The organism is Curtobacterium sp. VKM Ac-2861 (genome assembly GCF_013204965.1).
In the GTDB taxonomy this organism is placed as follows: Bacteria; Actinomycetota; Actinomycetes; order Actinomycetales; family Microbacteriaceae; genus Curtobacterium.
Genome location: NZ_JABMLA010000001.1, coordinates 626,609 through 741,951, shown reverse-complemented (window position 1 = coordinate 741,951; position 115,343 = coordinate 626,609). Strand labels below are relative to the sequence as shown.

99 protein-coding genes, 2 tRNA genes and 1 pseudogene (2 of these 102 running past the window's edge) are annotated in these 115,343 nt (G+C 70.8%); 67 read left to right on the top strand and 35 right to left on the bottom strand.

Going from position 1 to position 115,343, the window contains the following annotated elements:
- From HQQ88_RS03375 to HQQ88_RS03355, 5 genes are all read left to right on the top strand, one after another.
- On the top strand, nucleotides 1–470 hold the 3' portion of the coding sequence (locus HQQ88_RS03375) for a response regulator (protein ID WP_243648773.1). It extends 214 nt beyond the left edge of the window; 470 of the gene's 684 nt are visible here — the last part of the coding sequence; the start codon falls outside the window, past its left edge; its stop codon occupies nucleotides 468–470.
- Nucleotides 467–1,975, top strand: coding sequence for a HAMP domain-containing sensor histidine kinase (locus HQQ88_RS03370; protein WP_173168615.1), 1,509 nt, complete (start codon nucleotides 467–469; stop codon nucleotides 1,973–1,975). Before HQQ88_RS03375 ends, HQQ88_RS03370 begins: the two co-directional genes overlap by 4 nt.
- Nucleotides 1,976–1,987: 12 nt before the next feature.
- Nucleotides 1,988–2,069 (top strand) — tRNA-Leu (locus tag HQQ88_RS03365).
- 74 nt (nucleotides 2,070–2,143) lie between these two features.
- Nucleotides 2,144–2,749 (top strand): ANTAR domain-containing response regulator, encoded by a 606-nt coding sequence (locus tag HQQ88_RS03360; protein ID WP_071291723.1) that lies wholly within the window; start codon nucleotides 2,144–2,146, stop codon nucleotides 2,747–2,749.
- A 205-nt stretch (nucleotides 2,750–2,954) separates the two neighbouring features.
- Complete coding sequence (locus HQQ88_RS03355) at nucleotides 2,955–3,425, top strand: GNAT family N-acetyltransferase (protein ID WP_173168614.1); 471 nt, start codon at nucleotides 2,955–2,957, stop codon at nucleotides 3,423–3,425.
- A gap of 7 nt (nucleotides 3,426–3,432) precedes the next feature.
- Here the strand turns inward: HQQ88_RS03355 and HQQ88_RS03350 are convergent, their stop codons facing one another.
- Nucleotides 3,433–3,801 (bottom strand): PaaI family thioesterase, encoded by a 369-nt coding sequence (locus HQQ88_RS03350; RefSeq protein ID WP_131846571.1) that lies wholly within the window; start codon nucleotides 3,799–3,801, stop codon nucleotides 3,433–3,435.
- A 100-nt stretch (nucleotides 3,802–3,901) separates the two neighbouring features.
- On the opposite strand from HQQ88_RS03350, the gene polA reads away from it, so the two are divergent.
- Nucleotides 3,902–6,571 carry a DNA polymerase I gene (gene polA, locus HQQ88_RS03345; protein WP_173168613.1) on the top strand — a complete coding sequence of 890 codons (2,670 nt, stop codon included), beginning with the start codon at nucleotides 3,902–3,904 and terminating at the stop codon, nucleotides 6,569–6,571.
- An 85-nt stretch (nucleotides 6,572–6,656) separates the two neighbouring features.
- Here polA and HQQ88_RS03340 read toward each other — a convergent pair whose 3' ends face one another.
- Nucleotides 6,657–7,442 (bottom strand): VOC family protein, encoded by a 786-nt coding sequence (locus tag HQQ88_RS03340; RefSeq protein ID WP_173168612.1) that lies wholly within the window; start codon nucleotides 7,440–7,442, stop codon nucleotides 6,657–6,659.
- 89 nt (nucleotides 7,443–7,531) lie between these two features.
- Here HQQ88_RS03340 and HQQ88_RS03335 point away from each other — a divergent pair, with 89 nt between their 5' ends.
- The 6 genes from HQQ88_RS03335 to HQQ88_RS03310 all read left to right on the top strand — a co-directional run bounded on the left by HQQ88_RS03335 (nucleotide 7,532) and on the right by HQQ88_RS03310 (nucleotide 15,305).
- Nucleotides 7,532–9,211, top strand: a complete 1,680-nt coding sequence (locus HQQ88_RS03335; RefSeq protein ID WP_173168611.1) for a DUF885 domain-containing protein — start codon at nucleotides 7,532–7,534, stop codon at nucleotides 9,209–9,211.
- Nucleotides 9,212–9,371: 160 nt separating this feature from the next.
- Nucleotides 9,372–10,850: a 30S ribosomal protein S1 gene (rpsA, locus tag HQQ88_RS03330; protein ID WP_111083948.1), complete on the top strand. Its 1,479-nt coding sequence runs from the start codon at nucleotides 9,372–9,374 to the stop codon at nucleotides 10,848–10,850.
- Between the two features lie 91 nt (nucleotides 10,851–10,941).
- A complete protein-coding gene (gene coaE, locus HQQ88_RS03325) occupies nucleotides 10,942–11,544 on the top strand; it encodes a dephospho-CoA kinase (protein WP_123294363.1) in 603 nt (200 codons plus the stop codon).
- Entirely contained in the window at nucleotides 11,541–12,584 is a 1,044-nt protein-coding gene (locus HQQ88_RS03320) for a hypothetical protein (protein ID WP_173168610.1), read from the top strand. Before coaE ends, HQQ88_RS03320 begins: the two co-directional genes overlap by 4 nt.
- A 22-nt stretch (nucleotides 12,585–12,606) precedes the next feature.
- Nucleotides 12,607–14,109, top strand: coding sequence for an AMP-binding protein (locus HQQ88_RS03315; protein ID WP_173168609.1), 1,503 nt, complete (start codon nucleotides 12,607–12,609; stop codon nucleotides 14,107–14,109).
- A complete protein-coding gene (locus tag HQQ88_RS03310; protein WP_173168608.1) occupies nucleotides 14,106–15,305 on the top strand; it encodes an acyltransferase in 1,200 nt (399 codons plus the stop codon). Before HQQ88_RS03315 ends, HQQ88_RS03310 begins: the two co-directional genes overlap by 4 nt.
- Nucleotides 15,306–15,595: 290 nt before the next feature.
- On the opposite strand, the gene HQQ88_RS03305 is transcribed toward HQQ88_RS03310, so the two are convergent.
- Nucleotides 15,596–16,924 (bottom strand): MFS transporter, encoded by a 1,329-nt coding sequence (locus HQQ88_RS03305; RefSeq protein WP_173168607.1) that lies wholly within the window; start codon nucleotides 16,922–16,924, stop codon nucleotides 15,596–15,598.
- A 193-nt stretch (nucleotides 16,925–17,117) separates the two neighbouring features.
- Between HQQ88_RS03305 and uvrB the strand changes: the two genes are divergently transcribed.
- From uvrB to HQQ88_RS03250, 11 genes are all read left to right on the top strand, one after another.
- A complete protein-coding gene (gene uvrB / locus HQQ88_RS03300; protein WP_123671869.1) occupies nucleotides 17,118–19,190 on the top strand; it encodes an excinuclease ABC subunit UvrB in 2,073 nt (690 codons plus the stop codon).
- Nucleotides 19,180–20,097, top strand: a complete 918-nt coding sequence (locus tag HQQ88_RS03295) for an SDR family NAD(P)-dependent oxidoreductase (RefSeq protein ID WP_173168605.1) — start codon at nucleotides 19,180–19,182, stop codon at nucleotides 20,095–20,097. Before uvrB ends, HQQ88_RS03295 begins: the two co-directional genes overlap by 11 nt.
- Nucleotides 20,098–20,146: 49 nt before the next feature.
- Complete coding sequence (gene uvrA / locus HQQ88_RS03290) at nucleotides 20,147–23,173, top strand: excinuclease ABC subunit UvrA (RefSeq protein ID WP_216833931.1); 3,027 nt, start codon at nucleotides 20,147–20,149, stop codon at nucleotides 23,171–23,173.
- Nucleotides 23,174–25,198 (top strand): excinuclease ABC subunit UvrC, encoded by a 2,025-nt coding sequence (gene uvrC / locus HQQ88_RS03285; protein ID WP_173168604.1) that lies wholly within the window; start codon nucleotides 23,174–23,176, stop codon nucleotides 25,196–25,198.
- 103 nt (nucleotides 25,199–25,301) lie between these two features.
- Complete coding sequence (gene rapZ / locus HQQ88_RS03280) at nucleotides 25,302–26,201, top strand: RNase adapter RapZ (protein ID WP_111083956.1); 900 nt, start codon at nucleotides 25,302–25,304, stop codon at nucleotides 26,199–26,201.
- Between the two features lie 75 nt (nucleotides 26,202–26,276).
- Complete coding sequence (whiA, locus tag HQQ88_RS03275; protein ID WP_111083957.1) at nucleotides 26,277–27,257, top strand: DNA-binding protein WhiA; 981 nt, start codon at nucleotides 26,277–26,279, stop codon at nucleotides 27,255–27,257.
- Between the two features lie 280 nt (nucleotides 27,258–27,537).
- Nucleotides 27,538–28,542, top strand: coding sequence for a type I glyceraldehyde-3-phosphate dehydrogenase (gap, locus tag HQQ88_RS03270; protein WP_111083958.1), 1,005 nt, complete (start codon nucleotides 27,538–27,540; stop codon nucleotides 28,540–28,542).
- A gap of 3 nt (nucleotides 28,543–28,545) precedes the next feature.
- The gene (gene pgk, locus HQQ88_RS03265) at nucleotides 28,546–29,763 is read left to right on the top strand and encodes a phosphoglycerate kinase (protein WP_131920119.1); all 1,218 of its coding nucleotides are present in this window, start codon (nucleotides 28,546–28,548) and stop codon (nucleotides 29,761–29,763) included.
- Nucleotides 29,760–30,539 carry a triose-phosphate isomerase gene (gene tpiA / locus HQQ88_RS03260; protein WP_111084168.1) on the top strand — a complete coding sequence of 260 codons (780 nt, stop codon included), beginning with the start codon at nucleotides 29,760–29,762 and terminating at the stop codon, nucleotides 30,537–30,539. Before pgk ends, tpiA begins: the two co-directional genes overlap by 4 nt.
- Nucleotides 30,540–30,647: 108 nt before the next feature.
- Entirely contained in the window at nucleotides 30,648–30,899 is a 252-nt protein-coding gene (secG, locus tag HQQ88_RS03255) for a preprotein translocase subunit SecG (RefSeq protein ID WP_017887256.1), read from the top strand.
- 3 nt (nucleotides 30,900–30,902) lie between these two features.
- Nucleotides 30,903–31,271, top strand: coding sequence for an RNA polymerase-binding protein RbpA (locus tag HQQ88_RS03250; protein WP_027465686.1), 369 nt, complete (start codon nucleotides 30,903–30,905; stop codon nucleotides 31,269–31,271).
- 365 nt (nucleotides 31,272–31,636) lie between these two features.
- Here HQQ88_RS03250 and pgl read toward each other — a convergent pair whose 3' ends face one another.
- The 6 genes from pgl to tkt form a co-directional block, all read right to left on the bottom strand.
- Nucleotides 31,637–32,407, bottom strand: coding sequence for a 6-phosphogluconolactonase (gene pgl, locus HQQ88_RS03245; protein WP_111083960.1), 771 nt, complete (start codon nucleotides 32,405–32,407; stop codon nucleotides 31,637–31,639).
- Between the two features lie 98 nt (nucleotides 32,408–32,505).
- Nucleotides 32,506–33,450 (bottom strand): glucose-6-phosphate dehydrogenase assembly protein OpcA, encoded by a 945-nt coding sequence (locus HQQ88_RS03240; RefSeq protein WP_111083961.1) that lies wholly within the window; start codon nucleotides 33,448–33,450, stop codon nucleotides 32,506–32,508.
- Entirely contained in the window at nucleotides 33,447–34,985 is a 1,539-nt protein-coding gene (zwf, locus tag HQQ88_RS03235) for a glucose-6-phosphate dehydrogenase (protein WP_111083962.1), read from the bottom strand. Before zwf ends, HQQ88_RS03240 begins: the two co-directional genes overlap by 4 nt.
- 22 nt (nucleotides 34,986–35,007) lie before the next feature.
- Nucleotides 35,008–36,606: a glucose-6-phosphate isomerase gene (locus tag HQQ88_RS03230; RefSeq protein WP_123294373.1), complete on the bottom strand. Its 1,599-nt coding sequence runs from the start codon at nucleotides 36,604–36,606 to the stop codon at nucleotides 35,008–35,010.
- Nucleotides 36,606–37,718 (bottom strand): transaldolase, encoded by a 1,113-nt coding sequence (gene tal / locus HQQ88_RS03225; protein ID WP_123294374.1) that lies wholly within the window; start codon nucleotides 37,716–37,718, stop codon nucleotides 36,606–36,608. The genes HQQ88_RS03230 and tal overlap by 1 nt, the downstream gene beginning before the upstream one ends.
- A gap of 127 nt (nucleotides 37,719–37,845) precedes the next feature.
- Nucleotides 37,846–39,939 (bottom strand): transketolase, encoded by a 2,094-nt coding sequence (gene tkt / locus HQQ88_RS03220; protein ID WP_173168603.1) that lies wholly within the window; start codon nucleotides 39,937–39,939, stop codon nucleotides 37,846–37,848.
- Nucleotides 39,940–40,384: 445 nt separating this feature from the next.
- Here tkt and HQQ88_RS03215 point away from each other — a divergent pair, with 445 nt between their 5' ends.
- The gene (locus HQQ88_RS03215) at nucleotides 40,385–41,311 is read left to right on the top strand and encodes a heme o synthase (protein ID WP_123312549.1); all 927 of its coding nucleotides are present in this window, start codon (nucleotides 40,385–40,387) and stop codon (nucleotides 41,309–41,311) included.
- Nucleotides 41,312–41,670: 359 nt separating this feature from the next.
- On the opposite strand, the gene HQQ88_RS03210 is transcribed toward HQQ88_RS03215, so the two are convergent.
- Nucleotides 41,671–42,648 (bottom strand): heme A synthase, encoded by a 978-nt coding sequence (locus tag HQQ88_RS03210; protein WP_111083967.1) that lies wholly within the window; start codon nucleotides 42,646–42,648, stop codon nucleotides 41,671–41,673.
- A gap of 252 nt (nucleotides 42,649–42,900) precedes the next feature.
- On the opposite strand from HQQ88_RS03210, the gene sufB reads away from it, so the two are divergent.
- The 5 genes from sufB to HQQ88_RS03185 all read left to right on the top strand — a co-directional run bounded on the left by sufB (nucleotide 42,901) and on the right by HQQ88_RS03185 (nucleotide 47,094).
- Entirely contained in the window at nucleotides 42,901–44,319 is a 1,419-nt protein-coding gene (gene sufB, locus HQQ88_RS03205; protein ID WP_111083968.1) for a Fe-S cluster assembly protein SufB, read from the top strand.
- Nucleotides 44,320–45,585, top strand: a complete 1,266-nt coding sequence (sufD, locus tag HQQ88_RS03200; RefSeq protein WP_216833920.1) for a Fe-S cluster assembly protein SufD — start codon at nucleotides 44,320–44,322, stop codon at nucleotides 45,583–45,585. It abuts the gene before it with no gap.
- Nucleotides 45,585–45,911: a non-heme iron oxygenase ferredoxin subunit gene (locus HQQ88_RS03195; protein WP_111083970.1), complete on the top strand. Its 327-nt coding sequence runs from the start codon at nucleotides 45,585–45,587 to the stop codon at nucleotides 45,909–45,911. Before sufD ends, HQQ88_RS03195 begins: the two co-directional genes overlap by 1 nt.
- A gap of 71 nt (nucleotides 45,912–45,982) precedes the next feature.
- Nucleotides 45,983–46,765 carry a Fe-S cluster assembly ATPase SufC gene (gene sufC / locus HQQ88_RS03190; protein WP_111083971.1) on the top strand — a complete coding sequence of 261 codons (783 nt, stop codon included), beginning with the start codon at nucleotides 45,983–45,985 and terminating at the stop codon, nucleotides 46,763–46,765.
- Nucleotides 46,765–47,094 (top strand): metal-sulfur cluster assembly factor, encoded by a 330-nt coding sequence (locus HQQ88_RS03185; protein WP_111083972.1) that lies wholly within the window; start codon nucleotides 46,765–46,767, stop codon nucleotides 47,092–47,094. The genes sufC and HQQ88_RS03185 overlap by 1 nt, the downstream gene beginning before the upstream one ends.
- Nucleotides 47,095–47,305: 211 nt before the next feature.
- Here the strand turns inward: HQQ88_RS03185 and HQQ88_RS03180 are convergent, their stop codons facing one another.
- The gene (locus HQQ88_RS03180) at nucleotides 47,306–47,905 is read right to left on the bottom strand and encodes a biotin transporter BioY (RefSeq protein ID WP_123294377.1); all 600 of its coding nucleotides are present in this window, start codon (nucleotides 47,903–47,905) and stop codon (nucleotides 47,306–47,308) included.
- A 115-nt stretch (nucleotides 47,906–48,020) separates the two neighbouring features.
- On the opposite strand from HQQ88_RS03180, the gene HQQ88_RS03175 reads away from it, so the two are divergent.
- On the top strand, nucleotides 48,021–49,619 hold the full coding sequence (locus HQQ88_RS03175; RefSeq protein WP_123294378.1) for an ABC-F family ATP-binding cassette domain-containing protein: 1,599 nt from the start codon (nucleotides 48,021–48,023) through the stop codon (nucleotides 49,617–49,619).
- A 329-nt stretch (nucleotides 49,620–49,948) separates the two neighbouring features.
- On the opposite strand, the gene HQQ88_RS03170 is transcribed toward HQQ88_RS03175, so the two are convergent.
- From HQQ88_RS03170 to HQQ88_RS03160, 3 genes and pseudogenes are all read right to left on the bottom strand, one after another.
- Nucleotides 49,949–50,929, bottom strand: a complete 981-nt coding sequence (locus HQQ88_RS03170) for an SURF1 family protein (RefSeq protein ID WP_173168602.1) — start codon at nucleotides 50,927–50,929, stop codon at nucleotides 49,949–49,951.
- 98 nt (nucleotides 50,930–51,027) lie between these two features.
- Nucleotides 51,028–51,234: pseudogene (locus HQQ88_RS03165) on the bottom strand (hypothetical protein); the annotation flags it as partial.
- Nucleotides 51,234–51,656, bottom strand: coding sequence for a DUF3099 domain-containing protein (locus tag HQQ88_RS03160; RefSeq protein ID WP_123294380.1), 423 nt, complete (start codon nucleotides 51,654–51,656; stop codon nucleotides 51,234–51,236). The gene HQQ88_RS03160 and the pseudogene HQQ88_RS03165, both read right to left, overlap by 1 nt.
- 165 nt (nucleotides 51,657–51,821) lie before the next feature.
- Here HQQ88_RS03160 and fabG point away from each other — a divergent pair, with 165 nt between their 5' ends.
- A complete protein-coding gene (gene fabG, locus HQQ88_RS03155) occupies nucleotides 51,822–52,535 on the top strand; it encodes a 3-oxoacyl-ACP reductase FabG (RefSeq protein ID WP_027465673.1) in 714 nt (237 codons plus the stop codon).
- Nucleotides 52,536–52,627: 92 nt separating this feature from the next.
- Here fabG and serB read toward each other — a convergent pair whose 3' ends face one another.
- Together serB and glgC are read right to left on the bottom strand one after the other, a co-directional pair.
- The gene (serB, locus tag HQQ88_RS03150) at nucleotides 52,628–53,266 is read right to left on the bottom strand and encodes a phosphoserine phosphatase SerB (RefSeq protein WP_131920127.1); all 639 of its coding nucleotides are present in this window, start codon (nucleotides 53,264–53,266) and stop codon (nucleotides 52,628–52,630) included.
- Nucleotides 53,267–53,355: 89 nt separating this feature from the next.
- Nucleotides 53,356–54,597 (bottom strand): glucose-1-phosphate adenylyltransferase, encoded by a 1,242-nt coding sequence (glgC, locus tag HQQ88_RS03145; protein ID WP_123294454.1) that lies wholly within the window; start codon nucleotides 54,595–54,597, stop codon nucleotides 53,356–53,358.
- Between the two features lie 47 nt (nucleotides 54,598–54,644).
- Between glgC and glgA the strand changes: the two genes are divergently transcribed.
- From glgA to HQQ88_RS03130, 3 genes are all read left to right on the top strand, one after another.
- Nucleotides 54,645–55,844, top strand: a complete 1,200-nt coding sequence (glgA, locus tag HQQ88_RS03140) for a glycogen synthase (RefSeq protein ID WP_131847427.1) — start codon at nucleotides 54,645–54,647, stop codon at nucleotides 55,842–55,844.
- Nucleotides 55,845–55,853: 9 nt separating this feature from the next.
- The gene (locus HQQ88_RS03135) at nucleotides 55,854–56,636 is read left to right on the top strand and encodes an ABC transporter ATP-binding protein (protein ID WP_111083979.1); all 783 of its coding nucleotides are present in this window, start codon (nucleotides 55,854–55,856) and stop codon (nucleotides 56,634–56,636) included.
- A gap of 108 nt (nucleotides 56,637–56,744) precedes the next feature.
- Nucleotides 56,745–56,993 (top strand): type B 50S ribosomal protein L31, encoded by a 249-nt coding sequence (locus HQQ88_RS03130; RefSeq protein WP_017887280.1) that lies wholly within the window; start codon nucleotides 56,745–56,747, stop codon nucleotides 56,991–56,993.
- A gap of 76 nt (nucleotides 56,994–57,069) precedes the next feature.
- Here HQQ88_RS03130 and HQQ88_RS03125 read toward each other — a convergent pair whose 3' ends face one another.
- Nucleotides 57,070–57,834, bottom strand: a complete 765-nt coding sequence (locus HQQ88_RS03125; protein ID WP_173168601.1) for a 3'-5' exonuclease — start codon at nucleotides 57,832–57,834, stop codon at nucleotides 57,070–57,072.
- Between the two features lie 37 nt (nucleotides 57,835–57,871).
- On the bottom strand, nucleotides 57,872–59,581 hold the full coding sequence (gene treS, locus HQQ88_RS03120) for a maltose alpha-D-glucosyltransferase (protein WP_111084171.1): 1,710 nt from the start codon (nucleotides 59,579–59,581) through the stop codon (nucleotides 57,872–57,874).
- A gap of 113 nt (nucleotides 59,582–59,694) precedes the next feature.
- On the opposite strand from treS, the gene HQQ88_RS03115 reads away from it, so the two are divergent.
- Together HQQ88_RS03115 and HQQ88_RS03110 are read left to right on the top strand one after the other, a co-directional pair.
- Entirely contained in the window at nucleotides 59,695–60,696 is a 1,002-nt protein-coding gene (locus tag HQQ88_RS03115) for an alpha/beta fold hydrolase (RefSeq protein ID WP_254066824.1), read from the top strand.
- Nucleotides 60,697–60,701: 5 nt separating this feature from the next.
- Nucleotides 60,702–61,775 (top strand): glycosyltransferase family 1 protein, encoded by a 1,074-nt coding sequence (locus HQQ88_RS03110; protein ID WP_173168782.1) that lies wholly within the window; start codon nucleotides 60,702–60,704, stop codon nucleotides 61,773–61,775.
- A 102-nt stretch (nucleotides 61,776–61,877) separates the two neighbouring features.
- On the opposite strand, the gene HQQ88_RS03105 is transcribed toward HQQ88_RS03110, so the two are convergent.
- The 3 genes from HQQ88_RS03105 to HQQ88_RS03095 form a co-directional block, all read right to left on the bottom strand.
- Entirely contained in the window at nucleotides 61,878–62,618 is a 741-nt protein-coding gene (locus HQQ88_RS03105; protein WP_173168600.1) for a hypothetical protein, read from the bottom strand.
- A 69-nt stretch (nucleotides 62,619–62,687) separates the two neighbouring features.
- Nucleotides 62,688–63,326 (bottom strand): histidine phosphatase family protein, encoded by a 639-nt coding sequence (locus HQQ88_RS03100; protein WP_132100333.1) that lies wholly within the window; start codon nucleotides 63,324–63,326, stop codon nucleotides 62,688–62,690.
- Nucleotides 63,323–64,204 (bottom strand): Sir2 family NAD-dependent protein deacetylase, encoded by an 882-nt coding sequence (locus HQQ88_RS03095; protein ID WP_216834126.1) that lies wholly within the window; start codon nucleotides 64,202–64,204, stop codon nucleotides 63,323–63,325. The genes HQQ88_RS03100 and HQQ88_RS03095 overlap by 4 nt, the downstream gene beginning before the upstream one ends.
- A 220-nt stretch (nucleotides 64,205–64,424) precedes the next feature.
- On the opposite strand from HQQ88_RS03095, the gene HQQ88_RS03090 reads away from it, so the two are divergent.
- Nucleotides 64,425–65,243 carry an RNA methyltransferase gene (locus HQQ88_RS03090; RefSeq protein ID WP_131847417.1) on the top strand — a complete coding sequence of 273 codons (819 nt, stop codon included), beginning with the start codon at nucleotides 64,425–64,427 and terminating at the stop codon, nucleotides 65,241–65,243.
- Nucleotides 65,244–65,278: 35 nt separating this feature from the next.
- Here HQQ88_RS03090 and HQQ88_RS03085 read toward each other — a convergent pair whose 3' ends face one another.
- Genes HQQ88_RS03085 through HQQ88_RS03075 form a run of 3 tightly spaced genes read right to left on the bottom strand, consistent with a single transcriptional unit; the run spans nucleotide 65,279 to nucleotide 68,660 of the window.
- On the bottom strand, nucleotides 65,279–66,871 hold the full coding sequence (locus HQQ88_RS03085) for an AtzH-like domain-containing protein (protein WP_173168599.1): 1,593 nt from the start codon (nucleotides 66,869–66,871) through the stop codon (nucleotides 65,279–65,281).
- Nucleotides 66,868–67,968: an acetamidase/formamidase family protein gene (locus tag HQQ88_RS03080; protein WP_173168598.1), complete on the bottom strand. Its 1,101-nt coding sequence runs from the start codon at nucleotides 67,966–67,968 to the stop codon at nucleotides 66,868–66,870. Before HQQ88_RS03080 ends, HQQ88_RS03085 begins: the two co-directional genes overlap by 4 nt.
- A complete protein-coding gene (locus HQQ88_RS03075; protein ID WP_173168597.1) occupies nucleotides 67,968–68,660 on the bottom strand; it encodes a FadR/GntR family transcriptional regulator in 693 nt (230 codons plus the stop codon). Before HQQ88_RS03075 ends, HQQ88_RS03080 begins: the two co-directional genes overlap by 1 nt.
- A gap of 148 nt (nucleotides 68,661–68,808) precedes the next feature.
- Between HQQ88_RS03075 and HQQ88_RS03070 the strand changes: the two genes are divergently transcribed.
- The 4 genes from HQQ88_RS03070 to HQQ88_RS03055 are packed head-to-tail and all read left to right on the top strand — an operon-like array spanning nucleotide 68,809 to nucleotide 73,399.
- Entirely contained in the window at nucleotides 68,809–70,140 is a 1,332-nt protein-coding gene (locus HQQ88_RS03070) for an amidohydrolase family protein (protein WP_173168596.1), read from the top strand.
- Nucleotides 70,133–70,711, top strand: coding sequence for a DUF1097 domain-containing protein (locus HQQ88_RS03065; protein ID WP_235035823.1), 579 nt, complete (start codon nucleotides 70,133–70,135; stop codon nucleotides 70,709–70,711). Before HQQ88_RS03070 ends, HQQ88_RS03065 begins: the two co-directional genes overlap by 8 nt.
- Nucleotides 70,712–70,736: 25 nt before the next feature.
- Nucleotides 70,737–71,966: a D-alanyl-D-alanine carboxypeptidase family protein gene (locus HQQ88_RS03060; RefSeq protein ID WP_123294391.1), complete on the top strand. Its 1,230-nt coding sequence runs from the start codon at nucleotides 70,737–70,739 to the stop codon at nucleotides 71,964–71,966.
- Nucleotides 71,967–72,016: 50 nt separating this feature from the next.
- Nucleotides 72,017–73,399, top strand: coding sequence for a serine hydrolase domain-containing protein (locus HQQ88_RS03055; RefSeq protein WP_173168595.1), 1,383 nt, complete (start codon nucleotides 72,017–72,019; stop codon nucleotides 73,397–73,399).
- Between the two features lie 132 nt (nucleotides 73,400–73,531).
- On the opposite strand, the gene HQQ88_RS03050 is transcribed toward HQQ88_RS03055, so the two are convergent.
- Entirely contained in the window at nucleotides 73,532–74,326 is a 795-nt protein-coding gene (locus HQQ88_RS03050) for an SGNH/GDSL hydrolase family protein (RefSeq protein ID WP_173168594.1), read from the bottom strand.
- Nucleotides 74,327–74,349: 23 nt separating this feature from the next.
- Between HQQ88_RS03050 and HQQ88_RS03045 the strand changes: the two genes are divergently transcribed.
- The 6 genes from HQQ88_RS03045 (at nucleotide 74,350) to HQQ88_RS03020 (ending at nucleotide 83,108) form a co-directional block, all read left to right on the top strand.
- The gene (locus HQQ88_RS03045) at nucleotides 74,350–75,543 is read left to right on the top strand and encodes an acyl-CoA dehydrogenase family protein (RefSeq protein WP_173168593.1); all 1,194 of its coding nucleotides are present in this window, start codon (nucleotides 74,350–74,352) and stop codon (nucleotides 75,541–75,543) included.
- A 374-nt stretch (nucleotides 75,544–75,917) separates the two neighbouring features.
- The gene (locus tag HQQ88_RS20065; RefSeq protein WP_173168592.1) at nucleotides 75,918–78,245 is read left to right on the top strand and encodes an FUSC family protein; all 2,328 of its coding nucleotides are present in this window, start codon (nucleotides 75,918–75,920) and stop codon (nucleotides 78,243–78,245) included.
- 37 nt (nucleotides 78,246–78,282) lie between these two features.
- Nucleotides 78,283–79,527, top strand: a complete 1,245-nt coding sequence (gene dinB, locus HQQ88_RS03035) for a DNA polymerase IV (protein ID WP_111083991.1) — start codon at nucleotides 78,283–78,285, stop codon at nucleotides 79,525–79,527.
- A gap of 176 nt (nucleotides 79,528–79,703) precedes the next feature.
- A complete protein-coding gene (locus tag HQQ88_RS03030; protein ID WP_123294459.1) occupies nucleotides 79,704–81,497 on the top strand; it encodes a DEAD/DEAH box helicase in 1,794 nt (597 codons plus the stop codon).
- A gap of 25 nt (nucleotides 81,498–81,522) precedes the next feature.
- Nucleotides 81,523–81,720 carry a hypothetical protein gene (locus tag HQQ88_RS03025; protein WP_123294394.1) on the top strand — a complete coding sequence of 66 codons (198 nt, stop codon included), beginning with the start codon at nucleotides 81,523–81,525 and terminating at the stop codon, nucleotides 81,718–81,720.
- Nucleotides 81,721–81,779: 59 nt separating this feature from the next.
- Complete coding sequence (locus HQQ88_RS03020) at nucleotides 81,780–83,108, top strand: NAD(P)/FAD-dependent oxidoreductase (RefSeq protein ID WP_111083993.1); 1,329 nt, start codon at nucleotides 81,780–81,782, stop codon at nucleotides 83,106–83,108.
- 421 nt (nucleotides 83,109–83,529) lie between these two features.
- Here HQQ88_RS03020 and HQQ88_RS03015 read toward each other — a convergent pair.
- Nucleotides 83,530–83,615: transfer RNA gene (locus tag HQQ88_RS03015), tRNA-Leu, on the bottom strand.
- 183 nt (nucleotides 83,616–83,798) lie between these two features.
- Between HQQ88_RS03015 and HQQ88_RS03010 the strand changes: the two genes are divergently transcribed.
- Genes HQQ88_RS03010 through mshC form a run of 3 tightly spaced genes read left to right on the top strand, consistent with a single transcriptional unit; the run spans nucleotide 83,799 to nucleotide 87,247 of the window.
- Complete coding sequence (locus HQQ88_RS03010) at nucleotides 83,799–85,115, top strand: M20/M25/M40 family metallo-hydrolase (protein ID WP_173168591.1); 1,317 nt, start codon at nucleotides 83,799–83,801, stop codon at nucleotides 85,113–85,115.
- A gap of 60 nt (nucleotides 85,116–85,175) precedes the next feature.
- The gene (locus HQQ88_RS03005) at nucleotides 85,176–86,006 is read left to right on the top strand and encodes an undecaprenyl-diphosphate phosphatase (RefSeq protein WP_111083996.1); all 831 of its coding nucleotides are present in this window, start codon (nucleotides 85,176–85,178) and stop codon (nucleotides 86,004–86,006) included.
- Entirely contained in the window at nucleotides 86,003–87,247 is a 1,245-nt protein-coding gene (gene mshC, locus HQQ88_RS03000; protein WP_173168590.1) for a cysteine--1-D-myo-inosityl 2-amino-2-deoxy-alpha-D-glucopyranoside ligase, read from the top strand. Before HQQ88_RS03005 ends, mshC begins: the two co-directional genes overlap by 4 nt.
- A 565-nt stretch (nucleotides 87,248–87,812) precedes the next feature.
- Here mshC and HQQ88_RS02995 read toward each other — a convergent pair.
- A complete protein-coding gene (locus HQQ88_RS02995; protein WP_123312593.1) occupies nucleotides 87,813–88,748 on the bottom strand; it encodes a proteasome assembly chaperone family protein in 936 nt (311 codons plus the stop codon).
- A gap of 150 nt (nucleotides 88,749–88,898) precedes the next feature.
- On the opposite strand from HQQ88_RS02995, the gene HQQ88_RS02990 reads away from it, so the two are divergent.
- The 9 genes from HQQ88_RS02990 to HQQ88_RS02950 all read left to right on the top strand — a co-directional run bounded on the left by HQQ88_RS02990 (nucleotide 88,899) and on the right by HQQ88_RS02950 (nucleotide 99,268).
- Nucleotides 88,899–89,657: an HAD family phosphatase gene (locus HQQ88_RS02990; RefSeq protein WP_258373165.1), complete on the top strand. Its 759-nt coding sequence runs from the start codon at nucleotides 88,899–88,901 to the stop codon at nucleotides 89,655–89,657.
- Complete coding sequence (locus HQQ88_RS02985) at nucleotides 89,654–90,781, top strand: tRNA (adenine-N1)-methyltransferase (protein WP_254066823.1); 1,128 nt, start codon at nucleotides 89,654–89,656, stop codon at nucleotides 90,779–90,781. The genes HQQ88_RS02990 and HQQ88_RS02985 overlap by 4 nt, the downstream gene beginning before the upstream one ends.
- A 43-nt stretch (nucleotides 90,782–90,824) precedes the next feature.
- Nucleotides 90,825–91,751 (top strand): hypothetical protein, encoded by a 927-nt coding sequence (locus HQQ88_RS02980; protein WP_173168589.1) that lies wholly within the window; start codon nucleotides 90,825–90,827, stop codon nucleotides 91,749–91,751.
- 71 nt (nucleotides 91,752–91,822) lie between these two features.
- Nucleotides 91,823–92,854, top strand: a complete 1,032-nt coding sequence (locus HQQ88_RS02975) for a YafY family protein (RefSeq protein ID WP_123294400.1) — start codon at nucleotides 91,823–91,825, stop codon at nucleotides 92,852–92,854.
- Nucleotides 92,847–93,818, top strand: coding sequence for a WYL domain-containing protein (locus HQQ88_RS02970; protein WP_173168588.1), 972 nt, complete (start codon nucleotides 92,847–92,849; stop codon nucleotides 93,816–93,818). Before HQQ88_RS02975 ends, HQQ88_RS02970 begins: the two co-directional genes overlap by 8 nt.
- Before the next feature lie 156 nt (nucleotides 93,819–93,974).
- A complete protein-coding gene (gene tatC / locus HQQ88_RS02965; RefSeq protein ID WP_111084003.1) occupies nucleotides 93,975–94,727 on the top strand; it encodes a twin-arginine translocase subunit TatC in 753 nt (250 codons plus the stop codon).
- On the top strand, nucleotides 94,724–97,168 hold the full coding sequence (locus HQQ88_RS02960) for an RNA helicase (protein ID WP_123294401.1): 2,445 nt from the start codon (nucleotides 94,724–94,726) through the stop codon (nucleotides 97,166–97,168). Before tatC ends, HQQ88_RS02960 begins: the two co-directional genes overlap by 4 nt.
- A gap of 11 nt (nucleotides 97,169–97,179) precedes the next feature.
- Nucleotides 97,180–98,772: an apolipoprotein N-acyltransferase gene (gene lnt, locus HQQ88_RS02955; RefSeq protein ID WP_367916969.1), complete on the top strand. Its 1,593-nt coding sequence runs from the start codon at nucleotides 97,180–97,182 to the stop codon at nucleotides 98,770–98,772.
- A 145-nt stretch (nucleotides 98,773–98,917) separates the two neighbouring features.
- Nucleotides 98,918–99,268: an RNA polymerase-binding protein RbpA gene (locus HQQ88_RS02950; RefSeq protein WP_111084006.1), complete on the top strand. Its 351-nt coding sequence runs from the start codon at nucleotides 98,918–98,920 to the stop codon at nucleotides 99,266–99,268.
- A 73-nt stretch (nucleotides 99,269–99,341) separates the two neighbouring features.
- Here the strand turns inward: HQQ88_RS02950 and HQQ88_RS02945 are convergent, their stop codons facing one another.
- Together HQQ88_RS02945 and HQQ88_RS02940 are read right to left on the bottom strand one after the other, a co-directional pair.
- Nucleotides 99,342–100,568, bottom strand: coding sequence for an SPFH domain-containing protein (locus HQQ88_RS02945; protein WP_123339650.1), 1,227 nt, complete (start codon nucleotides 100,566–100,568; stop codon nucleotides 99,342–99,344).
- Complete coding sequence (locus HQQ88_RS02940) at nucleotides 100,565–101,038, bottom strand: NfeD family protein (protein WP_367916968.1); 474 nt, start codon at nucleotides 101,036–101,038, stop codon at nucleotides 100,565–100,567. The genes HQQ88_RS02945 and HQQ88_RS02940 overlap by 4 nt, the downstream gene beginning before the upstream one ends.
- Nucleotides 101,039–101,192: 154 nt before the next feature.
- On the opposite strand from HQQ88_RS02940, the gene HQQ88_RS02935 reads away from it, so the two are divergent.
- From HQQ88_RS02935 to HQQ88_RS02920, 4 genes are all read left to right on the top strand, one after another.
- The gene (locus tag HQQ88_RS02935; protein WP_111084008.1) at nucleotides 101,193–101,954 is read left to right on the top strand and encodes an SDR family oxidoreductase; all 762 of its coding nucleotides are present in this window, start codon (nucleotides 101,193–101,195) and stop codon (nucleotides 101,952–101,954) included.
- A 10-nt stretch (nucleotides 101,955–101,964) separates the two neighbouring features.
- Nucleotides 101,965–102,420 carry an NUDIX hydrolase gene (locus HQQ88_RS02930; RefSeq protein WP_123671761.1) on the top strand — a complete coding sequence of 152 codons (456 nt, stop codon included), beginning with the start codon at nucleotides 101,965–101,967 and terminating at the stop codon, nucleotides 102,418–102,420.
- 594 nt (nucleotides 102,421–103,014) lie between these two features.
- Entirely contained in the window at nucleotides 103,015–105,408 is a 2,394-nt protein-coding gene (locus tag HQQ88_RS02925; protein ID WP_173168587.1) for an excinuclease ABC subunit UvrA, read from the top strand.
- 119 nt (nucleotides 105,409–105,527) lie between these two features.
- The gene (locus tag HQQ88_RS02920) at nucleotides 105,528–105,794 is read left to right on the top strand and encodes a hypothetical protein (RefSeq protein WP_123294405.1); all 267 of its coding nucleotides are present in this window, start codon (nucleotides 105,528–105,530) and stop codon (nucleotides 105,792–105,794) included.
- Nucleotides 105,795–105,887: 93 nt separating this feature from the next.
- On the opposite strand, the gene HQQ88_RS02915 is transcribed toward HQQ88_RS02920, so the two are convergent.
- On the bottom strand, nucleotides 105,888–106,787 hold the full coding sequence (locus HQQ88_RS02915; RefSeq protein WP_173168586.1) for a shikimate dehydrogenase: 900 nt from the start codon (nucleotides 106,785–106,787) through the stop codon (nucleotides 105,888–105,890).
- A 94-nt stretch (nucleotides 106,788–106,881) separates the two neighbouring features.
- Here HQQ88_RS02915 and HQQ88_RS02910 point away from each other — a divergent pair, with 94 nt between their 5' ends.
- Complete coding sequence (locus HQQ88_RS02910) at nucleotides 106,882–107,037, top strand: hypothetical protein (protein WP_159571359.1); 156 nt, start codon at nucleotides 106,882–106,884, stop codon at nucleotides 107,035–107,037.
- Nucleotides 107,038–107,189: 152 nt separating this feature from the next.
- Entirely contained in the window at nucleotides 107,190–107,783 is a 594-nt protein-coding gene (locus tag HQQ88_RS02905) for a dihydrofolate reductase family protein (RefSeq protein WP_173168585.1), read from the top strand.
- A 5-nt stretch (nucleotides 107,784–107,788) separates the two neighbouring features.
- Here the strand turns inward: HQQ88_RS02905 and HQQ88_RS02900 are convergent, their stop codons facing one another.
- Complete coding sequence (locus HQQ88_RS02900) at nucleotides 107,789–108,820, bottom strand: alcohol dehydrogenase catalytic domain-containing protein (protein ID WP_173168584.1); 1,032 nt, start codon at nucleotides 108,818–108,820, stop codon at nucleotides 107,789–107,791.
- 91 nt (nucleotides 108,821–108,911) lie between these two features.
- Here HQQ88_RS02900 and HQQ88_RS02895 point away from each other — a divergent pair, with 91 nt between their 5' ends.
- A complete protein-coding gene (locus tag HQQ88_RS02895) occupies nucleotides 108,912–109,361 on the top strand; it encodes a GNAT family N-acetyltransferase (RefSeq protein WP_131880131.1) in 450 nt (149 codons plus the stop codon).
- A 16-nt stretch (nucleotides 109,362–109,377) separates the two neighbouring features.
- On the opposite strand, the gene HQQ88_RS02890 is transcribed toward HQQ88_RS02895, so the two are convergent.
- Entirely contained in the window at nucleotides 109,378–110,058 is a 681-nt protein-coding gene (locus HQQ88_RS02890) for an SDR family NAD(P)-dependent oxidoreductase (protein ID WP_173168583.1), read from the bottom strand.
- Nucleotides 110,059–110,160: 102 nt separating this feature from the next.
- Here HQQ88_RS02890 and HQQ88_RS02885 point away from each other — a divergent pair, with 102 nt between their 5' ends.
- Complete coding sequence (locus HQQ88_RS02885) at nucleotides 110,161–110,997, top strand: helix-turn-helix domain-containing protein (protein ID WP_123294411.1); 837 nt, start codon at nucleotides 110,161–110,163, stop codon at nucleotides 110,995–110,997.
- A gap of 52 nt (nucleotides 110,998–111,049) precedes the next feature.
- On the opposite strand, the gene HQQ88_RS02880 is transcribed toward HQQ88_RS02885, so the two are convergent.
- From HQQ88_RS02880 to HQQ88_RS02870, 3 genes are all read right to left on the bottom strand, one after another.
- A complete protein-coding gene (locus HQQ88_RS02880) occupies nucleotides 111,050–112,396 on the bottom strand; it encodes a DUF1254 domain-containing protein (protein ID WP_173168582.1) in 1,347 nt (448 codons plus the stop codon).
- Nucleotides 112,397–112,494: 98 nt separating this feature from the next.
- Nucleotides 112,495–114,405, bottom strand: a complete 1,911-nt coding sequence (locus HQQ88_RS02875; RefSeq protein WP_173168581.1) for an ABC transporter ATP-binding protein — start codon at nucleotides 114,403–114,405, stop codon at nucleotides 112,495–112,497.
- A gap of 31 nt (nucleotides 114,406–114,436) precedes the next feature.
- Nucleotides 114,437–115,343, bottom strand: partial view of a beta-ketoacyl synthase gene (locus HQQ88_RS02870; RefSeq protein ID WP_173168580.1) — the 3' portion only. 314 nt of this gene lie beyond the right edge of the window; only the last 907 of its 1,221 coding nucleotides appear in the window; the start codon falls outside the window, past its right edge — the gene reads right to left on this strand; it ends in the stop codon at nucleotides 114,437–114,439.

Below are 115,343 nucleotides of genomic sequence, written 5' to 3'. Positions count from 1 at the left end.
CCACCTCGGACGCCGCCGTCGTCATGATGACCGCGCGGGACGAGCTCGACGAGCGCTTGCGCGGCTTCGCCGAGGGTGCCGACGACTACGTGGTGAAGCCGTTCGCGATGGCCGAGCTGGTTGCGCGGGTGACGGCGGTGCTCCGGCGGCGCGGGCGGATCCCGTCGGTCGTCGAGGTCGGCGACCTCGTCCTCGACCCGGACGCCGCCACCGCTCGGCGTGCCGGGGTCCTGCTCGACCTCACCGCGACGGAGTTCCGCCTGCTGCGGTTCCTCGCCGAGAGCCGGGGCCGCACCGTGTCGAAGGGGCAGATCACGACGCAGGTGTGGGGCTACGACGACGTCGCGGCGAACGTCGTCGAGGTCCACCTCAGCGCCCTCCGACGCAAGATGGAGGCGCACGGGCCGCGGCTCGTGCACACCGTCCGCGGCCTCGGGTACCGGCTGAGCGACGAGCGGACGGCGGCGTGAGGGTCCACGACGGTGCGCTCCGCACGACCTCGTTGCGGCTGCGCACGGGCGTCGCGATCGTGGTCCTGCTCGCGGTGCTGCTCGCCGGGCTGGCGGTCGCCGTCGAGGTGCTGCTCGGCATCCGACTGCGTGCCCAGGCCGAGGACCGGCTCCGTGACCGGGCGTCGGCCGCCGCGGCGCTCGTCGGGACCGTCGACGCCGAGGACCTCGCCGACCGGCTCTCCGCGCAGGGGCTGTCGGTGCGCATCGTCCGGCCGGACGGCGGGGCCGTCGAGGCCGGTCCGACGCCGGACCAGCTGCGGACGGGTCCGCCGGACCCTGGCGGTCTGCCGGCGACGGCGCCGCGCGGCAGCGGACTCGTCGGTGGGACGACACCCACGGCCGTTGCGACGCCGACGACCACCGCGGACGGCGCCACGGTCACGTCGTCGTCCGTGCGCGAGGACGACGGGGTGCTCACCCTCGTGAGCCGACTCGACGACGGCACCCGCATCACGCTGACCGTCGGAACCCGCGACGTGCAGGACACCCTGGTGCAGCTCGGCTGGGTGATGGGCGGTGCCTCCGCGGCGTTCCTCGGGGTCGCCGTCCTCGGGGTGGTGCTCGTCGTCCGCCGGTCCCTGCGGCCGCTCGACGAGATGGCGACGACCGCGCGGTCGATCGCGGGCGGCGACCGCGGACGGCGACTCCGACCCTCTCGGCAGGACACCGAGATCGGCCGCGTCGCCGTCGCCATGGACGAGATGCTCGACGCCGTCGAGGGCGCGGAGCGCGAGGCCGTCGCCGCGGAGGCACGGGTCCGCTCGTTCCTCTCCGACGCCGCGCACGAGCTGCGGACGCCGGTCGCGGGGGTCCGGGCAGCGGCCGACACGCTCGTGCGCGACGGTGGCGGCGACGTCGCCACGCGCGAGGTGCTCGCCGTGCACGTCGTCCGCCAGGCCGACCGAGCCGCACGGCTCATCGAGGACATGCTCACGATGGCTCGGCTCGACCGGGGGATCGAGCTCGACCGACGACCGGTGGACCTCGGCCCCTTCCTGGTGGCGGAGGGCGACCGGTTGCGGGTGCGGCTGCCGTTCGTCGCACTCGAGATCGTGGTGCCCGAGCGGCCCGTGTGCGCCGATGTCGATGCCGAGCGGCTCGCCCAGGTCGTCGGCAACCTCGTCGACAACGCCGCCCGCGCTGCCGGACCCGCAGGCCGCATCGTCGTCTCCCTCGACGACCGGGGAGCGGGCCCCGTGCTCCGGGTGGCGGACGATGGTCCGGGCATCCCGGCCCAGGACCGCGTGCGGGTGTTCGACCGACTCGTCCGCCTCGAGGCCGCTCGCGACGCCCGTTCCGGCGGGGCCGGACTGGGCCTGCCGATCGCACGGGGCATCGCCGAGGCGCACGGCGGGTCCCTGCAGCACGCCGACGACAACGAAGGCGGCGAGGGCGACGTGCTCGGCGGTGCGGTGTTCGACCTGCGGCTGCCGGCGGCGGTCGAGGGGCGGGGGCCCTGCTAGCCTGGAGGCCTCGCGAGTGTGGTGGAATCGGCAGACACGGGGCACTCAAAATGCTCTGCCTCACGGCGTGCGGGTTCAAGTCCCGCCACTCGTACAAGGCGACTGTTCTGTCCACGGATCGCCGTGTGCTGACATGAAGCACTTCTGACGTCTAGTAGGCTTGCGGCTGTGAGTGACACAGAAGCAACTGCAACAGCACCGCGCCGCGTCGTCGTCGCCGAGGACGAGTCGCTCATCCGCCTCGACATCGTCGAGATCCTCCGCGACAACGGGTTCGACGTGGTCGGCGAGGCCGGCGACGGCGAGACCGCCGTGCAGCTCGCCACCGACCTCCGTCCCGACCTCGTCGTGATGGACGTCAAGATGCCCCAGCTCGACGGCATCTCCGCAGCCGAGAAGCTGTCCAAGAACCACATCGCTCCGGTGGTCCTCCTCACGGCGTTCAGCCAGAAGGACCTCGTCGAGCGTGCGACCGAGGCCGGCGCGCTGGCCTACGTGGTCAAGCCGTTCACCCCGAACGACCTGCTCCCCGCGATCGAGATCGCCCTCTCGCGGTACCAGCAGATCATCACGCTCGAGGCCGAGGTCGCCGACCTCGTCGAGCGCTTCGAGACCCGCAAGCTCGTCGACCGCGCCAAGGGCCTGCTCAACGAGAAGATGGGCCTCACCGAGCCCGAGGCGTTCCGCTGGATCCAGAAGGCCTCGATGGACCGCCGCCTGACGATGCACGACGTCGCCAAGGCGATCATCGAGCAGCTCAGCGCCAAGAAGTAGCACCACCCGTCGCTCACACCAGCGCCGTCGGACCCCGGTCCGGCGGCGCTGCTGCGTTCCCGGGCGCGTGGGGCGCTCGGTGCGTGTGCATGTTCCGACAAGCCACCGGTTGATCGACGCGCGTTCTGTCGGAGTGTGCGGACGCATGCACTGGCGGCCACGGGCGCGTGGGGCGGTGGAGGCGACCACCTGGCAGGCTGGAGCCGTGGACGACGTGGTGATCCGGGCCTCCCGGCCTGAGGACATGCCGGCGGTGGCCGACCTGCGGTGGCGGTGGAGTGTCGGCGAGGGCGGCGCCGAGCCGGCCGCGACGCCGGACGACTACCGCGCGGCCATGACGGCCTTCGCCCGCGAACACCCGGACACGCACCGGTGTGTCGTCGCAGAGCGCGACGGTGCGGTGCTCGGCATGGCGTGGCTCGGACTCGTCGCCCGGCCGCCGACCCCGGACCGGCCGGGGCGACGCCTGACCGCCGACGTGCAGACCGTCTACGTGCACCCCGACCTGCGCGGGCTCGGCGTCGCCGGACGACTCGTCACCGCGCTGCTCGACATCGCGGACGACCTCGGCGTCGAGCGGACCTCGGTGCACTCGAGCGTCGACGGGGAGCGGCTCTACCGGCGGCTCGGCTTCGGCGACGCACGGCTGCTGCTGCAGCGTCCGCCCGAGGACTGACGACGGGTCAGCGTGCCTCGCGGATGAGGTTGGTGATGCGGACGGTGGAGCAGCGGCGCCCCTGGTCGTCAGTGAGCACGATCTCGTGCGTGGTGAGCGTGTTGCCGAGGTGGATCGCGGTGCAGACACCGGTGACGGTGCCGGACGTGGCGCTCCGGGTGTGCGAGGCGTTCAGCTCGATGCCGACGGCGTAGCGGCCCTCGCCGGCGTGCACGTTGGCGGCCATCGAACCGAGGCTCTCGGCGAGGACGACGTAGGCGCCCCCGTGCAGCAGGCCGACCGGTTGACGGTTGCCCTCGACCGGGATGCTGCCGACGGCGCGGTCGGCCGACATCTCGGTGATGACCATGCCCATCTTGGTGGCCAGCTCACCCATCCCGCGGGCCGCGAGCCGCTCGTCGACGTTCCCGGTGATGGTGGCTTCGTCGGTCACGCGCTCGAACTCCCGTGTCGGATGGCGTCGGTAGGCTGTCCGGGTGTCGGACTCCGCAAAGCCTACCCTCATGGTCATCGACGGCCACTCGCTCGCCTTCCGGGCCTTCTACGCGCTGCCGGTCGACAGTTTCGTGAACCGCGACGGGCAGCACACGAACGCCATCCACGGCTTCATCTCGATGCTGCTCATGCTCCTGCAGCGCGAAAAGCCGACGCACCTGGCGGTTGCGTTCGACATCTCCCGGTTCTCGTTCCGCACCCGTGAGTACGAGGCGTACAAGGGCACCCGCTCCGAGACCCCGGCCGAGTTCAAGGGGCAGATCCCGCTGCTGCAGCAGGCGCTCGAGGCGATGGGCATCACCACCGTGACGAAGGAGGACTACGAGGCTGACGACATCCTCGCGACCCTGTCGTCCCAGGGTGCTGCGCAGGGGTACCAGGTGTACGTCGTCTCCGGCGACCGCGACGCCATCCAGCTCGTCAACGACGACGTGACGCTGCTGTACCCGTCGGTCCGTGGCGTCTCCGAGCTCACCCGGTACGACCGCGACAAGGTGTACGAGCGCTACGGCATCGAGCCGCACCAGTACCCGGACATCGCCGCGCTCGTCGGCGAGACCAGCGACAATCTGATCGGCATCGACAAGGTCGGCGAGAAGACCGCGGTCAAGTGGGTCACGCAGTACGGCTCGCTCGAGGGGGTCCTCGAGCACGCCGACGAGATCAAGGGAGTCGTCGGCAACAACCTGCGCGAGCAGCGGGACCGTGCCGTCCGCAACCGCCGGCTCAACCGCCTGGTCACCGACGTCGAACTGCCCGTCGGTCCGGCCGACGTCGCGCTCCGTCCCCTCGACGAGACCGCCGTGCGTGAGCTGTTCGCCAAGCTGCAGTTCCGCACGCTGCTCGACCGCGTCTTCAAGGTCGCCGGCTCCGGTGAGCCGTCCGAGCAGCCGGCCGAGGGCGGGGTGACCGACGGCGCCGCGACCCCGCCGTCGGTGAAGACCCTGATCGACGAGGAACTCGGGTACTGGCTCGAGCGCCGCAACGCTTCCGAGGCGGCGAACGGCTACGGCGTCGCGGTCGAGGTCATCGACGGCCGACTCAGCACCATCGGCATCGCCACCCACGACGACGCCGTCCAGGTGCCCGGTGGCAGCGGCGCGAAGGACTACGAGCAGCTCTCGGCGTGGTTCGCCTCCGCCGCTCCGAAGCACTTCCACGACGCCAAGACCGCGATCAAGGTGCTCGCGACCGCGGGCTTCGTCGTGAACGGCATCGCCGGCGACGCCCGCATCACGGGGTGGCTCGCCCAGCCCGGCAAGCAGGGGCAGCCGCTGGCCGACCTCGTCTACCAGGAGCTCGGCGAAGAGCTCCCCACCGCCGACCCGAACCAGCTCGTGCCGGAGACCGACCCGGTCAACGTCGGCGTGCACGCGTGGTTCGTCCTGCGGGTCACCACGGCGCTCCGTGCCCGGATCGACGAGTCGTCGCTCAAGGTCCTCGACGACATCGAGCTCCCGCTGGTGTCGGTGCTCGCGAGCATGGAGACGATCGGTGTCGGCATCGACCGACCGGTGCTCACGGGGTTGTCGAAGGAACTGGGGGAGCGTGCCGCCGACCTGGCGCAGCAGGCGTTCGCCGAGATCGGGCACGAGGTGAACCTCGGTTCCCCGAAGCAGCTGCAGGAAGTCCTGTTCACCGAGCTCGCGATGCCCAAGACCCGCAAGACGAAGACCGGGTTCTCGACCGACGCCGCGAGCCTGGCCGACCTGCAGGAGCAGCACCCGCACCCGTTCCTCGGCCTGCTGCTGCAGCACCGCGACGCCACGAAGCTCCGCCAGATCGTCGACACGCTCGACGCTGCGATCGTCGACGGGCGCATCCACACCCGGTACGAGCAGACCGGCAGCAGCACCGGCCGCATCTCGTCGACCGACCCGAACCTGCAGAACATCCCGGTGAAGACCGCGGTCGGACGCCGGGTCCGGTCGGCGTTCGCCGTCGCGGAGCCGTACACGACGCTCATCACGGCCGACTACTCGCAGATCGAGATGCGCATCATGGCGCACCTGTCCGGTGACCCCGGTCTCATCCAGGCCTTCAACGAGGGCGAGGACCTGCACCGCTTCGTCGGCGCCCGGGTGTTCGGTGTCGAGCCAGCCGAGGTCTCCGCCGAGATGCGCACCAAGGTCAAGGCGATGTCGTACGGCCTGGCCTACGGGCTGAGCGCGTTCGGGCTGTCGAAGCAGCTCCGCATCGAGCAGTCCGAGGCCCGGACGCTCATGACCGAGTACTTCGCCCGGTTCGGCGCCGTGCGCGACTACCTGCGCAACGTCGTCGAGCAAGCGCGCGAGGACGGCTACACCGAGACGATCTTCGGTCGTCGCCGCCCGTTCCCGGACCTGAAGAGCCCGAACCGCGTGCTGCGCGAGAACGCGGAGCGCGCTGCGCTGAACGCGCCGATCCAGGGCTCGGCGGCCGACATCATGAAGATCGCGATGCTCGGCGTCGACCAAGACCTGCGCGACGGCGGACTCGAGTCGCACCTGCTGCTCCAGGTGCACGACGAGCTCATCCTCGAGGTCGCGCCCGGCGAACAGGACCGCGTCGAGGAGATCCTGCGCACCCGGATGGGCAACGCCGCCGAACTCACCGTGCCGCTCGACGTCTCGGTCGGTCTCGGCGCGAACTGGGAGAGCGCGGCGCACTGACCGCGGGTCGCGACGCGACCACAGAACGGACGGGAGGCCCGGTGCCAGCTGGCACCGGGCCTCCCGTCCGTTCGTGGCCTGGCCCTCAGGCCGGCATCGCGACGACGCCGAACACCTCGCGCTGGGGGCCGAGCACGATCGCCGAGCGCCCGAACGGGCTGTCGAACGGTTCCATCAGGGCGGTCCCGCCCCGCTGAACGGCCAAGTCGACGGTCCCGTCGGTGTCGTCCGAGCCGAACCACGTCAACCAGTACGCCGGGACGCCCTCCGGCAGGCCGCCTGGTGGCGCGAAGACGCCGGCGACCGGGTCGGCCTCGGCGGGCGCTCCGGGCAGCTTCGCCGAGGCGTAGGGCTCCGACGGATCGCCGAACACGTCGTACGACCAGCCGAACAGGGCCGTGTAGAAGGCCTTCGCCGCCTCGGCGTCGCGCGTGTGCACCTCGGCCCAGCACGGAGCACCGGGCTCGTTGACCCGACCGGAGCCGTCGTGCGCCCCTGCCTGCCAGAGTCCCACGACCGCACCCGTCGGGTCGGCGGCGATCGCCATCCGACCGGCATCGAGCACGTCGAACGCGGGTGTCAGGACGCTGCCGCCTGCGGTGATGACGCGAGCGGTGATGGCATCGACGTCGTCGGTGGCGAGGTACGCCGTCCAGCTCGGTGGCTGTCCCTCGCCCGTGAGAGGACCGATCCCGGCGACCGGGCGGCCACCGAGGAGCGCCGTGACGTACCCACCGGCCTCGGCGGGGCCGTCCTCGACGTGCCACCCGAACACCTCGGTGTAGAAGGTGCGGGCCGCGTCCACGTCGGGCACACCCAGGTCGGACCAGCAGGGCGTGCCCTCGGTCCAGCGACCATCGTGTTCGGACATGCAACATCCTTTCCTCTGACCGGACGGTCCCGGTGGTCACGATCCTAGGACCGCTGTCCGTCGTCCGAGCCGGTCGGTAGGGTCGGAGCATGAGCGAAGAGCGTCCCGTCCGCCAGCAGACCGCCGTCGACCACGTGGCCGAGGGATGGGTCGCCACCCTCGTCGACCTCGACCCGACGACGGCCACGTACATCGGTGTGCCGGGTCGCACGGGGGAGTACGGCGACACCTCGCCCGCCGGCGCGGCCGCCCTGGCCGACGCAGCACGGGCCGCGAAGCGCACGCTCGACGCTGCGGTCGCGGTGGACCCCGTCGACGAGGTCACGAAGGCGGACCTCGGCGCCGAACTCGACCTGGTGCAGGAGTCGTACGCGCGGAAGCTGCACCTCCGCGACCTCAACGTGATCGCGAGCCCGGCCCAGTCGGTCCGCGAGATCATCGACCTGATGCCGACGGCGACCGAGTCGGACTGGCACGACGTCGCCAGCCGACTGCACGCGCTGCCGGACGCGCTCGAGGGCATCCGCGAGACCCTGCTCGAGGGCACGCGCGAGGACGTGACCCCGGCGAAGCGGCAGGTCGCCCTGGTCGCGGAACAGGCCGCCCGCAACGGTGCCGAGGACGGCTTCTTCCGCCGGCTCGCCGAGGGTGCGGCGTTCGACGACGGCTCTCCCGTGCCGGACTCGCTCCGTGCCGAGCTGACCCGCGGGGCCGAGGTCGCGTCGGCCGCGTACCGGAGCCTCGGGCAGTTCCTCGAGCACGAGCTGTTGCCGCTCGCCACCCCGGTCGACGCCGTCGGGCGCGAGGCCTACGAGCTGCACTCCCGCCGGTTCCTCGGTGCCGTCGTCGACCTGGACGAGACGTACGAGTGGGGCCTCGAGGAACTCGCCCGCATGCGTGACGAGCAGGAGCGGATCGCGGACCGGATCGAACCGGGTGCCAGCGTGGCCCGGGCGATCGAGGTGCTGGACACCGACCCGTCGCGGATCCTGCACGGCACGGACGCCCTGCAGCGCTGGATGCAGGAGACGAGCGACGCCTCCGTCGCGGCGATGGCCGGCACGTACTTCGACATCCCGGAGCCGATCCGCCGGCTGGAGTGCCGCATCGCCCCGACGCAGGAAGGCGGGATCTACTACAGCGGGCCGTCCGACGACTTCTCGCGCGCGGGCCGGATGTGGTGGTCGGTGCCCGAGGGCGTCACCGAGTTCGGCACCTGGCGCGAGAAGACGACGGTCTACCACGAGGGCGTCCCCGGGCACCACCTGCAGATCAGCCAGGGCGTCTACAACCGCGGTGAGCTGAACACGTGGCGCCGCCAGCTGTCCGGATCGTCCGGGCACGTCGAGGGCTGGGCGCTCTACGCCGAGCGCCTGATGGAGCAGCTCGGGTTCCTCGACGACGACGGCGACCGGCTGGGCATGCTCGACGGCCAGCGCATGCGTGCCGCCCGCGTGGTGCTCGACATCGGCGTGCACCTGCAGAAGACCAACCCGGACGGCGGCGGCTGGACGTGGGAGTACGCCCTCGACTTCATGCGCGAGAACGTGAACATGGACGACGCGTTCGTGCAGTTCGAGGTCGCGCGGTACTTCGGGTGGCCCGGACAGGCGCCGTCGTACAAGGTGGGCCAGCGCGTGTGGGAGTCGATCCGCGACGAGGTCGCCGCCCGCGAAGGCGCCGACTTCGACCTGAAGTCGTTCCACCGTCGTGCGCTCGCCCTCGGCAGCATCGGTCTCGACACGCTGCGGAGCGCGCTGCTCGGCTGACGCGCGGGTGACACGCCCGGTTGTGGGGGCTCCGCCGGTGCGGTTAGACTTGTGCGGCGCAATCCGCGCCACTCAATCAATCGCCACGGCGGAGCACCACGGGGGTCTCGACTCCCCGCACGCCACGGCCCGACTCATGTCCGTTCGGAGCAATCTCTACATGACAACCACTACGACCAAGGCTCCTAAGCAGGTCGCCATCAACGACATCGGTTCGGCTGATGACTTCCTGGCCGAGGTCGAGAAGACCCTGAAGTTCTTCAACGACGGTGATCTCATCTCCGGCACCGTCGTGAAGATCGACCGCGACGAGGTCCTCCTCGACGTCGGTTACAAGACCGAGGGCGTCATCCCCTCGCGCGAGCTCTCGATCAAGCACGACGTCGACCCCAACGAGGTCGTCAAGGTCGGCGACGAGGTCGAGGCCCTGGTCCTCCAGAAGGAGGACAAGGAAGGTCGCCTCATCCTGTCCAAGAAGCGTGCGCAGTACGAGCGCGCATGGGGCGACGTCGAGAAGATCAAGGAGTCCGACGGCGTCGTGACCGGCACGGTCATCGAGGTCGTCAAGGGTGGCCTGATCGTCGACATCGGTCTCCGCGGCTTCCTCCCCGCCTCGCTCATCGAGCTCCGTCGCGTCCGCGACCTCACGCCGTACCTCGGCCAGGAGATCGAGGCGAAGATCCTCGAGCTCGACAAGAACCGCAACAACGTGGTCCTGTCGCGCCGTGCGCTCCTCGAGCAGACGCAGTCCGAGTCCCGGACCACGTTCCTCAACAACCTGCACAAGGGCCAGGTCCGCAAGGGCATCGTGTCCTCGATCGTCAACTTCGGTGCGTTCGTGGACCTCGGCGGCGTCGACGGTCTCGTCCACGTCTCCGAGCTCAGCTGGAAGCACATCGAGCACGCCAGCGAGGTCGTCGAGGTCGGTCAGGAAGTCACCGTCGAGATCCTCGAGGTCGACCTGGACCGTGAGCGCGTGTCGCTCTCGCTCAAGGCGACGCAGGAGGACCCGTGGCAGGTCTTCGCCCGCACCCACGCGATCGGTCAGATCGCACCGGGCAAGGTCACGAAGCTCGTCCCGTTCGGTGCCTTCGTCCGCGTTGCCGACGGCATCGAGGGCCTGGTGCACATCTCCGAGCTCTCGAACAAGCACGTCGAGCTCGCCGAGCAGGTCGTCTCGGTCAACGACGAGGTCTTCGTCAAGATCATCGACATCGACCTCGACCGTCGCCGCATCTCGCTCAGCCTCAAGCAGGCGAACGAGGGCGTGGACCCCGAGGGCACCGAGTTCGACCCGGCGCTCTACGGCATGCCGACCGAGTACGACGACAAGGGTGACTACAAGTACCCGGACGGCTTCGACCCGGAGACGAACGAGTGGCTCGAGGGCTACGACACCCAGCGCACCGAGTGGGAGGGCCAGTACGCGGCCGCCCAGGGTCGTTGGGAAGCCCACAAGGCGCAGGTCGCGAAGACCATCGCCGACGAGGAAAAGGGTGGCTTCGACCTCCCGGCCGGCGCATCGACGTCGTCCGCTTCCTCTTCGTCGTCGTTCTCGAGCGAGACCGGTGGTGCAAGCCCCCTCGCCGACGACGCTTCGCTGGCGGCGCTCCGCGAGAAGCTCAGCTCGACCAACTGATCGAGCGAGTCGCGCTGACCGGAAGCCCGGCATCCCCCAGGGGGTGCCGGGCTTCCGGCGTTTCCACGCTGCGGGTCGTTAGCCTGTCGCAGTGCGCATCATCGGTCTCACGGGCGGCATCGCCGCGGGCAAGTCGACGGTCTCCAAGCGGTGGGCGGAGCACGGCGGCATCGTCGTCGATGCCGACCGGCTGGCACGGGACGCCGTCGCACCCGGCAGCCCCGGGCTCGCGCAGGTCGCCGAGCGCTTCGGTCATTCGGTGATCGCGGCCGACGGCTCGCTCGACCGTCCCGCGCTCGGAGCGATCGTGTTCTCCGACCCGGCGGCACGCAAGGACCTCGAGGCGATCACCCACCCCGAGGTCTGGCGGCTCGCCCAGCGTGCCTTCGACGCGGCCGAGGCCGCCGACCCGGACGCGGTCGTCGTGTACGACGTACCCCTGCTCGCCGAGGCCCGCGGATCCCGCCCGCTCCGGTTCGATGCGGTCGTGGTCGTCGACGCCCCCGCTGCGCAGCGCATCGAGCGGCTGGTGGAGCACCGTGCCATGGAACGCGACGAGGCCGAGCGCCGGGTGGCCGCACAGGCGAGCGACGCCGACCGACTCGCACTCGCCGACCACGTCGTCGACGCGACGGGCACCCTCGACCAGACGATCCGATCGGCCGACGAGGTGTGGTCGCGGATCACCTCGTGAAGCACCGTCTGCTGCTCGTCCTCGCCGCGATCGTGCTCGTCGCGATCGGCGGCGGTGCGCTGGTGGCAGCGAACCTGCTCGGTGCGCAGCGCATCGAGGACGAGGGCCGCGTCCCCACGATCGACCGCTCGCACGCCGACGAGCCACCGTCGGGCGACGAGCGCGGACCCGAGGGGGAGTTCCACCGCTTCCGTCTCGGAACCGTCAACGGCGAGCGACTCACCCCGAACCGCGACGACTTCGCCGCCCGCACCTCGGCGGACGGCCCCCTGCTGCTGTTCCTGCCCGCCACGAGGTCGCGCCCGGCGGAGTACCAGCGGTTCCTCGGGCAGGCCCTGGCGGACGGGTACCACGTACTCGGGCTGGACTACTGGAACCTCGGTCGCACCCTGTCCGGCACCTGCGAGGCCGACGCCCGCTGCTACGGCATGGTGCAGCGCAACCGGTTCGACGGCACCCGCCAGTCCGAGTTCAGTTCGGTGACGCCCGCCGGGTCGATCGTGTCGCGCTTCCGTGACGCGGTGGCCTACCTCGACGACCACGACCCCGACGGCGGGTGGGGCCGCTTCGTGCAGGGTGACGACGACATCGCCTGGCAGGACATCGTCGTGGCCGGACACTCCCAGGGCGGCGGCGAGGCGGCGTACATCGCGCACATCCGGTCCGTCCGCGGCGCGCTGATGTTCTCGTCGCCCGTCGAGTCACGGGGGCCGTCGCACGCGGCGTGGATGAACCGCCCCGGCAAGACCCCCGTCGCCCGGATGTACGCCGTCGACGACGTCCGCGACACCTTCGGCCCGCGGATCACCGGGTCGTGGCGGGTCCTCGGGCTCGACGGCGTCAACGGCCCCTTCCGGACGGACACCGATCCACCGCTCGCCGGCGCGGACCCGCACGCGATCCTGACCGACGTCCGGGGCCGGGGGAAGGCGCACTCGTTCATCATCAAGGACTCCACGCCGCTCGGACCGGACGGGGAACCCCGGATGACCGCGCTCTGGCAGTGGATGCTGCACCGGTTCCCCTCTGACGGCTCATAGGCTCGCGCAATAGCCTCTGCTGGTGCAGCCCGTCGACGGAGAACCCGACCTGCGCTCGCTCATCCGCGACCGCGCGGCGGAGAGCCCCGAGCGCCCCTACCTGGAGGACGCCCGTTCTGCGCGCGTCCTGACCTACCGAGCGCTCGAGGACGCCGTGACCGCCTGGTCCGCGACGTTCGACGCGATCGGCGTCCCCGCCTCCGGAGCCGTCCTCGTCGACGTCGGCGACCCCCTCGCGTTCGCCGTGGTGCACCTGACCGCCGTGGCGACCGGGCGCCGTGCCGTCCCGGTGGACACCGGACAGCCGGCGACCGAGCCGGCCCGTCTCGCCGACCTGATCGGCGGGGCCTCGATCATGGTGTCGGACCGCGCCGTGGACGGGACCGTCCCCGGAGTGCCCGCCAGCGGGGTCGACGCGGCCACGTTCCTCCCGGCAGTCGTCCGTGACGGTGACGTGCCCACGCAGAGCCCGGACGCACCGGGCGAGGGGTCCGTAGTGCTCTTCACCTCCGGGTCGACCGGCGCTCCGAAGGGCGTCGAGCTGCCGGAGTCGCAGCTGCTGTTCGTCGCGCGGGCGGTCGCGCGGCACAACGGGTTGACCGGCCGCGACCGCGGGTTCAACTCGCTGCCGTTGTTCCACGTCAACGCCGAGGTCGTCGGCCTGTTGGCGACGCTCGTCGCCGGGGCGACGCTCGTGCTCGACGTGCGCTTCCGGCGGACCGGGTTCTGGGAACTGCTCGCCGAGCGGCGCATCACCTGGCTGAACGCGGTGCCGGCGATCCTCGCCGTGCTCGCGAAGACCGGGCCGTTGGACTTCCCGGAGGGCCTCCGGTTCGTCCGGAGCGCTTCGGCACCGCTGCCGGACCCGGTGCGCACGGCACTCGGGGACGTCCCGCTCGTCGTGAGCTGGGGGATGACCGAAGGTGCGTCGCAGATCACCGCGACACCGCTGGACGCGCCTGCTCGCCCCGGGACCGTCGGCGTGCCCGTCGGGTCCGAGGTGCAGGCACGCGACGAGGACGGCGCAGCCCTGCCCGCCGACGAGGTCGGTGCGCTGTGGGTGCGCGGCCCGGGGATCGTCGGGCGCTACCTGTTCGGGCGCGCTCCCGACCGCTTCGACGCCGACGGCTGGCTGAGCACGGGAGATGTGGGGTCCGTCGCTGCGGACGGCTGGGTCTCGCTCGCCGGACGCTCCGACGACGTCATCAACCGTGGCGGCGAGAAGGTCTACCCCTCCGAGGTCGAGGACGTCCTGCTCGGCGACCCCCGGGTGCTCGAAGCCGTGGTGGTCGGGCGGCCGGACGACGTGCTCGGGGCCGTCCCGGTGGCGTACGTGATCCTGCAGCAGGACGCAGCGGACGCAGCGGACGCCGCTGCGCTCGTCGCCGACCTGACCGCGCGCGCCGAGGCCCACCTGACCCGCTTCCGCCGCCCCGTGGAGATCATCGTGGTCCCCGACCTGCCGCGTGCGCCCACCGGCAAGGTGCAGCGAGCGAAGGTGCGGACGATGGCGCAGCCGTCGTGACCGGCGTGCAGCCGCAGCCACAGCCGCAGGCCCAGCCGCAGCCGCAGGTCCAGACCCCGACCCGCACCGCGGCGGGCAAGCCACGCCACCTGTACGAGGTCGACGTCCTCCGGATCCTGACCTTCGCCTGCGTCATCGGCGTGCACACCACCAGCCACACCGCCGCCTCCGACGACGTCGGCCTGAACGCGCTGCTCGCCCTGCTGCACTTCACCCGGCTCGTCTTCTTCTCGCTGACGGCGTTCGTGCTCGTCTACAGCTACACGCTGCGACCGCGGCCGATGGCGCAGTTCTGGCCGAAGCGGTTCCTGCTCGTCGGGGTGCCGTACCTGGCGTGGTCGTTCGTGTACGTCGGCTCGAGCTGGCTCCTCAGCAGCACCCGTCGGGGCGACGTGCCCGACCTGGTGCGCACCCTCGCAGAGGGCATCGTCACCGGCACGTCCTGGTACCACCTGTACTTCCTGCTCGTGACCATGCAGGTGTACCTGCTGCTGCCGGTCATCGTGTGGCTGGTCCGGAAGACCCGCGGGCACCACGTCACGACGCTCGTCGTGGCGCTGGTGGTGCAGCTCGTCGTGTTCGCCGGCTACAAGTACTTCCCGGCGAGCGACGCCTGGCTGCACGGCTACCAGAAGCAGTTCTTCTTCTCGTACGTGTTCTTCATCGTCTCCGGGGCGATCGCCGCCGACCACGCCGACGCGTTCCTCCGGTTCATCCGGGTGCACCGCCGGGCCGTGCTCTGGGCGTTCGCCGGCGTCGGCGCGCTGACGCTCGGCGTCTGGGCGCTCCAGGTCGCCCTCGGCCAGTCGCTCTACGCCGCCGGCACGCCACTGCAACCGATCGAGGCCGTGTGGAGCACCGCGGTGTTCGTGGGCTTCCTGGCGATCGGTGCGCGCTGGGCGGATCGTCGGCGCCCCGGCAGCTCGGTCGCGCGCTTCGTCGACTACGCCTCGGACCGGTCGTTCGGGATCTTCCTGAGCCACCCGTTCCTGATCTGGATCCTGCTCTACGGCGACAGCTGGCTCGAGGCCGTGGTGCCGCGGCCGTGGCTGACGCTCGTCACGTACCTGCTCGTGGTGGTGCTGTCCGTGGCGGTCACCGAGGCGTTCCGGTGGACCCCGCTGAGCGTGCCGCTCACCGGCCGGCCGTCGCTCGCGTCCCGCGCCCAGCGTCGGGCGCGCAGCCCGCAGCGCTGACCCGCGCGTTCCGGGCGTCCCTGGTCGGTCCTCCCGACCAGGGACGCCCGTTCCTGCTCGCTGTGCGCGGTGTCGGATCCGCCTCGGGGCGGTGGACGCGCTGCGCGGCGGACGGGAGGCGCGGGTCGGCCTGGACCCGGGCCTCCCGTCCGCCTCGTGGGGACCACCAGGGCCGCGCGCACGCCCGGCGGGTTCCGTTGCGGACAGCGGAATCGGGCGTACCTGGTCGTTCCTCTCGACCAGGTACGCCCGATCCGGCACGGCGTGCCGCTGACAGCGCGCGTCGCGGGTCAGACGGCGCGCTGCTCGGCGGCGGGGGTGCCGACCTCGAGGACGCCGTTCGTCGACGTGAGCCGCCGCGGCTTCATGAACCACGCGACGACCGCCGCGGCGCCGAGCAGCACGCACGACAGGGCGAACGGCAGCTGCCAGCCGGACGCGTCGATGAGCAGCCCGAAGACGATCGGGGAGACCACGCCGGCGATGCCGAAGCCGGTGTTCATGAAGCCGGACGCGGTGCCGGACCACTGCGGGGCGACGTCCATCGGGATCGCCCAGAGGTTCGCGTTGCAGAGCTCCAGGAAGAAGAACGACAGCGCGAGCGAGATCGTCGCGACGAGCAGGCCCTGCCCGATGACGAGCGGGATGAGGCAGACGAGCGACCCGCCGAGTCCGATCACCAGGACGGTCCGTCGGGCGTTCCGGGTGTTGCCGCCGCGGTGGATGATCCGGTCGCTGAGCATGCCGCCGACCGTGTCCCCGACGACGCCGGCGAGCAGGATGAGCGTGGTGAACAGCGCGAAGTCGCCGATCTCGAGCCCGTAGGTCGAGCTGAGGAACGTCGGCAGCCACGTGAGGAACACCCAGAGGGTCCAGCCGTAGCCGAAGTCGACGAAGGTCACCGGCAGGATCTGCCGCGCCATCTGCCGCCACGGCACCGGCGGACGGGTCGCACGCGTCTCGACGGGCGGGAGCTCGTCGATCTCGACCTGCGTGATGCCCTTCGTGGACTCGGGCTTGTCGCGGAACCAGACGAACCAGACGATGCCCCAGGCGAAGGACAGGACCGCTGTGGCGAAGAACGCCCACCGCCAGCTGCCCGTCGAACCGATCACCCAGGCGACGAGCAGCGGGGCCAGCGCGTTGCCGAGCCGGGCCGCGGAGTGCACGACGCCCTGCGCGAAGCCGTTGCGGTCGCGGGGGATCCAGCGGGTCATGGCCTGGGTCGCGGTCGGGAACGCCGCGGCCTCGCTGAGCCCGAGGAGCGCCCGGGCCGCGAACAGGGTCCAGAAGCCGACCGCGAAGCCGGTCCACAGTGTCGCGACGCCCCACACCACGGTGATGACGAAGAGGGCCTTGCGCGGTCCGAACTTCTCGCTGATCGTGCCGCCGAAGACCTGCAACAGCGCGTAGGGCAGTGAGAACGCGGACACGATCAGGCCCGCGGTGGCCTCGTTGAAGCCGAACTCCTCGGTGATGTGCGGCAGCGCCGTCGAGATGTTCGTCCGGTCGATGTACGAGATCGCGTACATGAAGCAGAGCAGGAGGAGCACTCGTCCGCGGATGCGTCCGCGGAACGGGGTGCCCTTCGTCGGTGCGGCGGGGGTCGCCGTCGTCATGGGGCCTCTTCGGGTGTGGCTCGTGCTGGCTCGTCGGGGACGTGCGGAGCGATCGGGTTGCTGAACGGACCGGACGCTATGCCCGCTGGTTATCAGCGGACTTGGAGGCTGCTTGGCGAGGACGATACGCCCAGGGCGAGCAGGGGCGCCGGTGTCAGGGGTGCCGACTACCGTTGATCCCATGGGTGTTGCGATCGAACCGACCCGAGCGGTACGTCCGTTCGAGGTCATCAGCGAGTACACGCCGAGTGGCGACCAGCCTGCGGCCATCGCCGAGCTCGCCGGGCGCATCAACGCCGGTGAGACCGACGTCGTGCTGCTCGGTGCGACCGGTACGGGCAAATCGGCGACGACCGCGTGGCTCATCGAACAGGTGCAGCGGCCGACACTCGTGCTCGCGCACAACAAGACCCTCGCCGCGCAGTTGGCGAACGAGTTCCGCAGTCTGATGCCGAACAACGCGGTCGAGTACTTCGTGTCGTACTACGACTACTACCAGCCCGAGGCGTACGTCCCGCAGACGGACACCTTCATCGAGAAGGACTCCTCGGTCAACGCCGAGGTCGAGCGGCTCCGGCACTCGACGACCAACTCGCTGCTCAGCCGGCGCGACGTCGTCGTGGTGTCGACGGTGTCCTGCATCTACGGCCTCGGCACACCCGAGCAGTACATGAACGCCTCGGTGGCACTGCACGTCGGGCAGACGATCTCGCGCGACCAGCTCGTGCGCAAGTTCGTCTCGATGCAGTACCAGCGCAACGACGTCGACTTCGCCCGCGGTACCTTCCGCGTGCGCGGCGACACCATCGAGATCATCCCGATGTACGAAGAGCACGCCATCCGGATCGAGATGTTCGGCGACGAGGTCGAAGCGCTCTCGTCCCTGCACCCGCTGACCGGCAACGTGATCGACGACCTGCCCGCCGTGTCGATCTTCCCGGCGTCGCACTACGTCGCCGACACCGACGTCATGCACCGCGCCATCGTCGACATCAAGGCGGAGCTCGCCGAGCGCCTGGCCGAGCTCGAGGGACAGGGCAAGCTGCTCGAGGCCCAGCGGCTCCGCATGCGCACGACGTTCGACATCGAGATGATGGAGCAGATCGGCTTCTGCTCGGGCATCGAGAACTACTCGCGGCACATGGACGGCCGCGTCGCGGGCGAGGCACCGCACTGCCTCATCGACTACTTCCCCGACGACTTCCTCATCGTCATCGACGAGTCGCACGTCACCGTGCCGCAGATCGGCGCGATGTACGAAGGCGACGCCTCGCGCAAGCGCACCCTCGTCGACCACGGATTCCGGCTGCCGAGCGCGCTCGACAACCGTCCGCTGCGGTTCGAGGAGTTCCTCGACCGCGTCGGGCAGAAGGTCTTCCTGTCGGCGACGCCCGGTCGGTACGAGCTCGGCATCACGGACAGCGTCGTCGAGCAGATCATCCGCCCGACCGGCCTCGTCGATCCCGAGATCGTCGTGAAGCCGAGCGACGGCCAGATCGACGACCTGCTCGAGGAGATCAAGCAGCGCGTCGACAAGGACGAGCGCGTGCTCGTCACGACCCTGACGAAGCGCATGGCGGAAGAGCTGACCGACTTCCTCGGCAACGCCGGTGTGCGGGTGCGGTACCTGCACTCCGACGTCGACACGCTCAAGCGCGTCGAGCTCCTGACCGAACTGCGACAGGGCGTCTACGACGTGCTCGTCGGCATCAACTTGCTTCGAGAAGGCCTCGACCTGCCCGAGGTGTCCCTGGTGGCCATCCTCGACGCCGACAAGGAAGGCTTCCTGCGGTCGTCCACGTCGCTCATCCAGACGATCGGTCGCGCGGCCCGCAACGTGTCGGGCCAGGTGCTCATGTACGCCGACAAGATGACCGACTCGATGAAGACCGCGATCGAGGAGACCGATCGTCGTCGCGAGAAGCAGGTCGCGTACAACCTGGAGCGCGGCATCGACCCGCAGCCGCTCCGCAAGAAGATCGCCGACATCACCGAGGTGCTGCAGCGCGAGAACGACGACACCAAGGCGCTGCTGCAGGGTCGTCCCGGCGCCGACGGTCGCCGCTCGCCCACGCCCAACCTGAAGCGCGGCGGCATCGCGGGCGAGGGCGCGACCCAGCTCGAGGCGACGATCGGCGACCTCAACGACCAGATGCTGCAGGCGGCGGCCGAGCTGAAGTTCGAGCTCGCCGCGCGACTCCGTGACGAGGTGCAGGACCTGAAGAAGGCGCTGCGGCAGATGGAGTCGGCCGGGCATGTCAGCTGACGGTCGTCGCACGGTCGTCGTCACCGGGGCGAGCGCGGGCCTCGGGTACCACGCGGCCGAGCAGCTCGCCGCGTCGGGGCACCGGGTCGTGCTCGCCACCCGCGACCGGGGTCGGGCCGCAGCGGCGGAGCAGAGCATCCGGCGGCACGTGGACGGAGCGTCGTTGGCGCACGTGCACCTCGACCTCGCCGACCTCGACTCCGTCCGTGCCGCGGCCGACGAGCTCGCGGCCCTCGAACCGGACGGCGTCGACGCGATCGTGAACAACGCCGGTGTCGTCGGGGCCTCGACCCCGAGCACCACCGCACAGGGCACCGAGCTGCAGATCGGCACGAACCACCTGGGGCACTTCGCCTGGACGGCGCTGACGATGCCGCTGCTCGAACGGCGCAGCGGTCGCGTCGTGCACCTCGGGTCGATCGCACACCGGTGGGCCAGCCTCGACACGGACGACCCGTTCCGCGTCGGCCACTACTCCAGTTACCGGCAGTACGGCCGCAGCAAGCTCGCGGTGATGCTGTTCGGCTTCGAACTCGCCCAGCGGTTGGCGGATGCGGGTTCGTCCGTCGCCAGCGTGGTCGCGCACCCCGGGCTGTCGCTCGACGCGCTCTCGCCGGAGCGCCCGGACGTCGCACCGTCGCGCCCGGAACCCGCGTGGACCCGGCCGGCGCAGCGGCTGTACGCCCAGGGCAAGGACGCCGGTGCCGAGCCCCTCGTGCACGCAGCGGTCGCCGCGGACGTGCGCTCGGGGGAGTACTGGGGACCGGCCGGGTGGATGCAGCTGCGCGGACCCGCAGCCGTGGTCCGTGCCGAGCCGCGCGCCCACGACCGGACCGCCGCCGCTCGGCTCTGGACGGCCAGCGAGCGTCGTTCCGGGGTCGCGTTCGCTCTCGACGCACTCGTCTGACCACCGACTCGCGGGCGGATGTCGGACCCCTTTCGTAGAATCGACGGCGATGACAATCACCTCTGACCGCGGCACCGCGACCTCGGGCCGGAACGCCTTCGGCGAGCCGACCGACCCCCACCTCCCCGGCGTGACCGTCCCGACCGCCTCCTCGACGCTCAGCGTCCGCGGGGCCCGGGTGCACAACCTCCGGAACGTCGACCTCGAGATCCCCCGTGACTCCCTCGTGGTGTTCACCGGCCTGTCCGGATCCGGCAAGTCGTCACTGGCCTTCGACACGATCTTCGCCGAGGGACAGCGACGCTACGTCGAGTCCCTGTCCGCGTACGCGCGACAGTTCCTCGGCCAGGTCGACCGGCCCGACGTCGACTTCATCGAAGGGCTGTCGCCCGCGGTGTCGATCGACCAGAAGTCGACGAACCGCAACCCGCGGTCGACGGTGGGCACGATCACCGAGGTCTACGACTACATGCGTCTGCTCTGGGCGCGCATCGGGGTGCCGCACTGCCCGACGTGCGGCGAGGTCATCAGCAAGCAGACCGTGCAGCAGATCGCCGACCAGCTCATGGAGTTCGAGTCCGGCACGCGCTTCCAGGTGCTCGCCCCGGTCATCTCCAAGAAGAAGGGCGAGTTCGTCGACCTCTTCCAGGAACTCGCGGCGTCCGGCTACGCCCGCGCGATCGTCGACGGTGAGCGCATCCAGCTCAGCGACCCGCCGAAGCTCAAGAAGCAGGTCAAGCACGACATCTCGGTGATCGTCGACCGTCTGGTGTCGAACGAGGACATCCTCGGTCGGCTCACCGACTCGCTCGAGACGGCACTGCGCCTGACCGGTGGCACCGTCGGCATCGACCTGGTCGACCACGACGGCCCCGGTGCGGTGCGCACCTACTCCGAGAACCTGTCGTGCCCGAACAACCACCCGCTCGCGCTGACCGAGATCGAGCCCCGCACGTTCTCGTTCAACGCGCCGTTCGGTGCCTGCCCGGAGTGCTCCGGGCTCGGCACGCGCATGTCGGTGGACCCGGACCTGGTGCTCGGCGACCCCGATGCCTCGCTGCGCGACGGCGTCCTGCTGCCCTGGACCGGCGCGAGCGGGCTGTACTCGTACTTCGAGAAGCTCCTCGCCGGCCTCGGCAAGGACCTCGGGTTCACGCTCGACACCCCGTGGAGCCAACTCGACGCCTCGGTGCAGGCCGCGATCCTGACGGGCAAGGACTTCCAGGTGTCGGTGTCCTGGCGCAACCGGTTCGGCCGCGAGATGCGCTACACCAGCGGGTTCGAGGGCGTCATGCCCTACATCGAGCGCAAGTTCGCCGAGGCCGAGTCGGACTCGCAGCGCCAGCGCTTCCAGGGCTACCTGCGCGAGGTCCCGTGCCCGGTGTGCGAGGGAACACGCCTCAAGCCCGAGGTCCTGGCGGTCACGGTCGACGGCCGCAGCATCGCCGACGTCACCGACATGTCCCTCGACAACGCGTACGCGTTCATGGACACCCTGACGCTCACCGACCGCGAAGCGCACATCGCCGCGGCGGTCCTGCGCGAGATCCGGGCGCGCCTCGAGTTCCTGCTCGAGGTCGGCCTGAACTACCTGACCCTGGCGCGCGGCGCCGGTGGGCTGTCCGGTGGCGAAGCACAGCGCATCCGCCTCGCGACGCAGATCGGCTCCGGCCTGACCGGCGTGCTGTACGTGCTCGACGAGCCGAGCATCGGGCTGCACCAGCGCGACAACCGCCGCCTCATCGACACCCTGGTCAAGCTCAAGGACCTCGGCAACACCCTGATCGTCGTCGAGCACGACGAGGACACCATCCGCACGGCCGACTGGGTCGTCGACATCGGCCCCGGGGCCGGTGTCAACGGCGGCAACGTCGTGCACTCGGGCTCGTACGAGGGCATCATCGCGAACCGCGAGTCGGTGACGGGGGACTACCTCGCCGGTCGTCGTGCGATCGAGGTCCCCGCCGAGCGTCGCAAGGTCAACCTGAAGCGCACCATCAGCGTGCAGGGCGCACGGGCGAACAACCTCAAGACGATCGACGCCGACTTCCCGCTCGGGGTGTTCACCGCGGTGACCGGCGTGAGCGGGTCGGGCAAGTCCACCCTGGTCAACGACATCCTGTACAAGGTGCTCGCGAACCAGCTCAACGGCGCCCGGCACATCGCCGGCAAGCACACCCGCGTCAAGGGCCTCGACCAGCTGGACAAGGTCGTGCACGTCGACCAGGCCCCGATCGGCCGCACGCCGCGGTCGAACCCGGCGACCTACACGGGCGTGTTCGACCGGATCCGTCAGCTGTTCGCCGAGACCCCCGAGGCGAAGACCCGTGGCTACCAGCCCGGTCGGTTCAGCTTCAACGTCAAGGGCGGCCGGTGCGAGAACTGCTCCGGCGACGGCACGATCAAGATCGAGATGAACTTCCTGCCCGACGTCTACGTCGCGTGCGAGGTCTGCGGCGGCGCGCGCTACAACCGCGAGACGCTCCAGGTCCACTACAAGGGCAAGAGCATCTCCGAGGTCCTGGACATGCCGATCAGCGAGGCGGCCGAGTTCTTCGAACCGATCTCCGCGATCCACCGGTACATGGCGACGCTCGTCGACGTGGGCCTCGGGTACGTCCGTCTCGGCCAGAGCGCGACCACGCTCTCCGGCGGCGAGGCACAGCGCGTGAAGCTCGCCACCGAGCTGCAGCGCCGCTCGAACGGCCGGACCGTGTACGTGCTCGACGAGCCGACGACGGGTCTGCACTTCGAGGACGTCCGCAAGCTCCTCCTGGTGCTGCAGAGCCTGGTCGACAAGGGCAACACCGTCATCACGATCGAGCACAACCTCGACGTGATCAAGTCGGCCGACTGGGTCATCGACATGGGCCCAGAGGGCGGTGCCGGCGGCGGTACGGTGCTCGCCACCGGCACCCCGGAGCACGTGGCCGACGTGCCGGAGAGCTTCACGGGCGTCTTCCTGCGGGAGATCTTCGACGCACAGGACGCCCGGGTCGGCAAGCAGCAGGCGGTGGAGGCCCGCACGGCGAGCCGACCGGGCAAGTCGACCAAGCAGAAGGCGGGTGCACGGTAGGTGGCGGACACCGTTCCGTGGCGCCCGAAGGCGGGGGAGATCCCGACCGACCCGGGCGTCTACCGCTGGCGTGACGAGGCCGGCCGGGTGCTCTACGTCGGCAAGGCGAAGAACCTCCGCGCCCGGCTGAGCAACTACTTCGCGCCGCTGCCGACGCTGCACGAACGCACCCGGCGCATGGTGCTGACGGCCCGCAGCGTGGAGTGGACGACGGTCGGCTCCGAGATCGAGGCACTGCAGCTCGAGTACACCTGGATCAAGGAGTTCGACCCGCCGTTCAACGTCAAGTTCCGTGACGACAAGTCGTACCCGTACATGGCGATCACTATGGCGGACGAGGCCCCACGGGTGATGGTCACGCGGAACCGGAAGATCAAGGGTGCGAAGTACTTCGGGCCGTACCCGAAGATCTGGGCGGTGCACGACACCATCGACCTGATGATCAAGGTGTTCCCGATCCGCACCTGCTCGGATTCCTCGTACAAGCGCGCGATGCAGACGGGCAAGCCCTGCTTCCCCGGGCAGATCGGGAAGTGCGGCGGTCCCTGCTCGCAGCGCGTCACCATCGAGGAACACCGTGCGCTCGTCGAGGAGTTCGTGCGGTTCATGAACAGCTACGACCGCCGGGTGATCACCGAGCTGCGCCAGCGCATGGGGGCCTCGGCCGACGCCATGCAGTACGAACAGGCCGCGAAGTTCCGCGATCAGGTCGAGGCGCTCGAGGCCGTGCTCGAGAAGTCCGCCGTGGTGCTCCGCGATTCGGTGGACCTCGACCTGTTCGGCATCGCCGAGGACGAACTCGCCGCCGCCGTCCAGCTGTTCTCGGTCCGTGGCGGGCGCATCCGCGGTGTCCGCGGGTGGGTCGTCGACAAGGAACTCGACATCTCGACCGGTGACCTGGTCGAGCAGATCGTGCAGGGCGTCTACGCCGACAATGAGCTCACGCCGGCCGCCGTCGCCGAGGAACCCCCGCGCGAGGTCGTGGTGCCGACCCTGCCCGAGGACGCCGACGCACTGCAGCAGTGGCTCAGTGAACGACGGGGCGGCCGCGGCACGAAGCTCAGCACGGCGCAACGCGGTGACCGTGCCGGACTGGCCCGCACGGCCGCGCAGAACGCCGCCCAGGCGCTGATGCTCTACAAGACGAAGCGGTCCGCCGACTACACGACGCGCTCCGCAGCCCTCGCCGACATCCAGGACGCCCTCGGCATGACCGAGGCCCCGCTCCGCATGGAGTGCTACGACATCTCGCACCTGCAGGGCACGAACGTCGTGGCGTCGATGGTGGTGTTCGAGGACGGCCTGCCCCGCAAGGACCAGTACCGCCGCTACACGATCGCCGAGACCACCGACGACACCGACAGCATGTACCAGGTGCTCACGCGGCGTCTGGCGCGCCTCGACGAGGACGCGGACCTGCCGGACGTGCCCGACGTGACGAGCGCCGAGGTGGTCGAGGGCTCCAAGCCCTCGAAGCGGTTCGCCTACCGCCCGCAACTGCTCATCGTCGACGGCGGACAACCCCAGGTGCAGGCCGCCAAGCGTGCGCTGGACGAAGCCGGAGTGCGCGACATCGCGCTGGTCGGCATCGCGAAGCGTCTCGAGGAGCTCTGGCTGCCCGACGACGACTTCCCGGTGATCATGCCGCGCAACTCCGAGGCGCTCTTCCTCATCCAGCGCATCCGTGACGAGGCGCACCGGTTCGCGATCACGCACCAGCGCACCCGCCGCAAGCGCGACGTTCGGTCCCGGCTGTCCGAGATCCCCGGGCTCGGGCCGTCGCGGGTGAACGCGCTGCTCAAGCACTTCGGGTCCGTGGCACGGCTGCGCGAGGCCACGGCCGACGAGATCAGCGAGGTCAACGGCGTCGGTCCGGCGACTGCCGCGGCGGTCGTCACGAAGCTCCAGCAGACCCCGACCAGCGCGCCGGACGCCGAGACGGACGCTGCGGACGCCGAGCCGGTCCCAGCAGGCCCGGTGCGGGTCCCCGACGTGACCCACGACGGTCCGCAGCTGCCCACGTGACGCATCCCGTGCCTCCCGACACCTGTCGGGCGATACCCTGGTCCCGCAGCCGAGACCTCCCCGGGCGACGCGCCCGGGCCGCCACGACGGAGCCCACTCCCAGATGACCGACAGCGCCACAGCGACCGCGCACGCGTCGCAGCACGACATCCTCATCGTCACCGGCATGTCCGGGGCCGGGCGTTCGACGGTCGGCAAGGCCCTCGAAGACCTCGGCTGGTACGTCGTCGACAACCTGCCGACGCAGATGCTGGCACCGCTCACCGAGCTGGCCGACCGCGCCGGCGAGAAGATCCCGAAGATCGCCACGGTCGTCGACGTCCGCGGCGGACGGTTCTTCACGGACCCGGAGCACGCGGTCGAACAGGTGCGGTCGACCACGTCCGCACGGGTCCGGGTGCTGTTCCTCGAAGCCACCGACGCCGTCCTGGTGCGGCGCTTCGAGCAGGTCCGACGACCCCACCCGCTCCAGGGCGAGGACACCCTGCTCGACGGCATCGCGCGCGAGCGGACCCGGTTGGCTGGTCTGCGCGAGGCATCCGACATGGTGATCGACACCTCGGACCTCAACATCCACCAGCTCGCGAACACCGTCACCGAGCAGTTCGCCGACGATCACTTCGTGGGTGTTCAGGTGACGCTCATGAGCTTCGGGTTCAAGTACGGACTGCCCGCCGACGCCGACATGGTGGCCGACGTCCGGTTCCTGCCGAACCCCTACTGGGTCCCGGAACTCCGGGCCCACACGGGCCTCGACCAGCCCGTCTCGGACTACGTCCTGGCCCAGGCCGGAGCCCGTCCGTTCGTCGATCGGTACGTGTCCGTGCTCGAGCCGGTGCTCGAGGGGTACCAGCGCGAGAACAAAAGACACGCTACGATCGCCATCGGCTGTACCGGCGGGAAGCACCGCTCGGTCGCCATCGTCGCCGAGTTGGCGAACCTCCTCCGCGGGATGCCTGGCGTCGCCGTGCGTGTGAAGAACCGAGATCTCGGCCGGGAGTGACCGTCCCTCCGGCCGCTCCCCACGTACGTGCCGCCGGAATCGCGGGACCACCAGATGAACGTTAGGAATGATGCTGTGCCGTTGACTGCCGAGGTCAAGGACGAACTGGCCAGGGTCGCCGTGAACCGCAACACGGTCCGCGCCGCCGAACTGGCCACGATCCTCCGGTTCGCGGGTGGCCTGCACGTCATCTCGGGCCGCATCGCGGTCGAGGTGGAGCTCGACACCCGGATCATCGTGCACCGGGTCCGCAAGGACCTCGCCGAGCTGTACGGCGTCCGCAGCGAGGCGTCGGTGGGCTCGTCCGCGTCGTCCCGTCGTGGCACTCGCTACCTGGTCCGCGTGCTCGAGGCGGGGGAGACCCTCGCACGCCAGACCGGTCTGATGGACGCCCGTCGTCGCCCCGTCCGCGGGCTGCCGAACCGGCTCACCACGGGCAACCGCGAGGACCTCGCCGCGATCTGGCGCGGTGCGTTCCTCGCCTCCGGCACCCTGACCGACCCGGGCCGGGCCGCAGCGCTCGAGGTCACGTGCCCCGGAAACGAGGCCGCCATGGCCCTCGTCGGTGCCGCGTCGCGTCTCGGCGTCGCGGCGAAGGGTCGCGAGGTCCGTGGCGTCCACCGCGTCGTCATCCGCGACGGCGAGGCCATCGGCCAGATGCTCACGGTGATGGGCGCCGCCCGCACCACCGCCGACTGGGAGGAGATGCGGCAGCGTCGCGAGGTCCGTGCGACCGCGAACCGCCTCGTCAACTTCGACGACGCCAACCTCCGCCGTTCGGCGCAGGCCGCCGTCGCCGCCTGCGCCCGCGTCGAGCGCGCGCTCGAGATCCTCGGCGACGAGGTCCCCGACCACCTGCAGTACGCCGGCGCGCTGCGCCTGCAGCACCGCGACGCGTCGCTCGACGAGCTCGGCCAGCACGCCGACCCGCCCATGACGAAGGACGCCATCGCCGGTCGCATCCGCCGACTCCTCGCCATGGCCGACAAGCGCGCGTCCGACCTCGGCATCCCCGGGACGGAAGCGAGCGTCCCCGAGGAGCTCGAGGGCGTCTGAGACGGGTCGTCCGACCTGCGTGACGGGAGGCGCGGTACCAGCTGGCACCGCGCCTCCCGTCCGTTCTGTGTGGGCGCCCACGGGCCGCACCGACGTCGTTCCGGACGTTGCGGACGACCGTCCGGACGGACCGTCACACCGCACTGCCTGGCAGGGTCCGACTGCTAGGGTCGTTACGGCGACGTTACGGGGCGTATCGTCCACCACACGCGGGCCCGACAGGGCCAGCGCCCTCCGAAAGCAGCGCCCCTCGGGCGCTCCACACCCACCAGGAGATCCATTGACCGTCAAGATCGGTATCAACGGCTTCGGCCGTATCGGCCGCAACTTCTTCCGGGCCGCCCTCGCGAAGGGCTCCGACCTCGAGATCGTGGCGGTGAACGACCTCACCGACAACGCCGCGCTGGCGAACCTGCTGAAGTTCGACTCCATCACGGGTCGTCTCGGCGTCTCCGTCGAGCTCGACGGCGACAACATCGTCGTCGACGGCAAGGCCATCAAGGTCCTCGCGGAGCGCGACCCCGCCAACCTCCCGTGGGGCGAGCTGGGCGTCGACATCGTCATCGAGTCGACCGGCTTCTTCACCAAGGCCGCCGATGCGCAGAAGCACATCGACGCTGGCGCCAAGAAGGTCATCATCTCCGCCCCGGCCACCGGTGACGACGTCACCATCGTCCTCGGCGTGAACGAGGACCAGTACGACCCGGCGAACCACAACATCATCTCGAACGCGTCGTGCACCACGAACAGCCTCGCGCCGCTCGCCAAGGTGTTCAACGACAAGTTCGGCATCGAGCGTGGCCTCATGACCACGATCCACGCCTACACCGCCGACCAGAACCTGCAGGACGGCCCGCACAAGGACCCCCGTCGTGCCCGTGCGGCCGCGCTGAACATCGTCCCGACCTCGACCGGTGCCGCCAAGGCCATCGGCCAGGTCATGCCGGAGCTCGCCGGCAAGCTCGACGGCTTCGCGCTCCGCGTCCCGGTCCCGACCGGCTCGATCACCGACCTCACCCTCGAGACCAAGTCCGAGGTCACCGTCGACGAGATCAACGCCGCGTACAAGGAGGCCGCAGAGGGCCCGCTCAAGGGCATCCTGCTCTACAGCGAGGACCCGCTGGTGTCGACCGACATCACGACGGACCCGCACTCCTCGATCTACGACTCCGGCCTGACCAAGGTCATCGGCGGTCTCGTGAAGATCACCTCGTGGTACGACAACGAGTGGGGCTACTCGAACCGTCTCGTCGACCTGACCGAGTACGTCGGCGAGCGTCTGTAACACATGGCCCTCCGCACCCTCGAGGACCTCGGCGACCTTGCCGGCAAGCGCGTCGTCGTCCGTTGTGACCTGAACGTCCCGCTCAAGGACGGCACCATCACGGACGACGGCCGCGTGCGGGCGTCCCTGACGACCCTCAACACCCTCATCACCGCCGGCGCGCGCGTCATCGTGATCTCCCACCTGGGCCGCCCCGACGGGGAACCCAAGCCGGAGTTCTCGCTCGCGCCGGTCGGCCAGCGGCTCTCCGAGCTGCTCGGCAAAGAGGTCACGTTCGTCGGCGAGACCGTCGGCGACGAGGCGACCGCAGCCGCCGGGGCCCTCGAGGACGGCGACGTCCTGCTGCTCGAGAACCTCCGGTTCAACCCGGAGGAGACCTCGAAGGACGCTGCCGCGCGCTCCGCGTTCGCGGACCGCATCGCGGCACTCGGTGACGCCTTCGTCTCCGACGGCTTCGGTGTCGTGCACCGCAAGCAGGCCTCGGTCTACGAACTCGCGTCCGCGCTGCCCAGCGCAGCCGGTTCGCTCATCGAGACCGAACTGCGGGTGCTCGAGCGCCTGACCTCCTCGCCGGAACGGCCGTACACGGTCGTGCTCGGTGGCTCGAAGGTCAGCGACAAGCTCGGCGTCATCGACCACATCCTGCCCAAGGTCGACACGCTGTGCATCGGCGGCGGCATGCTCTTCACCTTCCTCGCGGCCCAGGGCCACGGAGTGGCGAAGTCGCTGCTCGAAGCCGAACAGCTCGACGTCGTCCGCGAGTATCTCTCGCGGGCGAAGGAGCTCGGCGTGACGATCGACCTGCCGACCGACGTCGTGGTGGCCTCCGGGTTCTCCGCCGACGCGGCGCACGAGACGGTGGCGGCCGACGCGATCGAGTCGTCGTCGTTCGGCACTGACGGCATCGGCCTCGACATCGGCCCGGAGACGGCGGCGCGGTTCGCGTCGGCGGTGTCCGGTTCGAAGACGGTGTTCTGGAACGGTCCGATGGGCGTGTTCGAGTTCCCGGCCTTCGCCGCCGGCACGAAGACCGTCGCCAAGGCCCTGACCGAGGTCGACGGCCTCGGTGTCGTTGGCGGTGGCGACTCCGCCGCTGCGGTCCGCTCGCTCGGCTTCTCGGACGACCAGTTCGGGCACATCTCGACCGGTGGCGGTGCGAGCCTCGAGTTCCTCGAGGGCAAGTCGCTTCCCGGTCTCGAAGCACTGGGGTGGTCCGCATGACCCGCACGCCGTTGATCGCCGGCAACTGGAAGATGAACCTGGACCACCTCCAGGCCATCGCCACGGTCCAGAAGCTCGCGTGGACCCTGAAGGACGCCCGCCACGACTTCGACGACGTCGAGGTCGCGGTGTTCCCGCCCTTCACCGACTTGCGGAGCGTGCAGACGCTCATCTCTGCCGACAAGCTGCCGATCCACTTCGGTGCGCAGGACCTGTCGCAGTACGACTCCGGTGCCTACACCGGCGACGTCTCCGGCGCGTTCCTGTCGGCGCTCGACGCGCAGTACGTCATCGTCGGACACTCCGAGCGGCGCACGCTGCACGGTGAGACCGACGAGGTCGTCGCGGCCAAGACCGCCGCGGCCGTCAAGCACGGCCTCGTGCCGGTCGTCTGCGTCGGCGAGACCGGTGAGCAGCGCGAACAGCGCGGCGCCGGCGTCGTGCCGGTCGAGCAGCTCCGCGTCGTGCTCGACGCCGTGCAGCCGTCCGACATCGTCGTCGCCTACGAGCCCGTCTGGGCGATCGGTTCCGGCCAGGCGGCCACCGCCGAGCAGGCGCAGGACGAGTGCGCCGCGATCCGTCGCGGCATCGCTGCTGCCTGGGGCGACCAGGCCGCTGCCGACACGCGCGTCCTGTACGGCGGTTCGGTAAAGTCCGGCAACATCGCCGGGTTCCTCCGTGAGCCCGACATCGACGGCGCCCTCGTCGGCGGCGCATCCCTCGACGTGCAGGAGTTCGCGGCGATCGCCCGGTTCCGCCAGCACGTCGGGCTGTAGCCACACCGGCTGGCGTCGGGCTGTAGTCCGCACCACTCCCGTCCATGTACCGGCCGTGCCCCGCGCGGCCGGTACACTGGTACGGCTGACTGACACGAAAGGTACGTCGTGGCGATACTCTCCGTCGTGCTGCAGGTCCTGCTCGCAATCACGAGCCTCCTGCTCACGCTCCTCATCCTCCTGCACAAGGGCCGCGGTGGCGGCCTCTCCGACATGTTCGGTGGCGGCGTGACGAGCAACCTCGGGGCGTCCGGCGTCGCCGAGCGCAACCTCAACCGCATCACGGTGATCCTCGGTCTGGTCTGGATCGTCTCCATCATCGTGCTCGGTCTCATCAACAAGTTCACGGCGGGGGTCTGATCCATGGCTAGCGGAGGCAGTGCAATCCGAGGGTCCCGCGTCGGCGCCGGCCCGATGGGCGAACAGGACCGTGGGGTCCAGGCCGAGCGTGTGGCGATCTCCTACTGGGACGCCCTCGGCAACGAGGTCGTGCGGTACTTCGCCGCGAACCTCCCGGACGAAGAGATCCCCGAGACGGTCGATTCGCCGTCGAGCGGGCTCCCCGCCGGGCGCGACAAGGAGAACCCTCCCGTGGTCTCCAAGACGGAGCCCTACAAGACGCACCTCGCGTACGTGAAGGAGCGTCGGACTGAGGAAGAGGCAGCGCAGCTCCTCGAGGACGCGCTCCAGCAGCTCCGCGAGCGTCGCGGTACCGCCGCCAAGAAGGCGTAGCGCCCACACACACTGACGAAGGCCCCCGCACCGCGATGGTGTGGGGGCCTTCGTGCGTCGTGGGGGCTCTTGGGCTCTACACGGCGCGTGTGTCCCGCCGAGGTTCCACGACATGCCGCGTGCGTTCCGCCGAGGTTCCACGGCCAGCCGGTGAGAGCGCCGAGGTTCCGAGATCTCGGAACCTCGGGAAGTCCACGCCGAGGTTCCACGACATGCCGCGTGCGTTTCGCCGAGGTTCCACGGGCGGCCGGCGCGAGCGCCGACATGCCGAGATTTCGGAACCTCGGGGGCAGGGGCGCGACCACAGACGGACGGGAGGCCCGGTGCCAACTGGCACCGGGCCTCCCGTCAGGCAGGTCGCGCGTCTAGTACGTCGACGCGATGAGGTTCTCGGGGACGTCGCGCGCGGCGTCCTGGTCCACGAAGAAGACGGTGCGCTTGCGGCCCTGGACGCCGCCGACGGGGACGTCCTCGACGGAGGCGCCCGCCAGGGCGAGCCCGAGGACCGACGCCTTCTCGGCGCCGGACAGGATGACCCACACGCGCTGCGAGGCGTTGATCACCGGGTAGGTGACCGTCAGCCGCTGCGGCGGCGGCTTGGGGGAGTCGTCGACCGACACCACGGCGCGGTCGGTCACCGTGAGCTGCGGGAACTCGGGGAAGAGCGACGCGGTGTGCCCGTCGGGGCCGACACCGAGCAGTGTGATGTCGAAGCGCGGAGCGACGGCACCCTCGTACGCGGCGTCCTGGAGCTCACGCTCGTACTGCAGCGCGGCCGCTTCGATGTCGATGCCGGCGTCGGACGCGGGCATCGGGTGGATGTTCGACTCCGGGATGTCGACGTGGTCGAAGAAGTCGGTCTGCGTCCCCGTGGTGTTGCGGTCGGCGTCACCGGCCGGCACCCAGCGCTCGTCGACCCACCAGACGTGGACCTTCGACCAGTCGACGCTCTCGCGCGCCGGCGACTGGCCGATCGCGGCGAGGACGAGGGACGACACCGAGCCACCGCTGATCGCGATGTCGGCGCGCTCCTGCTCGTCGAGCACGTCGATGATCTTGGTGATGAAGCGTGCGGCGACCGAAGCGCCGAGGGCCTGCTTGTCCGGGTGCACGAGCACCCGCCGTTCGTTGGTCACGTGACTCCCGTGTTCGTGGCGGCCGACCGGTCGTACGACCGCCTTCGGTCCGGTCGGGCCGCCTGCACCAGACAGACGACCCGACCGTTGTGGGGTGCTCAGCGGGCGATGGTCTCGCGCAGCTGGGGAACCCCGTGCTTGACGACGTCTCCGAAGAGGACGTCCGGGTCGAGTCTACGGAGTTCCTCGGCCAGGCAGTCACGCAGGTTGCGGCGTGGCAGCGACAGGTCGTGCGTGGGCTGACCGGGCATCGAGAGCGTCGCGACGTCCACCAGGGAACGCTCGAGATCGATGGTGCCCGACTCGCGCACGAGCTTGACGCCGTGGATGCCGCTCGAGCCGGTCGCACGCGGCGACGTGGTGACCGTCACCGGCACCTCGAGCTGGAGCTGCAGCCACGCGGCGAGCAGGATCGTCGACGGGCTGTCCGACGCGCCCGTCACCTCGACGCCCGTGATGGGCTCGTACGGCGGCTGGTCGAGCGCCGCGGCGAGCTGGTTCCGCCACAGGGTCAGTCGGGTCCACGCGAAGTCGGTGTCGCCCGGCACGTACGAGGCACCGAGCGCCTCGATCGCGCCGTTCGGGTCCTTCTGCGCGGCGGCGTCGGTGATCCGGCGCTGGGCGATGCGGCCCAGTGCCGAGGCCGACGGCTGCGACGGCGCGGTCTGCGGCCACCAGGCCACGACCGGGGCGTCCGGCAGGAGCAGGCCCGTGACCAGGCTCTCCTCGTCGGTCGCGGTCTCGCCGTAGGCGCGGAGGACGATGACCTCGCTGGCACCCGCGTCGCTGCCCACGCGGATCTGCGCGTCGAGACGGCCGGGCGACTTCGTGTCGCCGTCGTTCTTCGACACGATGATCACGCGCATCGGGTGCTCGCGGGACGCCTCGTTCGCGGCCTCGATCGCTTCTTCCTCGTGGCCGAGGGCCGTCGAGATGATCAGCGTGAGGACACGACCGAGGGCGACGGCGCCGCCCTCTTCGCGGATGTGGACGAGCTTCTTCTGGATCTTCGAGACCGTGGTGTTCGGCAGGTCGATCTTCATGGACGCCTCCAGGTCCGGCCGTCGCGGGCGAGCAGGGCATCGGCGGACGCCGGACCCCACGTGCCGGGACGGTACTGCTCGGGCTGGCCCTGCGTGGCCCAGAACTCCTCGATCGGGTCGAGGATCTTCCAGGACAGCTCGACCTCCTGGTGCCGCGGGAACAGCGGCGGGTCACCGAGCAGCACGTCGAGGATGAGTCGCTCGTACGCCTCGGGGGATGCCTCGGTGAAGGCGTGGCCGTAGCCGAAGTCCATCGTCACGTCGCGCACCTGGGTGCCGACGCCGGGGACCTTCGAGCCGAACCGGAGCGTGACGCCCTCGTCCGGCTGGACGCGGATCACGAGCGCGTTCTGACCAAGGGGGGACTGCGAGTTGCCGTAGACGTCCTCGGGGACGCGCTTGAAGACGATCGCGATCTCGGTCACACGGCGCCCCAGCCGCTTGCCGGCGCGCAGGTAGAACGGGACGCCCTGCCAGCGACGGGTCGCGATGTCGAGCTTGATCGCGGCGTACGTCTCGGTGCCGGACTCGGGGTTCATCCCGGCCTCGTCGAGGAAGCCGAGCACCTTCTCGCCGCCCTGCCAGCCGCCCGCGTACTGTCCACGCGCCGTGGCGGTCGACAGGTCCTCGGGCAGCCGCACGGCGGACAGCACCTTCTCCTTCTCGGCGCGCAGGTCGGCGGCCTTGAACGAGACGGGCTCCTCCATCGCGGTGAGCGCGAGGAGCTGCAGCAGGTGGTTCTGGATGACGTCGCGCGCCGCGCCGATGCCGTCGTAGTACGCGGCACGTCCGGCGACGCCGATGTCCTCGGCCATCGTGATCTGCACGTGGTCGACGTAGTTCGAGTTCCAGATGGGTTCGTACATCTGGTTCGCGAACCGGAGCGTCAGCAGGTTCTGGACGGTCTCCTTGCCGAGGTAGTGGTCGATGCGGAACACGTCGTCGGGCGCGAAGACGCTCTCGACGATCGCGTTCAGCTCGCGCGCGGTGCGGAGGTCGGAGCCGAACGGCTTCTCGACGACCACGCGGCTCCACGAGCCCTCGCGCTTCGCGGTGAGGCCGGACAGCTTCAGCTGCTCGGTCACCACCGGGAACATCTTCGGCGGGATGGACAGGTAGAACGCGTGGTTGCCCAGCGTCCCGCGCTCGGCGTCCAGGTCGTCGACGGTCTGCTTGAGCTGCAGGAACGCCTCGGGGTCGTCGAACGAGCCCTGGACGAAGCGGATGCCCTGTTCGAGCTGACGCCAGACGTCCTCGTCGAACGGGGTGCGGGAGTGCTCCTTGACGGCGTCGTGCACGAGCTGGGAGAAGTCTTGGTCCTCCCAGTCGCGACGGGCGAAGCCGACGAGCGCGAACCCCGGGGGCAGCAGCCCCCGGTTGGCCAGGTCGTAGACCGCCGGCATCAGCTTCTTGCGTGACAGGTCGCCCGTCACGCCGAAGATGATGAGCGTGCTCGGTCCCGCGATCCGGTTCAGTCGACGATCCGTCGGCAGCCGGAGCGGGTTGTGCTCCGGGGTGATTGCCACCGGTGACATGAGTCGGTGAACTCCTTACGAGTCAGTGGGAGACGGCGGAGGCGATGGCCGCGGTGGCGGCGCGCACGTCCGACGTCGTGAGGGTGAGGACCGGGCGGCCGTGCTGCGCGAGGACACTCGCGTCACCGGCTGCCTGGGCCTGGAGGAGCTGGCCGAACGTGAACGGCCGGCCCGGGATCGCCAGGTCGTCCGGTTCGTCCGCCACGATCTGCAGGAACACTCCCGTGGCGGGTCCGCCCTTGTGGTACTGCCCGGTCGAGTGCAGGAACCGCGGGCCGTACCCGAAGGTGACCGGCCGACGCGTGCGCGCCGCCAGGGCGTCGCGGAGCGTCTCGAGGTCACGGTTCGTGGTGCGGTCGACGTACGCCTGCACCGCCACGTAGCCGGTGGCGTCCAGTTCGGACAGGAGGCCCGTCACGGCTTCTGCGAGCGTCGTCCCGACCGGCAGTCCCGGCGTCGCGGAGACGGCGATGCCGTCCTCGGTGAACGCGGGTTCCGCAGGCGCGGGACGGTCGTCGAGCAGCGCACGGGTCGCGACCTTGGCGGCCTCGACGTCGGGCTGGTCGAACGGGTCGATGCCGAGCAGCCGCCCGGCGACCGCGACGGCGTACTCCCAGACGAGGATCTGACCACCGAGCGTCCCGGTGATCTCGACCTCGCCCTCGGCGATGTGGCGCTCGTCCTCGCGCGAACCGACCAGGCGGATGACCTGGACGTCCGGCAGGGCTGCGGAGACCTCGGGGGAGTCGGCGTGCAGGACGACGGGCAGCAGACCACGTCCGCTCTTGCCGGTCGACTCCGCGATCAGCTGCTCCACCCAGTCGCCGAACCCGACGATGTGGGTGCCGTCCGGCACGATGGCGATCTTGTCGCGTAGCGGGTCGGTACCGGCGAGGACCGCACCGAGCACGAGCCCGGGGTTCTCGTCGAGGTCGACCGACAGCAGCGCGGAGATGGCGTCGGCCTCGTCCAGCAGCTCGGCGATGTCCGCTCCGGCGAGACCGGAGGGCACCAGACCGAACGCGGTGAGGGCCGAGTAGCGGCCGCCGACGGTCGGGTCGGCGGTGAAGACCCGGTAGCCGGCGTCGATGGCCGCGGCCTCGAGCGCGGAGCCCGGGTCGGTGACGACGACGATGCGGCCGGTGGGGTCGATGCCCGCGTCACGGAACGCCTGCTCGTAGACGCGGCGCTGCGAGTCGGTCTCGAGCGTGGAGCCGGACTTCGACGAGACGACGAGCACGGTGCGCTCGAGGTCCGTCGTGACGGCTGCGCGGACCTGCGCGGGATCGGTCGAGTCGAGCACTGTCAGCGGGACGCCGGCGGTGCGCGTGATGACCTCCGGCGCGAGCGACGAGCCGCCCATGCCGGCGAGGACGACGTGGTCGACCCCTTCGGCACGGAGCGACTCGCGCAGCGCGGTGATCTGGGCGACGAGCGGGCGGGAGACCGAGACGGCCTCCACCCAGCCGAGGCGCTTGGACGCCTCGGCCTCGGCGTCCGGTCCCCACAGCTCGGGGTCCTGGGCGGTGATGCCCGAGGCCACCAGGTCAGCGACGAGCCGCGGGACCACCGAGTCGATGGCCCGCGCGGCATCGCCGCTGGCAGCGATGGAAACCGTCACTACTTGGCGCCCTCGAGCGCGGTCTTCACGGTGTCGACGAGCTCGCCCCACGAGACGTTGAACTTGTCCACGCCCTCCTTCTCGAGCAGCGCCACGACATCGTCGTAGTCGATGCCCTGCGCGGCGAGCTGGTCGAGGACCTGCTGCGCGGCGTCGAAGGTGCCGGCGATGGCGTCGCCGTGGATCTCACCGTGGTCGAACGTGGCGTCGAGCGTCTTGCCCGGCATCGTGTTCACGGTGTTCGGGGCGGCGAGCTCGGTCACGTAGAGCGTGTCGGGCAGCGACGGGTCCTTGACGCCGGTCGAGGCCCAGAGCGGACGCTGCGTGTTCGCACCGGCCTCGAGCAGGCCGAGGGCGCGCTCGGAGGCGAACGCCTCGGTCCAGACCTGGTAGGCGAGCTGCGCGTTGGCGATGCCGGCCTTCGACTTCAGGGCCTTGGCCTCGTCGGTGCCGACGGCGTCCAGGCGCTTGTCGATCTCGGAGTCGACGCGCGACACGAAGAACGAGGCGACCGAGTGGATCTTCGACAGGTCGTGGCCGGCGGCCTTGGCCTTCTCGAGCCCACCGAGGTAGGCGTCGATGACGGCGCGGTAGCGCTCGAGCGAGAAGATCAGGGTGACGTTCACCGAGATGCCCGCGCCGATGACCTCGGTGATGGCCTCGAGGCCCTCGACCGTTGCGGGGATCTTGATGAGGACGTTCTCGCGGCCGACCTTCTCGAACAGGAACTTGGCCTGCTCGATGGTCTTGGCGGTCTCGTGGGCGAGGCCCGGCTCGACCTCGATCGAGACGCGGCCGTCGAAGCCCTTGGTCTCGTCGTAGATCGGCTTGAAGACGTCGGACGCGTTGGCGACGTCCTGCGTGGTGATCTCGAAGATCGCCTCGGTCACGTCGGTGCCGGCGGCGGCCAGCTCCTTGACCTGGGCGTCGTAGCGCTCGCCCTTGGCGAGGGCCGACGCGAAGATCGTCGGGTTGGTGGTCACGCCGACGACGTTCTTCTGCGCGATGAGGTCGGTGAGCTTGCCGGTCTCGAGGAGCTCGCGGGACAGGTCGTCGAGCCAGATGCTCACGCCGACCGCGGAGAGGGCGGCAGTGGGGGTGTTCTCAGCCATGTGTTTCTCTTCTTTCCTTCATCGGCCTGATGGCCGGGGTCTGGGGGACCGGGGGCGCGTGGCGGAGCCGAACCGCGCCTCCCGGCAGAAGGGCCGGATCCGGCGAACCGGACCCGGCCCCTGCGGGTCAGGAAGCCGCGATGGATTCCTTCGCGGCGGCCACGACGTGTTCCGTCGTGAAGCCGAACTCCTTGAAGAGCGTCTGGTAGTCGGCCGAGGCACCGAAGTGCTCGATCGAGACGCTGCGGCCCTTGTCGCCGACGATGTCGCGCCAGCTCATGGCGATGCCGGCCTCGACCGACACGCGAGCGGTGACGTCCTTCGGGAGCACCTGGTCCTGGTAGTTCTCGGACTGGGCGCGGAACCACTCGATGGACGGTGCGCTCACGACGCGGGCGTTGATGCCCTCGCCCTTGAGCTGCTCGCGGGCCTCGACGGCGATCTGGACCTCGGAACCGGTCGCGATGAGGATCACGTCCGGGGTGCCGTTCGGCGCCTCGGCCAGGATGTACGCACCCTTGGCGACGTTCTTCGCCGAGGCGAAGACCTCACCGGAGGCGTCGCCTTCGCCACGCTCGAACACCGGCAGGTTCTGACGGCTCAGCGCGATGCCGGCCGGGCGGTCGGTGTGCTTGAGCATCTCGAGCCAGGCGTACGCGACCTCGTTGGCGTCGGCGGGGCGGACCACGTCGAGACCCGGGATCGCACGGAGCGACGAGACCTGCTCGATCGGCTGGTGCGTCGGGCCGTCCTCGCCGAGGGCGACGGAGTCGTGGGTCCAGACGTAGATCGCCGGGGCGCCCATGAGCGCGGCGAGACGGACCGCCGGACGCATGTAGTCGCTGAAGATCAGGAACGTGCCGCCGAAGGGGCGGGTGTTCCCGTGCAGGACGATGCCGTTGAGGATCGAGCCCATGGCGTGCTCGCGGATGCCGAAGTGCAGCACGCGGCCGTACGGGTCGGTGCTCCACGTCGACGTCGAGGCCTCGGCCGGACCGAAGGACTTGGCGCCCTCGATCGTGGTGAGGTTCGACTCGGCGAGGTCGGCCGAGCCACCCCAGAACTCGGGCATCAGCGGCGCGATGGTGTTGATGACCTTGCCGGAGGCGGCACGGGTCGAGACGGCCTTGTCGGTCGGGAAGACCGGCAGTGCTGCCTCGAGGTCCGCGGGGAGCTCCTTGGCGTTGACGCGGTCGAACAGCGCCTTCTTGTCGGCGTTGGCAGCAGCCCACGCGTCGAAGGTCTTCTGCCACTCGGCGTGCTGCGCCTGGCCCTTGGCGACGGCGCCGCGGGTGTACTCGAGGACCTCGGGGGCGACCTCGAAGGTCTTCGCGGTGTCGAAGCCGAGGACCTCCTTGAGGCCCTTGATCTCGTCGGCGCCGAGCGCCGAACCGTGGATCTTGCCGGAGTTCTGCTTGGTCGGCGACGGCCAGCCGATGATCGTCTTGAGGACGATGAGCGACGGCTTGTCGGTGACCTGCTGGGCGGCCTCGATCGCGGCGTGGAGCTCCACGGCGTCCTCGGAGTACTCGCCGGTCTTCTTCCAGTCGACGATCTGGACGTGCCACCCGAGCGCCTCGTAGCGCTCGGGGACGCTCTCCGAGAACGCGATGTCGGTGTTGTCCTCGATCGAGATCTGGTTCGAGTCGTAGAACGCGATCAGGTTGCCGAGCTGCTGACGGCCGGCGAGCGAGCCCGCCTCGTTCGTCACGCCCTCCTGCATGTCACCGTCACCGGCGATCACGTAGGTGAAGTGGTCGAACGGCGACTGGCCGGCCGGGGTCTCCGGGTCGAACAGGCCGCGCTCGAAGCGCTGGGCGTAGGCGAAGCCGACCGAGGACGCGAGGCCCTGGCCGAGCGGGCCGGTGGTGATCTCGACACCGTCGGTGTGGCCGTACTCCGGGTGACCCGGGGTCTTCGAGCCCCACTTGCGCAGGTGCTGCAGGTCGTCGAGCTCGAGGCCGTAGCCGTGCAGGTAGAACTGCACGTACTGCAGGATCGAGGCGTGACCGGCGGAGAGGATGAAGCGGTCGCGGCCGATCCAGGTGGAGTCGCTCGGGTCGCGACGCATCACCTTCTGGAAGAGCAGGTGTGCGAGCGGCGCGAGGCTCATCGCGGTGCCGGGGTGACCGTTGCCGGCGGCCTCGACCGAGTCGGCGGCGAGAACGCGGGCCGTGTCGACGGCCTTCCGGTCGATGGCGTCCCAGGTGAATTCAGCCACTTGGATGTTGACCCTTCTTGATGCGACATGTGCGAGGGCTCGTGCCATCGCACGGACATGTGGCCATCCCGGGGCCGAGTCGTGTCGCCGTCTAGCGGCGGCCGACCGGCTCATCGCGGCCGACGTCATCGGGGCGCGCACTGCGGGAGGGCAGGTCCAGCATAGTGACCAGCCACTCAGAAGGGGTTCAGGTGACGCCCGATGTTCACGAGTCGGGTCACCCGGGCCCTCGTCCGCCGGGCGTGTCGTGCTCCGCGATCCGTCGTTCTGCACGGGATGTCTGCACGGGATGGGGGAGCGGGGCATCATCGCGGCGCTTCCATCACGTAAACTGTCGACGACCCGTGGACATTCCGGGTCAGCGCATGCCCGGACGCCGCCGCAGTCGTCCACCGAGTGTGCGAGCTGATGCGAACAGACTGAGGTTCCCTTGCCGACTGCCACCGTGACCAGGCCCGACACCGATCGACCCCGATCGCCGCTGTCCCGCAAGGTCCGTGCGTACGTCTCGTTGACCAAACCGCGGGTCATGGAGCTGCTGCTCGTGACCACCGCGCCGACCATGTTCCTGGCCGAGCGTGGCGTGCCGGACCTCTGGCTCGTGTTCTGGACGATGCTGGGCGGGGCGATGTCCGCCGGCTCGGCGTCGGCCTTCAACTGCTACATCGACCGTGACATCGACCGCCTGATGAAGCGGACGAGCACCCGCCCGCTGGTGACCGGTGAGCTCTCGGACCGCGAAGCCCTCGTGTTCTCGTGGATCCTCGGTGTCCTGTCGACGGCGGTGCTCGGGTTCCTGGTGAACTGGCTCGCCGCGGCCCTGAGCGTCATCGCGATCCTCATCTACGTGTTCGTCTACACGCTGTGGCTCAAGCGCCGCACCCCGCAGAACATCGTGTGGGGCGGCTCGGCTGGCTGCATGCCCGTGCTCATCGGCTGGGCGGGCGTCACCGGCTCCCTCACCTGGGCCCCGGTCATCCTCTTCATGGTCATCTTCCTCTGGACGCCGCCGCACTACTGGCCGCTGTCGATGAAGTACCGCGATGACTACGACGCCGCCGACGTCCCGATGCTCGCCGTGGTCCGCGGTCGCACCGTCGTCGGCCTGCAGGTCGTGCTGTACGCCTGGGCGACGCTCGTCTGCTCGCTCCTGCTCATCCCCGTTGCGCACATGGGGCCGCTGTACACCGTGGTCGCACTGGCCGGTGGCATCTGGTTCGTCGTCGAGTCGCACCGGCTGTACTCGCGGGCGATCCAGCACGTCGAGCACGTGCAGCCGATGCGCGTGTTCCACAGCTCGATCACGTACCTGACGCTGCTCTTCATCGCCGTGGGCATCGACCCGCTGCTGCCGCAGGTCTTCACCTTCTAGGCACTGCGCGGCGCCACTGGGCGACGTCGTACGACGAACTCGATGTCGTACGACGTCGCCTTCGTCGTTGGTGCGCGTGCACGACGGTTGCGCGCGCGGGGATGCGACGTCCTCGACGTCGTACGACGTCGAGGACGTCGTTCCGGGTCAGTGCGGGACCTGGCGCGGCCGTGGACGTGCCCACCAGGCGGCCGGGAGGCGCGGGGCGGCGCCGCCACGGGCCTCCCGGCCGCCTGGTGCCTGCCTGGGCGCGGGGCGCACGCGTGGCCGGGATGCGTGTGCAACGAACGACACCCCACGAGTCGATCGACTCGTGGGGTGTCGCAGAACGGGTGTGGCGCGTGCGACGCGCCCGGGCGTCAGGCGGCGTCGAGTGGTTCGCGCACGGCCTCGCGGCCGGCGCTGGCGCGCGTGGCGAGCACGACCGCCGTGGTGGCTCCGACGAGCAGCCCGGCGAGCACCATGTGCGTGCCCACCAGCCCGACGGGCAGGCCGGTGCGAGCCTGGGTCAGACCGACGGCGATCTGCAGGAACTCGACGACGAGCAGCAACAGTGCCCACTTGCTCGAGATCCGCAGTCGGACGGCGCCGACGACGAGCACGAGGGTCAGCGCGAACAGGGCGTACGCGGGCCAGGCGTGCACGTGCTCCATGACCGCGGGGTCGAAGCCCGTGCGGTGCAGCATCCCGCCGTCGACGGCCTCGTCGGCACCGGCGTGCGGGCCGCTGCCGGTCGTCAGGATGCCGACGAGCACGGTGACCACGACGGCGGCGACCGTGCCGCGGACGACGCCGGTGTACCAGCCGGGAACGAGGCGGTGGCTGGTGCGGGGGCCGTGCATCGTCCGGTAGACCAGGGCCGCGGTGACCGAGGTCAGGGCGGCGGACACGACGAAGTGCAGCCCGACGACGAACGGGTTGAGGTTCGTGAGCACGCTGAGCCCGCCGATGACGGCCTGGACCGGGATCGCGACGCCCTGAGCGAACGCGAGCCAGAACAGTTCGGGGCGCGTGCGGAGCATCCGGACGACCGCCAGGAACATCGCGATCGCCACGATGACGAGCACGAAGGTGAGCAGTCGGTTGCCGAACTCGATGATCCCGTGGATGCCCATCTCGGGCGTGGAGACGAGCGAATCGGCCGTGCACTTGGGCCAGGTGGGGCATCCGAGGCCCGACGCGGTCAGCCGGACGAGGCCGCCGGTGCCGATCAACACGACCTCGACCACGAACGAGGCCCACGCCAGCGCGATGACCCGGCGGTCGACGACCCGGGGGAGCGACCACCACCGTGCGGTCCGGAGATCCTGGTCGACGGGGGGTCCGACGCGAGTCACGAGGGTGGTGCCTTCCTGTTGTTCCGTGCAGTGAACCTGTAGGATTCGAGGGTTCAGCAGCAGTCAAGTCTAGGCAGGCGCCGGCTCCGAATGGGCCGAGATCGCCGATCGATCCAGGGACTGCGTGGAACCATTGTCGTTGCGAGGGAGCAGCACCGTGTCCGCCTGTCGGCGGTCTGCGGTGGAATGGCGTCCAGACGCCACGGGTTCACACCTGAAGACGCTGCCCCGCGAGAAGGAAACGAGGAGACCATGTCCGACGTGCTCATCGACCGTCCCGAGCTCGAAGGGCTCGGGCAATACGAGTTCGGCTGGTCCGACTCCGACTCGGCCGGGGCCTCGGCCCGCCGTGGGGTCTCGGACGAGGTCGTCACCGACATCTCGAACCTCAAGCACGAGCCCGAGTGGATGCTCAAGAACCGGCTCAAGGGCCTGCAGCTCTTCGGCCGCAAGCCGATGCCGACGTGGGGTGCCGACCTGACGGGCATCGACTTCGACAACATCAAGTACTTCGTGCGCTCGACCGAGAAGCAGGCGCAGTCGTGGGAGGACCTCCCCGAGGACATCCGCGCGACCTACGAGAAGCTCGGCATCCCCGAGGCCGAGCGCCAGCGCCTCGTCGCCGGTGTCGCCGCGCAGTACGAGTCCGAGGTCGTGTACCACCAGATCCGCGAGGACCTGGAGCAGCAGGGCGTCATCTTCATGGACACCGACACGGCGCTCCGCGAGCACCCCGAGCTCTTCCAGGAGTACTTCGGCACCGTGATCCCGGCCGGCGACAACAAGTTCGCCGCGCTGAACACGGCCGTGTGGTCCGGCGGCTCGTTCGTCTACGTCCCCAAGGGCGTCCACGTCGAGATCCCGCTCCAGGCCTACTTCCGGATCAACACCGAGAACATGGGCCAGTTCGAGCGGACGCTGATCATCGCGGACGAGGACTCCTACGTCCACTACATCGAGGGCTGCACCGCCCCGATCTACAAGTCGGACTCGCTGCACTCGGCCGTCGTCGAGATCATCGTGAAGAAGAACGCCCGCGTTCGGTACACGACGATCCAGAACTGGTCGAACAACGTCTACAACCTCGTGACCAAGCGTGCGATCGCGCACGAGGGCGCCACGATGGAGTGGATCGACGGCAACATCGGCTCCAAGGTGACGATGAAGTACCCGTCGATCTACCTCGCCGGTGAGCACGCCAAGGGCGAGACCCTGTCCGTCGCGTTCGCCGGCCCCGGCCAGCACCAGGATGCCGGCGCGAAGATGATCCACATGGCGCCGTACACGACGTCGTCGATCGTCTCGAAGTCGATCGCCCGTGGCGGCGGTCGTGCGGGCTACCGCGGCGAGGTTCGGGTCGACCCGGCGGCGCACCACGCGGCGAACACCGTGCGGTGCGACGCGCTGCTCGTCGACACGATCAGCCGGAGCGACACGTACCCGGCGATCGACATCCGCGTCGACGACGTCCAGCTCGGGCACGAGGCCACGGTCTCGCGCGTGAGCGAGGAGCAGCTCTTCTACCTGATGTCCCGCGGCATGGCCGAGGACGAAGCGATGGCGATGATCGTCCGTGGCTTCATCGAGCCGATCGCCCGCGAGCTCCCGATGGAGTACGCGCTCGAACTCAACAAGCTCATCGAGATGAGCATGGAAGGATCCGTCGGCTAGATGTCCAGCACCACCCCTCCCCACATCGACCAGCCGATCGAGCCCGCGGCACCCGCCCAGGGTGCCGAACAGCACGGCGCCGGAGCCCACTCCGACGGCGGCTGGGACGCCCCGGACAAGAAGATCCCGGTCCAGACCCGCTCCGAGCGGTTCCAGTCCGGCGACCTCGAGGCGTTCCCGACCGTCACCGGCCGCGAGGTGAACTGGAAGTTCGCGCCCCTGGCGAAGCTCCAGCCGCTCCTCGACGGTGGTCTCGACGGATCCGCCTACCGGTTCCTCGCCCGCCAGTCCGACGGTGCCGACGTCGAGTGGGGTCGCAGCGACGACCCCCGCGTCGGGACCGCCGGTCTGCCCGAGGACCGTGCAGCGGCCGCTGCGTGGACCGCGCGCGACGCCGTCCTCGCCGTCACCGTCAAGGCAACCGAGGCGCACGAGTTCATCACCATCACGCGTTCCGACTTCGGCACGCAGCCCCGAGCGGCGCACACGGTCATCACGGCCGAGCCGCACGCCCAGGGCATCGTCGTGCTCGACAACCGCGGCAGCGCACTGCTCAGCGAGAACATCGAGATCGTCGTGCAGGACGGCGCACGCCTGACCGTCGTCAGCCTGCAGGACTGGGACGACGACGCGGTGCACGTCTCGACGCACTTCGCCGAGGTCGGCCGAGACGCCTTCCTGAAGCACGTCGTGGTCTCGCTCGGCGGCGACGTCATCCGGGTCAACCCCTCGACGCACCTCGGTGCGCAGGGCGCCGACACCGAGATGTACGGCGTGTACTTCGCCGACGCCGGTCAGTACATCGAGCAGCAGGTCTACGTGAACCACGACGCGCCGAACACGCGCGGTCGGGTCAACTACAAGGGCGCGCTGCAGGGCAAGGGCGCGCACACCGTGTGGATCGGTGACGTGCTCATCGGTCGCGCCGGTGACGGCACCGACTCGTACGAGCAGAACCGCAACCTCGTGCTGACCGACGGCACCCGTGCCGACAGCATCCCGAACCTCGAGATCGAGACGGGCAACATCGAGGGCGCCGGCCACGCGAGCGCGACCGGTCGCTTCGACGACGAGCAGCTGTTCTACCTGCAGGCCCGCGGCATCCCCGAGGAAGAAGCGCGTCGTCTCGTCGTGCTCGGCTTCCTGGTCGAGGTCATCCAGAAGATCGGTGCGCCCGAGCTCGAGGAACGACTCATCGCCGCGGTCGAGCAGGAACTCGCCGAGGGCCGCTCGGTGATCGTCGCGCCGGCGGAGGCCGACGCCTGATGCCCACGAAGGTCTGCGCGGAGTCCGAGATCGCGGTGGACAGCCCCATGCGCGCCGTCGTCGACGGCACCGCGGTGGCCATCGTGAAGGACTCGTCCGGCACCGTGCACGCCATCGGCGACACGTGCACCCACGGGGACATCTCGCTGGCCGAGGGGTTCATCGAGGGCGACACGCTCGAGTGCTGGGCACACGGCTCCCGCTTCTCGCTCGCCACGGGGAAGCCGCAGAACTTCCCGGCGTACGAGCCCGTCCCGGTGTTCCGGGTCGAGGTGCGCGAGGGCGACGTCTACGTCGACGTGCACGACCCCGTGCCCGTCGACTGACACCGCCTCCCGGCCCCCACACTTTCCGCGGCCCGTCCGCGACACGACAGAAAACCGAAGGAACCCACGCAATGTCCACTCTGGAAATCCGCGACCTCCAGGTCTCGATCGACACCGATCAGGGCACCAAGGAGATCCTCAAGGGTGTCGACCTCACGATCAACGAGGGCGAGATCCACGCGATCATGGGGCCGAACGGCTCCGGCAAGTCCACGCTGGCGTACACGATCGCCGGGCACCCCCGGTACAACGTCGTCGGTGGCTCGATCACCCTCGACGGCGAGGACGTCCTCGCGATGAGCGTCGACGAGCGCGCCCGTGCCGGCATGTTCCTGGCGATGCAGTACCCGGTCGAGATCCCCGGCGTGACGGTGTCGAACTTCCTCCGCACCGCCAAGACGGCGATCGACGGCGAGGCCCCGGCCCTGCGCGGCTGGATCAAGGAGCTCCGCCAGTCGATGGCCGACCTCAAGATGGACTCGTCGTTCGCCGAGCGCAACGTCAACGAGGGCTTCTCCGGCGGCGAGAAGAAGCGCCACGAGATCATGCAGCTCGAGCTCCTCAAGCCCCGCTTCGCCGTGCTCGACGAGACCGACTCCGGCCTCGACGTCGACGCGCTGAAGATCGTGTCCGAGGGCGTGAACCGCGCCAAGGCCGCGACCGGCCTCGGCGTGCTGCTCATCACGCACTACACGCGCATCCTCCGCTACATCAAGCCGGACTTCGTGCACGTGTTCGTCGCGGGCAAGGTCGCCGAGCAGGGTGGCCCGGAGCTCGCCGACCGCCTCGAGAACGAGGGCTACGACCGCTACGTGCAGGCCGCGGCGGCGTCCGCCGCAGAGGCGCAGGCCTGATGATCGCGGCACTCGCCCCGGAGAAGTTCGACGAGGTCGTCGAGGGCCTGAAGGAGGTCCAGGACCCGGAGCTCGGCGTCAACATCGTCGACCTCGGCCTGATCTACGACCTGGCCTGGGACGACGAGGCCTCGGCGCTCGTGATCAGCATGACGCTGACGAGTGCCGGCTGCCCGCTGACCGACGTCATCGAGGGCGACACCGCGAACGCCCTCGACGGCATCGTGGACGCCTTCCGCATCAACTGGGTCTGGATGCCGCCGTGGGGTCCGGAGCGGATCACCGACGACGGGCGCGAGATGATGCGCGCGCTCGGGTTCGCGATCTAGTCGCGACCACACCGCAGACGGGAGGCCCGGTGCCAGCTGGCACCGGGCCTCCCGTCGGTCCGTGGTCGCGCCGCGCGCGGGGCGCGACACGCCACTCACGTTCGCCGAGGTTCCACGGACGAACGCAGAAGCGGCCGGGATTCCGAGATCTCGGAACCCCGGCCGCCGGAGCCGGGCGTGTCGACCGCGTCGACGACGAGCGCGCCGCGCGTCAGCGGCGGCCGAGCGCCTTCCACGCGAGCGGCACGATGCCTGCGGCGATGAGCGCCTTCGCGATCCCACCGACGATGAACGGGTACAGGCCGGCGGCGAGCACCGACTGCAGGTCGTTCGGTGCGCCGAGCTGCCCGAGCACGACCGCCAGGTACGGCAGTCCGGTCACGAACGGGATGGCGCTCGCGAGCAGCATCGCGACGGCTGCGCGCCCGAAGTGCCGGTCCCAGTTGCGGCGGGCCAGCCAACCGACGACGCCCGCGGCGGGGATGAACCCGATGACGTAGCCGAAGCTCGGCACGGCCAGGGCCTGCAGGCCGCCGGTCATGTCGGCGAAGAACGGCGCACCCGCCAGGCCGGCGACGGCGTAGACGAGCAGCGAGAGCATGCCGCGGCGGGCACCCAGGGTCGCGCCGACGAGGACGACGGCGAGCGTCTGCCCGGTGATCGGGACCGGCCACATCGGGACCTCGAGCTGTGCCATCGCAGCGGTGAACAGGGCTCCGCCGGCGACGAGGGCGGCGTTCGTGGCCAGCCCGTGCGTCCGCAGACGGTCGGCGAGGACTGCGCGGGGAGCGAACCCGGTGGCGTTCGTCATGGATTCTCCTAGAATGGACTGCTGGTCCCGTTCGGAACCATCGGTCCCGTCAGCGTAGCGGTGCACCTCACGCACACGTCGTTGTGCAAACCCACCAACTGATTGGACGTCCACTGTGCTTGCCGTGCACGAACTCGAGATCCGCGTCGGAGCTCGTCTCCTCATGGAAGACGTGTCCTTCCGTGTCGAGAAGGGCGAGAAGATCGGACTCGTCGGCCGCAACGGCGCGGGGAAGACGACGATGACCAAGGCCCTCGCGGGCGAGACGCAGCCGAACGGCGGCACGATCGACCGCGGTGGTGAGATCGGCTACCTGCCGCAGGACCCGCGCTCCGGCGACCCGGAGGAGACCGCACGCAAGCGCATCCTCGACGCCCGCGGGCTCGGTGAGCTCGTGGAGGGCATCCGCCTCGCCACGCTCGACATGGCGAGCGAGGACACCGCCGTCGCCGAGAAGGCGATGCGCCGGTACAGCCGGCTCGACGACCAGTTCAACGCGCTCGGCGGCTACGCGGCGGAGGCCGAGGCGGCGTCGATCGCGTCGAACCTCAAGCTGCCGGACCGCATCCTCGACCAGCAGCTCAAGACCCTGTCCGGTGGTCAGCGTCGTCGCATCGAGCTCGCGCGGATCCTGTTCTCGGACGCCGAGACGATGATCCTCGACGAGCCCACGAACCACCTCGACGCCGACTCGGTCGTGTGGCTGCGCGAGCACCTGAAGACCTACCCCGGCGGCGTCATCATCATCTCCCACGACGTCGAACTCGTGGAAGAGGTCGTCAACCGCGTGTTCTACCTCGACGCCAACCGCCAGACGATCGACATCTACAACATGGGCTGGAAGCTCTACCAGCGGCAGCGCGTCGCCGACGAGGAGCGTCGTCGCAAGGAGCGCGCCGGCGCCGAGAAGAAGGCCGCGACCCTGAAGGACCAGGCCGCTCGGTTCGGTGCGAAGGCCTCGAAGGCCGCCGCGGCGCACCAGATGGTCGCGCGTGCCGACAAGCTGCTCGCTGGTCTCGAGGACGAGCGCGTCGCCGACCGGGTCGCCAAGATCCGCTTCCCCACGCCGGCCCCGTGCGGCCGCACGCCGCTCATGGCCGAAGGGCTGTCGAAGTCCTACGGGTCGCTCGAGATCTTCGCAGGTGTCGACCTGGCGATCGACCGCGGTTCGCGCGTCGTCATCCTCGGGTTCAACGGTGCCGGTAAGACGACGCTGCTCCGGATCCTGGCGGGCGCCGACCTGCCCGACACCGGTGAGATCCAGCCCGGCCATGGTCTGCGCATCGGGTACTACGCGCAGGAGCACGAGAACATCGACATCAACCGCACCGTGATCGAGAACATGGTGTCGGCGTCGACCGACCTCAACGAGACCGAGGCTCGTCGCGTGCTCGGTTCGTTCCTGTTCACCGGGGACGACGGCTACAAGAAGGCCGGGGTCCTGTCCGGTGGTGAGAAGACGCGTCTGTCGCTCGCGATGATCGTCGTCTCGGGCGCGAACGTGCTGCTGCTCGACGAACCGACGAACAACCTGGACCCGGCGTCGCGTGAGGAGATCCTCAACGCCCTCGCTGGGTTCGAGGGCGCCGTCGTCCTGGTGTCGCACGACGCCGGTGCCGTCGAGGCCCTCAACCCGGAGCGCGTGCTGCTGTTGCCGGACGGCACCGAGGACCACTGGAACAAGGACTACGCGGAGCTCATCGAGCTCGCCTAGCGGGCGGTCACGACACCCCGCTCAGGTTCGCCGAGTGGTCACCATGTGTCGTCGCCGTCGCCGGCGAGCGACGGTTCGTGACCGCTCGGCGGCACGCGTGCGAGCGCGTCGTGACCAGCGGCCGGGCGGCGTGCGGTGGTCGACGTGACCGTAGGACGGACGGGAGGCCCGTGGCGACGCCGCCACGGGCCTCCCGTCCGCTGTCCCGTCGGTCAGGGCAAGCCGCTCACGTCCGCCGAATGGTCACCACGTGGCGTCACCGGCGTCGACGGGCGACGGTTCGTGACCGCTCGGCGGCGCGCCCGCGGCGAGCGGCCCGGCGCAGTGCGTCAGCGGCGGGACGCGATCAGGTCGTCCTCGATCTCGGCGTCGGTCTTCGGCTTGGCGTCCTTGCGGCGCTGCCGCTCCTGGGCGCGCTCGCGTTCCTCCGGGTCGTCCTGGTTGAGGTTCCGGTACTCCTGCACCATCACGTACGCCAGGAACCCGAAGCCGCCGGCCGCGAACAGGAACCACTGGATGAAGTAGCTCAGGTGCAGGCCGGTGTCGGCAGTGGGACGCTCCCAGCCGAGCGGGCGCGCCTCGGTCGGGGCGGGGGACTCGGAGGCGAGCTCGCCGTACGCACCCGTCCAGATCGGGGTGTCGACCTTCTTCGCGACGTCGGCCAGGGTCACCGACTGCACCTGGTCCGTGTGCGCGGGGTCGGTACGGCCGGGGATCCGGGGCTCGCTCTGCTGCAGCCGGACGATCGCCGTGACGTCGCCCGACGGGGGAGCGGGTACGTGGTCGGGGGCGTCCTGCGCGTTGCCGGTGGGGACCCAGCCGCGGTCGACGATGAACGCCCGGCCGTCGTCGGTGACCAGGGGGGTGAGGACCTCGAAGCCGGGCTGGCCGTTGTGCACGCGGTTGCGGACGAGCAGCTGCGCGTCGATGTCGTAGCGGCCGGTCACGGAGACGCGGAGCCACTCCTGCTCGTCCTGCCAGCTCGACGCCGTCGGCAGCGCCTGGTCGAGGGGGACCGGGGTGTGGTCGTAGTTCTGGGCGACCTGCTCGTTCTGGCGCACCGCTTCGTTGCGGCGGTCCCACTGCCACATGCCGAACAGCGCGCACACGATCGCGAAGGCCACGGCGATCGCGAAGTACCCGAGCCAGCGGCGACTGCGGACGAAGTGCCAGCCGACGAAGGGCTCGTCCGGGTCCTGAGTGGGGCGTTCGTCGTCCGGCACGGAGCGACGGGCGTGGTCGGCGGCGCGCTGCAGCTTGGCAGCGTGCTTCCGGCCGTACCGGGAGTGCGGGTCGAAGTCGTCGGTCATCGACCGGTGCCGGTGGAGCGCACCCCGACGTCGTTCTTCGGCGACGAGGCGGGGTCGCGTTCGTCGTCGAGCCGGTCGACGTCCTCGTGCATGCCGGTGACGCGCACCGGGAAGGTGCGGGACCGCAGGTAGTCGGCGAGGAAGTCGCGGTGCTCCTCGCACGCGGCCCAGATCTTCACGCGGTCGGCGGAGTGGATCCGGGGGTTGCGCCAGTTCACCCGCCACGCTGCCGTGTTGGAGCAGCCGGCTCGGGAGCAGACCGGGGTCGAGCCCGGTTCGGTGTGCAGGTCGAAGGTCGCGCCCATCAGCGGGGTCCCCACATCTTCGAGCGGTCGCCGTTGCGCTGCCACTCGTCCTGCGCGTGCTGCGCCTGCTGCCGGAGGCGGTCCTGCTCGTCGCGGTAGGCCTGGGCCCGGTCCTCTTCCTGCTGCTCGCGGAGGCCGGGGTCGACGGCGTCGTAGAGCTGCATCGCACCGGCGGGCGAGATCATGTCGCTCTCGGTCCGGCTGCCGGCGTTCGCGACGATCACGGCGACCCAGGGGATCACGGCGGCGAGGACGATCGGCACGACGGCGATCCAGGAGTGCCAGATGGAGTAGACGAGCACGGCCACGACGAAGAGGACGACGCGGATGGCCATCTGCCACACGTAGCGGGACAGGCGGTGCGCCCGGTCCAGCTCCGGCGAATCCGGGAGCGTGGTGATGCTGGTGTGCGTGCTCTTCATACAGATGGTCTCCGTCTACCCGTGGTCCAGCCTAAGCCTCCGGGGCCGATCGTGGGTGCGCCGCGCGCGAACGGGCTGCGGTGCTGGCTCCGCTACGCTCGTCCGGGCGTGTCCGCCGACCCGTCGGCACGACACGACCGCACACCACCACCGAACGGAGCGACCATGAGCACCCCCCGTACCGTCCTGATCACCGGCGGAAACCGCGGCATCGGCCACGCCCTCGCCGAGCGTTTCGTCGCCGCCGGGCACCGCGTCGCGGTCACGTCGCGCAGCGGACAGGGCGGACCCGAAGGGGCCCTCACCGTGCAGGCCGACATCACCGACACGGCCTCGGTGGACGCCGCCTTCACGCAGGTCGAAGCCGAGCTCGGTCCGATCGAGGTGCTCGTGGCCAACGCCGGCATCACGAACGACCAGCTGCTGCTCCGCATGTCCGAGGACGACTTCACGAGCGTCGTCGACACCAACCTGACCGGCACGTTCCGGGTCGTGAAGCGCGCCACCAAGGGCATGATGAAGGCGAAGTTCGGCCGCATCGTGCTCATGTCGAGCGTCGTCGGCGCCTACGGCCAGATCGGCCAGGTCAACTACGCGTCGTCGAAGGCCGCCCTGGTCGGCATGGCCCGGTCGATCACCCGTGAGCTCGGCTCGCGCGGCATCACCGCCAACGTCGTCGCGCCCGGGTTCATCCAGACCGACATGACGGCCGCGCTGTCCGACGAGCTGCAGGCCGAGTTCAAGAAGGCGATCCCGGCGGCCCGGTACGGCACGGTCGACGACGTCGCCGACGCCACGCTGTTCCTGGCGAGCGACGGGGCCGGCTACGTCTCCGGCGCGATCATCCCGGTCGACGGCGGCCTCGGCATGGGCCACTAGCCAGCGCCTGCGCGTCGTTTCGTGCTCAGCGACAGTTCACGGGTGCTCGCGCGCGTGACGTGCCGCTGAGCGCGAAGAACCGGACGGTCCGCTCAGCCGCGCAGGCCGAGCGTCGCGAGCACAGCGGACAGGTCGCGGTCCACGACGGCGACGTCCGCCTGCTCCCGCACGCGCGGCTTCGCGTCGAACGCCACCGACAGGGCGGCGACGCGCATCATCTCGAGGTCGTTCGCCCCGTCGCCGATCGCGACGGTGCGGACCGCGTCCACGCCGTCGGCCTCGGCCCACTCGCGCAGGGCGACGGCCTTCGCGTGCGCGTCCACGACGTCGCCGAGCACACGTCCGGTCAGCACGCCGTCGGACACCTCGAGTCGGTTCGCCCGGCAGTGGTCGAGACCGAGCTGCTCGGCGAACGGGTCGAGGACCTCGTGGAACCCGCCGGACACGACACCGACGGTCCCACCGGCGGCGTGCACGCCGCGGACGAGTTGGTCGGCACCCCGCGTCACGCGGACCGCCTGCTGTGCGCGTCGGAAGACGTCGACCGGGAGGCCCGCCAGGGTCGCGACACGCTCCCGGAGGCTCTCGGCGAAGTCGATCTCCCCGCGCATGGCGCGCTCCGTGATCGCCGCGACCTGTGGCCGGGTCCCGGCGGTGTCGGCGAGGAGTTCGATCACCTCGTCCTCGAGGAGGGTGGAATCGGCATCGAGGACGACGAGGAAGCGGGGCACGGACCAACGGTACCGACAGACGGAGGCACGGCCCGCGTCCGTGACGCGAGCCGTGCCTCCTGTCCGTCCGTTCGTCGGTGCGGCCGACGCTACGCGTCGACGCGGACGCCCTTGCCGACCACGGTGATGCCCGACTCGGTCACGGTGAAGCCGCGGGCCTCGTCGGCCTCACGGTCGATGCCGACCTGCGCACCCGGCGCGATGACGACGTCCTTGTCCAGGATCGCCCGGTTCACGACCGAACCGGCGCCGATCGTCGCCCGCTCGAACACGATCGAGTCGAGGACCTTCGCGCCGGAGTCGATCCCGCACCACGGGCCGATCATGCTGCGTTCGACCTGTGCGCCCGACACCAGGCAGCCGAGCGACACGAGCGAGTCGACCGTCGAGCCGGTGTTGCCGTTGGCGTCCCGCACGAACTTCGCCGGCGGCAGGTTCGTCTGCTGGTTGAAGATCGGCCAGTCCTGGTTGTACAGGTTGAACACCGGCACCGGGGCGATGAGGTCCATGTGCGCGTCGAAGAACGAGTCGATCGTCCCCACGTCGCGCCAGTAGTACTTGTCGCGGTCGGTGGACCCGGGGACCTCGTTGCGCTGCAGGTCGTAGACCCCGGCGTCGCCGCGGTCCACGAAGTCGGGGACGATGTCGCCGCCCATGTCGTGCGCAGACGACTCGACCTGGCCGTCGCGGAGCACCGCGTCGACGAGGGCGTCCGCGTTGAACACGTAGTTGCCCATCGAAGCGAGGACCTCGCCGGGGGAGTCGGCGAGCCCGACCGGGTTCTTCGGCTTCTCGAGGAAGGCGTCGATCTTCGTCGGGTCGTCGGCGTCCACCTGGATGACACCGAACTGGTCGGCGAGCTCGATGGGCTGACGGATCGCCGCGACGGTGGCGCTGCGACCCGAGGCGATGTGCGCCTCGACCATCTGGTGGAAGTCCATCCGGTACACGTGGTCGGCGCCGACCACGACGACGATGTCGGGACGCTCGTCGCGGAGCAGGTTGAGCGACTGCAGGATCGCGTCGGCCGAACCGGCGAACCAGCGCTTGCCGAGTCGCTGCTGCGCAGGGACCGACGCCACGTAGGACCCGAGCAGGCCCTCCATGCGCCAGGTCTCGGCGACGTGCCGGTCGAGACTGTGCGACTTGTACTGGGTGAGGACGACGATCTTCTGCAGACCGGAGTTCACCAGGTTCGACAGCGCGAAGTCGATGAGACGGAAGTTCCCGCCGAACGGGACTGCGGGCTTCGCCCGGTCGGCCGTGAGCGGCATGAGCCGTTTCCCCTCGCCGCCAGCGAGCACGATGCCGAAGACCTTCTTTGGTGCCATGCCGCTCACAGTAGGCGTCAGCACTGGGAACCGGTTACCTTGAACCCGTGCGAGTCGATCTACTGACCAGGGAGTATCCGCCGGAGGTCTACGGCGGAGCGGGTGTCCACGTGGCCGAACTGACTGCTGCGTTGCGGTCGGGGACCGACACCGACGTCCGCGTCCGGGCCTTCGGGGCCTTCCGCGACGAAGTCGACGTCTGGGGGTACCGCACGCCGGCCGGCCTCGAGCAGGCGAACGGCGCGCTGCAGGCGCTCGGCACCGACGTGGCCATCGCCGCCGACGTCGAGGGCGCCGACCTCGTGCACTCGCACACCTGGTACGCGAACTCGGCGGGCCGGATCGCGCAGTTGACCTACGGGATCCCCCACGTCGTCACGGCGCACAGCCTCGAGCCGCTGCGCCCGTGGAAGGCCGAGCAGCTCGGCGGCGGCTACCGCCTGTCGAGCTGGATGGAACGCGAGGCGTTCGAGAACGCTGACGGCGTCATCGCGGTGTCGAAGGCCATGCGCGCCGACATCCTGCGCTCGTACCCGTCGATCGACCCGGCGAAGGTGCACGTCGTCTACAACGGCATCGACATCGACGCCTGGAAGCCGCAGGTCGACGAGGACGCCGTCCGCGCCCTCGGCATCGACCCGTCGCGCCCCAGCGTCGTCTTCGTCGGTCGCATCACCCGGCAGAAGGGCCTGCCCTACCTGCTCCGCGCCGTGGCGTCGCTCCCCGAGGACGTCCAGATCGTGCTGTGCGCCGGTGCCCCGGACACCCCGGAGATCCTCGCCGAGGTCACCGGGCTGGTCGAGGGCCTGCGTGAGCAGCGCGAGGGCGTCGTCTGGATCGACCGGATGCTCGCGCACGAGGAGATCGTGAACGTGCTGTCCTCGGGCACCGTCTTCGTGTGCCCGTCGATCTACGAACCGCTCGGCATCGTGAACCTCGAGGCCATGGCGTGCGGCATCCCCGTCGTCGGCACCGGCACCGGGGGCATCCCCGAGGTCGTCGCGGACGGCTTCACCGGTCGCATCGTGCCGATCGACCAGGCGCAGGACGGCACGGGCACCCCGACCGACCCCGACAAGTACGTGGCGGACCTGGCCGCGACCCTCAACGAGGTGCTCGCCGACGAGGGGCTCGCGAAGCTCATGGGCCGTGCCGGACGCCTGCGCGTCGAGTCCGAGTTCACCTGGGACGCGATCGCCACGAGGACACGGCAGGTCTACGACGAGGTGCTCGGCCGGACCCCGTAGGCTGGTCGCATGCCCTCGGTCGTGCGCTTGTCAGACGTCTCCGTGGTCCGCAACGGGGCCACCATCCTCGACTCGATCTCGTGGGGGGTGCAGGACGACGAACGCTGGGTCGTGCTCGGCGCGAACGGCGCCGGCAAGACCACGCTGCTGCAGGTCGCCGGTGCCCAGACGTTCCCGACCTCGGGTGACGTCGAGGTGCTCGGCACCGAGCTGGGCGGCGCCGACCTGTTCGAGCTCCGCCCGCGCATCGGCTTCGCGTCGACCGCCCTGGCCCGGCGCATCCCGGTGACCGAGAAGGTCATCGACGTCGTGCTGACGGCCGCGTACTCGGTGACGGGTCGCTGGAACGAGGAGTACGAGGAGCTCGACGTCCGCCGCGCCCAGCGCGTGCTCGAGGAGTGGGGCCTGGGGTCGTTCACCGACCGCACATTCGGCGAGCTGAGCGACGGCGAGCAGAAGCGCGTCCAGATCGCCCGTGCCGTCATGACCGACCCGGAGATCCTGTTCCTGGACGAACCGGCCGCCTCGCTCGACCTCGGTGCCCGTGAGAGCCTCGTCCGCACCCTCGGCGGCTACGCCCAGAGCGCCGACTCGCCGGCCATCGTGATCGTCACCCACCACGTCGAGGAGATCCCCGCCGGGTTCACCCACGCGCTGGTGCTCGCCGACGGCCACGTGCAGGCCGCCGGGCCCATCGACGAGGTCCTGACCGACCAGACCCTGACCGAGGCGTTCGGCATCGCGCTGTCCGTCACGAAGGACGCCGGTCGGTACACGGCGCGCGCGTCCTAGCGCTGCGATCGCGCCGTCCGTCTGGTAACGTTGACGGCTGGCGCAAGCCGATGACTTCCCGCGCATCTCGCGCAATCCCACCACCGCTACCGCTATCGAGGAAACTCCATGAAGACCGACACCCACCCCGAGTACCGCGCCATCGTCTTCCGTGACCTGGCCTCCGGTGAGACCTTCCTGACGCGTTCGACCGCGAACAGCGACAAGACGATCGAGCTCGACGGTGCCACCTACCCGGTGATCGACGTCGAGATCTCGTCCGCCTCGCACCCGTTCTACACGGGCAAGCAGCGCATCCTCGACTCGGCCGGTCGCGTCGAGAAGTTCAACCAGCGCTTCAAGGGCTTCTCCAAGTAGTCCTTCGGTAACAGCAGAACGGGCGGTCCTCCTTCGGGAGGACCGCCCGTTCTGCGTCGTGCGGCCGGTGCGCGGATCAGGCGCCGTTGCGGTGCGGCCAGCGACCGTCGGCGGTGAAGGACGGGTCGCGCTTCTTGCGCATGTACTCCTGGAACGACGTCGCCTGCTCGGCGCACCACCCGACCTGCTTGCGGTGGAGCTCTTCTGCCGAGATGCCGAGCTCGTCCTGGTACTTGCCCGCGATGGCCTGGGCGACCCGACCTGCGGCGATGGCGTCGGCACCGGCGTCGTGTGCGTCGTCGAGGGTGACGCCGTACAGCTCGGACGCCGCCTCGAGCGTGCGCTTGCCCTTGCGGAAGGTGTCGAGGGCCTTGTCGATCACGAGCGGGTCGACGACGTTGCCGATGACGGGGGAGGCGAACCCGTGCCGCTTTGCCTCGCGGTCGAGGACCGTCAGGTCGTACGGGGCGTTGTAGATCACCAGCGGGATGCCGCGGGCGAACACCGCCTCGATCGCGGCGATGATCTCGGCGACGACCTCGGCCGCGGGACGCCCCTCGGCCTGGGCGCGCTCGGTGGTGTAGCCGTGCACGGCCGCGGCGCCCTCGGGGATCGCGATGCCCGGGTCGGCGATCCACGCACCCTCGGCGATGGAGGCACCCGTCATGTCGATGAGGCCGACGTGCGCCGTGACGATCCGCGCCGTCTCGACGTCGACACCGGTGGTCTCGAGGTCGAAGACGCCGAGGGCGTGCCACCAGGGGCGTCCGGAGAGGTCCTGCGCCGGGGCGTGCGTGTCGAGCCGTGCTGTCGGATCCAGCTGTGCTGTGGGGAACGTCACGCGGTCAGGCTAACGGGACGCACCGACACGACCGGTGCTACCCGACCGGCGCGCCGACGTGCAGCCAGTAGAACGACTGCGTCCCGAGGGTCAGCGTGACGGTGCCGTCCTCGTCGAACGCGGGGAACGAACCGCCGCCGAACAGGTCGTAGAGCGGCCGACCGGCGAACTCCGGCGCCGACACCGTGACCGACGTCGGGTTCGTGGCGAACGAGAACACGCACAGCACGTCCTCCGCCGACGGCCCGAACTGCTGCCCGGAGCCCTCCCACGAGCGCACGAAAGCGAGCACCGACTCGTTCGAGGTCTCCTGCACGTGCAGGGTCCCGAGCCCGAACACCGGGTGGGCCTTCCGCACGTGGATGACGTTGCGCACCCAGTGCAGCAGGGAGCGGGACTGGGCGAGCTGCGCCTCGACGTTGACCTGCGCGTAGTTGTACACGAGCGACTGCACCACGGGCAGGTAGAGCTTGCCCGGGTCTGCCGTGGAGAACCCGGCGTTGCGGTCGGGAGTCCACTGCATCGGCGTGCGGGACGAGTCGCGGTCGGGCAGCCAGATGTTGTCGCCCATCCCGATCTCGTCGCCGTAGTACAGGAACGGCGAGCCCGGCAGCGAGAACAGCAGCGCGTGGATGAGTTCGAGTTCGGCACGCGAGTTGTCGAGCAGGGGAGCGAGCCGGCGGCGGATGCCGATGTTGGAGCGCATCCGGGGGTCGTAGCCGTACCAGCCGTACATGGCCTGCCGGTACTCCTCGCTCACCATCTCGAGCGTGAGCTCGTCGTGGTTGCGGAGGAACACGCCCCAGGCTGCCGCGGACGGCACGTCGAGTGTCTCCGACAGGATCGCCGACAGCTCCTTGGCGTGCTGCGCGCGGAGCGAGTAGAAGATGCGGGGCATCACCGGGAAGTCGAACGCCATGTGGCACTCGGGCTCCTCGTCGGTGCCGAAGAAGGCGGCGGTCTCGCGCGGCCACTGGTTCGCCTCGGCGAGCAGGACACGGCCGGGGTACTCGTCGTCCACCATCGCGCGCATCTTCTTGATGAACTCGTGGGTCTCCGGTTCGCCCTCGCCGTTGCCCTCTTCCGACTCGAACAGGTACGGGATCGCGTCGAGCCGCAGACCGTCGACACCGAGGTCGAGCCAGTGCCGCACGACGTCGTACACGGCCTCGACCACCGCGGGGTTCTCGAAGTTCAGGTCGGGCTGGTGCGAGAAGAACCGGTGGAAGAAGAACTGCCGGCGGACCGGGTCGAACGTCCAGTTCGACTCCTCGGTGTCGACGAAGATCACCCGGATGTTCGGGTACTCCTCGTCGGTGTCCCGCCAGACGTAGAAGTCACCGAAGGGACCGTCGGGGTCCTCGCGGGACTGCTGGAACCACTCGTGCTGGTCGCTGGTGTGGTTGATCACCATGTCGATGACGATGCGCATGTTGCGCTCGTGCGACTTCGTGACGAGCTCGCGGAAGTCGTCGAGCGTGCCGAACTCGGGCAGGATCGCCTTGTAGTCGGCGATGTCGTACCCGCCGTCGCGCATCGGCGACTGGAAGAACGGCGGCAGCCACAGGGCGTCGACGCCGAGCCACTGCAGGTAGTCGAGCTTGCCGATCACGCCCTGCAGGTCGCCGATCCCGTCGCCGTTCGAATCGACGAACGAGCGGATCATGCACTCGTAGAAGACCGAGCGCTTGTACCACTGCGGGTCGAGCGTCAGGCCGGGCAGCTGGATCGGGGCTGTGAAGGTCACCGTGCTCCTCGTCGTCGTCGACGGGCCCGTCGACGGCCCGCCCCGGACACGATAGGCGCGCGATGCTGCGGGTGTCCGGGGTTTCGTGCGGTTGTCTTCGTAGACTGGCGCCGATGCAACCGCCCGTGCTCTCCCCGTACCAGTCGCTCATGGCCGCCACCCCGGTGGTCCACCGGTCCGTGCAGGTCGACGGCCGCACCACGCACTACTGGGAGTACGGGCCGTCCGACGCGACGCAGACCGTCCTGGCGGTGCACGGGTTCCGCGGGGACCACCACGGCCTCGAGACGATCGCCGCGCACCTGCAGGACGTCCGCGTGATCGTGCCCGACCTGCCCGGCTTCGGCGTGTCCGACCCGTTGCCGGTGTCGGACATCGAGTCGTACGTCGGCTGGCTGCGCGCGTTCCACGAGGCGCTCGGGCTCGGCCGCGACGCCGTCGTCCTCGGCCACTCGTTCGGGTCGATCGTGGTGTCCGCCACCGTGGCTGCCGGGCTCGATACCCGGCTGCTCGTCCTCGTGAACCCGATCGCCGCCCCGGCGCTGCAGGGGCCCCGCGCGGTGGGCACCGGGATCGCGATCGGCTACTACAAGGCCGGCGCGGTGCTGCCGAAGCCGATCGGGCTCGGGATCCTGCGGAACGCCGCCATCGTGCGGGTGATGAGCATCGCGATGCTCAAGTCGCACGACCGCGGGATGCGCCGCTGGGTGCACGACCAGCACGACCGGTACTTCTCGGCCTTCGCGAACCGCACGAGCGTGCTCGAGGTGTTCCGCACCTCGGTCTCCCACGACGTGTCCGAGTACGCGGACCGGATCGACGTGCCGGTGCTGATGATCGCCGCGGAGCACGACGACATCACGGCCGTCCCCGAGCAGCGCGCCCTGGCCGGCCGCCTGCGCGATGCCGAACTCGTGGTCATCCCCGGGGTCGGGCACCTGGTGCACTACGAGACACCGGCACCGGCCGCTGCGGCGGTGCTGCGCCGGATGGCGGACACGGCCGCGCGCCCTGGACGGGGCCGCGGCACCAAGGCGGGCCGATCGTCGGGCGCGGGCCGGGCCTCCCGGACGACCGCGACGAAGGCCAGCGCGACCGAGGAGACCGACGCGTGACGCGCCTGCGGATCGGCATCGACTGCCGCTACGTCCGGATCGGCCGGCACGACGGCATCAGCCGCTTCACCGCCGGAGTGGCCTGGAACCTGCCCGACCGGCACGACGCCGTGCTGCTCGTCCACGACGAGCGCCAGCTCGAGTCCCTGCCGCGCGACCTGCCGTGGGAGCTGCTGCCGGCACCCACCGACGCGGGGGAGCCGCTCGTCGCACGGCGGGTGAACCGGCTCGGCCTCGACGTGGTGTTCTCGCCGATGCAGACGATGGGCTCGCGGGGGCGCGACTACGCACTCGTGCTCACCCTGCACGACCTGATCTACTACCGGAACCGGACACCTCCGCGCGAGTTCTCGTGGCCGCTCCGGCTCGGGTGGCGCGCGTTCCACCTGTCGTGGGTGCCGCAGCGCGTCCTGCTGAACGGTGCCGACGGGGTGGTCACGGTGTCCGAGACCACCGCGGGGCTCATCGCCGAGCACCGGCTGACGAAGCGTCCGGTGACGGTGGCGTACAACGCTGCCGACCCGGCGACTCCGCGTGCGGCGGATGCGCCGCGCGAGCGTTCGCTCGTCTACATGGGGTCGTTCATGCCGTACAAGAACGTCGAGACGCTGGCGGCCGCGTTGCCGCTGCTCGGAGCGGACTGGACCCTGCACTGCATGTCGCGGGTGTCTGACGCCGACCGCGCACGGATCGAGGGGCTCGCGCCGGCCGGCTCGATCGTGTTCCACGACGGTGCGACCGACGAGGAGTACCTGTCGGTGCTCCGATCCGCCACGGCCCTGGCGACGGCGTCGTACGACGAGGGCTTCGGCATCCCGCTGGTCGAGGCGATGGGCGTCGGGACCCCGGTCGTCGTGAGCGACATCCCGATCTTCCGCGAGATCGGGGGCGATGCGGCCGAGTACTTCGACCCGGCGTCGCCGTCGGCGGTGGCGGCTGCGGTGCGGCGGGTCGAGGAGCGGTGGGACGAGGCCTCGGCGCAGTCGGTCGAGCGGGCCGCGCGGTTCCGGTGGCAGGACTCGGCGGAGCAGGTCGTGCGGGCGGTCGAGCGGGCCGTGGCCGACCGGCGCGCGCGGTAGCGGGGCGCGGGGGCGGGGCGCGTCGGTCGATGCGATACGACATGGTCGACGTCGTACGACATCGGATTCGTCGTTCCGCGTCGGCCACACGACCGGCGACCGCTACTTCGCCGCGACCACCTCGACGCTCGCCCCGGGGAACACCTTGTGCGTCTCCTCGGTCACGCGCGCCACGATCGGCGGGACGGCGGCCCCTCGCCCCGGGGTCTCGACGACGATCGACTGGTCGGCGGCGCGGTCCGACGGCGTGCCACCGCGTTCCCACGAGCAGCGGACGGCCGTGACCCCGCCGATGTGGTCGAGCGTGTCCGCCAGCACCAGGCGCTTCGCGGTCACCGTGCGGGAGTCGGAGACACCCACCTCGAGGGCACCGAGGTCGGCGATCGCGACCACCCGGACGCCGTTGCCACCGGCCGAGTCGGTCGCGCTGCTCAGCGTCTCGACCAGGTCGGTGCGCGCGGCAGGGTCGAGCGACGGGTCGGCCGTGATCGTCGCGGTGGCGTCGTAGCTCGCGAAGCCGGTCTTCTCGGCCGGGTGGTGGCGGACCTCGGTGACGCCCGGCACGTCGGCGAGCCGGTCGTCGAGGCGGTCGAGTGCCAGGTCCGGCCGGGGGAACACGCCGCCGATGCCGGTCTCCACGCTGCCGATGATGGTGCCGAGCACGAGGGCGATCACGCCGGCGACGACGACGGTGCTGCCGCCGATGACGAGCCAGGTGCGTGCCCGTTGCCCCATCGTGCGGGTCTGCACGCTGGCGGTCTCGGGGCCGAAGGCACGGTCGAGGTCGTCGTCCTGCTGGTCAGTGGCTTGCCAGCCACCCGGGTCGGTTCCGTCGGTCACCATGTCGCCCCCTGGTTCGGGTGCGTCGGAGCCTAGTCGCAGGACGGCCGCCCCGTCCGCGCAGGGCGCTCCTCAGCCCCGGCGTTCCAGCGGGTTCTGGTAGTCGAACGCGTACCGCCCGGGTCCGTCGGAGACGTCGTCGATCGGGTCGTCGAACCGGACGAGCTCCGCGTGGAAGCGTTCGGGGTCCCAGCGGAACGAGTGGATCGAGCCGTTGCGGATCGGGGTGGCGTGCCGGTCGGCGGTGCCGGGCGCCGCCTCGTTGACCACGCTCCGGATCACCGCGCCGTGGGTGGCGACGACCACGACCCCGCCGTCGAAGCGCACCGCGATCTCACCGAGCGTCTCCGTGATGCGGGCGAGCAGCGCGGACCGGGACTCGCGGCCCGGGATGTCGTCGTGCGGGTACATCGCCGTGACCTCGGTGTCGGTGAGCCCCTCGGCTTCGCCGTAGGAGCGTTCGGCCAGCCCGGCGTACGTCACGGGTGCCGCGAGGCCGAGCCGGTCGGCGATGATCGTCCCGGTCTCGGCGGCGCGGGACAGCGGCGAGGCGACGACGGCGTCGAACTGCCGGCGGGTGAGGAGTTCGGCGGCCTCGGTGGCCTGTCGCCGTCCGGTGTCGTTGAGCGGGATGTCGGTGGAACCCTGGATGCGGCGCTGCGCGTTCCAGTCGGTCTCACCGTGCCGGACCAGGTACAGGAGCGTCGTCACCCGTCGATCATCCCAGACGCCGCGGGACCGGCTGCCGTGGGACCGGGTGCCGGGGGACCCGACCCCAGCCGCTCGGCCAGGTGCACCAGCGTCTCGGTCGTCCCGCCGTCGAGCTTCACGGCGGCACGGCGGTCGCTGCGGGTCGCACCGCGGTTCACGATGACCACCGGGTTCTTGCGGCGGGCAGCGTGGTCGACGAGCCGCACGCCGGAGTTCACCGTGAGCGACGACCCCACCACGAGCAGCGCCTCGGCGTCGGCGACGATCGACACCGCCTCGTGGAACTTCTCGGTGGGCACGAACTCGCCGAAGAAGACCACGTCGGGCTTGAGCATCCCGCCGCACACCGAGCAGTCCGGCACCACGAAGCGCTCGACGTCGGTGATCTCGACGTCGCCGTCGGGTTGGAGCTGCACTGAGCCGGGCTCGTCGATCCACGGGTTGGCGCGGTCGATGGTCGTGGCGAGGTCGGCGCGGGAGAACACCTGCCCGCACGTCAGGCAGAGGGCGCGGTCCATCGACCCGTGGATCTCGACCACGCGGCGGGACCCGGCGCGCAGGTGCAGGCCGTCGACGTTCTGCGTGATGACGCCCGTGACGACGCCGGCGTCCTCGAGGGCGGCGAGCGCCCGGTGCCCCTCGTTCGGTCGGGCGGCGGCGAAGCTCCGCCAGCCGAGGTGCGAGCCGGCCCAGTACCGCTGCCGTTTGGCGGCGTCGGCGCGGAACTCCTGGAAGGTCATCGGCTTGCGCACGACCCGCCCGGCGCCGCGGTAGTCGGGGATGCCGGAGTCGGTGCTCAGGCCGGCGCCGGAGAGCACGGCGACGCGCTTGCCGGCGAGCACCTCGAGCACGCGGTCGAGGTCCGCCGCGGTCGGCAGACCGGTCGGCTGACCGGCCGTCGCCCCGGTGGGCGGTCCGGTCGTCGACGCAGCATCATCCAGCACCCTGTTCACGGTACCCTCAACAGCCGACCGTCCCGGTCGCTTCCCCCTTCGGCGAGACGCTGCGAGACACCGGCCGGCACGCCAGCCGCGACACCGGCCAGCACGCAAGCCACGACACCGACCGGCGCCCACGAACGACCCCGAAACGAGCCCCGTGCACCCCGTCCGCATCGACTCCCTCGACGACCCCCGCCTCGACGACTTCGCCCGTCTGACCGACGTGGCGCTCCGCCGGGTGAGCGAACCGGAGGGCGGCCTGTACATCGCCGAGTCGAACACGGTCATCGAGCGCGCGGTCCGTGCCGGGCACACCCCGCGGAGCATCCTGGTGCAGGAGAAGTGGCTCGACAGCGTGCTGCCCCTGGTCGCGGACCACGACGGTCCGGTCTTCGTGGGCCCGGACGCCCTGCTCGAGGAGCTCACCGGCTTCCGCATGCACCGTGGCGCGATCGCGGCGGTGCAGCGCCCCGAGCTGCCGACGGTGGCCGACGTGGTGCGGGACGCGAAGCTCGTCGTCGTGCTCGAGGACATCGTCGACCACACGAACGTCGGTGCCGTCTTCCGCAGCGTCGCCGGCCTGGGCGCGGACGCGGTCCTCGTGAGCCCGCGCTGCGCCGACCCGCTGTACCGCCGGAGCGTCCGGGTGAGCATGGGCACGGTCCTGCAGATCCCGTGGACCCGCATCGGCGAGTGGCCGGCGGCGGGCGAGGAACTGCGCGCGCAGGGCTTCCACCTCGCCGCGATGGCGCTCACCGACGAGTCGGTCGACCTCGCCGAGTTCACCCGGGACGTCCCCGGCAAGGTCGCGCTCGTCATGGGCACCGAGGGGCAGGGGCTGACGCCCGCCGCGATCGCGTCGGCGGACACCACGGTGCGGATCCCGATGGCGCACGGTGTCGACTCGCTCAACATCGCCGCGGCGAGCGCCGTGGGTCTGTGGGCGGTCACCCAGGCCCAGCGGCTCGCCTCCTAGGCACGCCACGGGCGGACCAGGAGGCGCGGCTCGCCTCAGCGCCGCAGCATCCGTCCGGCGCGGATCACCAGGGCACGGTCGGTGCCCGGTTCGCCGACCAGGCACACGCCGACGGGTGCGCCGTCCACGGTGAGGGCGGGAGCGCTGACCGCCGGCACGCCGCCGACGCTCGCGAGGCTCGTCATCGCCGTCGTCGCGGTCCGGGTGCGTTCGAGTGCCACCGTGTCGGCGGCGAGGAGCGGTGCCGGCCCGGGGACGGTCGGGAACAGCAGGGTCCGGTCGGCGAGGGCCGTGCGGATCGTGGCCCGGACGTCGTCGAGTCGCGCGACGGCGTCGGCGGTGGCTGCGGGGTCGTTCGCCCGGGCGGCGGCGAACCGGTCGCCGACGACGGTGCTCAGGGCGCCGGGGTGGGCGTCGATCCAGGCACCGTGGGCGGCGACGGCCTCGGCGGCCTGCACGAGGCGCAGCAGTTCGCGCAGGTCGTCGAGGGGCGGGATCCCGAGGTCGGCGAGCTGCACGGTGCCGATCGGTCGGCCGTGCCCGGCGACGAAGGCGGTGAAGGCCTCGGCGACGGCCGGCTCGACGAGGTCCAGGAGCTCGGCGGGTACGAGGAGTTCCGGCTCCGCAGGAGCGTCCGGATCCGACGGCACCGTGGCGTCGAGCGCCGCGAGCAGGACGTCGGCGCTCCGGGTGAGCCACCCCACCGTGTCGAACGACGGTGCGAGGGGGAGCAGCCCTTTGCGGGAGACCGTGCCGTGGGTCGTCCGGAGGCCCCAGAGTCCCTGGTACGAGGCGGGGACCCGCACCGATCCCGCGGTGTCCGTGCCGATCCCGATCTCAGCCGTGCCGAGACGGACGGCCGATGCGGATCCGCTGGACGAGCCTCCTGGCAGTCGGGTCGGGACCGCCCCGTTGGGTGGGGTGCCGTGGTGTTCGTTGCGTCCCGTCAGGTTGTAGGCGAACTCGTCGGTGCGCGCGATGCCGCGGACCGCGGCGCCGGCGTCGAGGAGCGCCGCGACGGCCGCTGCCGGCGTCGCCTGGACGGGGGACTCGCGCAGGTACGTCGGGTTGCCGCCGCCGACGGGCTGGCCGGGGACGGCGTAGAGGTCCTTCACCGCGACGGTGAGCCCGTCGAGCGGTCCGGACGCGGTGGGGGCGACGAGCGGGTCGCCGACGGCGCGCCAGACGGTGGTGTCGAAGGCCTTCGGGCGGCCGGTGACGTGGGCTGCCTCGATGCGCCAGCGCGGACCGGCGTCGTCGTGGTTGCTGTTGCTGTTGCTGTTGCTGTCGCGTCGCCACAGCTGCGTCTGGAGGCCCTGCCCGCCCGCCGCGAACTCGGACACCGACACGACGAGGGCGAGTCCCTCGGCCAGGGGGCGGACCTCGACGCGCGTCAGCGACCGGGCCTGGACCCCACCCCGTGCCCCGCGGAACGCGCTGATCGCGTCGTGCCCGACGAGCAGGCCGCGGTCGTCACCGCGCATCGTGCCGGGGGCGTCGACGAACGCGGCGTCGAGCGCGTCGAGGTCGTTCGCGGCGAGGGCGGCCTCGTACGCGTCGAGCGCGTCGAGCAAGCCCTCCGGTGCCGCGGTGCTCGTCTCGTGCGTGCTCGTCTCGTGCGCGCTCATCGTGCGGGCTCCTCGAAGTCGGCCTTGCGGATGCGGGCGTGCGCGCCGGTGACCAGGTCGACCACCTGCGAGATGTTGAAGTCCGTCGCCGCCGACAGGTAGGCGTACGCCAGGTGCGGCTCCATGCCCCAGCGGGCACCGAGGATCGCGACCGCGTGCCGGACACAGGCGCGGACGGCCTCGTCGAGGTCCGGGTCCATGCCCGTCGGCACGAGGAACTCGTGGGTCTCGACGAGCGGCCAGACCACGTCGCCGAACTGCTGCGCGGCCTCGGCGGCGGGTGTCACGTCGAACCGGACGGTCGCGCGGAGCGACGCCTCCATCGCGGTGAGCGCGACCTCGCCGTCCCCCTGCGCGAAGTGCGGGTCACCGACGTACGCGAGCGCCCCGGGGACCAGGACCGGCAGGTGCAGCTGCGCGCCGACCTGCAGCAGGTTCACGTCGACGTTGCCGCCGTGCCGGCCCGGCGGCACCGAGTGCAGCCGCTCGCCGGGGGTGGCGACGCCCATGATCCCGAGGAAGGGAGCGAGCGGGAAGTGCGCGAAGCGGTCGCGGGCGCCGGTCAGGGGGATGCGGCCCCGCTGACCCGCGGCCGTCTCGACAACGTCGGCGAAGACGCTGACCGTGGTGCCGTCGACCGGGTACTCGCCGTGCAGGGCACCGCGGCCGTGCCGGTTCGACACGACGCCGTAGTGCACCCGTGGCAGCGTCTCGAGCACCGTCATGGTCAGGACGTCGCCCGGCTCGGCGCCCGCGATGGCGATCGGACCGGAGACGACGTGCGGGCCGTCGGTGGCAGGGTCCCGGTGGCCGCTCCTGGCGATCGCGACGGCGTCGTCGAGCACGTGCTCCGCGGCGACGCCGTGCGACGCGAAGTACGCGCGGGGGTCACTGCCCTGGTCGGGCAGGATCCCCTCGTGGCTGACGGTGTCGATCGTGACGTCCTCACCGGACGCGATCGTGATGACCGGGCGGTCGTCGGCGTTCGGCAGCCGACCCCACAGGACCGTGTCCGGGTCGACGGGCAGGTAGCGGTCGGACCGGATCGGGCCGGCGCCGGGCTGCAGGGTCGGGATCGCGGGGGTGTGTGTGGTCATCATCGGTCGGCCTTCCGTTCGACGAGGTGGGCGACGTCGGCGAGGTGGGCGGTCATCGCGTCACGGGCGCCGTCCTCGTCGTGCCGTCGGATACAGTCGAGGATCCGTTCGTGCCAGACGAACGACGAGCGGCGACCTTCGCTGGTGCTGTGCGACCGGGCACGGACGTCCTGCACCCACCCGCTGCTGAGCTCGCACAGGGACACCAGCAGCGGGTTGCCGGAGGTGCGCGCGACCTGCACGTGGAAGGCGACGTCCTGTGCCAGCGACTCCTCGGGGCTGAGTCCCGCGTGCGTGGCGGCGAGGATGCGTTCGAGGGCGAGCAGGTCCGCTTCGCCGGCACGGACGGCGGCGAAACCGGCGACCCGGGGTTCGACCACCGTGCGGAACTCGGCGACGTGCTCGGCCCGTCGTGCCAGGTCGTCGCCGTGCGCTGCGCCCGACTGCTGTTCGAGCAGGGCGGTCGCCTCCTCGGAGCGCGGCAGCACGACGGTGCCACGGCCGGGTGTCCGGGAGACGAGTCGGCGGCGCTCGAGCTCCTGCATGGCCTCACGCACCGTGGTGCGGGACACGGCGAGGTCCTCGGCCAGGGTCCGTTCCGGCGGGAGCTTGTTGCCGGGTGCCAGGTCCTCGAGCACCAGGCGGGCCAGGTGCGCGGCGGTCGCGGCGCTCAGGGTGTGGCCTCTCTGCATGGACAGGAGCCTAGGGTCCGTTGGTCCGTTTGGTTCATTGGTACGACCAACTTTTACACGCTCGTCACACGTGGCGTCCGAGTCGGAAACACGGCGGGCGAAGGGTGGGTCACGTCCGAATCCATCCCGATCCGAGGAAGACCCCACCATGGACCTGATCCTGCGCACGGCCCGCCTGACCGACGGCCGCCTGGTCGACGTCCACGTCGCCGACGGCACGATCGTCCGGGTCGCCGAAGCGGGCACCGAGGTCGCCGAAGCGGGCACGGAGGTCGCCGAAGCGGGCACGGAGGTCGAGCCGACCGAGGCGGCGCACGTCGTGGACTGTGCCGGTCGCGTCGTGATCCCGGGGCTCATCGAGTCCCACCTGCACGTCGACAAGGCACTGCTCGACCGCGAACGACCGAACCCCGACGGCACCCTCGCCGGCGCGATCGCGGTGACGGGGGAGCTCAAACGCGGCTTCACCCACGACTCCGTCCGTGACCGCGCCCGGACCCTGCTCGACCAGGCGATCGCCAACGGCACGACACTCGTCCGGGCGCACCCCGACGTCGACCCCGTCGTCGGACTGACCGGCGTCGAGGTGCTCCTCGCCCTGCGCGACGAGTACCGCGACGCCCTGGACCTGCAGATCGTCGCGTTCCCACAGGAGGGGATCGCGAAGGCGCCGGGCACGCTCGCCCTGCTCCGCCAGGCGCTCGCCGCCGGGGCCGACGTGATCGGTGGCTGCACCTACAACGAGGCGACCCTGGCTGCATGCCACGAGCACATCGAGACCGTCCTCGACCTCGCCGAGGAGTTCGACGTGCCGGCCGACCTGCACGCCGACTTCGCCGACGACACGTCCGACCCGCGGTTCGCCCTCGCCGGGCACATCGCCGACCGTGTCGCCGCTCGCGGGCTGCGGGACCGGGTCGCCCTCGGACACGTGACCTCGCTCGCCAGTCTGCCCCCGGTCTCGCGCAGCGCCGTGCTCGCGAAACTCGCAGCAGCGGGTGTCGCGGTGGTGCCGCTGCCCGCCACGGACCTGCACCTCGGCGGTCGCTCGGACGACCGAGACGTCCGCCGAGGGGTCGTCCCGGTGCGCGAGCTCTGGGACGCCGGCGTCACGAGCGCCTACTCGTCGAACAACGTCCGCAACGCGTTCACGCCGTTCGGCAACGCGGACCTGCTCGACATCGGGTTGCTGCTCGCGCAGGTGGGGCACCTGTCCGGCCCGGCCGACCTCGGGCGCGTGCTCGAGATGGCCACGTCGTCCGCGGCCCGCGTCGTCGGGGTCTCCGAGACCCACGGCATCCGGCCCGGAGCCGCCGCCGACCTCGTCGTCCTGTCGACGACCGACCCCGCGGGCGTCCTGCTCGACCGCCCCGATCGGAACCTCGTGGCCAAGCGCGGCCGCGTCGTCGCGGAGACCACCAGGACCACCCGACTCACCACCGGGTCCACCACTCGATCGATGGAACTCACCCATGCGTGAACGGATCCCGCACGAGATCGTCGCCTCGGTCCTCGCCGGCACCACGGCGTTCATCGGCGGCAACGCGCTGCACCTGCCCACCTGGGCGATCTTCATCAGCTGGGCGGGGATGTTCCTGCTCGGGGCGAAGCCCACGCTCCGGAACGCCACCCGGCTCTGGGCGGCGATGCCGATCGGGTCCGCCTTCGGCCTCGTGATCGTGCTGCTCGACCAGCGGTTCGGCACCGTGCTCGGCGAGGGGCAGGCCGCGCAGAACACCGTGCTCGCGCTGCTGATCCTGGTCGTCAACTGCGCGCTGATGTACACGGGTCGGACGCGGCTGTTCGGGCTCGTGCCCGGCATGTTCCTCGGGTTCGCGTCCTTCTTCGCCACGTGCTTCGGCGGCTTCGGGTTCGATCCGGGCAACGCGTGGGCGGCATGGGCGTCGGTCGTCGTGATGAACGCACTCGGTCCGGTGTTCGCGTACCTGTCCCGGCGGCTGACGTTCGCGCGGCCGACCCAGCCCGGCGCGACGACGGACACGCCCACGACGACCCCCGCCGTCGAGCAGCCGGTCGCAGCCAGGGTCTAGGCACCGACCGGTACGCTCGGTTCCCGTGTCACGAGTCGTCCGTCGCCCCCGCTCCGCCGTCCGGAGGCCCGTGACGATCTCCGTCGTCGCGGTCCTGGTGCTCGTCGCCGGGTACCTCGTGGCCGCCGCCGTCGTGCCGTTCGGTCCGGCGAGCGCCGCGACCACCACGTACTCGGCCCCGACGTCGAGCGTGCCGGCGCTGAGCTTCCCCGGCTACGGCGCCACCGCGGTCGAGGCCACCGACTTCCCGGAGAGCCTGCGCACCAGCGGTGACACGAAGCCCCGGTCGATCGCGAGCATCACCAAGATCGTCACGGCGCTCGTGGTCCTCGACGAGAAGCCGATGGCGGCGGGGGAGTCCGGGCCCGCGATCACCTTCACGCCGAAGATGGAGTCGCTCTACGCCAAGTACGCGGCGATGAACGGCGAGGTCGCGCCGATGCCCGCCGGCCTGAAGCTCACCGAGCACCAGGCGTTCCAGGTGATGCTCATGAAGTCGGCGAACAACTACGCCGGCGCCCTCGCCATCTGGGCCTTCGGGTCGATCGCCGAGTACGAGCAGGCGGCGACGAAGTGGCTCGAGGAGCACGACCTCGACGACACCACGATCCACGAGCCGACCGGTCTCGACCCGCAGAACACCTCGACCGCGACCGACCTGGTCGACCTCGGGCAGCTCGCCCTCGCGAACCCGGTGGTCAAGGAGATCGTCGGCACCAAGGACGTCACGATCCCGACGGTCGGCGAGATCGAGAACTCGAACAAGCTGCTCGGCCTGGACGGCATCGAGGGCATCAAGACCGGCACCCTCGACGAGGCCGGCGCCTGCCTGCTGTTCGCGGCGACCTACGAGCGCGGCGGCCGCGACGTCACCGTCATCGGCGTGATGCTCGGCGGTGTCGACCACGACTCGCTCGACGTCGACGTGCAACGGCTGCTGCGGTCGGTCGCGGACAACTTCCAGGTCGTGCCCCTGACCCACGCCGGCCAGACCTTCGGCACGTTCTCCACCCCCTGGCAGGACGAAGCCGACGCGGTCACCGCGAAGGCGGCCGAGGTCCTGGTCTGGGGCAAGACGAAGGTCCGGGCGAAGGCGCACCTCGACGAGGTCACCCTCGGGACGAAGGGCGAGCGGGTCGGGAAGGTCCGCTTCACGGTCACGAACCACGACCCGGTGTCGGTGCCGCTCGTGCTCGAGCGGACGATCGACGACCCCGGCGTCTGGTGGCGCTGGACGAACCCGTTCCAGGGCTGACGGCGCTCGCGCGCTGACGCGCACCACCCGGAGTCCGTACTGTCGGACGGGTGACGACGACGAAGACGTTCCCCCGGACCACCCCCTCCGCCCTCGACATCGACGCCCGCGGTGTGCTCGCGTTCGTCGACGCCCTCGAGTCGACCCCCGGTGTCGAGCCGCACAGCCTGATGCTGCTCCGCCACGGCCAGGTCGTCGCCGAGGGGTGGTGGCAGCCGTACGCGGCCGACCGGGTGCACCTGCTCTACTCGCTCAGCAAGAGCTTCACCGCAGCGGCGGTCGGCATCGCGGTGCGCGAGGGACTGATCGACCTCGACGCGACCGCGCTGTCGTACTTCCCCGAGCTCGACGACGAGATCACGGACGAACGCAGCCGCCGCATCCGGGTCCGGCACCTGCTCGCGATGGCGAGCGGGCACCGCGAAGAAGCGCTCGATCGAGCACGCGCCGCCGACCCGACGAACCTCGTCCGCGGCTTCCTGCTCACGCCGCCGGACGAGGAGCCCGGCACCGTCTTCGCCTACAACCAGCCGTGCACGTACACGCTGGGCGCGATCGTCCGGCGGGTCAGCGGTGGTTCGCTGGTCGACTACCTGCGTCCACGTCTGCTCGACCCGCTCGGCATCGACGACCTCGCCTGGCGCCGCGACGAGACGGGCGCCGAGCTCGGCTTCAGCGGGTGCTACGCGCCGACCTCGGCGGTCGCCGCGCTCGGACAGCTGTACCTGCAGCGCGGTCTGTGGGACGGCGAGCGGATCCTCGACGAGGACTGGGTCGCGGCCGCCACGCGCAAGCAGATCGAGAACCCGGCCGAGGAGAACCCGGACTGGTCGCAGGGCTACGGCTTCCAGTTCTGGATGGCCCGCCACGGCTTCCGCGGCGACGGCGCCTACGGTCAGTTCTGCGTCGTCCTGCCGGAGCTCGACGTCGTCCTCGCGATCACGGGGCAGAGCCTCGACATGCAGGCGGTCCTCGACGCGGCCTGGCAGCACCTGCTGCCCGCCGTCGACCGTCCGTCCGACACGGGTGCGGACACCGCCCTGGAGGCACGGCTCACCTCCCTGGGACTGCCCGCGGTGAGTGGCGCCGCGGTCCCCGAGCACGTGGCCGGTCGTGCGCTCCGCGTGCTGCCCGGTGCGGCGCTCGACGCCGTGGGCTTCGACCGCGGGACCCACGGGATCCGGCTGACCGTGTCCGCCGACGGAGCGTCGGCGTCGGTGCCGGTCGGCGAGGGGGAGTGGGCCGTCGAGGGTGCTCTCGCAGCGAGCGCCGCGACCCAGCCGGACGGCGCCGTGCTCGTCGCGCTCCGTTTCGTGGAGACACCACACCTGTTGTGGCTCCGCGTCGACCTCGCTGCCGGCACGGTCGGCACGACGTGGGAGACCGAACCGCTGCACGACGGCGCGCTCACGCTGCACCGGCCCGCCGACTGACCTGCGCCGACCACAGGGTGCACGACCCGGTTCGCGCCCCCGTGCCGTCATCGCGCCCTGGGGAGTCGGGGCGCGATGATCGTGGTGGGGCGCGGTCGGGGAGGCGTTCGGACTCGGATGGCCCTCGTTCCGCTACGGGGTGTCGGACTTGTGCTCGACGACGTCCTGCAGCTCGGGGCGCTTGGCGGAGACACCGTCGCCCGACGAGGTGTGCTTGATGCGCCGGACGACCCACGGCACCAGGTACTCCTTCGCCCAGCCGAGGTCCTCGGCGCGGGCCTCACGCCACGGCCGCGCCTCGAGCGGTTCGGGGTTGAACGGCTCGAGGCCGTGCGGCACGCCGAGGGCGTCGAGCACCGCGGCGGCGATCGTGGCGTGCCCCGTGGGGGAGTGGTGCAGCCGGTCCGGTGCCCACATGCGCGGGTCGCGGAGCACCCGGAGCGCCCACATGTCCGCCACCAGTGCGCCGTGCTTCAGGGCGATCGCGTGCAGGTTCTCGTTGTAGATCGCCGTCTTGCCGCGCACCATGCCGAGCACCGGCGTCATGCCGACGTCGGGCCCGGTGAACAGGACCACGGTGGCGCCGTCGCTCCGCAGCCTGGACACCATGGCGTCCACCCGCTCGGCGAGTTCGTCCGGATCGGAGCCCGGCCGGATGATGTCGTTGCCCCCGGCGGAGACCGTGACCAGGTCCGGACGGAGCGCGAGCGCCGGTTCGACCTGCTCGTCGATGATCTGCTGCAGCAGCCGCCCGCGGATCGCCAGGTTGGCGTACGCGAAGTCGTCGGACCCGTGGGCGAGCATCTCGGCGACCCGGTCCGCCCAGCCCCGGTTCCCCCCGGGGACGGTGGGGTCGGGGTCGCCGATCCCCTCGGTGAACGAGTCACCGATCGCGACGTACCTGGACCACGGATGACGATCTGACACGCTCCGGACCATAGTCTCGTGCCATGACGAAGGCCAACACGGGCGCAGCCGCCGGCGCGGACGCCGGCACGGACGCAGCCGCCTGGACCGTGCCGGACGACCTGCTCGCCCGCATCGCCGAACGCGCCCCCGGGTACGACGCCGCGAACGCGTTCTGCGCCGAGGACCTCGAGGGACTCCGCGCCGCGGGCTACCTGCGCATCGGGGTGCCGGTGGCGCAGGGCGGCTTCGGGCTCGGACTCCGCGCCACGGCCGCCGTCCAGCGGACCCTCGCCCAGGCCGCGCCGGCGACGGCGCTCGGCCTGGGGATGCACCAGGTGTGGGTGCAGGCGGCGCGCGCCGTGACTGCGCGAGGTGCGTCGTTCCTCCAGGCCGTCACCGACCACGCGTCGGACGACCACCTGCTGGCGTTCGGGGTGAGCGAACCCGGCAACGACGCCGTCCTGTTCGACTCGTCGACGACGGCGGAGCCGGACGGCGACGGCGGCTACCGCTTCACCGGCACCAAGGTCTTCACCTCGCTCGCACCGGCGTGGGACGTCCTGAGCGTGTTCGGCAAGGACACCTCCGGCCCGGAACCGCGGCTGGTGCACGGCTTCGTGCTCCGGTCCGACGGCGACGTCGAGCACCTGGACGACTGGGACACCCTCGGCATGCGGGCCACGCAGAGCCGCACGACGAAGCTGCACGGCGTGCACGTCCCCGCCGACCGCATCGTGCGGTCGCTGCCGGTCGGGCCGAACCAGGACCCGCTCGTGTTCGGGGTCTTCGCGGCGTTCGAGCTGCTCATCGCCTCGGTGTACGTCGGGATCGCCGAACGTGCGATCACGCTGGCGGTGTCCGCCGTCGGACGTCGCGTCGCGGCCGACGGCTCGCTCCGGTCGCAGGACCCGGACGTCCGGCGTGCGATCGCGGACCTGCGCGGTGCCGTCGACGCGATCACCCTGCAGGTCGACGCGCTCGCCCGGTCGGTGGACGAACAGGACGACCTCGGCGCCCGGTGGTTCCCGCTGCTCGTCGGCACGAAGGCGCGGGCGGTGGACACCGCGCAGCACGTGGTGGACGAGGCCATGCGGGTGGTCGGGGGCTCGGCGTTCCGGTCCTCGAGCGAACTCGCCCGCCTGGCGCGCGACGTCCGGGCCGGCCAGTACCACCCGTCGTCGCGGGACTCGGCGGCGCGCACGCTCGCGGCGTCGGTGCTCGGCCCGCCCGCCTGACGCGGACGCGTGCGGCCTGGAGCGGTCGCGCGCCCGGCCCGGTGCGGTGCGGTGCGACGGTCGCACGGTGCAGAGCGCGTGAGTCCATGCGAGGTTGCCCGCCTCGTGCAGCCCTGTAGCGCCGCACGGAGCGATCAACCCGGCACGGATCGGCGACGGTAGCACGGTGCTCCGGGGCCAGGGCGACGGTCGCACGGTGCGGGACTTGTGAGCCCGTGCGAGGTTGCTCGCCTCGTGCGGCCCTGTAGCGCCGCACCGAGCGATCAACCTCGCACCGAGCGCCGAAGGCCGCACCGTGCGGCTGCCGACCGCACGACCGGATAGTTAGCATCCGGTACGATTGACCTCCCGAGCGCAGAGGAGGCGGCCGACTCGTGCCGAGGACCGACACCACGAACCGGACCCCTCCCCGTCGACGGACACGCTCCCGGCGGCTCGCCGACGCGGTCCTCGCGCTCGACCCCGGGCTCGTGAAGACCGACGGTGCCCTCCGCACCCTGGTCGCGGTGCCCGCCGGCATGGCCGTGGGGTACGCCGTCGCGACCGCGTTCGGCCTGCCCGCGATCCTGGGCGTGATGATCGGCGCGATGCCCGCGTTCATCACCTGCCTGGTCATCGTCGACCCGAGCACCGGCCGGACGGCTGCCCGCACCGGAGCCGTCCTCGTGCCGTTCGTCGTCGCCCTCGCCGGCAGCATCGCCCTGCAGCCGTTCCGGCTCCTCGAGCTCGTGCTCATCGTCGTGCTGCTGTTCCTGCAGTTCGCCGCGGCCGCGTGGGGCGCGTGGGCCGCCGACGCCGCGATCGTCGGGTTCGCCGGGTACCTGTGCGGGCTGCTCCTCCCGCTGCCCGAGACGAGTGTCGTGCCGCTCGGCCTCGTCGTGGCCGCTTCGCTCGCCGCGACGGTCCTGGTCCGCCTGGTGCTCCGACCGGACGCGCACCGTGCCCTGTTGCGTACCCGCCGTGGTTTCGTCGCCCGTGGCTCGGCCGTGCTCGAGGCCGCTGCCGCCGTCCTCGCCGCGGCGGACGACCCGGCCGCACGACGCCGCACCCTGCGCCGCCTCCGTCGCAGCCGCGACCGGTACCACGAGATCGCGTTGACGGTCGACGGGATGCTCGCCGCGAGCGGGGTGGACGCCGACACCACGGCCGAGGAGCTCCACCGGCTCGTGTTCGACACGCACTTCGCCGTCGACGAGCTCGGGCGCGGTGCCGGTGCCCTCGTCGAGCACGGCGCGCCGTCGGACGTCCGGCACGCCGCGCTCCGTGCCGTCACGATCGTCCTGCGCCACGGCGGCGGGCACGGCGAGGACGCCGCACAGACCCTGCTCGCCCGCTACGGCATCACGGCGTCCGCCGGCGACCCCGGCTCGCGCACGACGGCCGTCGTCCGTCGGATGGCCGCCGAGTTCACCGACCTGCAGGGCGCCGGGCTGCGGTGGCGCGAGCTCCGCGACGAACTGCCGCACCACGGCGACGGCGTCGCGTTGGCAGCGCCCTTCGTCACGCCCGTCGTCCTCGCCGGCGGCCGCCCGGCCGGGGCCGTGCCGGTGCTCGCCGACACCGTCGCCGACGGCCCCTGGCGCCGCTGGCGACTCTCCGTCTCGCTGCGCACCGCGGTGCACGCCGCGATCGCCGTCGCGATCGTCGAGCCCCTCGCGCTGCTGCTCGACGGCCCGCGGTTCTACTGGGGCGTGATCGGCGTGATGATCGTCCTCGCCGGCACGAACACCACGCACGAGCGGGTCCGCAAGGGCCTGCACCGTGCCGTCGGCACGGTCGTCGGCGGCGCCGTCGGCATCGTCCTCGTGCACGTCGTCGGCACGGCGCACCCCTGGTTCACGCTCGTGCTCGTCTGCGTCCTGCTCGCGGTCGGCACCTACGGCTTCGGCGGCGTCTACTCGGTCTGGGTCGCGTGCCTGGTCGTCGTCCTGTGCCAGGTGTACGCGTTCTCCGGCAGCTTCACCGACTCGCTCATCCCGATCCGCCTCGCCGAGAACCTGCTCGGCGCCGCGGTCGCCGTGCTCGTGAGCGCCGTCGTCTTCCCGATCGCCACCCGGGCCGTCATCCGACGGGCCGTGCGCCGGCAGCTGACCGCGGTCCGGGCGTTCGTGCTCGCGCTGGTCGGGGTCGACGCGGACGCCGAGGCGGACGCGACCGACGGTGCGGGCGCGATCCGCGCCTCCCGGTCGGCCGACACGGCCACCGACGCCGCCGCACCCGACCTGCGCGCACGATCGCGCGCCGTCGACGCAGCGACCTACCAACTGGACGCCGTCCTGCGCCCGATGGTGCGGTTCCCGACGGGCGGACCCGCCCGCGCGGACGCCAGGACCCGGACGTCCCTGCAGGCGGCGGCGACGTTCGCGCGCGAGGCGGCCGGGAGGCTCGGCTCGCCCCCGCAGGACCCGCCCGACGCCCTGGCCGGTGCCGCCCACCGCCTCGCCGCGTCGATCGCGGACCTGGCCGACGGCATCGTGGCCGGGCCCCGGTCCGCCGCGCCGGCGCCGGTCTGGGCGCGGGTCGGCGACCAACTCGACACGGCGGTGGGCGCGGCGGCGGGTGGTCCGGACCAGCAGACCGTCGAGGTCGCCGCGCACGCGCTGGGCCGCATCGACGAGGCGCTCGCGCTGCTGGCCGACCGGCACCGGGCGACCGTGCTCGGCGAGACCGCCACGCGTTCGGCGGCCACCGGCGCACGGTGAGCCCGGCGATGTCGGTGGTCCCTGGCATCATCTCGGTGTGAGCAAGCAGGACGGAAGCAACCGGCTCGTCTCCGACGCACCGGTGGACGACGTCTCGGCGACCGTGCTGCACGTCGACATGGACGCCTTCTTCGCCTCCGTCGAACTGCTCGACCGACCCGACCTGGTGGGTCTGCCGGTCATCGTCGGCCACGACTCCGACCGCTCCGTGGTCACCGCTGCCACCTACGAAGCCCGTCGGTACGGCGTCAACTCCGCCATGCCGATGGCCATCGCGAAGCGCCGCTGCCCGAACGCGATCATCGTCGAGCCGCACTTCGAGAAGTACCGCGACCAGTCCGCCGCGGTGATGGCGGTCTTCGACCGGTTCACGCCGCGGGTCGAACGGCTCGGCATCGACGAAGCGTTCCTCGACGTCGCCGGCGCGCTCCGGCTGTACGGCACGCCGTGGGAGATCGGACGGGCCATCCGGCGCACGGTCCACGCCGAGACGGGCCTGCACTGCTCGGTCGGCGCCGCGTCGACCAAGTTCGTGGCGAAGCTCGCATCGAGCCGGTCCAAGCCGGACGGGCTGCTCGTCGTGCCCGCGGCCGACACCATCGCGTTCCTGCACCCGCAGCCGGTCTCGGCGCTGTGGGGCGTGGGCGGCAAGACGCAGGAGACCCTCGAGCGCCGCGGCATCCGCACCGTCGGCGACCTGGCGAACACGCCCCTCGGGTCGCTCGTGTCCGCGCTCGGGCCGGCCGGTGGCCAGCGCCTGCACGACCTGTCCTGGGGGCGCGACCCACGCGTCGTCGACACCGGTGTGGGCGAGAAGTCCATCGGGCACGAGGTCACCTTCGGCCACGACCTGACCGAGCGGGACGACGTCGCGCGCGAGCTCCTGCGCCTCGCCGACAAGGTCGCCGTCCGCCTGCGCCACGCCGACGTGCAGGCCCGCACCGTCGCGCTCAAGGTCCGCTACACCGACTTCACCACACTGACCCGGTCGCGCACCCTCGCCGAGCCCACCGACGTCGCCAAGCGGCTGCACCGCGAAGCCGTCGAGCTGTACGACGTGCTGCACCGACCGGGCAACCGGATCCGGCTCATCGGGGTCCGCGGCGAGAACCTCGTGCCGGCCGCCGCGAGCAACGCGCTGTGGGACGACGACGCGCCGTGGCGCGAGACCGAGACCACGGTCGACGCGGTCGCCGCGCGCTTCGGCGCAGGCGTGCTGCGACCGGCATCCCTGGTCCGCCGGACCCCCGACGGCCACGTCCCGCACGCCAGGCAGGACTGACGGTGGCGGTAGAATCAGGTCCAGTGAGCGCAGCGGAGTACGAACAGCAGCAGCCCGCCACGCTGTGGGCCGAGTCGGGGGACGACCACACGTCGTCGACGTCGTCGTCGTCGGTGTCCGCGCAGTCATCGGCGCACGCCGACGCCGTGGCACGGGACGAAGCCGACGCGGCCGCCCTGGCCGAGGCAGCCGGCAACTCGGCCGTCCAGCACCTGTCGCCGGCGTTCCCGGACCGAGCCGCGTGGGGCACCGCGTCGAAGCTCCGCGCGTGGCAGGTCGAAGCCCTCACGAAGTACTTCGAGTCCGAGCCGCGTGACTTCCTGACGGCCGCGACGCCCGGCGCCGGCAAGACGACGTTCGCGCTCCGCCTGGCCACCGAGCTGCTGGCGCGCGGCACCGTCGACCGCATCGTGGTCGTCGCCCCCACCGAGCACCTGAAGCGGCAGTGGGCGGACTCCGCCGACCGCGTGGGCATCCGCATCGACCCGATGTTCAAGAACGGCGACGGCATGTTCGGCCGGCACTACCAGGGCGTCGCGATCACGTACGCCCAGGTCGGCATGAACCCCGAGGTACACAAGAAGATCACCGAGGGCGGGCGCACCCTGGTCGTCCTCGACGAGGTCCACCACGGCGGCGACGCGCTCACCTGGGGCGATGGCATCAGGGAAGCCTTCTCCGGTGCCACCCGACGGCTCTCGCTGTCCGGCACGCCGTTCCGGTCCGACACCGCGCCGATCCCGTTCGTCCAGTACGCCCCCGACGAGCAGGGCATCCGGACCTCGATCTCCGACTACAACTACGGCTACGGCCGGGCGCTCAAGGACGGCGTCGTCCGGCCGGTGCTGTTCATGGCGTACGCCGGCCAGATGCGCTGGAAGACCCGGATGGGCGACGAGATGTCGGCCTCCCTCGGCGAACAGGTCACGAAGGACATCACCGCGCAGGCCTGGCGCACCGCCCTGTCGCCCGAGGGTGAGTGGATGCCGGCCGTGCTGTCCGCCGCCGACAAGCGCCTGACCGAGGTGCGTCGTGGTGTGCCCGACGCCGGTGGTCTGGTCATCGCGACGGACACCACCACGGCTCGCGCCTACGCCCGGATCCTGCAGCAGATCACCGGGGAGCGGCCGACGGTCGTCCTGTCCGACGAAGCCGCCGGGTCCAGCCGGATCAGCGCGTTCGCCGACGACACCTCGCGGTGGATGGTCGCCGTGCGCATGGTGTCCGAGGGCGTCGACGTCCCGCGGCTCTGCGTCGGCGTGTACGCCACGAGCGCGAGCACCCCGCTGTTCTTCGCCCAGGTGATCGGCCGCTTCGTGCGTGCTCGGCGCCGTGGCGAGACCGCCTCGGTGTTCCTGCCGAGCGTGCCCGGACTGATGGCACTGGCGGCGACGCTCGAGCTCGAACGCGACCACGCCCTCGACCGTCCGAAGGACGCCGACGACGGCATGTACAACCCCGAAGACGCGATGGTGGCCGAGGCCAACAAGGAAGACCGCGCGTCCGAGAGCCTGCTCGAGGTCCAGCCGTTCGAGGCGCTCGACTCGCAGGCGTCGTTCGACCGCGTCCTCTACGACGGCGGCGAGTTCGGTACCGGCGGCGAGGTCGGGTCGCTCGAGGAACTCGACTTCATCGGCATCCCGGGGCTCCTCGAACCCGACCAGGTGCGCGACCTGCTCCGGGCGCGTCAGGCGACCCAGGCGAAGCGCTCCAAGGGCCGGGCGGTCAAGGACGGCCAACCGAAGGCTGCCGAGCCCGAGAACCGCCCGATGTACATGACCATCAAGGAGCAGCGGACCGAGCTCGCGCGCCTCGTGTCGATCTGGTCCCGGCACTCCAACGAGCCGCACGGCTCCATCCACGCCGAGCTCCGGCGCATCAGCGGTGGGCCGGCCGTGGCGCAGGCGAGCATCGAGCAGATCCAGAAGCGCATCGACGTCCTGCGCTCCCGCATCGGCGGGCGCCGGTGACGGGTCCGGTCCGGGCGGTCCGCCCGTGATCGAGTCCGTCGACGACCGCACCTGGTACGTCAAGCGCGACGCGGAGTCCTCCCCAGAGGCGATCATCGACCGGTTCGGTGGTGGGTACCGGTTGCGACGGTTCTCGCTGACCGAGTCCCGACGCACCGCGCACGGGGTCTACATGGGTCTCGACCTCGCTGAGACGGCCTGGTGGCGACTCCGAGAGCGCTGATTCGCTCAGGAAGTGCGGCGTTCATGACGTTGACGGCCCGTATCCGGTAGACCGGAGGAATGGCAGACTCGATCCCTCACGTCCTCGTCCTCGGCGGCGGCTCCGCTGGCTACAGCACCGTCAAGCAGCTGCAGAAGCACGCCGCGACCGTGCCCATGCGCATCACGCTCGTGGACCAGAACACCTACTACACGTACCTGCCGTTCCTGCCCGAGGTCGCCGGCGGCCACATAGCCCCGAAGGACGTGACCGTCGAGCTGCGCCGTGCGCTCCGCAAGACCCGCGTCATCCAGGGCAAGGTCACCGGCATCTCGTCGAAGGACAAGACCGTCTCGATCGCGACCGCCGGTGGCGACGACCGCACGCTCGGCTACGACCAGCTCGTCGTCGCGCTCGGCTCGGTCACCCGCACCTTCCCGACCCCCGGACTCGAGGAGTACGGCGTCGGCTTCAAGAGCGTGGAAGAGGCAGCCTACGTGCGCGCCAAGCTCCTCGACAACATCGCCAAGGCCGCTGCCACCCGTGACGAGGACGAGCGTCGTCGTCTGCTGACCAGCGTCTTCGTCGGCGGTGGCTACACCGGCGTCGAGGCGATCGGCGAGCTGTTCGACGTCTCGCAGGCCGCCATCAAGACCTACCCGTCGCTCGCGGGGGAGCAGCCCCGCTGGATCCTCATCGACGCGCTCGACCGTGTCGCGCCCGAGGTCGGCCCGGAGCTGTCCAAGTGGACGCTCGAGTCGCTCCGTGCCCGTGGCATCGACGTGCGCCTGAAGACCACCATGCCGAGCGCTGAGGGCGGTATCGTCAAGCTCTCCGACGGCGACGAGATCCCGACCGGACTGCTCGTCTGGACCGCCGGCGTGAAGCCGAACCCGCTGCTCGACGCCTCCGACCTGCCCCGCGGACCGAAGGGGCACCTCGCCGCCAACGCGAAGCTCCAGGTCGAGGCCGAGGACACGCACGAGGTCGTCCCCGGTGTCTGGGGTCTCGGCGACGTCGCGCAGGTGCCCGACCTGACCGCCGACAAGCAGCCGGCGTTCTACCCGCCGAACGCGCAGAACGCCGTCCGTCAGGCCGTCGTCGCGGCGGACAACGTCGTCGCGACGATCACCGGCAAGCCCCTCGAGGAGTACCGCCACCCCTCGATCGGCACGGTCGCCTCGTACGGTGTCGCGAAGGGTGCCGCGAACATCAAGGGCATCAAGATGACGAACCTGCTCGCCTGGCTCGCCCACCGCGCGTACCACGTGTACGCGATGCCGACGCTGAACCGTAAGGCGCGCATCGTCATCGGCTGGGTCACCGGTGCCGTCTCGGGCCGCGACGCGACCTCGCTCATCAAGGAGACGGACCCGCGCCGCAACTTCGTCGAGGCGTCGAAGAGCTAGACGCAACCACTTGACGGACGGGAGGCGCGGTGTCAGCTGGCACCGCGCCTCCCGTCCGTCCGTGCGTGCGCTGTCTTGCTCGCTGCCGGATGCGTGCGCATCTTCCGACGCTCCACTTGTCGATCGACGCGTGCTCCGTCGGAAGATGCGCACTCATCCAGTGCGTGTGCATGTTCCGACAGCACACGCGTCGTTCCCCTGGTGGTCTGTCGGAACTTGCTCACGCATCGGCCGTGAGCGCAGCGAACTGGCCGTGCCCCCACCCCTGGCCGTGAGCGCAGCGAACTGGCGGGCGGTGGCCGTGAGCGCAGCGAACTGGCCGAGGCGGTGACGCCCTGAGCGCAGCGATGGCGGCACTCGCCGGGAGACGCAACAGAAAATGCCCCCGGACCGAAAGGTCAGGGGGCACTGCATGTTTCTGTGTCCGAAGGGGGACTTGAACCCCCACGCCCTAATACGGGCACTAGCACCTCAAGCTAGCGCGTCTACCAATTCCGCCATCCGGACTGGATGTGTGGCGATTTCCCCGGGTTTCCCCGGCGTCCCTGCCGAGAGAAAACACTAGCACGGGTCTGAACGCCCGATGAACACGGCCGCGCATCCCGGGCGCGTCCAGAGGGCTGGGTTCCGGGCGCGTCCCGCGGCGTCACCGGGCCGGGGTGCGTCGGTGCGGACCGATACCGTGGTGGCATGACGAACCCGGATCCGACCGTGACCGAGCTCGAGGCCACCGCGGCGATCGCGCGCGACCTCATCCGCATCGACACCACGAACTGGGGCGAGGGGAAGTCGCGCGGCGAGACCGAGGCGGCGCACTACGTCGAGGACAAGTTGCGCGGGCTGGGCCTCGAGCCGCAGTTGTTCGAGTCCGAGCCGGATCGCGTCAGTGTCGTCGCGCGGGTGCCCGGCCGCGATCGTGACAAGCCGGCTCTCGTGGTGCACGGGCACCTCGACGTCGTTCCGGCCGATCCGGCGAACTGGTCGGTCGACCCCTTCGGCGGCGTCGTCAAGGACGGCTCGCTGTGGGGGCGGGGCGCCGTCGACATGAAGAACATGGACGCGATGATGCTCACGTCGCTGTCGGACGTCATCGCGGCGCAGGGGGCTCCCGAGCGCGACTTGGTGATCGCGTACTTCGCCGACGAGGAAGCCGGGGGAGTCCTCGGCTCGCACCACGTCGTCGAGCACCACCCCGAGGTCTTCGCCGGGGCCAGCGCCGCCATCAGCGAGGTGGGCGGGTACTCGATCACCCTCGGCGACCGTCGCGCCTACCTGCTGCAGACGGGCGAGAAGGCGCTGATGTGGATCAAGCTCGTCGCCCGCGGCACGGCTGCGCACGGTTCGCACGTCATCCGCGACAACGCCGTGACGAAGCTCGCCGCGGCGGTCGCCCGGATCGGCAGCGAGGAGTGGCCGGTGCGCCTGTCGGCGACGACGGACGCGATGGTCGCCGAGGTCGCTCGGTTCCTGGGCGTCGACCCGACCGTGACGGGCCCGGACGAGGTCGCGCTCGCCACCGGTTCGGCCTCGCGGTTCATCCACGCCGCACTGCACACCACGACGAACCCGACGGTCCTGACCGCGGGCTACAAGCACAACGTGATCCCGGACACGGCCGAGGCGCTCGTCGACATCCGCTGCCTTCCCGGCGACGAAGAGACGGTGCTGGCCCGTGTGCGGGAGCTCGCCGGCGACGAGGTCGAGGTCGTGATGTCCTTCCGCGACATCGGTCTTGAGCAGGACTTCGGCGGACCGCTCGTCGACGCCGTCCGCGACGTCCTCGGCCGCCACGACCCGGGCGCCCCGGTGCTGCCGTACCTGCTGTCCGGCGGCACGGACAACAAGGCGCTGTCGACGCTCGGGATCGCCGGGTACGGCTTCGTGCCGCTGCAGCTGCCCGCGGGGGTGGACTTCCCGGCGATGTTCCACGGTGTCGACGAGCGGGTGCCGCTCGACTCGCTGGCCTTCGGTCGGCGTGTTCTCGGGGACCTCCTGGCCACGTACTGATATTGTTCATGGTCGCCTGCGTGGCGGTGTCCTGACCGACCTCCCCCGAAAGGCCCGTGCGTGCACATCCTCGAGGCGATCTTCCTCGGCTTCGTCCAGGGGCTCACCGAGTTCCTGCCGGTGTCCTCCAGCGCGCACCTGCGCATCGTCGGGCTGTTCCTGCCCGACGCGAAGGACCCGGGCGCGGCCTTCACCGCGGTGACGCAGCTCGGCACCGAGACCGCGGTGCTCATCTACTTCTGGAAGGACATCACCCGGATCATCGGGCGGTGGTTCCGCTCCGTGTTCCGGCGCGACGTCCCGAAGGGCGACCCCGACGTGCGTCTCGGGTGGCTCGTGATCCTCGGCACCATCCCGATCGGCATCGCGGGGCTCCTGCTGAAGGACTCCATCGAGACCACGTTCCGCTCGCTCTGGATCGTCGCGATCGTGCTCATCGTCTTCGGCATCGTGCTCGGGGTGCTCGACGTCGTCGGCCGCAAGGAGCGTCGGATCGAACACATGACCTTCGGTGGCGGCATCCTGATCGGGCTCGCGCAGGTGCTCGCACTCGTCCCCGGGGTCTCCCGCTCCGGTGCGACCGTGTCGATGGGGCTCGCGCTCGGTTACACGCGGCCGGCCGCGGCGCGGTTCGCGTTCCTGCTGGCCGTCCCCGCGGTGTTCCTGTCCGGGCTGTACGAGGCCGCGACGAGCCTCGGTGACCACGGAGCGCCGTTCGGACTCGCCGACACGCTCATCGCGACGGTGGTGGCGTTCGTCGTCGGGTTCGTGGTGATCGCGGCGTTCATGAACTACATCAGCAAGCGCAGCTTCATGCCGTTCGTCGTGTACCGCATCGCACTCGGTATCGTTCTCATCGTGTTGTTGTCGCTCGGAGTGATCCAGCCGTGAGGGCCTGGCAGGCCCCGTCCGTCCCCGACGTCCCCGGCGCAGCGCCGCGGCCCGTCGTGCACGACACCGCCACCGGCAAGCCGGTCGACCCGACGCAGGGCGAGGAGCGCGCTGCGCTGTACGTCTGCGGGATCACCCCGTACGACGCCACCCACCTCGGGCACGCGGCGACCTACCTGGCGTTCGACACGCTCGGCCGCGCGTGGCGCGACGCCGGCCTCGACGTCGAGTACGCGCAGAACGTCACCGACGTCGACGACCCGCTGCTCGAGCGCGCCACCCGCGACGGCGTCGACTGGCGCGAGCTCGCCGCGTCGCAGATCGACCTGTTCCGTCGCGACATGGAGTCGCTGCGGATCCTGCCGCCCGACGACTTCGTGGCCGTCACCGACGAGGTCGACCGCGTCGCCGAGGCCGTTGCGTTCCTGCAGGAGACCGGCTCCGCCTACGAGGTCCCCACCCCGGACGCCGAGGGCGACGACCTGTACTTCGACGTGAACCACCCCACCGACGCGTGGTCGCTCGGCGACGAGAGCGGCCTGGACCGCGAGACCATGCTCACGCTCGCTGCCGAGCGCGGCGGCGACCCGGAGCGACCCGGCAAGCGCGACCCGCTCGACCCGCTGCTCTGGCGTGCGGCCCGCGACGGTGAGCCGAGCTGGGACTCCGAGATCGGCCCCGGCCGGCCGGGCTGGCACATCGAGTGCAGCGTCATCGCCGGCGACCGCCTCGGCCTGCCGATCAGCGTGCAGGGTGGTGGCAGTGACCTCGTCTTCCCGCACCACGAGATGAGCGCAGGACACGCAGCGGCCCTGGCGCACCAGCCCCTGGCGCATGCGTTCGTGCACACCGGGATGATCGCCTACCAGGGCACGAAGATCTCGAAGTCGCTCGGCAACCTCGTCACCGTGCGGGGGCTGCTCGACGACGGCGCGGACCCCCGCGCGATCCGGCTCGCGCTGCTGTCGCACAAGTACTCCGACGACTGGGAGTGGTTCGACGCCGAGCTCACGAGTGCCACGACGCGCCTGGCGACCTGGGACGCCTGGGCATCGGGCACGTCCGCCGGGCACGCCGACGACGCGGCCGACGTGGCGTCCCGGATCCGGGCGCGGGTCTCCGACGACCTCGACACGCCGGGTGCGGTCGCCGCGGTCGACACTGCGATCGCCGGGGGCACGGCGTGCACACCGGAGCTCGCCGACCTGATCGACGCGCTGCTCGGCATCCGTCTGGCCTGACCCCGGGAGGGGTTGGGGCTGGGGCTGCCGGGGCTCGGGCCGGGACCTGGCGCTGAGGCACGCCCGGCCGGGTTCGCCGAGGTTCCACAACACGCCGCGTGCGTGCCGCCTGGGTTCCACAGACTGCCGCGTGCGTGCCGCCTGGGTTCCACAGACTGCCGCGTGCGGCCCCGAGGTTCCGAAATCTCGGAACCTCAGGGGGACGGGCCGCGCGCGCCGGCCCCGGTCGGCCGAGGTTCCACAACACGCCGCGTGCGTGCCGCCTGGGTTCCACGGACTGCCGCGTGCGGCCCCGAGGTTCCGAGATCTCGGAACCTCGGTGGGACCGGCCGGGCGCGTTGGGCGCGACTCGGCGACGGACGGGAGGCCCGTGGCGGGCTGGCACCGTGCCTCCCGTCCGGCGACCGGTTGCGAACACGCCGCATGGCCGGCCGTGCGCAGAAAGCGGCGACACGCCGCGCGCGTACCGGCGAGGTTCCACGGATCGCCGCGTGGGGCCGTGAGACGCCGAGATTTCGGAACCTCGGCGAACAGGACGCGCGAGCCGCGCCGCGCCCGCGCCGCCCTACTGCTGGGGCGGCTGCGGGGGCCGCCAGGGCCCCTCGCCACCAGCGGTGCCGCCGTCCTTGCCGTCCTTGTGCTCGCGGCGCCGCAGGTACTGCTCGAACTCCTGCGCGATCGCGTCGCCCGAGGCCTCGGGAGAGTCGACGGTGTCGCGGGCCTGCTCGAGCTGCCCGATGTACGAGGCCATGTCCTCGTCGTCGGCGGCGAGGGCGTCGATGCCGTCCTCCCACTCGGTGGCGTCGTCGAGCAGGGTGCCACGGGGCACGGTGACGTCGGTGAGCTCCTCGATCTTGTCGAGCAACGAGAGGGTGGCCTTGGGCGACGGCGAGTTGTGCACGTAGTGCGGGACCGAGGCCCAGAGCGACAGCGTGGTCAGCCCGGCCTTGTCCATCGCGTCGGCCAGGACGCCGAGGATGCCGGTCGGACCCTCGTACGAGGACTTGTCGACGTCGAACGCGGTGCGGACGCCTGCGTTCTCGCTCGAGACGAAGACCGAGATCGGTCGGGTGTGCGGCACGTCGGCCAGCATCGCGCCGACGAAGACGACGGCGTCGATCGAGTACACGTCGGCGAGGTCGATGATCTCGGCGCAGAAGCCGCGCCAGGTGCGCGAGGGCTCCGGACCGACGAGCACGAACACGTCGCGGTCGGTCGGGGAGCCGGTGGCGCCGATGACCGGACGGCCCTCGGCCCCGGGGCCGTGCAGCACGATGCGGGGCCACTGCACCCCTCGGGCTCCGGTCTCGTCGGACCCCATGGTCGGACGGTTGAACTGGTAGTCGACGTACCGCTCCCCGTCGAGCTCGCGCAGCTCGTCGAGCCCGAGGGACTCGACGATGCGTCGGGCGAGTCCGCTCGCGGCTTCGCCGGCGTCGTTCCAGCCCTCGAAGGCGACGACGAGCAGCCGGCCGTCGCTGAAGGGGGAGTGCTGTGGCACGGAGCGGACCTCCTGGTGGTGGAGCGGAGCGGGGCGGGCACGACGAGGCACCCGGCCGGACACGATGCAGGCATCCACTGTAGGCCCCGGCGACGCCCGCGGGCATGCCCGTCCGCGCCCAGCGGAACGGCCCCGGTAGACTCGTCGCCCGTGACCGCGCATCCTCCTGCCCTCGTCCCGCCCGCAGCCGTGCTGTGGGACATGGACGGCACGATCATCGACACCGAGCCGATCTGGCAGCGCTCCCAGGTCGACCTGACGAACCGCTACGGCGCCGAGTGGACCCACGAGGACGGCCTGTCCCTGGTCGGCTCCGGCCTCGAGCGCTCCGGCGAGCTCCTGCGCGCCAAGGGCGTCGACATGGAGGTCGAGGAGATCATCCAGTGGATGACCGACTACGTGATGGAGCACCTGCGCGCAGGTGAGCTGCCGTGGCGCCCGGGTGCCCGCGAACTCGTCGAGGAGCTCCACGCCCGCGGCATCCCCACCGCGCTGGTGACGATGTCCCGCCGCAAGATGGCACTCGTCGCCGCCGAGGCACTGGGCGAGCGTGGGTTCCGCGTCGTCGTGGCCGGTGACGACGTCGACCGTCCGAAGCCGTTCCCGGACGCCTACCTCTCCGCCGCCGCCCAGCTCGGCGTCGAGCCGACCGCGTGCGTCGCGATCGAGGACTCCGCCACCGGCGTCGCCTCGGCCGTCGCCTCCGGCGCCGTCACGGTCGCCGTGGAGCACATCGTCCCGCTGTCCGAGATCGCCGGCGGTGACGTGCACCTGACCACCCTGTCGGGTGTCGACGTCGCCCGCCTGGTCGAGTTGACGACGCCGGCGCTGGCCGCACGCGCTGCCGTGACGGGAGGCCCGGCTCCTGACCCGGCGCACGCTGCGGACACCGAGGGAGTCACCCGATGAGCCACACCGACGACCCGACAGCGGCCCTGCCGCACACCGCCGGAGGCGCACCCCACACGCCCCCGCGTGGCCCGTTCCGGGCCGGCGACCGCGTGCAGCTCACCGGCCCGAAGGGCAAGCTCACGACGCTGTCCCTCGAGACCGCCGGCGAGTACCACACGCACCGCGGGGTGCTCCGGCACGACGACGTCATCGGCCAGCCCGACGGCTCGGTGATCCGTGCCAGCACGGGCGACGAGTACCTGGCGCTCCGTCCGCTGCTCAACGACTACGTGATGTCGATGCCGCGTGGTGCCGCCATCGTCTACCCGAAGGACGCCGCTCAGATCGTGGCGTTCGCGGACGTCTTCCCGGGCGCCCGGGTGGTCGAGGCGGGCGTCGGTTCCGGTGCCCTCTCCCTGTTCCTGCTGCGGGCGATCGGTCCGACGGGGCAGCTGCAGTCGTTCGAGCGTCGCGAGGAGTTCGCCGCGATCGCGCAGGGCAACGTCGGCACGTTCCTCGGCGCCGTCCCGGACAACTGGTCGGTGACCGTCGGTGACCTGGTCGAGGAGCTGCCCGGCGCTGTCCAGGAGCAGAGCGTCGACCGCGTCGTGCTCGACATGCTCGCGCCGTGGGAGTGCGTCGACGCCGCCGCCGACGCCCTCGTGCCCGGCGGACTCATCGTCTGCTACGTCGCGACCGTCACCCAGCTGTCCCGCACGGCCGAGGCCCTGCGCGACACCGGCCGCTTCACCGACCCGATGCCGAGCGAGACCCTGGTGCGCACCTGGCACGTCGAGGGGCTCGCCGTCCGACCGGACCACCGCATGGTCGGGCACACCGGGTTCCTCATCACGGCCCGTCGTCTCGCCGACGGCACCGTCCTGCCGAACCTGAAGCGCCGTGCGGGCAAGGTCGAGTTCTCCGACGAGGACATCGAGGCCTGGACCCCCGGTGCCGTGGGCGAGCGCGCGACGAGCGACAAGAAGCTCCGGAAGGTCGCGCGGCAGTCGGCGGCGCAGGCCCGCAAGGTCGCCGCTGCCGAGGCCGGGTCCGCAGCCGCTGCTGCCGAGGGGGCCGAGCCGGTCAGCGACGCGTCCGAGTCGGTCAGCGACGCGTCCGAGCCGACCGACGGCGAACGGTAGGCTGACGGACGTGCCCGTCCTGCATCGAACGGAAAGAGGGTCCGTGCGCACCATCCCCGCACTCCTGGTCACCATCGGTCTCGTGGCGTCGCTCACGGCGTGCGCCTCGAACGGCGCCGGCACCACACCCTCGAGCTGCGCTGCACCCGGTGCGGCGTCCGAAGCGGTGACCGCCACCGGCGCGTTCGGCAAGGAGCCGAAGGTGTCGATCCCGAGCGGACTCACCACGAAGGGCACGCAGGTCTCCGTCCTGGAGCAGGGCGACGGCCGCACGATCGACGACGGCACCCCCGTCCTGATCGAGTACACGCTCGTCGACGGCGCCACCGGCGAGGTCGCGCAGACCAGTGGGTACTCCGGGCAGACGGCTCCGATCACCGCCGGTGCGAGCAACTACGGCGCCCTCGGCGAGTCGCTCGAGTGCGCGCAGGTCGGCGACCGCCTGGCCGTCGCGCTGCCGAAGAGCGCCCTCAGCAGCTCGGACACCAGCGCGACCACCGACAGCGGCTCGTCCGGGAAGACCGAGGACGCCGTCATCGCCGTCATCGACGTCAAGCGGGCCTTCGACGCCCGCGCGACCGGCACCCCGCAGCTCGCCGGCGACAAGATGCCCGCCGTCGTGCTCGCACCGTCCGGCGCCCCCGGCATCACGATCCCGTCGTGGAACGCGCCGAAGTCGAACGAGACGCACCTGCTCCGCAAGGGGTCCGGTCGCGTGCTCACCGCCAAGGACACCGCGGTCATCAAGTACACCGCCGTGACGTGGGGCGCTGACCCGTCCGTGGCCGGCTCCAGCTGGACCGACGGCTCGGGAGCGCAGACCGTGCCGCTCACCAAGGGCCAGGTCGACGAGGGCGTGCGGAACGCCATCGTCGGGCACCACGTCGGCGACCAGGTCCTGGCCGTCGTGAACCAGCAGGGCACCGCCTACGCGTACGTCATCGACGTGCTCGGAGCGATGTCGAGCTGACGCTCCCGCACCGTCCACCGACCGCGGCGCGGGTGCACTCCGGTGCACCCGCGCTGCCGTAGGATCGCCTCGTGCCAGCGACCCGTGTGCCCCGTGTGCCCGCAGAGGAGCGGCTGTTCAGCCTCGTGCTCGCGCTGCTCTCGACGGAGTCCGGGCTGACCAAGGCGGAGATCCTGACCAACGTGCAGGGCTACCGCCAGCGGTTCACACCGGGTGGGGACAACGCCTCGCTCGAGCGGCAGTTCGAGCGCGACAAGGACGACGTCCGCGAGCTCGGCATCCCGCTCGAGACCATCGAGACACCGGGCGCCGCCGGCAACAACCAGACGCTGCGCTACCGGATCCCGAAGGGCGAGTACGACCTGCCCGTGGACGTCCGCTTCACGCCGGACGAGTCCGCGCTGCTGTCGCTGGCCGCCATGGCCTGGCGCGAAGGCGCGCTGTCCGCTGACTCGCGTCGCGGGCTGCTGAAGGTCCGGTCCGCGGGTTCCGAGGACGACGACGGCGCACTCCAGCTCGGCGTCGACGCGTACGCCCCGCGGCTCCGAGCACGCGACGCGGCGTTCGAGCCGCTCCGCTCCGCCCTCGACCGCGGTGCCGCCGTCCGGTTCGACTACATCACGCCGGGCCAGCACGAGGCCCGTCGTCGCGAGCTCGCCCCGCTCGCCCTGGTGCAGCACGGCGGCCGCTGGATGCTCGCCGCCCACGAGTTCGCCACGGACTCGGACAAGAACTACCTGCTCTCACGCATCGTCGGACCCGTCACGCAGTACGACGTCGGGCAGCACACCGCCCCGGTGGGCGCGGGGGAGCGCACGCTCGCCGAACTCGAACGGATCTGGTCAGCCCGCACGGCGCGCATCGCGGTGACCCCCGGCTCCGACGCCGAGCGGCGGCTCGCCCGCCGTCGTGACACCGAGACCGACGCCGACGGCGCACTCGTGCTGCACCACGTCGACCCGCAGATCCTGGCTGAGGAACTCGCCGCCTTCGGACCCGAGGTCCGGGTGCTCGAGCCGGAGGACCTGCGGCTGCGCGTCGTCGAGCGGCTCCGTGCGCTCGTGCGCGACCACAGCGACGGAGAGGAGTCCGCCCGTGGCTGACGCCCAACCCCTGCAGGCGCAGGACAAGCTCGCCTTCCTGCTCGCCCTGGTGCCGTACCTGATCGACCGCGAGCGTGTCTCGGTGGCCGAGGCTGCGCGCCACTTCGGTGTCCCCGAGGCCCGCATCCGCCGCGCCGTGGAGCTCATCGCGGTGTCGGGGGTCCCCGGCGAGACGATGCAGTACCAGCACGGCGACCTGTTCGACATCGCCTGGGACGACTTCGACCAGAACGAGATGATCGTCCTGACGAACCTCGTCGCCATCGACGACTCGCCCCGACTGTCCGCGCGAGAAGCTTCTGCGCTCATCGCCGGGCTGCAGTACCTCTCCGCGCTGCCCGAGGCCGCCGACCGCGACGCCATCCGAGCACTCATGGCGAAGCTGTCGCGCGGTGCCGGCGGTGCCGCCTCGACGGTCGCGGTCGGGCAGGACCTGCACGACGTCGCCCTCGCCACGATCCGTCGTGCGATGGCCGACGGCCGTGGGTTGTCCTTCGAGTACGCCGGTCCGCGCACCCAGGGCGGCACACGCCGGGTCGACCCGCTCCGCGTCGAGTCGATCGACACCGACTGGTACCTCCGCGCCTGGGACCTCGACCGGCAGGCGCTCCGGACCTTCCGCCTCGACCGGATGTCCGGTGCACGCGTCGACGACCGTGCGGTGGAGAAGTCGGCGGACCAGGTGGTGATCCCGGACACGCTGTTCCAGCAGTCGGCAGAGGACGTCATCGTCACCGTCGAACTCGACTCGTTGTCGCTGCCGCTCGTGGCCGACTTCCTCGCCGACACCGCGGACGCCCCCGATGCCGAGGCGCGCGTGCGCATCCGTCTCGCGGCGTCGAACGGCTTCGACGGCGTGGTCCGGCTCGTCGCGGGGCTGCCCGGCCGCGCCGTGGTGCTCGACCCGCCCGCCGCGCGGGACGCGGTGCGGGACTTCGCCGCCGCAGCCCTCGCCGCCGGCTGACGTCGCAGCCCCGCCGCCGACCGGTCCTGCATGTGCGTTCGCACGGAGCGCGCCGAACTGTCGGTCCCCACCCCGTAGGATCGACCCATGGCTTCGACGACCGCGCGCGGGCGAGCGAGGCGGCAAGGGCGCCGTGACAACGACGCCGAAGGCCGCATGTCGCTCGGGCAGCACCTCATCGAGCTGCGCAACCGCCTGTTCCGCGCAGTGATCGCCGTGGTCATCGCCGCGGTCGGCGGATGGTTCCTGACCCCGTTCGTGCTGGACTCGCTCCGGGCACCGGTGGCCGAGCTCGCCAAGGTCGGCGGACACACGGCCGAGCTGAACTTCCCGATGATCACGGGCGCGTTCGACCTCAAGCTGCAGATCGCGATCACGATCGGCATCGTCATCGCCAGCCCGGTCTGGCTCTACCAGATCTGGGCGTTCATCGTGCCCGCCCTGGTCCGGCGCGAGAAGCAGTACGTGTGGGGCTTCCTCGGCACCGCGATCCCGCTGTTCTTCGCCGGGTGCTACTTCGGGTGGTACATCCTGCCCCACGTGGTCGGCATCCTCGGCAGCTTCGTGTCGAGCCAGGACACCTCGATCGTCGATGCGAAGGCGTACTACGACTTCGTCATCAAGCTCATCGTCGCGGTCGGGATCGCGTTCGTGCTGCCGGTCTTCATCGTGCTGCTGAACTTCGTCGGCGTCCTGTCGGCGGCGGCGATCATCAAGTCCTGGCGCATCGCGATCCTGTGCATCCTGGTCTTCTGCGCGATCGTCACGCCGAGCGCCGACGTCATCTCGATGTTCCTGCTGGCCGTCCCGATGGTGGTGCTCTACATCGCCGCGTGCGTCGTGGCCTGGTTCCACGACCGCAGGGTGGCGAAGAAGCAGGCCAAGCTCGACGAAGAGTACGGCCTGTGACGGGCGCGGACCTCAGCGCGGCCGAGCGCTTCGCCGCCGCCAAGGTCCGGAACCGCTCCCGCAACCTGGAGTTGTTCCGCGCCGACCTGCGCTTCGACCTCGACCCGTTCCAGTTCGCCGCGTGCGACGCGCTCGACCAGGGCCGCAGCGTCCTCGTGGCCGCGCCGACCGGTGCCGGCAAGACGATCGTGGCCGAGTTCGCGATCTGGCTGGCGATGCGGCAGCCGACGGCGAAGGTGTTCTACACGACGCCGATGAAGGCCCTGAGCAACCAGAAGTACGCCGAGCTGGTCGAGGTCTACGGCGAGTCCGAGGTGGGCCTGCTCACCGGTGACACGAACGTGAACCCGCGGGCGCGGGTCGTCGTGATGACGACCGAGGTCCTGCGGAACATGATCTACGCCGACTCCGACCTGCTCGACGACCTGGCCTGGGTCGTCCTCGACGAGGTCCACTACCTGGCCGACCGGTTCCGCGGTGCGGTGTGGGAAGAAGTGATCCTGCACCTGCCGACCGAGGTCCGGCTGGTCTCGCTCAGCGCCACGGTCTCCAACGCCGAGGAGTTCGGCGACTGGCTGCAGACGGTCCGCGGCGACACCGACGTCATCGTGTCGGAAGACCGCCCGGTCCCGCTCGAGCAGCACGTCCTGGTCGGCTCGAAGATGGTCGACCTCTTCGACTCCAGCGGTGCGGCGGCGACGAACCGCGTCAACCCGGAACTGCTCCGCATGGTCGGCGGTGCATCGCGCAGCGAACGGCACGGCGGCGGCCACCGTGGCGGACGAGGGCGTGGGGGATACCACGACCGCCGTGGGCCGCGTACCGAGAAACTGCACCGCGAACGCATCGCGCACATGCTCGACGAGCGGATGCTGCTGCCCGCGATCTTCTTCGTGTTCAGCCGCGCCGGGTGCGACCAGGGCGTCCGGAACGTCCTGCGCTCCGGCCTGTCGCTCACCACGGTCCCGGAGCGCAACGAGATCCGCGAGACCGCGGAGTACCACTGCCGCACCCTGCCGGACGAGGACCTCGCCGTCCTGGGCTACTGGGAGTTCCTCGAGGGCTTGGAGCGCGGTGTCGCCGCGCACCACGCCGGCATGCTCCCCGCGTTCAAGGAGGTGGTCGAGAACCTCTTCCAGCGCAAGCTGCTCAAGGTGGTGTTCGCCACCGAGACCCTCGCGCTCGGTGTGAACATGCCCGCACGCACGGTGGTGCTCGAGAAGCTCGAGAAGTTCAACGGCGAGGCCCGTGTCCCGATCACCCCGGGGGAGTACACCCAGCTCACCGGGCGTGCCGGGCGCCGTGGCATCGACGTCGAGGGGCACTCGGTCATCCAGTGGACCGACGGCCTCGACCCCCAGGCCGTCGCCTCGCTCGCCAGCCGGCGCACCTACCCGCTGAACTCGTCGTTCAAGCCGACCTACAACATGGCCGTCAACCTGATCGACCAGTTCGGGCGGCAGCGCACGCGCGAGGTCCTCGAGACCTCGTTCGCGCAGTTCCAGGCCGACCGGTCCGTGGTCGACCTGGCCCGCAAGGTCCGCTCGCAGCAGGAGTCCCTCGAGGGCTACCGCGAGGCCATGCAGTGCCACCTCGGTGACTTCACCGAGTACTCGACGCTCCGCCGCGAGCTCTCCGACCTCGAGCGCACGAACGTGCCCGGTGGGCGCGAGGCCTCGCACGGCGCACGGCAGGAACGGCAGGCCGCGATCACGGCGGTCCGTCGCCAGATGCAGCGGCACCCCTGCCACGCCTGCCCCGACCGCGAGGCGCACGCCCGTTGGGCGGAGCGCTGGTGGAAGCTCAAGCGCGTCAACGACAAGCTGCTCCAGCAGATCCGGTCCCGCACCGGTGCCGTGGCCACCACCTTCGACCGGGTCACCGACGTGCTCCTGCAGCTCGGCTACCTCGTCGACGCCGGCAACGGCGAGGCCACCGTGGCCGCTGGCGGCCGCCGACTGCAGCGCATCTACGGTGACCGCGACCTGCTCGTCGCCGAGTGCCTCGAGGCGGGTGTCTGGAAGGACCTCACGCCGGCGCAGCTCGCAGCGATGGCCGCCACGATCATCTACCAGCCCCGCCGCGACGACGCCCCCGGCACCGAGCACGCACTGCCGCGCGGCGCGTTCCGTCCGGCGCTCGACGAGACCCTGACGATCTGGTCGCGCCTCGACGACATCGAGCGCGACGCCCGTCTGGCCGGGTCGGTGCCGCCCACCCCGGCGATGGCGGTCGGCATGTTCCGCTGGGCCTCCGGCTCGGCCCTCGACGACGTCCTCCGCACCCTCGACCTGCCCGCCGGCGACTTCGTCCGCTGGTCGAAGCAGGTCATCGACCTGCTCGACCAGATCCGGAACGCCGGTGACGACGACCTCGCCCAGACCGCCCGACGTGCGACCGACGCGGTGCGCCGCGGCATCGTCGCCTACGCCGCGGTCTGACAGGAGGCACGGTGCGGGTTCCGGAGACCGGTGTGCGCGGGGTGCCCGCGCGCGTGGGCCGCGGTGCGGTCGCGGACGGCCCGTTCTCGGCGCTCCCGCTGGGCAGCGCGCTGCCCCTGGCCGTCATCGGCGGGCTGCTCTTCGCGCTCGCGTTCCCGTCGCCCGGTTGGTGGTTCCTGGCCTTCCCGGCGCTCGCGTGCATGCTGCTCGCCGCGATGGGACAGCGTGCCCGCAGGGCCGCGTGGCTCGGCTACGTGGCCGGTGCCGCGTTCTGGATCCCGGCCATCTCGTGGGCCGGCCGCTACCTGGGGCCCGTCCCGTGGTTCGCCTTGGCGTTGTTGGAGGCGGCGTTCTTCGCCCTCGGCAGCGTCGCGATCGCCCTCGCGTACCGCTGGGTCGCGCGCGTGGTGCCATCGACCGCCGGACGCGTGTGGGGCCTCCCGGCCGTGGTCGCCGCACTGTGGACCGGACGCGAGTGGTTCTCGGGGAGCTGGCCGTACGGCGGCTTCGCCTGGGGGCGCGTCGGCCTGTCGCAGTCGCAGGGGCCGTTCACCCACCTCGCCGCGTACGTCGGCGTCCTCGGGGTGACGTTCGTGGTCGTCTACTGCGTCGCGGTGGTCGTGTCGCTCGCCCTCGTGTCCCCGCGGGCGCCGGGCGCGACCCTACGGCTGCCGGTCCGGGTCGGGACCGCCGGGTTGCTCGTCGCCGCCGTGCTGGCGGTGCCGGCCTGGCCGACCGCGACCTCCGGCACCATCCGGATCGAGTCGGTACAGGGCAACGGGCCGGCCGGGTACTTCGACCGTGCTGCGCCGGGCGAGGTCCTGGCGGCGCAGGTCGCGGCGACCGACGTCGAGGCGAAGGGCGTCGACCTCGTCGTCTGGCCCGAGGCCTCCGCCGAGTTCGACCCGCGCCAGCAGCCCGTGATCGCGTCGTCGCTCGACGCCGTCGTCGACTCGGTCGGTGCGCCGCTGGTCGCCGGAGCCATCACACAGACGCCGTCCGGGGTGCTGCACAACACGTCGTTCGTGTGGACCGCCGACGGCTGGCAGTCGTCCTACGACAAGAAGCGCCCGGTGCCCTTCGGCGAGTACGTGCCGGACCGGTGGTTCTTCTCGAAGCTCGCGCCGTCCCTGATCGGCCTGCTGCAGCGTGACTACACGCCGGGCACGAAGCCGAACGTCCTGCCGGTGGCGGGGATCAAGGCGGGGATCGCGATCTGCTTCGACATCGTCGACGACGGGCTGACCCGCGACATGGTGCGCGGGGGAGCGCAGGTGATCCTCGCGCAGACGAACAACGCGGACTTCTCCGGCACCGACGAGAACCTCCAGCAACTCGAGATCGCACGGATGCGGGCGATCGAGACCGGTCGGTCCCTCGTCAACATCTCGACCGTCGGCGCCTCGCAGGTCATCGACCCGTCCGGACGCACCATCGACCGGGTCCCCGAGTACACCGCGACCTCGATGGTGACCGACGTGCCACTCGGCACCTCGACGACCCCGGCGTCGCTCGCTTCGGGGTCGATCGCGTTGTTCCTGTCGCTCGGCGGGCTCCTCGTGCTGCTCGCCTGTGCACCGTGGGGACGCCGCAAGCGCGCCTGATCCGCCGCCGCGTCCCTGTACGTCCGAGGCCGTGAGCCCGTGCATCGGGGCCACGCACTGGGAACGGACTGTGAATGCGCCCAGTCGGGAACGACAGGGCGTGGGACAGTGTTGTGGAGGGCAGACGAGCGAGAGGAGCACACACATGGCTGATCGGAGTCTCCGCGGCATGCGGCTCGGGAGTCAGAGTCTCCAGAGCGAAGAGGGCGTCGAGCTCTCGGACCGCAAGCGCGCGGTCTACCAGACGGATTCGGGGGAGACCTTCGACATCGTCTTCTCCGCTGACGCAGACGTGCCCCAGACCTGGTCGGAGCCACGCTCCGGCCGCGAAGGCCGCCTGCTCGGTGACGACGGCATCCCCGTCGAGGTCGCAGCAGAGGACGTCAAGGCGCCCCGTACCCACTGGGACATGCTGCTCGAGCGTCGCTCGCGCGAGGAACTCGAGGAGCTCCTCGAAGAGCGCCTGCAGGTCCTCCGTGCACGACGCGGTGCCTGACACCACCACCTGACGAACGACGATGCCCGCCCCGGTTCCCCGGGGCGGGCATCGTCGTTCGTGGTGGTGCGGGTCAGCGTCGGCCGGAGCCGTCGCTGGTGCGGTGCCCCGACGCTTCGTCGTTCGGGTGCTGCGCGGCGTCGGCCTGCGGAGCCGGTGCGTCGTCGACCTTCTCGGCGGTCGCGTCGTCGGCGGCTGCGAGGTGCGCGTCGACGCTCCGGTTCGACTCGGCCAGTCGTGCGTCGAGGTCGGACTCGGGGACGATGTCCGCGGCGGTCGCGTCCGCACGCGGCATGGTCGTGCCGGCGGACCCGGCAGCGGCGGTGTTCGCCAGGCTCTCGTTCGCGAGCTTGGAGATGCGGGAGAGGAAGTCCCCGCCCGAACCGGCGCCGGCGACCGGGCCGCTGCCGCTCCGTCCGCCGGAGAAGCCCTTCGCGATGCCGGACAGCGCCTCGGTGAACTCGCTCGGGATCATCCAGAGCTTGTTCGCGGTGCCCTCGGCGATCTTCGGGAGCATCTGCAGGTACTGGTACGAGAGCAGCTTGTCGTCGGGGTCACCGGTGTGGATGGCCTCGAAGACCGTGGCGATGGCGGAGGCTTCACCCTCGGCGCGGAGCACCTGGGCCTTGGCGTCACCCTCGGCCGCGAGGATGGCGGCCTGCCGCTGCCCCTCGGCCTCGAGGATCTGCGACTGCTTGGTGCCCTCGGCCTGCAGGATCGCGGCACGACGGCTCCGCTCGGCACGCAGCTGCTGCTCCATGGCGTCCTGGATGGACACGGGCGGCTCGATCGCCTTGAGCTCGACACGGCCGACGCGGATGCCCCACTTGCCGGTCGCTTCGTCGAGCACGACGCGGAGCTGACCGTTGATGTTGTCGCGGCTGGTCAGGGCCTCTTCGAGGTTGAGGCCACCGACGACGTTGCGGAGCGTGGTGGTGGTGAGCTGCTCGACGGCGCCGAGGTAGTTCGCGATCTCGTAGGTCGCCGCGCGGGCGTCGGTGACCTGGAAGTACACGACGGTGTCGATGGAGACCACGAGGTTGTCCTCGGTGATCACCGGCTGCGGCGGGAACGACACGACCTGCTCGCGCATGTCGAGCAGGGGCCGCAGGCGGTCGATGAACGGCACGAGCAGGTTCAGGCCCGGCGAGAGCGTCTTGTGGTACTTGCCGAGGCGTTCCACGATGCCCGCGGTGGCCTGCGGGACGATTCGGATCGCCTTGGCCAGGACGACGATCACGAAGATGACGACGACGAGGATCAGGACGAGCAGTGCGATCGTCCCGGGTGTGATGGTCACGAGGTGGCCCTTTCTGCGAGGCGCACGACCGCGGTCGACCCCTCGATCGACTCGACGACCACGGGGGTGCCGAGTGGCGGTGTGCGGTCGATGGCGCCCACGGCGAACCGTGCGCTCCAGGTCTCGCCGTTGGCCAGGCGGACCTGGCCGGGAGCAGATGATGTGAACGCGACGGCGACGGTGCCGGGGAGCCCGATGAGCCCCTCGATGTTCGTGCGGTGCGGGTCCGCGCCGCGGCCGAGCATGAGCAGCAGGCGCAGTCGCACGAGCGACAGCAGCACGAGCGCGAGCACGGCGGAGATGATGGCCGACAGCCACCACGGGGCGCCGAGCAGCGCGGCGATCAACCCACCGGCGGCTCCGGCCGCGAGCATGATGAAGATGAAGTCGAGGGTGAAGATCTCGACCACTCCCAGCAGCAACACGAGTCCGATCCAGACGATGGTCTGGATCCAATCGATTCCGTTCACGCGATCTCCCTCCCTCGGTCGCGCGCCGTGGCTCGCAGCGTCGCGACGGCCGGTACAACTCCGTTCAACATATCAGGAGGGTCGGTCGGCCGTGCAGGCGATTGGTAGGCTCGGTGCGGCCGACCGGCCGGAACACGACCTGGAGAACACGACTGTGAGCAACCCCCTCGCCCCCGGATCCCTCACCGACACGCGCGCCGTCGTCACCGGCTCGTCGCGCGGCATCGGCGCCGACACCGTCGGGTACCTGGCCGAGGCCGGCGCCAAGGTCGTCGTGAACTACCGCAACAAGGCCAAGCGCGCCGAGCAGATCGCCGAGAAGGTCGTCGCAGCCGGTGGCTCCGCCCTGGCGATCGGCGCCGACCTGACCGACCACGAGTCGGTGCAGGCGCTCGTCGACACCGTCGTGCAGGAGTGGGGCGGCATCGACCTGCTCGTGCTGAACGCCTCGGGCGGCATGGAGTCCGGCCTCGGCGAGGACTACGCGCTCCGCCTGAACCGCGACGCGCAGGTCGACATGCTCCAGACGGCCGTGCCGCACATGCCCGCCGGGTCGCGCGTCGTCTTCGTCACGAGCCACCAGGCCCACTTCGTCGAGACCGCCGAGACGATGGACGAGTACGTCCCCGTCGCCAAGAGCAAGCGCGCCGGCGAACTCGCCCTGCGTGAGCTCATCCCGCAGCTCGAGGCCGCCGGCATCGAGTTCGTCGTCGTCTCCGGCGACATGATCGAGGGCACGATCACCGCGACCCTGCTGAACCGCCTGAACCCCGGCGCGATCGAGGGCCGCCGGCAAGAGGTCGGCAAGCTCTACAGCGTGTCGGAGTTCGCGGCTGAGATCGCCCTCGCTGCGATCGAGCCGATCCCCGCCGACCACACCAAGCTCGTCGGCGACGTCAGCGGCTTCGTCGGCTAGCGTCGGGCGGGTGACTGCCAAGCCCGGCCTGCGCCGAACCTCCCGCATCATCCTGCTCGACCCCGAGGGTCGCGTGTTCCTGATGGACACGAACTCGCCGTCGTCGGACGGTGCACACCGGTGGATCACGCCGGGTGGCGGGGTCGACCCCGGCGAGGACCACCGCGACGCGGCGATCCGCGAGCTGCGCGAGGAGACCGGCATCGTCATCGACGACCCGGGCGAGCCGGTGTGGTCGTGGGACTTCACCGTCGAGTGGGACCTCGCCGACCACGACCGCGGTCACAGCGAGTTCTACGTCGTGCGCACCCCGGGCTTCGAGTTGTCGGACGCCGAGTGGACGGACGACGAGCGGGTCGACATCCTCGCGTCGCGCTGGTGGACCGCCGACGAACTCGACGCCACCGACGAGCCGTTCGAACCGGCGGAGCTGCCGGAGCTGGTGCGTCGGTTCGCTGCCGCCTGACTCGGCCGTCGTCTGACCCGGCCGTCGTCTGCACGGTGCCGGGTCCGTCGGCCGGTGCGGGGTTGGTCGCGTGGTGCGCGCTTGTGGCGCTGCACGGTGCGCGGAAACGCGCACGGGGTGAGAAAGAGCGCACGGTGCTGACGGGAGGCACGGTGCGGGCGTGACCCGTGCCTCCCGTCCGGTGGTGGGTCGAGTCCAACGCACGGTGCCGGGTCCGTCGGCCGGTGCGGGGTTGGTGGCGTGGTGCGCGCTTGTGGCGCTGCACGGTGCGTGGAACCGCGCACGGGGTGAGAAGGTGCGCACGGTGCTGACGGGAGGTGCGGTGCGGGCCTGACCCGTGCCTCCCGTCCGGTGGTGGGTCGCGTCCACCGCACGGTGCCGGGTCCGTCGGCCGGTGCGGGGTTGGTCGCGTGGTGCGCGCTTGTGGCGCTGCACGGTGCGCGGAAACGCGCACGGGGTGAGAAAGAGCGCACGGTGCTGACGGGAGGCACGGTGCGGGCGTGACCCGTGCCTCCCGTCCGGTGGTGGGTCGAGTCCAACGCACGGTGCCGGGTCGTCTTGTCGGTGTCGGTACCCGTCGGTACGCTGATCGACATGCATACCAGTTCCGGCGACGACGGCGTTCCGAGCCGGAGCGTGCACGCCGCTGACGGCCACGATCGGATCCGCGTGCGCGGTGCCCGCGCCAACAACCTGCAGGGGATCGACGTCGACCTGCCGAAGCGTCGACTCACGGTGTTCACCGGTGTGTCCGGGTCCGGCAAGAGCTCGCTCGTGTTCGGCACCGTCGCCGCCGAGTCGCAGCGGATGATCAACGAGACGTACAGCGCCTTCGTGCAGGGCTTCATGCCGTCGCTCGCACGACCCGACGTCGACCTGCTCGACGGCCTGACCACCGCGATCGTCGTCGACCAGGAGCGCATCGGCGCCGACCCGCGGTCGACCGTCGGCACCGCCACCGATGCGAACGCGATGCTGCGCGTGCTCTTCAGCCGTCTGGGCGACCCGCAAGTGGGTGGTCCGAACGCGTTCTCGTTCAACCTGGCGACGGTCACCGCCGGGGGAGCGATCACGGTGCAGAAGGGCAAGGACGCCAAGGCCGAGAAGGTCTCGTTCACCCGGCTCGGTGGCATGTGCGCCGACTGCGAGGGGCGCGGGCTGGTCAACGACATCGACCTGACGCAGCTGTTCGACGACTCGAAGGCGCTCGGCGACGGGGCGATCACGATCCCCGGCTACGGCACCGACGGGTGGAACGTCCGGATGTACGCGGAGTCCGGGTACTTCGACAAGGACACCCCGATCCGCGACTTCACCGAGCAGGAACGCGCCGACTTCCTCTACCGCGAGCCCACGAAGCAGAAGATCGCCGGCATCAACATGACGTACGAAGGGCTCGTTCCCCGGGTGCGCCGCTCGATGCTGCAGAAGGACCGCGAGGCGATGCAGCCGCACATCCGCGCCTTCGTCGACCGTGCGGTGACCTTCACGACGTGCCCGGCGTGCGGTGGTACCCGCCTGAACGACATCGCCCGGTCGTCGAAGATCAGCGGGAAGAGCATCGCCGACGTCTGCTCGATGCAGATCACCGACGTCGTGCCGTGGCTGCGGGCCATCGACGACCCCGGCGTCGCGCCGCTGCTCGACGGCCTCCGCGACCTCCTCGAGTCGTTCGTCGAGATCGGTCTCGGCTACCTCTCGCTCGACCGCCCGACCGGCACGCTGTCCGGGGGAGAGGGGCAGCGGGTCAAGATGGTGAAGCACCTCGGGTCGTCCCTCAGCGACGTCACGTACGTCTTCGACGAGCCGAGCACCGGTCTGCACCCGCACGACATCGAGCGGATGAACGGCCTGCTGCTGCGGCTGCGCGACAAGGGGAACACCGTCCTCGTGGTCGAGCACAAGCCCGAGGTGATCGCGATCGCCGACCACGTCGTCGACCTCGGCCCGGGCGCCGGCTCCGGCGGCGGGACGCTCTGCTACCAGGGTCCGGTGCAGGGGCTGCGGGGGAGCGGGACCATCACCGGTCAGCACCTCGACGACCGCGTCTCGGTGAAGACCGCCGTCCGCCGGTGCGACGGGGCGATCGCGATCCGCGGTGCGTCGGCACACAACCTGCACGACGTCGACGTGGACGTCCCCACCGGGGTGCTCACCGTCGTGACGGGCGTCGCCGGTTCCGGCAAGAGCACGCTGATCCACGGTTCGCTCGCGCATCGCGAGGGTGTCGTGGCCATCGATCAGAGCGGGATCCGCGGCTCCCGGCGCAGCAACCCGGCGACCTACACCGGGCTGCTCGAACCCATCCGCAAGGCGTTCGCGAAGGCCAACGGCGTGAAGCCCGCGCTGTTCAGCGCGAACTCCGGGGGCGCGTGCCCCGCGTGCAACGGCGCCGGTGTCGTCTACACCGACCTCGGGATGATGGCGGGCATCGCCACCCCGTGCGTGGAGTGCGACGGCAAGCGGTTCGACCAGTCGGTGCTCGGCTACCAGCTCGGCGGCAAGGACATCAGCCAGGTCCTGGGCATGTCCGTCGCCGAGGCCGTGGCGTTCTTCGCCGACGGTCCGGCCGCGCTGCCTGCTGCGCACACGATCCTGGCGCGCCTGGCCGACGTCGGACTCGGGTACCTGACCATCGGGCAGCCGCTCACGACGCTGTCCGGCGGAGAGCGGCAGCGGCTCAAGCTCGCGACCCACCTCGGTGAGCGTGGCGGCATCGTCGTGCTCGACGAACCGACCACCGGACTGCACCTGGCGGACGTCGCCCAGTTGCTCGGGCTGCTCGACCGCTTGGTGGACTCGGGCAAGACCGTCGTGGTGATCGAGCACCACCAGGCCGTGATGGCGCACGCCGACTGGATCATCGACCTCGGGCCCGGCGCGGGGCACGACGGCGGCCGGATCGTGTTCGAGGGCACGCCCGCCGACCTCGTCGCAGCCCGCTCGACACTGACCGGCCAGCACCTGGCGACCTACGTCGGCGCCTGAAGCAGGGGACAGGTTCGTGCACGGAACCTGAACGTTGCCGGTGCGATTCGGATAGCGTTTGATCGACGCTCACGATCGGCTACCCGGCCTGGATCGGCGTCCTGATCGAAGGAGCTCCCATGTCCAACCCCGGCAACGCGCCCGCTCAGTCCAACACCTTCGGTGTCGTCTCCCTGGTGCTCGGCATCGTCGGCGTCGTCGGCGGCATCTTCATCGCCCTGATCGGCATCATCGCCGGCATCATCGGGCTCGTGCTCGGCATCCTGGCGCGCAAGCGTGGGGGCAGCCGCGGCACCGTCCTCGCCGGCATCATCCTGTCGGCCGTCGCGATCGTCATCGGCATCGTCGGCTACATCCTGACGGCGGTCATCCTCACCCAGTCGTGATGGAGCCCGTTCGCGGGCGCACTCGGTACGTCCGCGGGCGTGCATCGTGAGCAGAGGAGGTCGAGTCCGCCATCCGGACTCGACCTCTTCTGCTCACCCGACGGCTTCGCGTCCGGTCCGGTCACCGGCGGTTCGCCCTTCGGCGAGGAACCTGGTGAAGGCAGCGCGCACGCGGTCGAGGTCGGGCTCGAGCCCGGTGATGTGTCGGAGGCTCGCGACCGCCTGCCCGACGGCCATCCAGCCACCGTCGACCACCCGGCATCCGGCCGCACGTGCCGACCGGACGAGCGGCGTCTCGAGCGGGAAGTAGACGGCGTCGGAGACCCAGGCGCCTCGGGGGAGCAGCGCGGGGTCGAAGGCCTGTCGCGGGTCGCCGTTCATGCCGAGCGGTGTCGCGTTGACGGCTCCGTCCGCCGTCGCGAGCACCTCGGCGGCATCGGTCATCGCCAGGACACGGGCGTCGACGGGGGAGTCGATGGGTGGCTCGAGCGTCGCGACGAGGGCCTCCGCGCGGCCGACGTCCGCATCGACGACGTCGAGCCGCCGGGCACCGAGTCCGACGAGCGCGTGGGCGATCGCCGAGCCCGCACCACCGGCACCGAACTGCACGACGTGCTGCCCGGCGACCGAGCCGAGACCGCGTTCCACGGCGATCCGGAAGCCGGTCTCGTCGGTGTTGTACCCGATGCGGCGGCCGTCGCGGAACAGCACGAGGTTGACCGCACCGATCCGGGCAGCCCGTGGGTCGAGCGCATCGAGCAACGGGACGACGGCCTGCTTGCAGGGGTGCGTGACGTTGACCGCGCGGTACCCCTCGGCCTCGGCGGTGGCGAGCAATTCCGGCAGATCGGCCGCAGTCCGGCCCACCACGTCGAGGTCGAGCAGACGGTACTCGTAGTCGAGTCCGAGCAGCCGGCCTTCCGCCTCGTGCATCAGGGGAGTCAGCGACCGCTGCAGTCCGGCGCCGATCAGCCCGACGAGCGTGTGCGGCATCGTTCCTCCCGTGGCGTCGACCGGCCGTCCGACACTAACGCGCCGTGCAGGAGACCCGATACGTCATCAGCGCGTTCGGCGTACCGTCCGGCGCATGAGCTACAGCCAGCCAGACCCAGCCGAAGAGACCACCCAGAGCGAGACGCCGGAGCAGCCGGACACCGACCAGGAGAACCTGGAAGAACAGGGCGGTGAACCGGCGGCGCTCGAGATCGACGCCGACGACGTCCCGACGAAGCCCGTCGACTGACACTGTCGCCCGACGATGTGCTTCGTGAGCAGAAAAGGTCGGGTCCGCGCGTGGGACTCGACCATTTCTGCTCACGAAGCCCTCTGGTGCCTCTCATAGGCGTGCGCCGATAATGCATATTATGTCAACTCGGAATCGGACAGGGGCTCCCCGTGCGTGAACTCGTCCTGAAGATGTCGATGTCGTTGGACGGTTTCGTGGCCGCTCCCCGATCCGAGTCGGACTGGATGTTCCGCGGCGGGAGTCCGGACTCGATGGCCTGGGTGCTCGACGTCGTCGCTGGTGCGGGCGTGCACGCCTTCGGCCGCAAGACCTTCGAGACCATCTCAGGTTTCTGGCCGACCGCGCCCGGGCCGATCGCCGAACCGATGAACCGGATCCCCAAGGTCGTCTTCACCACGCAGCGCGACTTCGATCCGCGAACAGCGGCAGTCCCCGACCCCGACTCCCCCGCGGCGGCGACCTGGACGGGTGCACGAGTCGCAGCCGGACCGCTCGAAGCCGAGGTGACAGCGCTCAAGCAGGAGTCGGGCGGGTACGTCCTCGCTCAGGGCGGGACGGAGTTCGGTCGCAGCCTGGTCCGGGCTGGTCTGGTGGACGAGTACCGGCTGGCCGTCCTGCCCGTCGCGCTCGGGTCAGGCGATGGCGTGTTCGCCGACCTGACCGACGAGCTCGATCTCGAACTGATCAGTTCTCAGGCCTTCGCAGGCGGCGCGCTCGGACTGGTGTACCGACCGAAGCGCTGAGCAGGTCAGAAGACGGCGACGGTCATCCCGGTCGACGTGGCGGGACGGTCCATGGCGACGATCGCCCCGGGCAGGTCGTCGAAACCGATCGTCCGACCGATCGAGTCGTCCGGACGCAGTCGCCCGGTGACGACGTCGGCGAGCATCGCCGCGTACTCCCCCACGGAGATCCCGTGGCTGCCGAGCAGTTCGAGCTCATCAGCGATGACGCGGCCCATCGGGATCACCGGCTCGGCCTCGTCGTCGAGCAGCAGGCCGACCTGCACGTGACGTCCCCGAGGGCGCAGGGAGGCGACCGCTGCGACGGAGGTCGCTCGGCTGCCGAAGGCGTCGATCGAGATGTGCGCGCCGCCGTCGGTGCGAGCGCGGACTGCGGCGACGGCGCCGTCGTCCATCGGCACGGTGACGGCACCGAGTGCCGCCGCACGTTCGAGCGCCGCCGGCGAGACGTCCACCGCGACCACCTGGGCGCCCGCCGCGACCGCGACGATGATCGTCGACAGGCCGACGCCGCCGCAGCCGAACACGACCACCCACTCCCCTGCTGCGACCCGACCTCGGGCGTGCAGGGCGTGGTACGCCGTCCCGAACCGGCACCCGAGTGCTGCGGCCTCGGCGAAGTCCACGGCGTCCGGGAGCGCGACCACGTTGACGTCGGCGTGCGGGATGACGACCGATTCGGCGTGGGAACCGGGCAGCGTGAACCCGGGTTGCTGCTGGCGCGTGCACACCTGGGTGGCGCCGTCGACGCACTCCGGGCACGTCCCGCAGGCGAACACGAAGGGCGCGGTCACCCGGTCACCGACCGAGACCCGGGTCACCGCGTCCCCGACGGACGTGACGACACCGGCGAACTCGTGCCCGGGGACGTGCGGCAGCGAGACGGAGTCGTCGTGCCCCTTCCAGGCGTGCCAGTCACTGCGGCACACCCCGGTGGCCGCGACCCGGACGACGACACCGTGGTCCGGTGCCACCGGATCGGGCACGTCGACGATCGACGGGGCGGATCCGAACTGGTCGTACTGGACTGCGCGCATCCCGCCATCGTCCCAGACGGTGGTGCCGCGTTGTCCACAGGCGACGGATTGGCCGTTGCCCGCCGACGGCGACCGCCGGTTCACTGGTCCCATGGACGAACCGACCGCACTGCACTTCTCCGCCGACCCCGCCGACCTCGACGTCGACCGCGTGCACCGCTGGCTCAGCGAGCAGTCGTACTGGGCACGGGGTCGCAGTCGTGCCACCCAGGACGCGATCATCGCCGGGTCCCGCAACTTCGGCGTCTACGACACGGCGACGGGTGCGCAGCTCGGGTACGCCCGGGTGATCACCGACGGGGTGACGTTCGGCTGGCTGGCCGACGTGTTCGTCGATCCGGACGCTCGTGGCCGTGGTGTCGGCGTCGCCCTCGTGCAGGGCGTGACCGAGGCGATCGAGCCACTCGGGTTGAAGCGGTTCGCCCTGTTCACCGCGGATGCGCAGGCACTGTACGAGCGGTTCGGGTTCCGTCCGCTCCCCGACCCGGAAGGCTGGATGATGCGCCCCGGGCCGGGGTTCGGCGCCGACGTGCACGACTGAGCCGGACGCCGTGACCTCAGTACTCGATGCGGCCGTCCCGGTTGTGGAACTCGCCGGTGGGCCCGTCCGGCCCGACGGTGGCGAGCGCGAAGGTCGCGTCCGTGCCCTCGGTGATCGTCTGGTGGCCACCGAACCCGTTGAACTCGGTGGCGGTGTACCCGGGGTCGCTGACGTTGACGCGGAACCCCGGCAGGTTCTTCGCGTACTGCACGGTCAACGCGATCACCGCGGCCTTCGACGCGGCGTAGGGCACCGCCGGCACCGCGTACTCGTCGTGGCCCGGGGTCGTCAACCACCGCGCGAACCCGACGCCCGAGGCGACGTTCACGATCACCGGGTGGTCGGATGCCCGCAGGAGCGGGAGCGCTGCCTGTGTGACCCGGACGATGCCGGTGACGTTGGTGTCGAGCACGGCGGACATCGCGGCGGCGTCGAGGTCGTCGACGCCGAACGACGTCCCGAGGATGCCGGCGTTGTTCACGAGCACGTCGAGGACGGGGATGGTCGCGATCGCGGCGTCGATGCTGTCCTGGTCGGTCACGTCGAGCTGGACCACCTGGGCACCGAGGGCGCGTGCTTCGTCGCCGGTGGACGGATCGCGCATGCCGGCGTACACGGTGTGGCCCGCGTCGACCAGGCGGCGGACGGTCTCGAGCCCGAGGCTGCGGTTGGCTCCGGTGATGAGTGTCGTTGTCATGCCCCCACTCTCCGCCTGAGCGGCTGACTCCCCCAGGCACCGTGCGACGGTGGGACCAGCAGTACCAGGACGGACAGGAGGCGCGGGGCGAAGATGGTGGACATGAGCGAGTTCGCGAGTGTGTTGCGTTCCTGGCGCGACCGCGTCCGTCCCGAAGAGGTCGGCCTGCCGGCCGGGCCCGGCCGACGGACCCCGGGTCTCCGACGCGAGGAGCTCGCCGCGCTCGCCGGGGTGAGCGTCGACTACGTCGTCCGGCTCGAGCAGGGCCGCGCGCTGAACCCCTCACCGCAGCTCCTCGGCGCGCTCGCCACGGCGCTTCGGCTCACCGCGGCCGAGCGCGACCACCTGTGCCGGGTCGCCGGCGTCGCTCCCCCGTCGCTCCAGGTCGTCCCGCGGCACATCACCCCCGGGGTGCAGCGGCTCGTCGACCGCCTCGGCGACGTCCCGATCGCGGTGTTCACGGCGACGCACGACATCGTGCTGTGGAACGACCTGTGGGCTGCGTTGAACGGTGACCCCTCGCGGGCCGTCGGCATCGAGCGCAACCTGGTGTGGCGGCACTTCATGCACGCGCACGACGGTGTCGAGTGGGACGACGAGCACCAGGAGGAGTTCTCGAGCGACCTCGCAGCGGACCTCCGGCAGGCATCCGGCCGCTACCCCGCCGACCGCGACCTGGCCGAACTCGTGGCGCGGCTCCGCCGGGAGTCACCCGAGTTCGAACGTCGCTGGGACACCGGTCGCATCGCCGAGCACCGGGCGAGCCGCAAGCAGGTGCACACGCCCGTCGGCCCCATCGAGATCGACTGCGACGTGCTGACGGTCCCGGGTGGCGACCTGCGGATCGTCGTCTACACCGCGGTTCCCGGAACCGAGGACGCCGCCAAGCTCGACCTGCTGCGGGTCACCGGCCTCCAGCAGTTCACCACGGCGCCGTGACCGCGATGGGCGAGCACGACCGCTGGCGTCCGGACGGCGGCTGGTCCCCTGGCTAGCGGTCCGAACGAACGACTGCCGGAGCGGTCCACGCTCGGCTCAGGACGGCGTCGTCCGGTTCGTACATCCGGAGGATCGGGCGGAAGTCCCCGGCGGGGCTCGGGAGCCAGTTGGCGTCCGGGTCCGCTGGCCGCTCGTGGCTGATCGTGATCGTGAGTGCGCCGTCCGGGTCGCGGACGATGCCGGGTGTCCGGTCGCCGACCGAGTAGCGGTCGATGGGGTTCGCGACGAGGTAGAAGTCGGGCATGGAGTACATGGTCAGCGACCAGAACCCGCCGACGGGAGGGGTCGGATCGAGACGGAGCGTGTAGGTCCGGGACCCCGTGAGCTGCTCACCCTGGTCGTCGACGTACGTCATGATGTACGCCGCCTCGTACGCGTGGTTGCCCCACAGACCACCGAGTGCCGCTGCGGCACGTTCGACGATGCGCAGTTCCGGATCGGTGATCGTGAATCGGTCGTCGTCGAGCGCACCCACCTCGAAGAAGTCGAGGTTGTAGTCGAAGGCGTGCAGGGTGAGCTTCCAGCCGTTCACCTGCGGGCTCGCACCCGAGGTGAGCGCGTGCTCGAGCGCCGCTCGTCCGGCGTCGAGACCGGCGGCGAGCCTCTCGTGCGCGGTGGTGGACAGGTCGAGGTACGGAGTGGTCGGCGCGGTGGTGCCGGCGGGCGCCAGCGACCGCTGCAGTTCGCGGTCGCGTGCCGCGGGCGGGAACTGCTGGGACCAGACGCGCAACTGCTCGAGGAAGACCAGGTCCTCGGGAACGGCTGGGTCCGGTTCGGCGAGGCCGATCGGACGGGCAGCGGCGTCCAGCGGCGTCAGCGTCGTCGCGTCCTGGAGCGCGTGCACGGTGGGCAGGTCGTCGTCGCTGCTCACCGCCCAGCGGCCGACGATGGACGCCACCGTCGTCGGGAAGTGGATGACGGTCGTGCCCGACGGTGCGGAGTCGTCCCACGTCGGTGGCACGAGGAGGAACTCTGCCGCATGGGTGCCGGTCGCACGGTGGCCGACGTAGGCGAAGTTGTCCGTCCACGCGGACACGAACTGCAGCACGTAGTACCGACCGGCCGTGTCGGGTACGCGCAACCGGACCGGTCCGACGCTGAGGTCGATCTGGGCCATCGAGTACAACGTGTCGTTGTTGATGGTCACGAACGTGTCGTCCGGCCCGGCGAGGGTACGGGCGTGTCCGAAGGAGTTCCACGGTGCCGCTGGAACCGCACCGACACCGGTCTCGACGTACCGCGCGACCTGCGCGAGGTTGAACACCAGCGGGAAGCCGTACAGGTACGCCTTCGTCAGGAGTGCTCGGTCGGCATCGCTGCTCACTGCTGTGTCGGTCATGCAGCGATCTCACCGCGAACCGCCGCCAGTGGCTTCACCCCGAACGGGTGAGCAGGCCGCGATGCGACTTCCGGCATCCCCCGATCAGAGCTCGTGCCTCACTGCGACGAGCTCGGGCTCAGCGCTTCCTCGTCCGCCGCGACGTCCTTCTGCACCGCGAACTGGGTCCGGTGCAACTCCTCGTACCGTCCGCCGACGGCCAGCAGTTCCTCGTGGGTCCCACGCTCGACGATCGAACCGTCCTCGACCACGAGGATCAGGTCCGCGCTGCGGATGGTCGACAGCCGGTGGGCGATCACCATCGCCGTCCGCCCCTCGAGTGCCTCGCTGAGCGCAGCCTGCACGGCCGCCTCGGACGTCGAGTCGAGCGCCGCGGTGGCCTCGTCGAGGATGACGACGCGCGGCTGGGCGAGCAGGAGCCTGGCGATGGTCATCCGCTGGCGCTCGCCGCCGGACAGCCGGTAGCCGCGCTCGCCGACCATGGTGTCCAGCTGGTCCGGCAGGGAGCGGATGAGCGGTTCGAGCCGTGCGCGCCGGACGGCGTCCCACACCTCGTCCTCGGTCGCCTCGGGCCGTGCGAGGCGCAGGTTGGAGCGGATGGTCTCGTGGAACAGGTGGCCGTCCTGCGTCACCATCCCCATGGTGTGTCGCATGGAGGCGAACGTGACGTCGCGGACGTCCGACCCGGCGAGTCGTACGGCGCCGCTGTCGACGTCGTACAGGCGGGAGAGCAGCTGTGCGATCGTGGACTTGCCGGCCCCGGAGGTGCCGACGAGGGCGACGGTCTGCCCCGGCTCGATCCGGAACGAGACGCCGTGCAACACCTCGTCACCGCCGCGGGTGTCCAGCGTGGAGACCTCCTCGAGCGAGGCGAGGGACACCTTGTCCGCCGAGGGGTACGCGAAGCGGACGTCGTCGAACTCGACCGCCACCGGGCCGTCGGGGACGGTGCCGGCGTCGGGCTTCTCCTGGATGAGTGGTTCGAGGTCGAGGACTTCGAAGACGCGCTCGAAGCTGACCACCGCGCTCATGATCTCCACCCGGGCGTTCGCGAGGCTGGTCAGCGGCGCGTACAGGCGGGTGAGCAGGAGGGCCAGCGTCACCACGTCGCCCGTGTTCAGGTGGCCACCGAGGGCGAGGGCGCCGCCGACCCCGTAGACGAGCGCGAGGGCGAGCGCGGAGACCAGGGTGAGGGCGGTGACGAAGACGAACTGCAGCAGGGCACTCCGCACCCCGATGTCGCGGACCCGGGCTGCGCGGACCCGGAACTCCTCGGCTTCCTCGTCGGGCCGGCCGAACAGCTTCACGAGGGTGGCACCGGGCGCGGAGAAGCGCTCGGTCATCTGCGTGCTCATGGCGGCGTTGTGGTCGGCGGCCTCGCGACGCAGCGCGGCGAGGCGGCTGCCCATGCGCCGCGCGGGCACGAGGAAGATCGGGAGCATCACGATCGCCAGGACCGTCACGAGCCAGGACGTGCTGAGCATGACGGTCAGGGTGAGGATCAGCGCCACGAGGTTCGTGACCACGCCGGACAGCGTGCCGCTGAAGGCCTGCTGCGCACCGATCACGTCGTTGTTGAGGCGACTGACGAGGGCACCCGTCCGTGTGCGGGTGAAGAACGCGATCGGCATCTTCTGCACGTGGTTGAAGACGGCGGTCCGGAGGTCCAGGATCACGCCTTCGCCGATGCGTGCGGAGAACCAGCGCGTGGCGAGCGACACGCCTGCGTCGCCCACGGCGACCAGGGCGATGACGACCGCGAGCCAGACGATCGTGTCGAGCGCGCCCCGGGCGACGATGACGTCGACCACCCGGCCAGCGAGCACCGGTGTCGCGACCGCGAGGACCGCGCCCACGACGGAGAGGACGATGAAGACCACCAGCTTGGCCCGGTAGGGCACTGCGAACGTCATGATCCGCCGCACCGACTCGCGCGAGATGCCGTGCTTGCCGTCCTTGGCGGTCGAGATCTTGTACAGCGAGCTCCAGGCCACGCCTTCCATGCTCATGGCAGTCAGGATACGTCGGTCCCCGTGCCGCTCAGACCGCGGTGAACACCAACGAGGCGTTCTGCCCACCGAACCCGAACGAGTTGTTCAGCGCCGCACGCATGGTCGCGGTCCGAGCCGTCCCCGCCACCACGTCCAGGTCGATCGCCGGGTCCTGGTGCTGCAGGTTCAGCGTCGGCGGCACGACCCCGGTCTCGAGTGCCCGGACCGTCAGGATCGCCTCGACTGCTCCCGCCGCACCGAACATGTGCCCGATGGCGCTCTTCGGCGCGGTGACGAGCGCACCGGTCCCGACAGCACGACCGATCGCCGCTGCCTCACCGACGTCCCCGACCGGGGTCCCGGTCGCGTGCGCGTTGACGTGGTCGATGTCCGCACCGGTGAGCCCGGCCATCCGGATCGCCGCCGTCATCGCGCGCTCCTGCTCGCTGCCGTCCCCGAGCGGGGCGGTGATGTGGAACGCGTCCGACGTGATCCCCCACCCGGCAAGCGTCCCGTGCGACCGCTGTGCGCGGGCGGCGGCGTGCGAGGCCCGTTCCAGGACGACGAACCCGGCACCCTCGCCGAGCACGAACCCGCGGCGGTCGGCGTCGAACGGTCGCGACAACGTGGTGGGGTCGTCACCGTCGGGCTTCGCGAGGGCCTGGGACTGCGCGAACGATGCCATGGTGACCGGGGTGACCGCCGCTTCGGTGCCGCCCGCGATGACGACGTCGGCCTCCCCCGTGACGATGAGCCGCGCGGCCGTCGCGATCGCCTCGGCACCGGACGCGCACGCCGAGACGGTCGTGTACGCACCGGCGCGGGCGCCGTACTCGATGCTGATCTGCGCTGCGGCCCCGTTGGCCATGAGCATCGGGACGGTCCGGGGCGACACCCGACGCGCGCCCGAGGCGCCGAGCACGTCGTGTGCATCGAGCAACGTCTCCACTCCCCCG

What these genes read in the sequence shown, in the direction of transcription:
- HQQ88_RS03350 (WP_131846571.1), bottom strand. Translation starts at nt 3,801, where the DNA reads ATGGGTGAGCTGGCCACCAAGATGGGCATGGTCATCACCGAGATGTCG.
- HQQ88_RS03340 (WP_173168612.1), bottom strand. Translation starts at nt 7,442, where the DNA reads ATGTCCGAACACGATGGTCGCTGGACCGAGGGCACGCCCTGCTGGTCC.
- HQQ88_RS03335 (WP_173168611.1), top strand. Translation starts at nt 7,532, where the DNA reads ATGAGCGAAGAGCGTCCCGTCCGCCAGCAGACCGCCGTCGACCACGTG.
- rpsA (WP_111083948.1), top strand. Translation starts at nt 9,372, where the DNA reads ATGACAACCACTACGACCAAGGCTCCTAAGCAGGTCGCCATCAACGAC.
- HQQ88_RS03305 (WP_173168607.1), bottom strand. Translation starts at nt 16,924, where the DNA reads ATGACGACGGCGACCCCCGCCGCACCGACGAAGGGCACCCCGTTCCGC.
- HQQ88_RS03295 (WP_173168605.1), top strand. Translation starts at nt 19,180, where the DNA reads ATGTCAGCTGACGGTCGTCGCACGGTCGTCGTCACCGGGGCGAGCGCG.
- uvrA (WP_216833931.1), top strand. Translation starts at nt 20,147, where the DNA reads ATGACAATCACCTCTGACCGCGGCACCGCGACCTCGGGCCGGAACGCC.
- rapZ (WP_111083956.1), top strand. Translation starts at nt 25,302, where the DNA reads ATGACCGACAGCGCCACAGCGACCGCGCACGCGTCGCAGCACGACATC.
- pgk (WP_131920119.1), top strand. Translation starts at nt 28,546, where the DNA reads ATGGCCCTCCGCACCCTCGAGGACCTCGGCGACCTTGCCGGCAAGCGC.
- tpiA (WP_111084168.1), top strand. Translation starts at nt 29,760, where the DNA reads ATGACCCGCACGCCGTTGATCGCCGGCAACTGGAAGATGAACCTGGAC.
- HQQ88_RS03250 (WP_027465686.1), top strand. Translation starts at nt 30,903, where the DNA reads ATGGCTAGCGGAGGCAGTGCAATCCGAGGGTCCCGCGTCGGCGCCGGC.
- HQQ88_RS03240 (WP_111083961.1), bottom strand. Translation starts at nt 33,450, where the DNA reads ATGAAGATCGACCTGCCGAACACCACGGTCTCGAAGATCCAGAAGAAG.
- zwf (WP_111083962.1), bottom strand. Translation starts at nt 34,985, where the DNA reads ATGTCACCGGTGGCAATCACCCCGGAGCACAACCCGCTCCGGCTGCCG.
- tal (WP_123294374.1), bottom strand. Translation starts at nt 37,718, where the DNA reads ATGGCTGAGAACACCCCCACTGCCGCCCTCTCCGCGGTCGGCGTGAGC.
- sufB (WP_111083968.1), top strand. Translation starts at nt 42,901, where the DNA reads ATGTCCGACGTGCTCATCGACCGTCCCGAGCTCGAAGGGCTCGGGCAA.
- sufD (WP_216833920.1), top strand. Translation starts at nt 44,320, where the DNA reads ATGTCCAGCACCACCCCTCCCCACATCGACCAGCCGATCGAGCCCGCG.
- HQQ88_RS03195 (WP_111083970.1), top strand. Translation starts at nt 45,585, where the DNA reads ATGCCCACGAAGGTCTGCGCGGAGTCCGAGATCGCGGTGGACAGCCCC.
- sufC (WP_111083971.1), top strand. Translation starts at nt 45,983, where the DNA reads ATGTCCACTCTGGAAATCCGCGACCTCCAGGTCTCGATCGACACCGAT.
- HQQ88_RS03185 (WP_111083972.1), top strand. Translation starts at nt 46,765, where the DNA reads ATGATCGCGGCACTCGCCCCGGAGAAGTTCGACGAGGTCGTCGAGGGC.
- HQQ88_RS03180 (WP_123294377.1), bottom strand. Translation starts at nt 47,905, where the DNA reads ATGACGAACGCCACCGGGTTCGCTCCCCGCGCAGTCCTCGCCGACCGT.
- HQQ88_RS03170 (WP_173168602.1), bottom strand. Translation starts at nt 50,929, where the DNA reads ATGACCGACGACTTCGACCCGCACTCCCGGTACGGCCGGAAGCACGCT.
- HQQ88_RS03160 (WP_123294380.1), bottom strand. Translation starts at nt 51,656, where the DNA reads ATGAAGAGCACGCACACCAGCATCACCACGCTCCCGGATTCGCCGGAG.
- fabG (WP_027465673.1), top strand. Translation starts at nt 51,822, where the DNA reads ATGAGCACCCCCCGTACCGTCCTGATCACCGGCGGAAACCGCGGCATC.
- glgC (WP_123294454.1), bottom strand. Translation starts at nt 54,597, where the DNA reads ATGGCACCAAAGAAGGTCTTCGGCATCGTGCTCGCTGGCGGCGAGGGG.
- HQQ88_RS03135 (WP_111083979.1), top strand. Translation starts at nt 55,854, where the DNA reads ATGCCCTCGGTCGTGCGCTTGTCAGACGTCTCCGTGGTCCGCAACGGG.
- HQQ88_RS03130 (WP_017887280.1), top strand. Translation starts at nt 56,745, where the DNA reads ATGAAGACCGACACCCACCCCGAGTACCGCGCCATCGTCTTCCGTGAC.
- HQQ88_RS03115 (WP_254066824.1), top strand. Translation starts at nt 59,695, where the DNA reads ATGCAACCGCCCGTGCTCTCCCCGTACCAGTCGCTCATGGCCGCCACC.
- HQQ88_RS03105 (WP_173168600.1), bottom strand. Translation starts at nt 62,618, where the DNA reads ATGGTGACCGACGGAACCGACCCGGGTGGCTGGCAAGCCACTGACCAG.
- HQQ88_RS03085 (WP_173168599.1), bottom strand. Translation starts at nt 66,871, where the DNA reads ATGAGCGCGCACGAGACGAGCACGCACGAGACGAGCACCGCGGCACCG.
- HQQ88_RS03080 (WP_173168598.1), bottom strand. Translation starts at nt 67,968, where the DNA reads ATGACCACACACACCCCCGCGATCCCGACCCTGCAGCCCGGCGCCGGC.
- HQQ88_RS03075 (WP_173168597.1), bottom strand. Translation starts at nt 68,660, where the DNA reads ATGCAGAGAGGCCACACCCTGAGCGCCGCGACCGCCGCGCACCTGGCC.
- HQQ88_RS03070 (WP_173168596.1), top strand. Translation starts at nt 68,809, where the DNA reads ATGGACCTGATCCTGCGCACGGCCCGCCTGACCGACGGCCGCCTGGTC.
- HQQ88_RS03065 (WP_235035823.1), top strand. Translation starts at nt 70,133, where the DNA reads ATGCGTGAACGGATCCCGCACGAGATCGTCGCCTCGGTCCTCGCCGGC.
- HQQ88_RS03045 (WP_173168593.1), top strand. Translation starts at nt 74,350, where the DNA reads ATGACGAAGGCCAACACGGGCGCAGCCGCCGGCGCGGACGCCGGCACG.
- HQQ88_RS03020 (WP_111083993.1), top strand. Translation starts at nt 81,780, where the DNA reads ATGGCAGACTCGATCCCTCACGTCCTCGTCCTCGGCGGCGGCTCCGCT.
- HQQ88_RS03010 (WP_173168591.1), top strand. Translation starts at nt 83,799, where the DNA reads ATGACGAACCCGGATCCGACCGTGACCGAGCTCGAGGCCACCGCGGCG.
- HQQ88_RS02985 (WP_254066823.1), top strand. Translation starts at nt 89,654, where the DNA reads ATGAGCCACACCGACGACCCGACAGCGGCCCTGCCGCACACCGCCGGA.
- tatC (WP_111084003.1), top strand. Translation starts at nt 93,975, where the DNA reads ATGTCGCTCGGGCAGCACCTCATCGAGCTGCGCAACCGCCTGTTCCGC.
- HQQ88_RS02950 (WP_111084006.1), top strand. Translation starts at nt 98,918, where the DNA reads ATGGCTGATCGGAGTCTCCGCGGCATGCGGCTCGGGAGTCAGAGTCTC.
- HQQ88_RS02925 (WP_173168587.1), top strand. Translation starts at nt 103,015, where the DNA reads ATGCATACCAGTTCCGGCGACGACGGCGTTCCGAGCCGGAGCGTGCAC.
- HQQ88_RS02920 (WP_123294405.1), top strand. Translation starts at nt 105,528, where the DNA reads ATGTCCAACCCCGGCAACGCGCCCGCTCAGTCCAACACCTTCGGTGTC.
- HQQ88_RS02915 (WP_173168586.1), bottom strand. Translation starts at nt 106,787, where the DNA reads ATGCCGCACACGCTCGTCGGGCTGATCGGCGCCGGACTGCAGCGGTCG.
- HQQ88_RS02910 (WP_159571359.1), top strand. Translation starts at nt 106,882, where the DNA reads ATGAGCTACAGCCAGCCAGACCCAGCCGAAGAGACCACCCAGAGCGAG.
- HQQ88_RS02900 (WP_173168584.1), bottom strand. Translation starts at nt 108,820, where the DNA reads ATGCGCGCAGTCCAGTACGACCAGTTCGGATCCGCCCCGTCGATCGTC.
- HQQ88_RS02895 (WP_131880131.1), top strand. Translation starts at nt 108,912, where the DNA reads ATGGACGAACCGACCGCACTGCACTTCTCCGCCGACCCCGCCGACCTC.
- HQQ88_RS02890 (WP_173168583.1), bottom strand. Translation starts at nt 110,058, where the DNA reads ATGACAACGACACTCATCACCGGAGCCAACCGCAGCCTCGGGCTCGAG.
- HQQ88_RS02885 (WP_123294411.1), top strand. Translation starts at nt 110,161, where the DNA reads ATGAGCGAGTTCGCGAGTGTGTTGCGTTCCTGGCGCGACCGCGTCCGT.
- HQQ88_RS02880 (WP_173168582.1), bottom strand. Translation starts at nt 112,396, where the DNA reads ATGACCGACACAGCAGTGAGCAGCGATGCCGACCGAGCACTCCTGACG.
- HQQ88_RS02875 (WP_173168581.1), bottom strand. Translation starts at nt 114,405, where the DNA reads ATGAGCATGGAAGGCGTGGCCTGGAGCTCGCTGTACAAGATCTCGACC.